The sequence below is a fragment of the Mycobacterium heidelbergense genome, from assembly GCF_050205645.1.
Classification (GTDB): Bacteria; Actinomycetota; Actinomycetes; order Mycobacteriales; family Mycobacteriaceae; genus Mycobacterium; species Mycobacterium heidelbergense_A.
Genome location: NZ_JBNMQT010000004.1, coordinates 169779 through 279317, shown reverse-complemented (window position 1 = coordinate 279317; position 109539 = coordinate 169779). Strand labels below are relative to the sequence as shown.

At 68.0% G+C, this 109539-nt stretch carries 122 protein-coding genes, 4 tRNA genes and 3 pseudogenes (2 of these 129 running past the window's edge); 61 read left to right on the top strand and 68 right to left on the bottom strand.

All coding sequences use genetic code 11. The annotated features are described in order from the left end of the window. Nucleotides 1-2754 carry the 3' portion of a carboxylic acid reductase gene (car, locus tag ACQI5H_RS06655; RefSeq protein ID WP_427078596.1) on the top strand. 726 nt of this gene lie to the left of the window's left edge, so 2754 of the gene's 3480 nt are visible here — the last part of the coding sequence; its start codon lies off the left edge, out of view; the stop codon is at nt 2752-2754. Nucleotides 2755-2766: 12 nt separating this feature from the next. Here the strand turns inward: car and ACQI5H_RS06650 are convergent, their stop codons facing one another. The 6 genes from ACQI5H_RS06650 to ruvC form a co-directional block, all read right to left on the bottom strand. After that, nucleotides 2767-3471 carry a hypothetical protein gene (locus tag ACQI5H_RS06650; RefSeq protein ID WP_427078595.1) on the bottom strand — a complete coding sequence of 235 codons (705 nt, stop codon included), beginning with the start codon at nt 3469-3471 and terminating at the stop codon, nt 2767-2769. Nucleotides 3472-3570: 99 nt separating this feature from the next. Beyond that, nucleotides 3571-3957, bottom strand: coding sequence for a DUF1304 domain-containing protein (locus ACQI5H_RS06645; protein ID WP_427078594.1), 387 nt, complete (start codon nt 3955-3957; stop codon nt 3571-3573). 64 nt (nt 3958-4021) lie between these two features. After that, complete coding sequence (locus ACQI5H_RS06640; RefSeq protein WP_427078593.1) at nt 4022-4657, bottom strand: hypothetical protein; 636 nt, start codon at nt 4655-4657, stop codon at nt 4022-4024. 216 nt (nt 4658-4873) lie between these two features. Continuing rightward, a complete protein-coding gene (gene ruvB / locus ACQI5H_RS06635; RefSeq protein WP_427078592.1) occupies nt 4874-5935 on the bottom strand; it encodes a Holliday junction branch migration DNA helicase RuvB in 1062 nt (353 codons plus the stop codon). Then, nucleotides 5932-6525 (bottom strand): Holliday junction branch migration protein RuvA, encoded by a 594-nt coding sequence (gene ruvA, locus ACQI5H_RS06630; protein ID WP_427078591.1) that lies wholly within the window; start codon nt 6523-6525, stop codon nt 5932-5934. Before ruvA ends, ruvB begins: the two co-directional genes overlap by 4 nt. Further along, complete coding sequence (ruvC, locus tag ACQI5H_RS06625) at nt 6522-7076, bottom strand: crossover junction endodeoxyribonuclease RuvC (protein WP_427078590.1); 555 nt, start codon at nt 7074-7076, stop codon at nt 6522-6524. The genes ruvA and ruvC overlap by 4 nt, the downstream gene beginning before the upstream one ends. 180 nt (nt 7077-7256) lie before the next feature. On the opposite strand from ruvC, the gene ACQI5H_RS06620 reads away from it, so the two are divergent. The 5 genes from ACQI5H_RS06620 to ACQI5H_RS06600 are packed head-to-tail and all read left to right on the top strand — an operon-like array spanning nt 7257 to nt 10897. Continuing rightward, complete coding sequence (locus ACQI5H_RS06620) at nt 7257-7868, top strand: DUF4178 domain-containing protein (protein ID WP_427078589.1); 612 nt, start codon at nt 7257-7259, stop codon at nt 7866-7868. 19 nt (nt 7869-7887) lie between these two features. Continuing rightward, a complete protein-coding gene (locus ACQI5H_RS06615) occupies nt 7888-8400 on the top strand; it encodes a DUF2617 family protein (protein WP_427078588.1) in 513 nt (170 codons plus the stop codon). Beyond that, entirely contained in the window at nt 8397-8828 is a 432-nt protein-coding gene (locus tag ACQI5H_RS06610; RefSeq protein WP_427078587.1) for a DUF4247 domain-containing protein, read from the top strand. Before ACQI5H_RS06615 ends, ACQI5H_RS06610 begins: the two co-directional genes overlap by 4 nt. A gap of 24 nt (nt 8829-8852) precedes the next feature. Beyond that, nucleotides 8853-9308, top strand: coding sequence for a DUF350 domain-containing protein (locus ACQI5H_RS06605; RefSeq protein WP_427078586.1), 456 nt, complete (start codon nt 8853-8855; stop codon nt 9306-9308). Continuing rightward, complete coding sequence (locus ACQI5H_RS06600; RefSeq protein WP_427078585.1) at nt 9305-10897, top strand: polyamine aminopropyltransferase; 1593 nt, start codon at nt 9305-9307, stop codon at nt 10895-10897. Before ACQI5H_RS06605 ends, ACQI5H_RS06600 begins: the two co-directional genes overlap by 4 nt. Here the strand turns inward: ACQI5H_RS06600 and ACQI5H_RS06595 are convergent. From ACQI5H_RS06595 to ACQI5H_RS06535, 13 genes are all read right to left on the bottom strand, one after another. Continuing rightward, on the bottom strand, nt 10894-11511 hold the full coding sequence (locus ACQI5H_RS06595; protein WP_427078584.1) for a class I SAM-dependent methyltransferase: 618 nt from the start codon (nt 11509-11511) through the stop codon (nt 10894-10896). The two genes, ACQI5H_RS06600 and ACQI5H_RS06595, sit on opposite strands and share 4 nt — an antisense overlap. A gap of 18 nt (nt 11512-11529) precedes the next feature. Continuing rightward, nucleotides 11530-12282 (bottom strand): YebC/PmpR family DNA-binding transcriptional regulator, encoded by a 753-nt coding sequence (locus ACQI5H_RS06590; RefSeq protein ID WP_427078583.1) that lies wholly within the window; start codon nt 12280-12282, stop codon nt 11530-11532. Nucleotides 12283-12547: 265 nt separating this feature from the next. Continuing rightward, entirely contained in the window at nt 12548-13144 is a 597-nt protein-coding gene (gene pdxT, locus ACQI5H_RS06585; protein ID WP_427078582.1) for a pyridoxal 5'-phosphate synthase glutaminase subunit PdxT, read from the bottom strand. A gap of 7 nt (nt 13145-13151) precedes the next feature. Next, on the bottom strand, nt 13152-13997 hold the full coding sequence (tesB, locus tag ACQI5H_RS06580) for an acyl-CoA thioesterase II (RefSeq protein ID WP_427078581.1): 846 nt from the start codon (nt 13995-13997) through the stop codon (nt 13152-13154). Nucleotides 13998-14006: 9 nt separating this feature from the next. Beyond that, nucleotides 14007-14924: a pyridoxal 5'-phosphate synthase lyase subunit PdxS gene (gene pdxS, locus ACQI5H_RS06575; RefSeq protein ID WP_427078580.1), complete on the bottom strand. Its 918-nt coding sequence runs from the start codon at nt 14922-14924 to the stop codon at nt 14007-14009. 45 nt (nt 14925-14969) lie between these two features. Then, a complete protein-coding gene (locus ACQI5H_RS06570) occupies nt 14970-15998 on the bottom strand; it encodes an NUDIX hydrolase (RefSeq protein ID WP_427078579.1) in 1029 nt (342 codons plus the stop codon). Further along, entirely contained in the window at nt 15998-17134 is a 1137-nt protein-coding gene (locus ACQI5H_RS06565; protein WP_427078578.1) for a glycosyltransferase family 4 protein, read from the bottom strand. Before ACQI5H_RS06565 ends, ACQI5H_RS06570 begins: the two co-directional genes overlap by 1 nt. Continuing rightward, nucleotides 17134-18105, bottom strand: coding sequence for a phosphatidylinositol mannoside acyltransferase (locus ACQI5H_RS06560; RefSeq protein WP_427078577.1), 972 nt, complete (start codon nt 18103-18105; stop codon nt 17134-17136). Before ACQI5H_RS06560 ends, ACQI5H_RS06565 begins: the two co-directional genes overlap by 1 nt. After that, nucleotides 18102-18752, bottom strand: a complete 651-nt coding sequence (gene pgsA, locus ACQI5H_RS06555; protein ID WP_427078576.1) for a phosphatidylinositol phosphate synthase — start codon at nt 18750-18752, stop codon at nt 18102-18104. The genes ACQI5H_RS06560 and pgsA overlap by 4 nt, the downstream gene beginning before the upstream one ends. Before the next feature lie 7 nt (nt 18753-18759). Further along, entirely contained in the window at nt 18760-19350 is a 591-nt protein-coding gene (locus ACQI5H_RS06550; RefSeq protein WP_427078575.1) for an HIT family protein, read from the bottom strand. After that, nucleotides 19347-21398, bottom strand: a complete 2052-nt coding sequence (gene thrS / locus ACQI5H_RS06545) for a threonine--tRNA ligase (RefSeq protein WP_427078574.1) — start codon at nt 21396-21398, stop codon at nt 19347-19349. Before thrS ends, ACQI5H_RS06550 begins: the two co-directional genes overlap by 4 nt. Before the next feature lie 65 nt (nt 21399-21463). Next, the gene (locus ACQI5H_RS06540) at nt 21464-22090 is read right to left on the bottom strand and encodes a PaaI family thioesterase (protein ID WP_427078615.1); all 627 of its coding nucleotides are present in this window, start codon (nt 22088-22090) and stop codon (nt 21464-21466) included. Nucleotides 22091-22111: 21 nt separating this feature from the next. Continuing rightward, nucleotides 22112-23005 (bottom strand): aldo/keto reductase, encoded by an 894-nt coding sequence (locus ACQI5H_RS06535; RefSeq protein ID WP_427078573.1) that lies wholly within the window; start codon nt 23003-23005, stop codon nt 22112-22114. Nucleotides 23006-23062: 57 nt separating this feature from the next. Between ACQI5H_RS06535 and ACQI5H_RS06530 the strand changes: the two genes are divergently transcribed. Beyond that, nucleotides 23063-23563, top strand: coding sequence for a DUF1990 family protein (locus ACQI5H_RS06530; RefSeq protein WP_427078572.1), 501 nt, complete (start codon nt 23063-23065; stop codon nt 23561-23563). 9 nt (nt 23564-23572) lie between these two features. Here the strand turns inward: ACQI5H_RS06530 and ACQI5H_RS06525 are convergent, their stop codons facing one another. Then, nucleotides 23573-24040: a hypothetical protein gene (locus ACQI5H_RS06525; protein WP_427078571.1), complete on the bottom strand. Its 468-nt coding sequence runs from the start codon at nt 24038-24040 to the stop codon at nt 23573-23575. An 88-nt stretch (nt 24041-24128) separates the two neighbouring features. On the opposite strand from ACQI5H_RS06525, the gene ACQI5H_RS06520 reads away from it, so the two are divergent. Beyond that, complete coding sequence (locus tag ACQI5H_RS06520) at nt 24129-24833, top strand: helix-turn-helix transcriptional regulator (RefSeq protein WP_427078570.1); 705 nt, start codon at nt 24129-24131, stop codon at nt 24831-24833. Here the strand turns inward: ACQI5H_RS06520 and ACQI5H_RS06515 are convergent. Genes ACQI5H_RS06515 through fdxA form a run of 5 tightly spaced genes read right to left on the bottom strand, consistent with a single transcriptional unit; the run spans nt 24808 to nt 27599 of the window. Beyond that, a complete protein-coding gene (locus ACQI5H_RS06515) occupies nt 24808-25755 on the bottom strand; it encodes an NAD(P)H-dependent flavin oxidoreductase (RefSeq protein ID WP_427078569.1) in 948 nt (315 codons plus the stop codon). The two genes, ACQI5H_RS06520 and ACQI5H_RS06515, sit on opposite strands and share 26 nt — an antisense overlap. Nucleotides 25756-25760: 5 nt before the next feature. Then, on the bottom strand, nt 25761-26108 hold the full coding sequence (locus tag ACQI5H_RS06510) for a cupin domain-containing protein (RefSeq protein WP_427078568.1): 348 nt from the start codon (nt 26106-26108) through the stop codon (nt 25761-25763). A 45-nt stretch (nt 26109-26153) separates the two neighbouring features. Beyond that, nucleotides 26154-26579, bottom strand: coding sequence for a hypothetical protein (locus ACQI5H_RS06505; protein WP_427078567.1), 426 nt, complete (start codon nt 26577-26579; stop codon nt 26154-26156). Further along, the gene (locus ACQI5H_RS06500; RefSeq protein WP_427078614.1) at nt 26576-27220 is read right to left on the bottom strand and encodes a helix-turn-helix transcriptional regulator; all 645 of its coding nucleotides are present in this window, start codon (nt 27218-27220) and stop codon (nt 26576-26578) included. Before ACQI5H_RS06500 ends, ACQI5H_RS06505 begins: the two co-directional genes overlap by 4 nt. A gap of 22 nt (nt 27221-27242) precedes the next feature. Further along, nucleotides 27243-27599 carry a ferredoxin gene (gene fdxA / locus ACQI5H_RS06495; RefSeq protein WP_076063878.1) on the bottom strand — a complete coding sequence of 119 codons (357 nt, stop codon included), beginning with the start codon at nt 27597-27599 and terminating at the stop codon, nt 27243-27245. 54 nt (nt 27600-27653) lie between these two features. On the opposite strand from fdxA, the gene ACQI5H_RS06490 reads away from it, so the two are divergent. Together ACQI5H_RS06490 and ACQI5H_RS06485 are read left to right on the top strand one after the other, a co-directional pair. Then, the gene (locus ACQI5H_RS06490) at nt 27654-28250 is read left to right on the top strand and encodes a DUF2249 domain-containing protein (protein ID WP_427078566.1); all 597 of its coding nucleotides are present in this window, start codon (nt 27654-27656) and stop codon (nt 28248-28250) included. A gap of 163 nt (nt 28251-28413) precedes the next feature. After that, entirely contained in the window at nt 28414-29082 is a 669-nt protein-coding gene (locus ACQI5H_RS06485) for a TetR/AcrR family transcriptional regulator (RefSeq protein WP_427078565.1), read from the top strand. Here the strand turns inward: ACQI5H_RS06485 and ACQI5H_RS06480 are convergent. Genes ACQI5H_RS06480 through ACQI5H_RS06460 form a run of 5 tightly spaced genes read right to left on the bottom strand, consistent with a single transcriptional unit; the run spans nt 29068 to nt 33071 of the window. Further along, the gene (locus ACQI5H_RS06480) at nt 29068-30294 is read right to left on the bottom strand and encodes a lyase family protein (RefSeq protein ID WP_427078564.1); all 1227 of its coding nucleotides are present in this window, start codon (nt 30292-30294) and stop codon (nt 29068-29070) included. The two genes, ACQI5H_RS06485 and ACQI5H_RS06480, sit on opposite strands and share 15 nt — an antisense overlap. Then, nucleotides 30291-30869, bottom strand: coding sequence for a protocatechuate 3,4-dioxygenase subunit alpha (pcaG, locus tag ACQI5H_RS06475; protein ID WP_427078613.1), 579 nt, complete (start codon nt 30867-30869; stop codon nt 30291-30293). The genes ACQI5H_RS06480 and pcaG overlap by 4 nt, the downstream gene beginning before the upstream one ends. Further along, nucleotides 30862-31623, bottom strand: a complete 762-nt coding sequence (pcaH, locus tag ACQI5H_RS06470) for a protocatechuate 3,4-dioxygenase subunit beta (RefSeq protein WP_427078563.1) — start codon at nt 31621-31623, stop codon at nt 30862-30864. Before pcaH ends, pcaG begins: the two co-directional genes overlap by 8 nt. A gap of 33 nt (nt 31624-31656) precedes the next feature. Continuing rightward, nucleotides 31657-32142, bottom strand: a complete 486-nt coding sequence (locus ACQI5H_RS06465; RefSeq protein WP_427078562.1) for a hemerythrin domain-containing protein — start codon at nt 32140-32142, stop codon at nt 31657-31659. Next, on the bottom strand, nt 32139-33071 hold the full coding sequence (locus tag ACQI5H_RS06460) for a Rieske 2Fe-2S domain-containing protein (RefSeq protein WP_427078561.1): 933 nt from the start codon (nt 33069-33071) through the stop codon (nt 32139-32141). Before ACQI5H_RS06460 ends, ACQI5H_RS06465 begins: the two co-directional genes overlap by 4 nt. A gap of 217 nt (nt 33072-33288) precedes the next feature. Between ACQI5H_RS06460 and ACQI5H_RS06455 the strand changes: the two genes are divergently transcribed. The 5 genes from ACQI5H_RS06455 to ACQI5H_RS06435 are packed head-to-tail and all read left to right on the top strand — an operon-like array spanning nt 33289 to nt 36887. Further along, nucleotides 33289-34620: a Rieske 2Fe-2S domain-containing protein gene (locus tag ACQI5H_RS06455; protein ID WP_427078560.1), complete on the top strand. Its 1332-nt coding sequence runs from the start codon at nt 33289-33291 to the stop codon at nt 34618-34620. Further along, entirely contained in the window at nt 34617-35147 is a 531-nt protein-coding gene (locus ACQI5H_RS06450) for a 3-phenylpropionate/cinnamic acid dioxygenase subunit beta (RefSeq protein ID WP_427078559.1), read from the top strand. Before ACQI5H_RS06455 ends, ACQI5H_RS06450 begins: the two co-directional genes overlap by 4 nt. Continuing rightward, nucleotides 35144-35371, top strand: coding sequence for a dihydrodiol dehydrogenase (locus ACQI5H_RS06445; protein WP_427078558.1), 228 nt, complete (start codon nt 35144-35146; stop codon nt 35369-35371). The genes ACQI5H_RS06450 and ACQI5H_RS06445 overlap by 4 nt, the downstream gene beginning before the upstream one ends. Further along, a complete protein-coding gene (gene hcaB / locus ACQI5H_RS06440; RefSeq protein WP_427078557.1) occupies nt 35368-36162 on the top strand; it encodes a 3-(cis-5,6-dihydroxycyclohexa-1,3-dien-1-yl)propanoate dehydrogenase in 795 nt (264 codons plus the stop codon). Before ACQI5H_RS06445 ends, hcaB begins: the two co-directional genes overlap by 4 nt. Beyond that, on the top strand, nt 36159-36887 hold the full coding sequence (locus ACQI5H_RS06435; RefSeq protein WP_427078556.1) for a class II aldolase/adducin family protein: 729 nt from the start codon (nt 36159-36161) through the stop codon (nt 36885-36887). The genes hcaB and ACQI5H_RS06435 overlap by 4 nt, the downstream gene beginning before the upstream one ends. Here the strand turns inward: ACQI5H_RS06435 and ACQI5H_RS06430 are convergent. Next, nucleotides 36875-37642: an IclR family transcriptional regulator gene (locus ACQI5H_RS06430; protein ID WP_427078555.1), complete on the bottom strand. Its 768-nt coding sequence runs from the start codon at nt 37640-37642 to the stop codon at nt 36875-36877. The two genes, ACQI5H_RS06435 and ACQI5H_RS06430, sit on opposite strands and share 13 nt — an antisense overlap. A 71-nt stretch (nt 37643-37713) precedes the next feature. Continuing rightward, nucleotides 37714-42171: an amino acid adenylation domain-containing protein gene (locus tag ACQI5H_RS06425; RefSeq protein WP_427078554.1), complete on the bottom strand. Its 4458-nt coding sequence runs from the start codon at nt 42169-42171 to the stop codon at nt 37714-37716. A 413-nt stretch (nt 42172-42584) separates the two neighbouring features. On the opposite strand from ACQI5H_RS06425, the gene ACQI5H_RS06420 reads away from it, so the two are divergent. Genes ACQI5H_RS06420 through ACQI5H_RS06405 form a run of 4 tightly spaced genes read left to right on the top strand, consistent with a single transcriptional unit; the run spans nt 42585 to nt 46870 of the window. Then, nucleotides 42585-43874, top strand: coding sequence for a YcaO-like family protein (locus ACQI5H_RS06420; RefSeq protein WP_427078553.1), 1290 nt, complete (start codon nt 42585-42587; stop codon nt 43872-43874). Next, nucleotides 43871-45364, top strand: a complete 1494-nt coding sequence (locus ACQI5H_RS06415) for a TfuA-like protein (protein WP_427078552.1) — start codon at nt 43871-43873, stop codon at nt 45362-45364. The genes ACQI5H_RS06420 and ACQI5H_RS06415 overlap by 4 nt, the downstream gene beginning before the upstream one ends. 10 nt (nt 45365-45374) lie before the next feature. After that, on the top strand, nt 45375-46208 hold the full coding sequence (locus tag ACQI5H_RS06410; protein ID WP_427078551.1) for an SGNH/GDSL hydrolase family protein: 834 nt from the start codon (nt 45375-45377) through the stop codon (nt 46206-46208). Next, nucleotides 46205-46870: a DedA family protein gene (locus tag ACQI5H_RS06405; RefSeq protein ID WP_427078550.1), complete on the top strand. Its 666-nt coding sequence runs from the start codon at nt 46205-46207 to the stop codon at nt 46868-46870. Before ACQI5H_RS06410 ends, ACQI5H_RS06405 begins: the two co-directional genes overlap by 4 nt. A 7-nt stretch (nt 46871-46877) precedes the next feature. On the opposite strand, the gene ACQI5H_RS06400 is transcribed toward ACQI5H_RS06405, so the two are convergent. Next, the gene (locus tag ACQI5H_RS06400) at nt 46878-47489 is read right to left on the bottom strand and encodes a TetR/AcrR family transcriptional regulator (RefSeq protein WP_427078549.1); all 612 of its coding nucleotides are present in this window, start codon (nt 47487-47489) and stop codon (nt 46878-46880) included. 150 nt (nt 47490-47639) lie between these two features. On the opposite strand from ACQI5H_RS06400, the gene ACQI5H_RS06395 reads away from it, so the two are divergent. Then, the gene (locus ACQI5H_RS06395; RefSeq protein WP_427078548.1) at nt 47640-48077 is read left to right on the top strand and encodes an anti-sigma factor antagonist; all 438 of its coding nucleotides are present in this window, start codon (nt 47640-47642) and stop codon (nt 48075-48077) included. A gap of 60 nt (nt 48078-48137) precedes the next feature. Continuing rightward, complete coding sequence (locus tag ACQI5H_RS06390; RefSeq protein WP_427078547.1) at nt 48138-49244, top strand: glutamate--cysteine ligase; 1107 nt, start codon at nt 48138-48140, stop codon at nt 49242-49244. 9 nt (nt 49245-49253) lie between these two features. Here ACQI5H_RS06390 and ACQI5H_RS06385 read toward each other — a convergent pair whose 3' ends face one another. Genes ACQI5H_RS06385 through ACQI5H_RS06375 form a run of 3 tightly spaced genes read right to left on the bottom strand, consistent with a single transcriptional unit; the run spans nt 49254 to nt 51799 of the window. Further along, a complete protein-coding gene (locus ACQI5H_RS06385; RefSeq protein WP_427078612.1) occupies nt 49254-50021 on the bottom strand; it encodes a sulfite exporter TauE/SafE family protein in 768 nt (255 codons plus the stop codon). Nucleotides 50022-50057: 36 nt separating this feature from the next. Next, on the bottom strand, nt 50058-50984 hold the full coding sequence (locus ACQI5H_RS06380; RefSeq protein WP_427078546.1) for a catalase family peroxidase: 927 nt from the start codon (nt 50982-50984) through the stop codon (nt 50058-50060). Between the two features lie 17 nt (nt 50985-51001). Beyond that, nucleotides 51002-51799, bottom strand: a complete 798-nt coding sequence (locus tag ACQI5H_RS06375) for an SDR family NAD(P)-dependent oxidoreductase (RefSeq protein ID WP_427078545.1) — start codon at nt 51797-51799, stop codon at nt 51002-51004. An 86-nt stretch (nt 51800-51885) separates the two neighbouring features. On the opposite strand from ACQI5H_RS06375, the gene ACQI5H_RS06370 reads away from it, so the two are divergent. Next, a complete protein-coding gene (locus ACQI5H_RS06370; protein WP_427078544.1) occupies nt 51886-53454 on the top strand; it encodes a long-chain-fatty-acid--CoA ligase in 1569 nt (522 codons plus the stop codon). A 4-nt stretch (nt 53455-53458) separates the two neighbouring features. Here the strand turns inward: ACQI5H_RS06370 and ACQI5H_RS06365 are convergent, their stop codons facing one another. Continuing rightward, nucleotides 53459-54322 carry an enoyl-CoA hydratase/isomerase family protein gene (locus ACQI5H_RS06365; RefSeq protein ID WP_427078543.1) on the bottom strand — a complete coding sequence of 288 codons (864 nt, stop codon included), beginning with the start codon at nt 54320-54322 and terminating at the stop codon, nt 53459-53461. 69 nt (nt 54323-54391) lie between these two features. After that, a complete protein-coding gene (locus ACQI5H_RS06360) occupies nt 54392-54685 on the bottom strand; it encodes a hypothetical protein (RefSeq protein WP_427078542.1) in 294 nt (97 codons plus the stop codon). Between the two features lie 297 nt (nt 54686-54982). On the opposite strand from ACQI5H_RS06360, the gene ACQI5H_RS06355 reads away from it, so the two are divergent. The 4 genes and pseudogenes from ACQI5H_RS06355 (at nt 54983) to ACQI5H_RS06340 (ending at nt 59805) form a co-directional block, all read left to right on the top strand. Then, nucleotides 54983-56275, top strand: a complete 1293-nt coding sequence (locus tag ACQI5H_RS06355) for a hypothetical protein (RefSeq protein WP_427078541.1) — start codon at nt 54983-54985, stop codon at nt 56273-56275. A gap of 160 nt (nt 56276-56435) precedes the next feature. Beyond that, nucleotides 56436-57932, top strand: a pseudogene (locus ACQI5H_RS06350) (NHL repeat-containing protein); the annotation flags it as partial. Nucleotides 57933-58192: 260 nt separating this feature from the next. Continuing rightward, nucleotides 58193-58642, top strand: a complete 450-nt coding sequence (locus ACQI5H_RS06345) for a DUF6636 domain-containing protein (RefSeq protein ID WP_427078540.1) — start codon at nt 58193-58195, stop codon at nt 58640-58642. A 41-nt stretch (nt 58643-58683) separates the two neighbouring features. Next, nucleotides 58684-59805, top strand: a complete 1122-nt coding sequence (locus ACQI5H_RS06340) for a YncE family protein (protein ID WP_427078539.1) — start codon at nt 58684-58686, stop codon at nt 59803-59805. A gap of 219 nt (nt 59806-60024) precedes the next feature. On the opposite strand, the gene ACQI5H_RS06335 is transcribed toward ACQI5H_RS06340, so the two are convergent. After that, nucleotides 60025-60096: transfer RNA gene (locus ACQI5H_RS06335), tRNA-Val, on the bottom strand. Between the two features lie 178 nt (nt 60097-60274). On the opposite strand from ACQI5H_RS06335, the gene ACQI5H_RS06330 reads away from it, so the two are divergent. From ACQI5H_RS06330 to ACQI5H_RS06320, 3 genes are all read left to right on the top strand, one after another. After that, nucleotides 60275-60347: transfer RNA gene (locus tag ACQI5H_RS06330), tRNA-Gly, on the top strand. A 28-nt stretch (nt 60348-60375) separates the two neighbouring features. Then, a tRNA-Cys gene (locus ACQI5H_RS06325) sits at nt 60376-60449 on the top strand. 14 nt (nt 60450-60463) lie between these two features. Beyond that, nucleotides 60464-60538: transfer RNA gene (locus ACQI5H_RS06320), tRNA-Val, on the top strand. 14 nt (nt 60539-60552) lie between these two features. Here the strand turns inward: ACQI5H_RS06320 and ACQI5H_RS06315 are convergent. Continuing rightward, a complete protein-coding gene (locus tag ACQI5H_RS06315; RefSeq protein WP_427078538.1) occupies nt 60553-61140 on the bottom strand; it encodes a hypothetical protein in 588 nt (195 codons plus the stop codon). A gap of 1163 nt (nt 61141-62303) precedes the next feature. Here ACQI5H_RS06315 and ACQI5H_RS06310 point away from each other — a divergent pair. Further along, entirely contained in the window at nt 62304-62621 is a 318-nt protein-coding gene (locus ACQI5H_RS06310; RefSeq protein WP_427078537.1) for a CDGP domain-containing protein, read from the top strand. Between the two features lie 16 nt (nt 62622-62637). On the opposite strand, the gene ACQI5H_RS06305 is transcribed toward ACQI5H_RS06310, so the two are convergent. Continuing rightward, nucleotides 62638-62931 carry a hypothetical protein gene (locus ACQI5H_RS06305; protein ID WP_427078536.1) on the bottom strand — a complete coding sequence of 98 codons (294 nt, stop codon included), beginning with the start codon at nt 62929-62931 and terminating at the stop codon, nt 62638-62640. 162 nt (nt 62932-63093) lie between these two features. Between ACQI5H_RS06305 and ACQI5H_RS06300 the strand changes: the two genes are divergently transcribed. Further along, entirely contained in the window at nt 63094-63369 is a 276-nt protein-coding gene (locus ACQI5H_RS06300) for a hypothetical protein (protein ID WP_427078535.1), read from the top strand. A 9-nt stretch (nt 63370-63378) separates the two neighbouring features. On the opposite strand, the gene ACQI5H_RS06295 is transcribed toward ACQI5H_RS06300, so the two are convergent. Beyond that, nucleotides 63379-63630 (bottom strand): hypothetical protein, encoded by a 252-nt coding sequence (locus tag ACQI5H_RS06295; protein WP_427078534.1) that lies wholly within the window; start codon nt 63628-63630, stop codon nt 63379-63381. Nucleotides 63631-63996: 366 nt separating this feature from the next. On the opposite strand from ACQI5H_RS06295, the gene ACQI5H_RS06290 reads away from it, so the two are divergent. Beyond that, nucleotides 63997-64332 (top strand): DUF732 domain-containing protein, encoded by a 336-nt coding sequence (locus tag ACQI5H_RS06290; protein WP_427078533.1) that lies wholly within the window; start codon nt 63997-63999, stop codon nt 64330-64332. A 74-nt stretch (nt 64333-64406) separates the two neighbouring features. Here ACQI5H_RS06290 and ACQI5H_RS06285 read toward each other — a convergent pair. Together ACQI5H_RS06285 and ACQI5H_RS06280 are read right to left on the bottom strand one after the other, a co-directional pair. Further along, nucleotides 64407-64580 (bottom strand): annotated as a pseudogene (locus tag ACQI5H_RS06285) (cytochrome c oxidase assembly protein); the annotation flags it as partial. Then, entirely contained in the window at nt 64564-64899 is a 336-nt protein-coding gene (locus tag ACQI5H_RS06280; protein ID WP_427078532.1) for a DUF732 domain-containing protein, read from the bottom strand. The pseudogene ACQI5H_RS06285 and the gene ACQI5H_RS06280, both read right to left, overlap by 17 nt. A gap of 101 nt (nt 64900-65000) precedes the next feature. Here ACQI5H_RS06280 and ACQI5H_RS06275 point away from each other — a divergent pair, with 101 nt between their 5' ends. Then, entirely contained in the window at nt 65001-65618 is a 618-nt protein-coding gene (locus ACQI5H_RS06275) for a hypothetical protein (protein ID WP_427078531.1), read from the top strand. 3 nt (nt 65619-65621) lie between these two features. Here ACQI5H_RS06275 and ACQI5H_RS06270 read toward each other — a convergent pair whose 3' ends face one another. Beyond that, the gene (locus tag ACQI5H_RS06270) at nt 65622-65972 is read right to left on the bottom strand and encodes a DUF732 domain-containing protein (RefSeq protein WP_427078530.1); all 351 of its coding nucleotides are present in this window, start codon (nt 65970-65972) and stop codon (nt 65622-65624) included. A 107-nt stretch (nt 65973-66079) separates the two neighbouring features. Here ACQI5H_RS06270 and ACQI5H_RS06265 point away from each other — a divergent pair, with 107 nt between their 5' ends. From ACQI5H_RS06265 to ACQI5H_RS06255, 3 genes are read left to right on the top strand one after another with little or no spacing between them, the layout of a single operon-like run. Continuing rightward, on the top strand, nt 66080-66817 hold the full coding sequence (locus tag ACQI5H_RS06265; RefSeq protein ID WP_427078529.1) for a Clp protease N-terminal domain-containing protein: 738 nt from the start codon (nt 66080-66082) through the stop codon (nt 66815-66817). Between the two features lie 21 nt (nt 66818-66838). Further along, complete coding sequence (locus ACQI5H_RS06260) at nt 66839-67363, top strand: hypothetical protein (protein ID WP_427078528.1); 525 nt, start codon at nt 66839-66841, stop codon at nt 67361-67363. After that, nucleotides 67351-67860: a GNAT family N-acetyltransferase gene (locus tag ACQI5H_RS06255; RefSeq protein WP_427078527.1), complete on the top strand. Its 510-nt coding sequence runs from the start codon at nt 67351-67353 to the stop codon at nt 67858-67860. Before ACQI5H_RS06260 ends, ACQI5H_RS06255 begins: the two co-directional genes overlap by 13 nt. Here the strand turns inward: ACQI5H_RS06255 and zapE are convergent. Then, the gene (zapE, locus tag ACQI5H_RS06250) at nt 67838-68914 is read right to left on the bottom strand and encodes a cell division protein ZapE (RefSeq protein ID WP_427078526.1); all 1077 of its coding nucleotides are present in this window, start codon (nt 68912-68914) and stop codon (nt 67838-67840) included. The genes ACQI5H_RS06255 and zapE overlap by 23 nt on opposite strands. Between zapE and ACQI5H_RS06245 the strand changes: the two genes are divergently transcribed. The 4 genes from ACQI5H_RS06245 to msrB are packed head-to-tail and all read left to right on the top strand — an operon-like array spanning nt 68913 to nt 73002. Further along, nucleotides 68913-69671 (top strand): pyrimidine reductase family protein, encoded by a 759-nt coding sequence (locus tag ACQI5H_RS06245; RefSeq protein WP_427078525.1) that lies wholly within the window; start codon nt 68913-68915, stop codon nt 69669-69671. The two genes, zapE and ACQI5H_RS06245, sit on opposite strands and share 2 nt — an antisense overlap. 14 nt (nt 69672-69685) lie before the next feature. After that, nucleotides 69686-71245: an alpha/beta fold hydrolase gene (locus tag ACQI5H_RS06240; RefSeq protein WP_427078524.1), complete on the top strand. Its 1560-nt coding sequence runs from the start codon at nt 69686-69688 to the stop codon at nt 71243-71245. A 20-nt stretch (nt 71246-71265) separates the two neighbouring features. Further along, entirely contained in the window at nt 71266-72582 is a 1317-nt protein-coding gene (gene aftC, locus ACQI5H_RS06235) for an arabinofuranan 3-O-arabinosyltransferase (RefSeq protein ID WP_427078523.1), read from the top strand. A gap of 9 nt (nt 72583-72591) precedes the next feature. Then, on the top strand, nt 72592-73002 hold the full coding sequence (gene msrB / locus ACQI5H_RS06230) for a peptide-methionine (R)-S-oxide reductase MsrB (RefSeq protein WP_427078522.1): 411 nt from the start codon (nt 72592-72594) through the stop codon (nt 73000-73002). Between the two features lie 64 nt (nt 73003-73066). On the opposite strand, the gene ACQI5H_RS06225 is transcribed toward msrB, so the two are convergent. From ACQI5H_RS06225 to hemE, 5 genes are all read right to left on the bottom strand, one after another. Further along, a complete protein-coding gene (locus ACQI5H_RS06225) occupies nt 73067-73915 on the bottom strand; it encodes an endonuclease domain-containing protein (RefSeq protein ID WP_427078521.1) in 849 nt (282 codons plus the stop codon). A gap of 124 nt (nt 73916-74039) precedes the next feature. After that, nucleotides 74040-74792 (bottom strand): class I SAM-dependent methyltransferase, encoded by a 753-nt coding sequence (locus ACQI5H_RS06220; protein ID WP_427078520.1) that lies wholly within the window; start codon nt 74790-74792, stop codon nt 74040-74042. Continuing rightward, on the bottom strand, nt 74789-75496 hold the full coding sequence (hemQ, locus tag ACQI5H_RS06215; RefSeq protein ID WP_427078519.1) for a hydrogen peroxide-dependent heme synthase: 708 nt from the start codon (nt 75494-75496) through the stop codon (nt 74789-74791). The genes ACQI5H_RS06220 and hemQ overlap by 4 nt, the downstream gene beginning before the upstream one ends. 5 nt (nt 75497-75501) lie before the next feature. After that, the gene (locus ACQI5H_RS06210) at nt 75502-76875 is read right to left on the bottom strand and encodes a protoporphyrinogen oxidase (protein WP_427078518.1); all 1374 of its coding nucleotides are present in this window, start codon (nt 76873-76875) and stop codon (nt 75502-75504) included. Further along, nucleotides 76872-77942 carry a uroporphyrinogen decarboxylase gene (hemE, locus tag ACQI5H_RS06205; protein ID WP_427078517.1) on the bottom strand — a complete coding sequence of 357 codons (1071 nt, stop codon included), beginning with the start codon at nt 77940-77942 and terminating at the stop codon, nt 76872-76874. Before hemE ends, ACQI5H_RS06210 begins: the two co-directional genes overlap by 4 nt. Before the next feature lie 52 nt (nt 77943-77994). Here hemE and ACQI5H_RS06200 point away from each other — a divergent pair, with 52 nt between their 5' ends. The 3 genes from ACQI5H_RS06200 to ACQI5H_RS06190 all read left to right on the top strand — a co-directional run bounded on the left by ACQI5H_RS06200 (nt 77995) and on the right by ACQI5H_RS06190 (nt 80776). Then, nucleotides 77995-78801, top strand: coding sequence for an enoyl-CoA hydratase/isomerase family protein (locus tag ACQI5H_RS06200; protein WP_427078516.1), 807 nt, complete (start codon nt 77995-77997; stop codon nt 78799-78801). A 144-nt stretch (nt 78802-78945) separates the two neighbouring features. Continuing rightward, nucleotides 78946-79482, top strand: a complete 537-nt coding sequence (locus ACQI5H_RS06195) for a DUF3000 domain-containing protein (RefSeq protein WP_427078611.1) — start codon at nt 78946-78948, stop codon at nt 79480-79482. A 1-nt stretch (nt 79483) separates the two neighbouring features. Further along, entirely contained in the window at nt 79484-80776 is a 1293-nt protein-coding gene (locus ACQI5H_RS06190; RefSeq protein WP_427078515.1) for an HRDC domain-containing protein, read from the top strand. Here the strand turns inward: ACQI5H_RS06190 and dxs are convergent. Further along, nucleotides 80773-82686, bottom strand: coding sequence for a 1-deoxy-D-xylulose-5-phosphate synthase (gene dxs, locus ACQI5H_RS06185; RefSeq protein ID WP_427078514.1), 1914 nt, complete (start codon nt 82684-82686; stop codon nt 80773-80775). The two genes, ACQI5H_RS06190 and dxs, sit on opposite strands and share 4 nt — an antisense overlap. 70 nt (nt 82687-82756) lie before the next feature. On the opposite strand from dxs, the gene ACQI5H_RS06180 reads away from it, so the two are divergent. Beyond that, a complete protein-coding gene (locus ACQI5H_RS06180; RefSeq protein ID WP_427078513.1) occupies nt 82757-83200 on the top strand; it encodes a CBS domain-containing protein in 444 nt (147 codons plus the stop codon). 33 nt (nt 83201-83233) lie between these two features. Continuing rightward, nucleotides 83234-84523, top strand: a complete 1290-nt coding sequence (locus tag ACQI5H_RS06175) for an SLC13 family permease (protein WP_427078512.1) — start codon at nt 83234-83236, stop codon at nt 84521-84523. On the opposite strand, the gene ACQI5H_RS06170 is transcribed toward ACQI5H_RS06175, so the two are convergent. Together ACQI5H_RS06170 and ACQI5H_RS06165 are read right to left on the bottom strand one after the other, a co-directional pair. Next, nucleotides 84520-85809, bottom strand: coding sequence for a class I SAM-dependent RNA methyltransferase (locus tag ACQI5H_RS06170; protein ID WP_427078610.1), 1290 nt, complete (start codon nt 85807-85809; stop codon nt 84520-84522). The two genes, ACQI5H_RS06175 and ACQI5H_RS06170, sit on opposite strands and share 4 nt — an antisense overlap. After that, complete coding sequence (locus tag ACQI5H_RS06165) at nt 85725-87719, bottom strand: APC family permease (RefSeq protein WP_427078511.1); 1995 nt, start codon at nt 87717-87719, stop codon at nt 85725-85727. The genes ACQI5H_RS06170 and ACQI5H_RS06165 overlap by 85 nt, the downstream gene beginning before the upstream one ends. An 88-nt stretch (nt 87720-87807) precedes the next feature. On the opposite strand from ACQI5H_RS06165, the gene ACQI5H_RS06160 reads away from it, so the two are divergent. From ACQI5H_RS06160 to ACQI5H_RS06145, 4 genes are all read left to right on the top strand, one after another. Further along, complete coding sequence (locus tag ACQI5H_RS06160; protein WP_427078510.1) at nt 87808-88491, top strand: potassium channel family protein; 684 nt, start codon at nt 87808-87810, stop codon at nt 88489-88491. After that, a complete protein-coding gene (locus ACQI5H_RS06155) occupies nt 88488-89162 on the top strand; it encodes a potassium channel family protein (protein ID WP_076122086.1) in 675 nt (224 codons plus the stop codon). Before ACQI5H_RS06160 ends, ACQI5H_RS06155 begins: the two co-directional genes overlap by 4 nt. Nucleotides 89163-89264: 102 nt before the next feature. Further along, nucleotides 89265-90314 (top strand): LamG-like jellyroll fold domain-containing protein, encoded by a 1050-nt coding sequence (locus ACQI5H_RS06150; protein ID WP_427078509.1) that lies wholly within the window; start codon nt 89265-89267, stop codon nt 90312-90314. Nucleotides 90315-90344: 30 nt separating this feature from the next. Beyond that, nucleotides 90345-92495 carry a hypothetical protein gene (locus ACQI5H_RS06145; RefSeq protein WP_427078508.1) on the top strand — a complete coding sequence of 717 codons (2151 nt, stop codon included), beginning with the start codon at nt 90345-90347 and terminating at the stop codon, nt 92493-92495. Between the two features lie 9 nt (nt 92496-92504). On the opposite strand, the gene ACQI5H_RS06140 is transcribed toward ACQI5H_RS06145, so the two are convergent. Next, nucleotides 92505-93185, bottom strand: coding sequence for a DUF3159 domain-containing protein (locus tag ACQI5H_RS06140; RefSeq protein WP_427078507.1), 681 nt, complete (start codon nt 93183-93185; stop codon nt 92505-92507). After that, nucleotides 93182-93550: an OB-fold nucleic acid binding domain-containing protein gene (locus tag ACQI5H_RS06135; protein ID WP_076063766.1), complete on the bottom strand. Its 369-nt coding sequence runs from the start codon at nt 93548-93550 to the stop codon at nt 93182-93184. The genes ACQI5H_RS06140 and ACQI5H_RS06135 overlap by 4 nt, the downstream gene beginning before the upstream one ends. 135 nt (nt 93551-93685) lie before the next feature. Here ACQI5H_RS06135 and ACQI5H_RS06130 point away from each other — a divergent pair, with 135 nt between their 5' ends. Next, a complete protein-coding gene (locus ACQI5H_RS06130) occupies nt 93686-94384 on the top strand; it encodes an alpha/beta hydrolase (RefSeq protein WP_427078506.1) in 699 nt (232 codons plus the stop codon). Here ACQI5H_RS06130 and ACQI5H_RS06125 read toward each other — a convergent pair. Together ACQI5H_RS06125 and dut are read right to left on the bottom strand one after the other, a co-directional pair. After that, nucleotides 94381-95112, bottom strand: a complete 732-nt coding sequence (locus ACQI5H_RS06125) for a DUF3710 domain-containing protein (protein ID WP_427078505.1) — start codon at nt 95110-95112, stop codon at nt 94381-94383. The two genes, ACQI5H_RS06130 and ACQI5H_RS06125, sit on opposite strands and share 4 nt — an antisense overlap. Continuing rightward, a complete protein-coding gene (dut, locus tag ACQI5H_RS06120; protein WP_427078504.1) occupies nt 95112-95576 on the bottom strand; it encodes a dUTP diphosphatase in 465 nt (154 codons plus the stop codon). Before dut ends, ACQI5H_RS06125 begins: the two co-directional genes overlap by 1 nt. A 25-nt stretch (nt 95577-95601) precedes the next feature. Here dut and ACQI5H_RS06115 point away from each other — a divergent pair, with 25 nt between their 5' ends. Beyond that, nucleotides 95602-96087: a DUF3093 domain-containing protein gene (locus ACQI5H_RS06115; RefSeq protein ID WP_427078503.1), complete on the top strand. Its 486-nt coding sequence runs from the start codon at nt 95602-95604 to the stop codon at nt 96085-96087. A 6-nt stretch (nt 96088-96093) separates the two neighbouring features. On the opposite strand, the gene ACQI5H_RS06110 is transcribed toward ACQI5H_RS06115, so the two are convergent. After that, nucleotides 96094-96396 carry a DUF4193 domain-containing protein gene (locus tag ACQI5H_RS06110; protein ID WP_003919098.1) on the bottom strand — a complete coding sequence of 101 codons (303 nt, stop codon included), beginning with the start codon at nt 96394-96396 and terminating at the stop codon, nt 96094-96096. Between the two features lie 188 nt (nt 96397-96584). Between ACQI5H_RS06110 and cei the strand changes: the two genes are divergently transcribed. Beyond that, nucleotides 96585-97235 (top strand): envelope integrity protein Cei, encoded by a 651-nt coding sequence (cei, locus tag ACQI5H_RS06105; RefSeq protein ID WP_427078502.1) that lies wholly within the window; start codon nt 96585-96587, stop codon nt 97233-97235. A 14-nt stretch (nt 97236-97249) separates the two neighbouring features. On the opposite strand, the gene ACQI5H_RS06100 is transcribed toward cei, so the two are convergent. After that, nucleotides 97250-98122, bottom strand: coding sequence for an inositol monophosphatase family protein (locus ACQI5H_RS06100; RefSeq protein WP_427078501.1), 873 nt, complete (start codon nt 98120-98122; stop codon nt 97250-97252). A 79-nt stretch (nt 98123-98201) separates the two neighbouring features. Here ACQI5H_RS06100 and ppgK point away from each other — a divergent pair, with 79 nt between their 5' ends. Both ppgK and ACQI5H_RS06090 read left to right on the top strand, forming a co-directional pair. Next, on the top strand, nt 98202-99011 hold the full coding sequence (gene ppgK / locus ACQI5H_RS06095; RefSeq protein WP_427078500.1) for a polyphosphate--glucose phosphotransferase: 810 nt from the start codon (nt 98202-98204) through the stop codon (nt 99009-99011). A 177-nt stretch (nt 99012-99188) separates the two neighbouring features. Then, on the top strand, nt 99189-100715 hold the full coding sequence (locus ACQI5H_RS06090) for an RNA polymerase sigma factor (RefSeq protein WP_427078499.1): 1527 nt from the start codon (nt 99189-99191) through the stop codon (nt 100713-100715). Between the two features lie 27 nt (nt 100716-100742). Here ACQI5H_RS06090 and ACQI5H_RS06085 read toward each other — a convergent pair whose 3' ends face one another. The 3 genes from ACQI5H_RS06085 to ACQI5H_RS06075 all read right to left on the bottom strand — a co-directional run bounded on the left by ACQI5H_RS06085 (nt 100743) and on the right by ACQI5H_RS06075 (nt 101958). Then, on the bottom strand, nt 100743-101081 hold the full coding sequence (locus ACQI5H_RS06085; protein WP_427078498.1) for a hemophore-related protein: 339 nt from the start codon (nt 101079-101081) through the stop codon (nt 100743-100745). A gap of 64 nt (nt 101082-101145) precedes the next feature. Next, nucleotides 101146-101502: a DUF732 domain-containing protein gene (locus ACQI5H_RS06080; RefSeq protein ID WP_427078497.1), complete on the bottom strand. Its 357-nt coding sequence runs from the start codon at nt 101500-101502 to the stop codon at nt 101146-101148. Between the two features lie 42 nt (nt 101503-101544). Continuing rightward, a complete protein-coding gene (locus ACQI5H_RS06075) occupies nt 101545-101958 on the bottom strand; it encodes a nuclear transport factor 2 family protein (protein ID WP_427078496.1) in 414 nt (137 codons plus the stop codon). A 94-nt stretch (nt 101959-102052) separates the two neighbouring features. Between ACQI5H_RS06075 and ACQI5H_RS06070 the strand changes: the two genes are divergently transcribed. Continuing rightward, nucleotides 102053-102448, top strand: coding sequence for a RidA family protein (locus tag ACQI5H_RS06070; RefSeq protein WP_427078495.1), 396 nt, complete (start codon nt 102053-102055; stop codon nt 102446-102448). Here the strand turns inward: ACQI5H_RS06070 and ACQI5H_RS06065 are convergent. Continuing rightward, nucleotides 102415-102816, bottom strand: coding sequence for a DUF952 domain-containing protein (locus ACQI5H_RS06065; protein ID WP_427078494.1), 402 nt, complete (start codon nt 102814-102816; stop codon nt 102415-102417). The two genes, ACQI5H_RS06070 and ACQI5H_RS06065, sit on opposite strands and share 34 nt — an antisense overlap. A 24-nt stretch (nt 102817-102840) precedes the next feature. Continuing rightward, nucleotides 102841-103076: pseudogene (locus ACQI5H_RS06060) on the bottom strand (hypothetical protein). On the opposite strand from ACQI5H_RS06060, the gene ACQI5H_RS06055 reads away from it, so the two are divergent. Continuing rightward, a complete protein-coding gene (locus ACQI5H_RS06055) occupies nt 103038-103139 on the top strand; it encodes a DUF7455 domain-containing protein (RefSeq protein ID WP_427078609.1) in 102 nt (33 codons plus the stop codon). The pseudogene ACQI5H_RS06060 and the gene ACQI5H_RS06055 sit on opposite strands and share 39 nt — an antisense overlap. 82 nt (nt 103140-103221) lie before the next feature. Beyond that, nucleotides 103222-104199 carry a YihY/virulence factor BrkB family protein gene (locus tag ACQI5H_RS06050; protein ID WP_427078493.1) on the top strand — a complete coding sequence of 326 codons (978 nt, stop codon included), beginning with the start codon at nt 103222-103224 and terminating at the stop codon, nt 104197-104199. Here ACQI5H_RS06050 and ACQI5H_RS06045 read toward each other — a convergent pair whose 3' ends face one another. After that, complete coding sequence (locus ACQI5H_RS06045; RefSeq protein WP_427078492.1) at nt 104200-104439, bottom strand: DUF3039 domain-containing protein; 240 nt, start codon at nt 104437-104439, stop codon at nt 104200-104202. 53 nt (nt 104440-104492) lie between these two features. Between ACQI5H_RS06045 and ACQI5H_RS06040 the strand changes: the two genes are divergently transcribed. The 3 genes from ACQI5H_RS06040 (at nt 104493) to ideR (ending at nt 106899) form a co-directional block, all read left to right on the top strand. Continuing rightward, complete coding sequence (locus ACQI5H_RS06040) at nt 104493-104936, top strand: DUF3099 domain-containing protein (protein WP_427078491.1); 444 nt, start codon at nt 104493-104495, stop codon at nt 104934-104936. A gap of 145 nt (nt 104937-105081) precedes the next feature. Next, the gene (gene sigB, locus ACQI5H_RS06035) at nt 105082-106071 is read left to right on the top strand and encodes a sigma-70 family RNA polymerase sigma factor SigB (RefSeq protein WP_256386104.1); all 990 of its coding nucleotides are present in this window, start codon (nt 105082-105084) and stop codon (nt 106069-106071) included. A 132-nt stretch (nt 106072-106203) separates the two neighbouring features. Then, a complete protein-coding gene (gene ideR / locus ACQI5H_RS06030) occupies nt 106204-106899 on the top strand; it encodes an iron-dependent transcriptional regulator IdeR (RefSeq protein ID WP_427078490.1) in 696 nt (231 codons plus the stop codon). Between the two features lie 21 nt (nt 106900-106920). Here the strand turns inward: ideR and ACQI5H_RS06025 are convergent, their stop codons facing one another. Continuing rightward, on the bottom strand, nt 106921-107979 hold the full coding sequence (locus tag ACQI5H_RS06025) for a DUF4192 domain-containing protein (RefSeq protein ID WP_427078489.1): 1059 nt from the start codon (nt 107977-107979) through the stop codon (nt 106921-106923). A gap of 112 nt (nt 107980-108091) precedes the next feature. Here ACQI5H_RS06025 and sthA point away from each other — a divergent pair, with 112 nt between their 5' ends. Beyond that, complete coding sequence (sthA, locus tag ACQI5H_RS06020; RefSeq protein ID WP_427078608.1) at nt 108092-109498, top strand: Si-specific NAD(P)(+) transhydrogenase; 1407 nt, start codon at nt 108092-108094, stop codon at nt 109496-109498. 1 nt (nt 109499) lies between these two features. On the opposite strand, the gene ACQI5H_RS06015 is transcribed toward sthA, so the two are convergent. After that, on the bottom strand, nt 109500-109539 hold the final stretch of the coding sequence (locus tag ACQI5H_RS06015; protein WP_427078488.1) for a trypsin-like serine peptidase. The gene runs 779 nt beyond the window's last position; 40 of the gene's 819 nt are visible here — the last part of the coding sequence; its start codon lies off the right edge, out of view — the gene reads right to left on this strand; its stop codon occupies nt 109500-109502.

The window sequence follows — 109539 nt, the reverse complement described above, 5'->3', positions numbered from 1 at the left end:
TTGCTGGTCTACACCTCCGGCAGTACCGGCGCACCCAAGGGCGCGATGTACCCGCAAAGCAACGTGGTCAAGATGTTCGCCCGCTCGAAGAGGAACTGGTTCGGGCCCACCGCGGCGTCCATCACCCTGAACTTCATGCCGATGAGCCACGTCATGGGGCGTGGCATCCTCTACGGCACCCTCGGGAACGGCGGCACCGCGTACTTCGCGGCCAAGAGCGATCTGTCGACGCTGCTCGACGATCTCACCCTGGTGCGGCCCACCGAGATGAACTTCGTGCCGCGGATCTGGGAGACCATCTACGGCGAATACCAGCGCCAGGTCGACCGCGGGCTCGACGAGGCCGAGGTCATGGAGGACTTGCGCCAGCACCTGCTGGGCGGTCGGTTCATCTTCGCGATGACTGGCTCGGCGCCCACCTCCCCCGAGCTCAAGGCGTGGGTCGAGGCCCTGCTGGAGATGCATCTGCTCGACGGCTACGGCTCCACCGAGGCCGGCATGGTGTTGTTCGACGGCGAGGTGCAGCGCCCGCCGGTCGTCGACTACAAGCTCGTCGACGTCCCGGATCTTGGCTACTTCGCCACCGACCGGCCCTACCCGCGCGGCGAACTGGTGCTCAAGACCGAGAACATGTTCCCCGGCTACTACAAGCGGCCCCAGGTGACCGCCGATGTGTTCGACGCCGACGGCTACTACCGCACCGGAGACGTCGTCGCCGAGGTCGCGCCCAACCGCCTGGTGTATGTCGATCGCCGCAACAATGTGCTCAAGCTCGCGCAGGGTGAGTTCGTCACCGTCGCGAAGCTGGAGGCGGTCTTCGGCAACAGCCCGCTGGTCCGCCAGATCTACGTCTACGGCAACAGCGCCCACCCCTACCTGTTGGCGGTGGTGGTTCCCACCGAAGAAGCGTTGCGGCGAAACGCCGAAAAGGGGCTAGCGGCACTCAAGCCGCAGATCGCCGACTCGCTACAGGCCGTCGCGAAGGAGGCCGGCCTGCAGTCCTACGAGGTGCCGCGCGACTTCCTCATCGAGACAACGCCTTTCACGCTCGAGAACGGTCTGCTCACCGGCATCCGTAAGCTGGCGTGGCCGAAGCTGAAGCAACACTACGGCGAGCGGCTGGAAGAGCTCTACGCCGAACTGGCCGAGGGCCAGGCCAACGAGCTGAGTGAACTGCGCCGCAGCGGGGCCGACGCCCCGGTCCTGCAGACCGTGAGCCGGGCCGCCGCGGCGCTGCTCGGCGCGGCGACCTCCGACCTGTCGCCCGGCGCGCACTTCACCGACTTGGGTGGAGACTCGTTGTCCGCGTTGACATTCGGTAACCTGCTGCGCGAGATTTTCGACATCGACGTGCCGGTGGGTGTCATCGTCAGCCCGGCCAGCGACCTGCAGGCCATCGCCGACTACATCGAGGGCGAGCGGCAGGGCACGAAGCGGCCCAGTTTCGCCACGGTGCATGGCCGCGACACGACCGAGGTGTACGCCAGTGACCTCACCCTCGACAAGTTCATCGACGCGGCGACGCTGGCCGCCGCGCCGACGCTGCCGCGGCCCAGCGCCGAGGTGCGCACCGTCCTGCTGACCGGGGCGACCGGGTTCCTCGGGCGTTATCTGGCGCTGGAATGGCTGGAGCGGATGGACCTCGTCGGCGGCAAGGTGATCGCGCTGGTGCGGGCCAAGTCCGACGAGGACGCGCGGGCCCGGCTGGACAAGACCTTCGATTCCGACCCGACACTGCTGGCCCACTACCGCAAGCTGGCGGCCGACCACCTGGAGGTCGTCGCGGGCGACAAGGGCGAGGCCAACCTCGGCCTGGATCCGGCGACGTGGCAGCGGCTGGCCGACACCGTCGACCTGATCGTCGACCCCGCGGCACTGGTCAACCACGTGCTGCCGTACAGCGAGCTGTTCGGCCCGAACGCGCTGGGCACCGCGGAGCTGCTCCGAATCGCGTTGACCGGCAAGCAAAAGCCGTACACGTACGTGTCGACGATCGGCGTGGGCGACCAGATCGAGCCGGGGAAGTTCACCGAGGACGCCGACATCCGGGCCATCAGCGCGACGCGACGGATCAGCGACAGCTACGCCAACGGCTACGGCAACAGCAAGTGGGCCGGCGAGGTGTTGCTGCGCGAGGCGCACGACCTGTGCGGCCTGCCCGTCGCGGTGTTCCGCTGCGACATGATCCTCGCCGACACCACCTACGCCGGTCAGCTCAACGTGCCGGACATGTTCACCCGGACGATCCTGAGCCTGGTGGCAACGGGCATCGCTCCCGCCTCGTTCTACGAGCTCGGGGCCGAGGGCAACCGGCAGCGCGCGCACTACGACGGCCTGCCCGTCGAGTTCATCGCCGAGGCCATCTCGACGCTGGGCGCCCAGAGCTCGGACCGGTTCGCGACGTACCACGTGATGAACCCCTACGACGACGGCATCGGGTTCGACGAGTTCGTCGACTGGCTGATCGATGCCGGGTGCGCCATTCAGCGCATCGGCGACTACGCAGAGTGGTTGCAGCGGTTCGAGACCGCGCTGCGCGCCCTGCCCGAAAAGCAGCGCAACGCCTCGCTCTTGCCGCTATTGCACAACTACCAGAAGCCCGACAAGCCGATCAACGGCTCGATGGCGCCGACCGATCGGTTCCGCGCGGCGGTCCAGGACGCGAAAGTGGGCCCGGACAAAGACATTCCGCACATCACGCCGCCGATCATCGCGAAGTACGTCAGCGACCTGCGACTGCTCGGGCTGCTCTAACGCCCGCTCGGGTTAGCTCTGGGGATGCGGCCAGCGCAGGTATGCGTTGGCCGCACCGGCCTCCGTGCCCGCTCGCTGCCGGCGCCAGCCCTTGGGCTTCGGCGCGTCCGCGGCGGCCCGCGGCTTGGTGAGCGCACCCGAGGACACCTCGGGCGCGGGCTCCTCCAGCCCGGACATGTACACCGGTTCGCCGGCGGGCACCGAGACCGGCTCCGCGGTTTCCGCGGGGTCCATGAAGGCCTCGACGTCGCTCGCCAGCCGCACGGCCAGGCGCGCCAGGGCGATGCCGCTGATGAAAACGATCAGCGCGCCCAGGCCGGAGAAGTACGAAACCTCGAGCGCGGCCCGCTTGCGGTCGGTCGCGGCAATCGGATCACCGGCGGACCCGATCCCCAGGAGCGGGGCGACCTGTCCCCCGATCACGAACCATGCGCCGGCCACGGCCGCCAACCAGCCGCCGACGATCGCGGTGATGCGGTTTCCGGAGAAGATCAGCAGCAGGCCGGCCAGCACGGTGGCGCCCCCCGGTAGCACCTCGAGCCATCCCCGGGCCGAGGTCCATGCCCAATCTTGGTCGGGCGTGTAGGCGAAGTTGAAGCGTGGACCGACGAACGGTATCAACGCACCCCATGCACCCAGGACGACCAGGAGCAATCCGCTCACTGCGCCGCGCGAGCGCGGCATCCACAATGGGTGGCCGTTTAATGGGTGTTTCATTAGCTCTCCTCAATTGTCGCCGGGCTACTTCAGCAGGTGCCTGGATACCCAGCGTCGACGCGAAATAACCGCACAATCCGCCGCGCTGGAGTGTTCGTACTAGCGCGTCAGGCCGAGTGTGAGCAGCACCACAGCGATCACCGGAAAAGCGCCCTGCGTCAACGCGGCGCGGGCCTTGTCCGGTGAGGAGAGCACTAAGACGAGCGCGGCCGCGGCCATGGAGCCGACGCCCGCGAAAACCAGTGCGGCTCCAACGGCATTGTGCCCCATGGCAATCGCGGCAATGCCGATGCCGGTGACGACCGCAAGGAACAGGTTGTAGAAACCCTGGTTGAATGCGAGCAGCTTGGTGGTCTCGGCTTCCTCAGCCGTCGTCCCGAAGGTGGCCCTGGTGCGCGGCGAGGTCCAGGTCAGCGACTCCATCGTGAAGATGTAGACGTGCAACACGGCGGCCAGACCCGCGAACACCAAGGCGGCAGTGATCATCGCCGATGAACACTACCGACCTGGTGTCGCGCGGACTAGCCTCGCGGGTTCGCCGGTGAGGGCGCTAGGCGCCGACGTGGTGGTGCCGGCGGAATAGCCCACCCCCGTCGTGACGGTGGAAAAGGCCACGCCCGCGGTGTCCGTCGGGCTCGGCCGCAACCGGTTCACCCGCCGGGGCCTCGGCCCCGGCCACAGGCGCCGGTTCGTTCACGACGACGTCGCGCGCGTGCCGGACCGCCAGTCGCGCCACGGCGGCGCCACCCAGGAACACGATCAACGCGCCCAGACCGGTGAAATAGGTGACCTCGAGCAGGGCGCGCTTCAGGTCGGTCGCCGCCGCCGGTTGGCCGACGTCCCCGATGCTCAGGGTCGATGCGAAGGCGCGGCCGACCACGAACCACGCGCCGGCGCAGACCGCCAGCCAGCCGCCGAACACGGCGCTGGCGCGGTTACCGGAGAAGAGCACCAGCAAGCCGCCCACCGCGGCGGCCGCGCCGGGGAGCACCTCCAGCCAGCCTTTTGCCGTCGTCCACGTCCATGCCGGGTCGGTCATGTACGCCCAATCGATGTTCGGTCCGAAGAAAGGAACCAATGCACCCCAGGCGCCCAAGAGGATCAGGAGCAGCCCGGTCAACGCGCCGCGGCTGCGTGGCATGTACAGCGCGCGGGGGCGTTCGTAGTCAGCGTTCGTGTGCCTCATCAGAATCTCCTTCAACAGGCATTACTGCTGTCCGTTCGGGTACCCGACGGTTCCGCGATGTAACCGGCGCGCGGGCCGCGCCTGCGTTTGCTGTGGCGGATGTGACCGGATCGCGCGCCCGCGGCCGCCGAAAAGCCCATGCCAGCGGGCGTTGTGGTGACCGCAGGGCGCGAAGGTCACGATTTGAACGCGAAATGCCAAGCCGCCGGTGGCGAGCTAGTCGAACAGCCCCGGCTGCCCCAGCCCGGTGACCCCGGCCGGCGGGGTCAAGCCCAGGTGTGTCCAGGCCTGCGCGGTGGCGACGCGGCCCCGCGGGGTGCGCGCGATCATGCCGGCGCGGACCAGGAACGGCTCGCACACCTCTTCGACGGTGGTGGCCTCCTCGCCGACCGCCACCGCGAGCGTCGAAACGCCGACCGGGCCGCCGCCGAAGCTGCGGGTCAGCGCCGACAGCACCGCCCGGTCCAGCCGGTCCAGGCCGAGCTCGTCGACGTCGTACACCTCGAGCGCGGACTTGGCGACGTCGCGGGTGATCACGCCGTCGGCGCGTACCTCGGCGAAGTCCCGCACCCGGCGCAGCAGCCGGTTGGCGATGCGCGGCGTGCCGCGCGAGCGCCGCGCGATCTCCGAGCCGGCCTCCGCGCCCAGTTCGATGCCCAAGATTCCGGCGGACCGGGCCAGCACCCGTTCCAGCTCGGCGGGCTCGTAGAAGTCCATGTGCGCGGTGAAGCCGAAGCGGTCGCGCAGCGGGCCGGTCAGCGCGCCGGACCGGGTGGTCGCGCCGACCAGGGTAAAGGGCGCGACCTCCAGCGGAATCGACGTCGCCCCAGGGCCTTTCCCGACCACCACGTCGACCCGGAAGTCCTCCATCGCCAGGTAGAGCATCTCCTCGGCGGGCCGCGCGATGCGGTGGATCTCGTCGATGAACAGCACGTCGTGCTCGACGAGGTTGGACAGCATCGCGGCCAGATCGCCCGCGCGTTCCAGCGCGGGTCCCGACGTCACCCGCAGCGCGGAGCCCAGCTCGGCGGCGATGATCATGGCCAGCGACGTCTTGCCCAGGCCCGGCGGCCCGGACAACAGGATGTGATCCGGCGTGCCGCCGCGGTTCTTGGCCCCCTCGATGACCAGCTGCAGCTGCTCGCGCACGCGCGGCTGGCCGATGAACTCGTTCAGCGTGCGGGGCCGCAGGCTGACGTCGATGTCGCCCTCGCCGAACGCGAGCGCGGGCGAAACCTCCCGGACCTCCGGGTCGGTGAAGTCGTCGTCTGCGCTCATCGGGCCTTACCCAGCAACGACAGCGCCGCGCGCAGAGCCGACGACGTCGTCGCGTCGTGATCGCCGGCCAGCACGCTGTCGGTGGCCTCCTCCGCTTGTTTGGCCGCAAAACCCAGGCCGACCAGGGCCTCCACCACGGGACCCCGCACCGCGTGGCCGTTGACCGCCGGCGCGGGCGCCGATCCGGGGACGGCGCCGATCTTGTCGCGCAATTCCAGCACCATCCGCTCGGCGCCGCGCTTGCCGATGCCCGGCACCCTCGTCAGCGCGGCGACGTCGCCGTCGGCCAACGCCTCCCGCAGCGCCGCGGCGTCGTGCACGGCCAGCGTCGCCATCGCCAGCCGCGGCCCGACGCCCGACACCGACAGCAGCGTCAGGAACAGGTCGCGGGTCTCGGAGTCGGCGAACCCGTACAGCGTCTGCGAGTCCTCACGCACGATCATCGCCGTGATCAGCCGGGCCTCGCTGCCGTGGCGCAGCGTCGCCAGCGTCGACGGCGTCGCGTTGATCCGGTAGCCGACGCCCGCGGCCTCGATCACCGTGTGATCGAGGGCCACCTCGAGCACCTCACCGCGCACCGACGCGATCATCGGGCGGCCTTCACTTTCGCGAGGTAGGCGCGGCGCTGCCGCGCGGCCAGCGCCTCGGCCGCCGCCATCCGGGCGATCATCGGCGCCCGCCAGCAATGGCAGATCGCCAGCGCCAGCGCATCGGCCGCGTCGGCCGGTGTCGGTTTGGCTTGCAGCGCAAGGATTCTCGTGACCATGGCGGTGACCTGCGCCTTGTCGGCGGATCCGTTGCCGGTGACCGCGGCCTTGACCTCGCTGGGCGTATGGAAGTGCACGTCGATGCCGCGTTTGGCGGCGGCCAGCGCGATGACCCCGCCGGCCTGAGCCGTGCCCATCACGGTCATCACGTTGTGCTGGGAGAACACCCGCTCGATGGCCACGACGTCCGGCCGGTGCGTGTCCAGCCAGTGGTCCACGGCCTCGCTGATGGCCAGCAATCGTTTGGCCAGCGGCGCATCCGCCGGGGTGCGCACCACGTCGACGTCCAGCGCGACGACGTCTCGGCCGCGCCCGCTTTCCACCATCGACAGCCCGCATCGGGTCAGCCCCGGATCGACGCCCATCACGCGCATGCGCCCGCTCCCCTATATCGCGTACCGAACAGCTGTTCGATAGCCTAACGGGCGAAACCGACCGCGCCGGGTAGGACACGCGGCGCCGATCACCGGGTCGTAATGCGGCGCCGGACCCAGCGAAAGCTGTTAACTTAAAGCCCACATTCGCTCGACCGCCGCGGGCACGGAAGGGTATGCGTGGGAACACTGCTGGTCGTGATAGCCGCGGTGTTGTTCGTCGCGTCCATCGTGGTGCTCATCGTGGCGTTGCGGCGGCCCAAGCAGCCGGCCGCGCGGGGCGGGCGCCAGGACCCGCTTTCCTCCGACGCGATGCCGCAGTTCGGACCGCGCAGCCTGGGCCCCGGCGCCATCGTCAGCTACGGCGGCGTCGACTACGTGGTCCGCGGGTCGGTCACCTTCCGCGAGGGCCCGTTCGTGTGGTGGGAGCACCTGCTGGAAGGCGGTGACCAACCGCTGTGGTTCAGCGTCGAGGAGGACGACGGGCGCCTGGAGCTGGTGATGTGGGTGACCCGCAAGGACGTTTCGCTGCGGCCCGGCGACCAGTACGTGGTCGACGGGGTGACCTTCCACGAGTCGGAGCGCGGTCGCGCCTCGTACACCACCGAAGGCACGACGGGCCTGCCGGCCGGCGGTGAGATGGAATTCGTCGACTGCGCGAACGCCGACGAGAGCGCGCTGCTCTCCTTCGAACGCTGGGCCCCGGACACGCCGTGGGAGGTATCCACGGGGCGGTCCGTGTCGGCCGCCGAGCTCACCGTCTACCCCGCGCCCCCAGCCCCCTCCCCGTAGGCCCGAAGGATTCAGGTCGGTGCCGCTTCATCAGCTCGCCGTGACTCCGGCGGACGTGTCCGGGAACAGGCTCGGACTGGCGCTCAACGCCCCCGCGCCGGATCCGCTGGCCAGCCACGCGCTCACCCATCCCGGCGGCGGCACCCTGCTGCTCGGCGTCCTCGGCGCCTCGCACGTCGTCACCGTCGAGCAGGCCGGCAGCCGGTTCTCCGAGCAGGTGTCCTGCACCGCCCGCAGTCACGGCGGCGGGCTGCCCGGGCACGCCGACGCGCCGGGCTACCGCATCGAGTCGCGGACCGACACCCGCGATGAGTCGGCGTTTCGCGAACTCGCGCAAGAACTTCGCGACCGCTGCGCGACCGAAAACGGATGGCTGGGCGGCACGTTTCCCGGCGACGACGCCGCCCTGACCGCGCTGGCCGCCGAACCCGACGGCGCCGGCTGGCGCTGGCAGACATGGCACCTCTACCCGCTCCGCCCGGCGGGGTCCGGCGGCATGGTGGTGCACACGGCGAGCCGGTGGCACCCGTGAGCCGCAAGGGCCTGTTCTGGCTTTCCGGCGGCCTGGCCGTCGCTGCCATCGCGTCGCTGGTATTCGGAATCGTGTTGCTGAACAAGGACATTGGGTCGTATATCGCCGACCATTATCACGCGTACGCCACGGACGCTAACGGGACGCGCTACCAGTGCAGCGGGTCGCCCGAGGAGGTCGCCGACACGCTCGCCGACTATCAGGCGCCCGACGCTCGGGCCGACAACGACAAGAGCGAATACCTGCGCTACAGCAACAACATCGTGATCGTCGGCCCGGACGGCAAGTACCCGTGCAGCATTCGCGTCGAAGGCTTGGGCGGCGGATACAGCCACGGGGCGTTCATCTTCCTCGGCCCCGGGTTCAGCCCCGGGTCCCCCGCAGGCGGTGCCGGAGGGACCGCCGGCGGCCCGGGCGGAACCAAGTAACGCCAAAACCCAAAGGAGACAAGGATGTACCTCGCCGTCGAGATCGGGAACGTCAACCTCAATCCAATCTTCAAGGGCGTAGTCGCGACCATCCTGTACTTCGGAGTGGGCATGGCCGTGCTGCTCGTCGGCTTTTACATGGTCGACTGGCTGACCCCGGGAAAGCTGCGCCAACTGGTGTTCATCGATCGTCGCCCCAACGCCGTCGTCGTCGCGGGCGCGATGTACATCGCGCTCGCCACCGTGATCATCAGCGCCATCACCAACAGCTACAGCCAGCTGGGCCAGGGACTCGTCGGGGTGGCGGTGTACGGGTTGGTGGGCGTGGTCCTGCTGGGGATAGCGCTGCTGGCGATGCACCTGCTGATACCGGGTAGTTTCCACGAGCACGTCGACGAGCCGGAGCTGCATCCCGGTGCGTTCGCGGTGGCGCTGATACTGCTGGCGGTGGGAGGGGTGACCGCGGCGGCGGTGTCATGACCTCCGTCGAGTTGTCGGCGCCCGCGGCCACGGATTCGTCGCGGCGGTGGCGCTCCGTGCTGCTGGCCGCCGTCGCGGCGTGCGCGGCGTGCGGCATCGTGTACGAGCTGGCGCTGCTGACGCTGTCGGCGAGCCTGAACGGCGGCGGCGTCGTCGCCACCTCGCTGATCGTCGCGGGATACATCGCGGCGCTGGGTGCGGGCGCCCTGGCGATCAAGCCGCTGTTGAGGCACGCGGCCATCACCTTCATCGCCGTCGAGGCGGCGCTGGGGATCATCGGCGGGCTGTCCGCGGCGGCGCTCTACGTGGTGTTCGCGTTCGTCGACGGGTCGACGTGGGTGCTGGCGGTGAGCACCGCCCTGATCGGCGGCCTGGTCGGCGCCGAGGTGCCGCTGCTGATGACGCTGCTGCAGCAGAGGCGAAGGGCCTCTCAAGATCTAGCCACCGATGCCGGCCGGACGCTGGCCAACCTGAACGCCGCGGATTACCTGGGCGCGTTGGTGGGTGGACTGGTCTGGCCGTTCCTGCTGCTACCGCATCTGGGGATGATCCGCGGGGCCGCGGCGACCGGCATCATCAACCTGGTCGCGGCCGCCGTGGTGGCGATGTTCTTGCTGCGCCGGGTGGTCTCCGCCCGGCAGCTGGCGACGGCGCTGTGCGCGCTCGCCGCGGCGCTCGGGGTGCTGGTCACCCTGCTGGTGCGGTCGCACGACATCGAGACCACCAGCCGGCAACGGCTCTACGCCGACCCGATCATCGCCTACCGGCACACCGCCTACCAGGAGATCGTGATCACCCGCCGCGACAACGACACCCGCCTGTACCTCGACGGGGGTTTGCAGTTTTCCACCCGGGACGAATACCGCTACACCGAAAGCCTCGTCTATCCCGCGCTCGGCGGTGATGTCAAAGGCGCCCGGTCGGTGCTGGTGTTGGGCGGCGGCGACGGCCTGGCGGCGCGGGAACTGCTGCGCCAACCCGGCGTCGGCAAGATCGTGCAGGTCGAGCTCGACCCCGCGATGATCGAATTGGCGCGCACCACCTTGCGGGACGCCAACGGCGGGGCGCTGGACAACCCCCGCGTGGCCGTCGCGATCGACGACGCGATGCGCTGGCTTCGGGCGCCGCACCCCGAGCTGCGCCCGCCGCAGGGCTTCGACGCGATCATCATCGACCTGCCCGACCCGGACACACCGGTGCTGGGGCGGCTGTATTCGACCGAGTTCTATTCGCTCGCCGCGCATGCGCTGGCGCCGGACGGCCTGGTGGTCGTGCAGGCCGGCAGCCCGTTCTCCACACCGACGGCGTTCTGGCGCACGGTGTCGACGATCCACGCCGCCGGCTACGCCGTCACGCCCTACCACGTGCACGTGCCCACGTTCGGCGACTGGGGGTTCGCGCTGGCGCGCCGCGGCGAGATCCCGCCGAGCGCCACCCTGCCGGCCGATGCGCCGCCGCTGCGCTTCCTCAACCCGCAGGTGCTTGCGGCCGCGACCGTGTTCCCGGGCGACGTCCGGCCCCGCGCGCTGGATCCCTCGACGCTGGAGAACCCGCGCATCGTCGACGACATGCGCCACGGCTACGACTAGGGCGCTACCGCTCGCACCACCCATGCGGTCGCCCGACCTGCCGGATGCTGGTCGATGCGCACGTCTGAGAAGCCCGCCGCGCGGCACTGGGCGGCGAAGGACTCGACCTGTTGCTCGGTCCAGCCGTGGCTCGCCAGGCCCGTGGCCCCGGGCTGCACCCGGCGCTCCATCACCAGGAGACGCCCCCGCGACGCCAGCACGCGCCGTAGTTCGGCGAGCCCGGCGGTGACGTCCTTCCAGTGGTGCACGGTCTTCAGCGACCACGCGACGGTTGCCCAGCCGGCGGCCACCGGCAGCTCCTCGGCGCCACCCAGCGACCAGGAGACGTTCGGGTGATCGCGCGTCACCGCGCAGGCGAGTCGCAACATCAACGGGGACGGGTCAATACCGACGCCGGTGGCGCCCCGCCGCGCGGCGGCCCGTAGCGCGTTGCCCGGGCCGCAGCCCACGTCGACGACACGGTCGGCGTCCGATACCGATGCCAGGTCGACGGCCAGCCCCGCGTAACGGCGGCCCATGACGAGCATGCCGAGGCTGGCCACCAGACCGATCGGCCCGGCGAAACCCGGGTGGTCGGCGTGATGATTCACGGCGGGTGTCGGCGAATCGGTCATCGATCTACCCCTTGCCGGTTACTCCTCGATCTGGGCCAGGATCTCGTCGGGGATGTCGGCGTTGGTGTAGACGTCCTGGACGTCGTCGCTGTCCTCGAGCGCGTCGACCAGCCGGATGACCTTCTGCGCGCCGTCGGCGTCCAATGGAACGGTTACCGACGGCTGGAACCCGGCCTCGGCGGAGTCGTAGTCAATCCCGGCCTCCTGCAAGGCGGTTCGCACGGCGACCAGATCCGTGGGCTCGGTGATGATCTCGAAGCTGTCGCCCAGATCGGTGACGTCTTCCGCGCCGGCGTCGAGCACCGCGGCCAGCAGGTCGTCTTCAGTGAGGCCGTTCTTCTCGAGGGTGACCACGCCCTTGCGGGTGAAAAGGTAGGCCACCGATCCCGGATCGGCCATCGTTCCGCCGTTGCGCGTCATCGCCACGCGTACCTCGCTGGCGGCGCGGTTGCGATTGTCGGTCAGGCACTCGACCAGCACCGCCACTCCGTTGGGCGCGTAGCCCTCGTACGTGATCGTCTGCCAGTCGGCGCCGCCGGCTTCCTCGCCGGCCCCGCGCTTGCGGGCCTTCTCGATGTTGTCGTTGGGCACCGAGCTCTTCTTCGCCTTCTGGATGGCGTCGTACAGGGTCGGGTTGCCCGCGGGGTCACCGCCACCGACGCGGGCCGCGACCTCGATGTTCTTGATCAACCGCGCGAACATCTTGCCGCGGCGGGCGTCGATGACGGCCTTCTTGTGCTTGGTGGTGGCCCACTTGGAATGGCCGCTCATCGGTGCGTCGTACCTCTTCTGTTGCTTGAAATCCGATCAACGAGTCTACGTGTACGGATTGCGTCGATACCCGACGCTGCCCCTATCGACTCACCGTCCCCACCTGTCACAGAACGGGAGGGATAGTGGATGTGCCCGCCTCGCAGCGACAGACCCGGGGAATCTCCGGTGACCAGGCCCGATCCCCAGTCATCCGGATTGTCGCTGTGAGGCGGGCAAATGCTTGGCCGCGACCCTCGGGGTGACTCAAGTGACAGACGGGGCTTCAGGCCGCTCCGTTGACGATGTCGACGAACAGTTGGTGGATGCGGCGATCGCCGGTCATCTCGGGGTGAAAGGCCGTCGCCAGCATCCGGTCCTGCCGCACCGCGACAACGTGCTCCGCGGCCCGGGCCAGCACCTGCACGCCGTCACCGGCCCGCTCGACCCACGGGGCGCGGATGAACACCGCCCGCACCGGGCCGTCGAGGCCGGCGAACGCGATATCGCCCTCGAACGAATCGACCTGGCGTCCAAAAGCGTTGCGCCGCACCGTCATATCTATCGCGCGCAGCGGCAGCGCCTCGCGTCCGCCCGCGCCGGCGTCGAGGATCTCGCTGGCCAGCAGGATCATGCCGGCGCACGCGCCGTAGGCGGGCAGGCCGTCGGCCAGCCGCGCCCGCAGCGGCTCGAGCAGGTCGAGGTCGAGCAGCAGGTGGCTCATGGTGGTGGATTCGCCGCCAGGGATGACCAACCCGTCGATCGCCTCGAGCTCGCTGCGCCGGCGAACCGGCATGGAGTCGGCGCCGGCTTCGCGCAGCGCGGCGAGGTGCTCGCGGGTGTCGCCCTGCAGCGCCAGCACGCCGATCCGGGGTGCGCTCACTGCCCGCTCACTGTTCGGAGGGCCGGAATCCGCGTTTGTAGCGGGTCAGCCCCTCCTGCATGACGGCCGCGACCATCTCGCCGGTCTGGGTGAAGATCTTGCCCTGGGTGAGCGCGCGACCGCCGCTGGCCGACGGCGAGCTCTGGTCGTAGAGCAGCCACTCGTCGGCCCGGAACGCCCGCATGAACCACATCGCGTGGTCGAGCGACGCCACCTGCAGGTGCTCGCGCACGTCGAGGTGGGTGACCTGCGCCGAGCCCAGCAGCGTGAGGTCGCTCATGTAGGCCAGCGCGCAGATGTGTAGCACCGGGTCGTCGGGCAGCGGGTCACGGTGGCGAAACCACACCTGCTGTTGCGCGGCCTTGCCCGGCAAGAGCTGCAGGCGCTCGCGCGGCACGATGCAGACGTCCCACTCCTCGAACTGCTTGAACCCGGCGTCGTCGAAGACCTTGATCGAGTTCAGGCCGGGCAGCCCGTCGGGGGGCGGCGCGGCCGGCATGGGGTCCTGGTGGTGGATGCCTTCCTGATCGGTCTGGAACGACGCCCCCATGCTGAAAATAATCTCGCCGTGCTGGATGGCGTTGACGCGCCTGGTGGCAAACGAGCCGCCGTCGCGGGTGCGCTCGACGATGAAAACCGTGCGCGCCAGGGCGTCCCCGGGCCGCAGGAAGTAGCCGTGCAGCGAGTGGACTTGGTATTGCGGGTCGACGGTGCGCACCGCCGACACCAACGACTGGCCGGCGACGTGACCGCCGAAGGTGCGTTGCAGGAATCCGGATTCCGGGCTGAACACGCTGCCGCGGTAGATGTTGACCTCGAGTTGCTCGAGATCAAGGATCTCTTCGATCGCCACGGAACGTTTTTACCAGCCGCGTTCGGCGAGGCGGTGCGGCTGCGCGATCTGCTCCACGTTGATGCCGACCATCGGCTCGCCCAGGCCGCGCGACACCTTGGCCAGCACGTCGGGGTCGTCGAAGAAGGTGGTTGCCTTGACGATCGCGGCGGCGCGCGCCGCGGGATCGCCGGACTTGAAGATGCCCGAGCCGACGAACACGCCCTCGGCGCCGAGCTGCATCATCATGGCCGCGTCGGCGGGAGTGGCGATCCCACCCGCGGTGAACAGCGTGACCGGCAGCTTGCCCGCGCGGGCCACCTCGACGACGAGTTCGTAAGGCGCCTGCAATTCCTTTGCCGCGACGTACAACTCGTCTTCGGACAGCGACGTCAGCCGGCGGATTTCGCCGCCGATGGCCCGCATGTGGGTGGTCGCGTTGGAGACGTCCCCCGTACCGGCTTCGCCCTTGGAGCGGATCATGGCCGCGCCCTCGTTGATGCGCCGCAGCGCCTCACCGAGGTTGGTCGCCCCGCACACGAACGGCACGGTGAACTTCCACTTGTCGATGTGATGCGTGTAGTCGGCGGGGGTCAGCACCTCCGACTCGTCGACGTAGTCGACGCCGAGGCTCTGCAGGATCTGCGCCTCGACGAAATGCCCGATGCGAGCCTTGGCCATCACCGGGATGGTGACCGCGGCGATGATGCCCTCGATCATGTCGGGGTCGCTCATCCGCGACACCCCGCCCTGGGCGCGGATGTCGGCGGGCACCCGCTCCAGCGCCATCACCGCGACGGCGCCGGCGCCCTCGGCGATGCGGGCCTGCTCCGGGGTGACGACGTCCATGATGACGCCGCCCTTGAGCATCTCGGCCATACCGCGCTTGACCCGGGCCGTTCCGGTGGCCTGATTCGACTCCACTGGCTTCTTCTTTTCGTCAGACATTGCGCTTCCACTCTAGTGGTCAGCGACAAGCGGGTTTTGTCGTGATCAGCGGATCGACTCGAGCACGCCGGGGTTGCGGGCGTCGTCCGCCAGCCGGAGGGCCGCGGGCAGCAGTTCGCCGAGTTGCAGCGGGTAGACCTGTTCGCCGGCCGCGGTCAACTCCGCGATGTCGTTCGCATCACACCACCGCGCGCCGTGGATGTAGCGGCGTTCCAGCTCGGTGCGTCCCGCAAGGGACGGCTCGAACCGCCGCGTGCGGTGCACCAGGTAGAACTCCTCGCTGCCGATCAGCGTGCCGTTGAACTCGAACACCTCGTCGCGCCGCCAGATCGGTCCGACCATGTCGGCCGCCGCGACCCGCAGGCCGGTTTCCTCGGTGAGCTCCCGCGCGGCGGCCTCGGCCAGCCGTTCGCCGGGGCGCACCTCGCCGCCGACGGTGAACCACCACCGCGGCGCGCTGCCGTCGGTGATCGCCGGATCCGAACCGCACAGCAGCAGCACCGCGCCCGTTTCGTCGAGCAGCACCACCCGCGCCGAGGTGCGGTGGCTGGGCGCGCCGTGGTGGCTGTGCGCCAACGCGTGGGGGCGTTCCACGACCTCGAAATAGCTTGGCAGCGCGGCCGTTCCACCGAGCCGCAAGGCGCGCACCATGCGCCGCTCGGCCAGTGCGAGGGTGTCGCGGACCGCGTCGTTGTGGAAGCGGCGGGCCAGCAGCAGGCGGGCCTCGGCATCGGCGAGCTCGGCGATCAGGCCCGCGGGCAGCGACGCCGGATCCACCATCGCCAGCGCGGCCGAGAGCTCGTTTTCCGCGTTCTCCCGCGCGTGCCGCGGCGCGCGTTCCGCGGCGTCGGCCAGGGCCGCCAGGCGCCTGCCTTCCGGCGCGCCGCCGTAGGCGTCGATCGCGACCGCGCGGGCCACCACCGCGCGCCGCGCCAGCGCGCCGTCGAGCGCCTGCCAGGACAGGTCGTACCGCACGTTCAACCGGTCCAAGCGGGTGGCCCGCTGATAGGCCCAGGCGCCGCATACTGCCAGCACCACGACCAGTGCGACGGCGGCGACGACCAGCCAGATCATCAGCTGGCCACCTGGACTTTGGCGCCCGACCCGGCCACCGTCTCGTACACCCGCATGATCTGGCTGGCCACCACGGACCAGTCGTAGCGGCGGACCGCGTCGGACGCGGCCGCCACGTAGCGCTGGCGCGCCACGTCGTCGTCCAGTACCTCGATCAGCGCGTCCGCCAGTGCGCCGGCCTGTAACTCTGGGGGACCCACCGGCACCAGGCTGCCGACCTCGCCGTCGCGCAGCACACGTCGGAACGCGTCGAGGTCGCTGGCCACCACCGGGGTGCCCGCGGCCATCGCCTCCACGAGCACGATGCCGAAGCTCTCGCCGCCGGTGTTGGGTGCGCAGTAGACGTCGGCGCTGCGCATCGCCGCGGCCTTGCCGGCGTCGTCCACCAGCCCGAGGAAACGCATGTGCTGCGCCAATTCGCCTGCCTGTTCCCGCAATTCGTCCTCGTCGCCGTGGCCGACGATCAGCAGCTGCACGTCGGGAAACCGCGCGGCGACCCGGGGCAGCGCGTCGAGCAGCACCGACATGCCCTTGCGGGGCTCGTCGTAGCGGCCCAGGAACAGCACCGTCTTGCCCGGCCGCGGATAGCCGTCCAGCGGCGCCGCATGGGCCAGGGAATCGACGTCGACGCCGTTGGGAATCTCCACCGCGTCGGAGCCCAGCGCCTCCATCTGCCAGCGCCGCGCCACATCGGACACCGCGATGCGGCCGACGATCTTCTCGTGCCAGGGCCGCAGCACACCCTGAAACACGGACAGCGTCAGCGATTTGGTGGTCGAGGTGTGAAACGTCGCCACGATCGGGCCCTCGGCGACCCGCAGCGCCCACATCGACAGGCTCGGCGCATTCGGCTCGTGCAGGTGCAGCACGTCGAATTCGCCTTGGGTGAGCCATTTTCGGACCCTGCCGTGGACGGCCGGACTGAACTGCAGCCGCGCCACCGAACCGTTGTAGGGAATCGGGATGGCCCGGCCGGCGGAGACGACGTAGTCGGGCAGCGACACGTGCGGCGAAGCCGGCGCCAACACGCTGACCTCGTGCCCGCGAGCGACCATCACCTCGGCGAGCTGCAAGACGTGCGACTGCACCCCGCCCGGTACGTCGAACGAGTAGGGACAGACCATCCCGATGCGCATCAGGGTTCCTTCAGGCGGGCCCGCCGGGCATCGGACAGATCGGCTAGCCATTGCGGCTGCATCATGTGCCAGTCGGCCGGGTAGGCGGCGATGTTCGCGGCGAACTGGTCGGCCAGCGCCTGGGTGATGACGCGCACGTCGCCGCTGCTGCAGTCCAGCGCCGGGTGTATCGAGATGGCCCAGCCTTGAACGTCACTGTCCTCGAACCAGCAATGCACGGGCAACAGGGCCGCGCCGGTCGCGATGGCGAGCTTCGCCGACCCCGCGGGCATCCGGGTGGCTTCGCCGAAGAATTCGACTTCGACGCCGCTGCGGGTGAGGTCGCGCTCGGCCATCAGGCACACGGCCCGGTTGTCCCGCAGCCGTTCGCACAGCACCTCGAAGGGGGGCCGTTCGCCACCGGAGAGCGGCAGCACTTCGAAGCCGAGGGTTTCGCGGTAGGCGATGAAGCGGTTGTAGAGGGACTCGGGTTCGAGGCGCTCGGCGACGGTGGTGAAGGTGCCGAAGGTCTGGGCCAGCCAGACGCCGGCCATGTCCCAGTTGCCGCTGTGCGGCAGCGCCATGACCACCCCGCGGCCCGCGGCCAGCGCCTTTTCCAGGTTGTCGACACCCCGAACCGAATCGTGCAGCCGGCGCGCCAACGCGGGCAGATCCATGGTCGGCAGGCGGAACGCCTCGCGCCAGTAGCGGGCATAGGAGGCCAGCGAGGCGCGCATCAGCTCGTCGGGCACGTCGGCCGGCGGTACGCCGATGACGCGGGCCAGGTTCTTGCGCAGCTGGTCCGGCCCGCCGTTGCGGGCCGCGTAGCGCGCCCCGGTGTCGAATGCGGTGCGCGCGGCGAATTCCGGCACCGTCCGCACCGCCATCCAGCCGGCGGCGTAGGCCCAGTCGCTCGCGTGGCGGCCCATCAGGCGGCCGGCGAACCTGCGGGGCAGGTCGAAGACTTTCAGGCCGGCGGGGGTGGCGATCACGGCTGGCTCGTTCCGGGTGGAATGGGATCGGTCGCGCCGGGCGAACTGCGCGCCCTGTGCAGTCGCTGCACGCACGTGACGAGGCTGGCCGCGGCCAGCAGCCACATCGCCACCGGCAGCGCCCACGGCAACGGGTACACCGGAAGATCCGACAGCCCGGCGCCGACCAGCACGATGATCAACCGCTCCGGTCGTTCGATGATGCCGCCGTCGCCGCGCAGCCCGCTGGCTTCGGCCCGGGCCTTGATGTAGGGGATCACCTGCGAGGTGACCAGGCAGATCAGGGTCGCGACCACCAGCAGCTTGTCGTGCAGGCCGAACGCGATCCACCACAGCAGCCCGCAGAACACCGCGCCGTCGCTGATGCGGTCGCACGTCGCGTCGAGCACCGCGCCGAAGCGGGTGCCGCCGCCGCGCTCGCGGGCCATCGCGCCGTCGAGCATGTCGAACAGGACGAAGAACCAGACCACCAGCGTGCCGGCGAACAACCTGCCGATCGGGAACAGCGCCAGCGCGCCCGCCACCGCAACGACGGTGCCCAGGATGGTGACGACGTCCGGCGTCAGACCCATCCGCAGACACGCCCGCGCCGTCGGGGTGCTGATCCGCGTGAACGCGGCCCGCGACAGGAAGTGCACCTTACTCATGAGCGACTCATGCTTGCCGGGCCCACTCCGTGGCGAGCAGCTGGCGCGTCTCGCGCAATAACTGCGGGATCACCTTGGCGCCGCCGACGATCGTGATGAAGTTCGCGTCGCCGCCCCACCGCGGCACCACGTGAACGTGCAGGTGCTCGGCCAGCGAGCCACCCGCCGATGTGCCCAGGTTCATCCCGACGTTGAAGCCGTGCGGGTGCGACACGTTCTTGATGACGCGAATTGCCTTCTGGGTGAACGCCATCAGCTCCGCGCTCTCCGCGTCCGTCAGGTCTTCGAGCTCGGAGACCCGCCGGTACGGCACCACCATCAGGTGCCCTGGGTTGTACGGGTAGAGATTGAGCACGGCGTAGACGAGTTCGCCCCGGGCGACCACCAGGCCGTCCTCGTCGGACAGCCGCGGGATGTCGGTGAAGGGCTGCTCGGTGTCGGCCGAAGAGTTGGGGTCGCGCTTCATCGGCGCCTCGGCGAGATAGGTCATCCGGTACGGCGTCCACAACCGCTGCAGATGATCGCTTTCGCCGACGCCGGTGTCGAGAATGGTCTTGTCGGCACGCTCGGTGCGCGCCGACTCCTCGTGATCGCTCACGGCCCGACCACTTTCACCAATTCGGCGCTGGGAGCGGCATTCTCGCGATCGGCGATCCACTTGACGATCGCATCGACCGCGCTGTCGCGGGGCACGCCGTTGATCTGCGTGCGGTCGCCGAAGCGGAAGCTGACCGCGTCGGCCTGCACGTCGCGGTCACCGGCCAGCAGCATGAACGGCACCCGCTGGCCGGTGTGGTGGACGATCTTCTTGGCCATCCGGTCGTCGCTGCCGTCCACCTCGACCCGCACCCCGTGCGATTTCAGTTGGGCGGCAACCTCTTCCAAGTAAGCGATGTGCTCGTCGGCAACCGGGATGCCGACCACCTGGACGGGCGCCAGCCACGCCGGGAACGCGCCTGCGTAATGCTCGGTGAGGATGCCGAAGAACCGCTCGATCGACCCGAACAGCGCGCGGTGGATCATCACCGGGCGCCTGCGGCTCCCGTCGGCTGCGGTGTACTCCAGCTCGAAGCGCTCGGGGAAGTTGAAATCCACCTGGATGGTCGACATCTGCCAGCTGCGGCCCAGCGCGTCGCGGGCCTGCACCGAGATCTTCGGTCCGTAGAACGCGGCGCCGCCGGGATCGGGAACCAGTTCGAGGCCCGATTCCCGGGCGACGTCGGCCAGCGTGGCGGTGGCCTCCTCCCACACCTGTTCGGAGCCGACGAACTTGTCGGGGTCCTTTGTGGACAACTCCAGATAGAAGTCCTCCAGCCCGTAGTCGCCGAGCAGCTCGAGCACGAAGCGCAACAGCGACGCCAGCTCGTCGTGCAGTTGTTCGCGGGTGCAGAAGATGTGCGCGTCGTCCATGGTGAACCCGCGGGCCCGGGTCAGCCCGTGCACCACACCGGACTTTTCGTAGCGGTACACCGTGCCGAACTCGAAGAGCCGCAACGGAAGTTCGCGGTAGGAGCGCCCGCGCGAACCGAAGATCAGCGTATGCATCGGGCAGTTCATCGGCTTGAGGTAGTAGTCCTGACCCGGCTTGCGCACCGTTCCGTCGTCGTTGTACTCGGCGTCCAGGTGCATCGGCGGGAACATGCCGTCGGCGTACCAGTCCAGGTGGCCCGAGGTGTGGAAAAGCTGCGCCTTGGTGATGTGTGGGGTGTTGACGAACTCGTAGCCCGCCTCGATGTGCTTGCGCCGCGAATACTCCTCCAGCTCCCTGCGCACGATGCCGCCCTTGGGGTGGAAAACCGCTAGGCCGGAACCAATTTCGTCGGGAAAGCTGAACAGGTCCAGCTCGGCGCCCAGCTTGCGGTGATCGCGGCGCTGGGCCTCCTCGATCAACGTCAGGTGATGCTCGAGCGCCTCCTGCGACTCCCACGCCGTGCCGTAGATCCGTTGCAGGCTGGCGTTTTCCTGGTCGCCGCGCCAGTAGGCGGCCGAGCTTCTGGTCAGCTTGAACGCCGGGATGTGCTTGGTGGTGGGGATGTGCGGGCCACGGCAAAGGTCGCCCCAAACCCTTTCGCGGGTGCGGGGATTGAGGTTGTCATAGGCGGTGAGTTCGTCGCCGCCGACCTCCATGACGTCGGGATCACCCGACTTGTCGTCGACGAGTTCGAGCTTGTAGGGCTCGTCGACCAACTCCTCGCGCGCTTGCTCCTTGGACTCGTACACCCGCCGGGAAAACAGCTGGCCGTCCTTGACGATCTGGCGCATCCGCTTTTCCAGCGCCTCCAGGTCCTCCGGCGTGAACGGCTCGGCCACGTCGAAGTCGTAGTAGAAGCCGTCGGTGATGGGCGGCCCGATCCCCAACTTGGCTTGCGGGAACAGGTCCTGCACGGCCTGCGCCAACACATGCGCGGTGGAATGCCGGAGGACGCTGCGACCCTCGTCGGTGTTGGCCGCCACCGGGATGACCTCGGCGTCGGAGTCGGGCGCCCAACTCAAGTCGCGCAACTTCCCTTCGGCGTCGCGCACCACCACGATCGCGTCGGGCGTTCCCCGGCGCGGCAAGCCCGCCTCGCCGACCGCGGCGGCCGCGGTCGTCCCGGCAGGCACCCGGATCGGGGCTGCTGGGGCTGGGTTTGCGGGGGCACTCATCGGGTTGGGTCTCCAAGGCTTGGGTTGACGTGCGTGATCGTTGCAATGCTATCGGGGTGGGGCTGTCAGGGCTGCCCAGGCTTGAGCCGCACGAACAGGGCGTCGGCTTCGGTCAGCAGGGTGTCGCCGTCGCTTAACCGGCCCGACACGAAGATCTTGCGCCCGTCCACCCGGTCGACCCCGGCATCGATCTGTAGTTCCTTTTCGATCGGCACGATGTGGCGGTAGTCGATCTTGAGGTAGGCGGTGCGCTGATAGGGACCGCCGGTGAGCACCGCCGACGTCAACCCGAGCACGGTGTCGAACAGCAGTCCCAACGCTCCGCCGTGCACGGCGCCGTTGCGGCCCAGATGAAATCGGGCGAAGCGGGCCCAGCCGTGGATCCGGCCGTCCTCGCCCTTGCGCGCCGACATTGGCACCGTCAGAACGTTGCCCCGCATCGGCAGATCCATCCGGCGGCCCGACGGCGAGCGCCATTCGTCGCCGTCGAACGGAGCCAGCAGCGCCGACACCTTCTCCAGTTGGTCCGCCGCCTCGGCGATCACCTCGTCGGGCGCGTCGACGGCGCGGGCGTGGTCCTGCAGTTTGCGTACCGCGTCGACGAAGCGGCCGTAGTCGGGCCCGCCCTTGGTCGTCGGTTCGGGCGGATTGAATCCCCCGCCGGGGTGTTTCTGATGGTCGCCGCCCACCAGGACACCGTATTGGGTGGCCCGTTACTGCGCTGCGGCAGCCGCCAGGGTCTCGAACTCGTCGTCGGACAGGGTGATCTCGGCGGCGGCAACGTTCTCCTCCAGGTGCGCCACCTTCGACGTGCCCGGAATCGGCAACATCACCGGCGACCGTTTCAGCAACCAGGCCAGCGCCAGCTGCGACGGCGTCGCGTCATGGTCGGCGGCGATGCGTTGCAGCGGGCCGTCCGGCGCGGCCAGCGGGCCGGCGGCCAGCGGGAACCACGGGATGAAGCCGATGCCCTGCCCGGTCACGTAATCCAGCAGCGGTTCGGCGCCCCGCGACGACAGGTTGTACATGTTCTGCACCGACACGATCTGCGTGACCTGCTGGGCTTCCTTGAGCTGATCGGCGTCGATCTCCGACAGTCCGATATGGCGGATCTTGCCTTCGTTTTTCAGGTTGAGCAGCTCGCCTACCTGGTCGGCCAACGGGAAGTTGCGGTCGATGCGGTGCAGCTGGAACAGGTCGATGGTGTCGACGCCGAGTCGGCGCAGGCTCATCTCGGCTTCCTGGCGCAGATAGCTCGGATTGCCGAGCGGGATCCACACGTCCGGGCCGGTGCGCAGCAGCCCCGCCTTGGTCGCGATCACCAGCCCCCCATGAGACGAGTAGGGATACAACGCCTCGTGAATGATGTCCTCGGATATGTAGGGCCCGTAGGAGTCGGCCGTGTCGATGAAGTTCACCCCGAGTTCGACGGCACGCCGCAACACCCGCACGCATTCGTCACGGTCGGCGGGCGGGCCCCACACGCCCTGACCCGTCAGGCGCATGGCGCCGAAACCCAGTCGGTTGACGGTGAGATCGCCGCCGATGGTGAACGTTCCGGACGCTTGGGCTAGAGCTCTTGGGGTCTTGGAGTTTTGCGCAGTCACCCCTACGACCGTACGCCGACGGCGTGACCGCGCGTCCCGGCGTGGCAAGCTGAGGGCGTGGACCTACAAGCGCTAGAAGAACTTCCGCTGACGTACTCGGAGGTGGGCGCGACCGCGGCCGGCGAGCTGCCCGCCGGATACGGCCACCTTCATACGCAGCGCCAGATCGGCACGGGCAGGCAACGTTTCGAGCGGGCGGCCGACGCGGTCATGCGCTGGGGCATGCAGCGCGGGGCCGGCCTGCGGGTGCGCGCCAGCTCGGAGGTCGCCGAGGTCGACACCGTGGTGTTGGTGCGCATGGGCTTTCTGCCCGCGCCGTGCCGCGTCGTCTACGTCATCGACGAACCGGACATCCGCGGGTTCGCCTACGGCACGCTGCCGGGTCACCCGGAGTCCGGCGAGGAACGCTTCGTGGTGAGCCACGACCCGGCCACCTCCGCGGTGTTCGCGGAGGTGTCGGCGTTCTCCCGGCCCGCGACCTGGTGGAGCAAGGCTGGCCGGCCGCTGGTGTCGGTGGCCCAGCGGATCATCGCGAGGCGTTACCTGCGCGGAGTGTGACCGGCGCGGTCACCGCGCCCCGACACCGCCTGCGGTGCGGACTCCAATGCTGCCGATGTGCACGGCCTGCGCCAGCCGGCCCAGCGCGACGGCGCCGACCAGCAAGCCGAAGTCGCGCAGCGCGATGTCGTAGAAGCCGGACAGGGTCAGCAGGTCGACGATGATGCCGGCCAGCCAGGCCGCGACCACCCAGGCGCCTATTCTCGGCGCGATGGCGACCAGCACACCGGCCGCGATTTCGATCACGCCCACCACATACATCAGCTGATCGGCGGTCCCGGGCACCAGATTGTCGATCCAGGGCGCCAGATACATGCTCCAGTGATGCGGGTGGGTCAGCAGGTTGAAGAACTTGTCCAGCCCGAACAGTATCGGCGCGATCGTGAACACGGTGCGAAGCGCGAAGTACGCGGAATAGGCCGGATCCTTCAATCGATCGCCCAGGGCAGGGCCGGCAGCGACTTGATTGGTGGTCATAAGTTGCCTCCATTTCTAACAGATAGTAATTCGAACGTTAGAGTAGGTACACTGTAGCGTCAAGTATTTTGTCTCTTAGAAATGGGCGATGACAGTGGACGACGGGCTTGAGCGCGACGCCGCGGGCATCGGCGCGCTGGCCGATCCCGTGCGCCGCCGGCTGTATCAATTCGTGTGCGCGCAGCCCGGACCGGTAAATCGCGACCAGGCCGCCGACGCCCTCGGCATTCCCCACCACCAGGCCAAATTCCATCTGGACCGGTTAACCGCCGAGGGACTGCTCGAAACGGAGTACGCGCGCTTGACGGGCCGGTCCGGCCCCGGCGCGGGACGAACCTCAAAGCTGTATCGCCGGGCCCGCCGCGACATCGCGGTCAGCCTTCCGCAGCGCGAGTACGAGCTGGCCGGGCGGCTGATGGCCCAGGCCATCGCGCAATCCGGCGACACCGGGCAGCCGGTCGTCGAGGTGCTGAACCGGGTCGCCCGCGACTATGGCCGGACGATCGCCGCCACCACCAGGCCACCGGCGAATGCCGCGGCGGCACTCGAGCGCACGGTCAAGCTGCTCAGCAAGTACGGGTACGAGCCGAACGCCTCGGATGGGACGGTGCGGCTCGCCAACTGCCCGTTCCACGCGCTGGCCCGGGAGCAGACCGAGCTGGCCTGCCACATGAATCACGCGCTGATCACCGGCGTGGCCGCGGCGCTCGCGCCGCACGGTCCCGACGTCCGCCTGCAGCCGGGGACGGACCGGTGCTGCGTGGTGCTTAGGCCCGCCGACCCCAGGCGGTGAGCAGGCTCTCGGCCCCCGCGCACATCCGCTCGATGACCTCGCCCACCGACGCGTCGTCGCCGATCATGCTCACACTCTGACCGGCGTCGACCGGCGCGATGCTGCGATCGTCGGCGGCGGTCGCCGCGGCCAGCTCGTCGCAGGCCGACCGATCGAGCACCTCCTCTTTGCCGGTCCAGCGGGCGACGAAGTCGTTGGCCAACACGCGCGACGGGAACCGGGCCGGCCACGGCAGGCCCTTGGCGACGTCGAAGACGCGGGTGATCGCGGTGTCGGTGGCGCCGGCCGCGATCAGCGCCCGGCGGCTGCCGTCGCCGGTCAACGCTTCCGGGCACGCGGCCAGGCGGGTGCCCACCCACGCGCCGCTGGCGCCGGCGGCCAGCACGGCGGCCAGGCTGCGGGGCGAGGCGATCCCGCCGCCGGCGAGCACCGGCACCGACACCGCATCCAAGACGGTGTCGAGCAACGGCAGCGTCGCGAGCTTCACGTCGCCGTGGCCGCCGCCCTCGGCGCCCCGCGCGACCAGGACGTCGACCCCGGCGCCGGCCGCCTGACGGGCTCCCTCGGCGTCGTATACCTGTGTGGCGGTGGCGATTCCGGCGTCGCGAGCCTTGCCGACCCACGACCAGTCGGTACCGAAGCTGACCGACAGCAGCGCGGGCCGCGCGGCAAGGGCATCCTCCAGCAGCCCCGCCTCGTTGCGCATCACCCAATCCACCAGGCCGATTCCGAACGCGCCCCGCACGTGCCGCAACTCGGCGTGCAGCGACTCACGCGTCGCGACGCTGCCCATGCCCACCATGCCCAGACCGCCGGCGGCGGTCACTGCGGCGGCCAGTCGGCCGCCGGCCACCCCGCCCATCGGCGCGTTGACGATGGGCACCCGCAGGCCGAAGCTGCTCGACCAGGGCGTCGACAGCATCCGGGCTAATGGGTGAGCGACGGAATGCTCTTGAGCACCGTCAGCATGACGACCGAGTCCTCGACCGCGTGCAGGGCGTGGCGTTCCGCCGGAATCGCCACGTAGTCGCCGCCCTTGCCCTCCCAGGCGTCGCCGCCGGCGGTCAGGCGCACGTGACCCTGCAGCACCTGCAGCGTGGCCTCGCCCGGGCTGTCGTGCTCGGACAGATCATGTCCGGCAAGCAGGGCCAGCACGGTTTGCCGGAGTTCGTGGGTGTGGCCGCCGTGGATGGTGTGTGCGGCCCGCCCGCTGTGTGACTTCTGGGCCTCGGACAACTTTTCGGCGGCCAGGCTGGTCAACGATATGGATTCCATGGCGAGTCCTTCGCGGATCGGGAGCGGGCTTCGGGACGGATTTTGTCAGGCGGTAAGTAGGAGTATCCCCGCCGCGATCAAGCCAACCACCTTCACCACCTCGAGGCCGACGTAGGCGTAGTGACCGCGGGAGCGCGGCCCCTCCGAGCCGGCGAGCACCCGGTCGGAACGGTTGGTAAGCCGCGGACGCACCGCGACGAGCTGGATGGCCAGGGCGGCAAAGGCGACGAAGAAGGCCACTGCGGTGCGCGTCGGCGTCGGCCCGGCGACCACGATCGCGAGGATGACGAGGGCGAAGCCGACCTCGACGGTGTTGAGGGCGCGGAAGACCAGGCGCCCGATGCCCAGCCCGATTTGCAAGGTGACGTTGGGCGCGCGGAACTTCAGCGGGGCTTCCAGGAACGAGATGGCCAGCACCATGCCGAGCCAGACGAAGGTGATCGCGACGGCGATCGCCGAGCCGGTGCTCACTTCGCGACGAGCTTCAGGTGCGCCAGGCACAGATCCGGTTCGACGAATTCGTCGAGCCGCTCGACGGCGACCTGGGCTCCCCAGGATTCCATGGCGCCCTGCATGATGCCGAGATGGACCGGGCAGATCACGTTGGTTCGGTTCTCGGCGACTTCCAGAAACGGGCAGTGCCGCAGCCCGACCTGTTGCTCCCCGCCGGCCGCGCGGCGCTCGGGCGCGAAGCCGAGATCGTCGAGCACGTCGACGAGGTGGTCGATGGCGTCCTCGGCGTTGGTGGCATCCGTCGGCAGGGATTCCAGCTTGCGCCCCCACGCCCGCCCGGCGGCCAGCGCCTTGGCGCGCGGATCGCGTTCGGCGGCGAACGCCGCGGTCAGGAGCTCGGCGAGCAATCGATAGTGCCGCGTGCCGCCGCGATCCATCTGCCGGACCGCGGCGAACATCAGCGGCGGCCGGCCCGGCCCTTTGCGGCCCGGCTCGACCTGCTCCACCTGGCCGTCGCCGACCAGGCTGTCGAGGTGGAAGCGGACGGTGTTGGGATGCACGCCCAGCACGTCAGCGATCGCGACGATGCTCATCGGATCCTGCGACGCCCGCAGCACCCGCAGCACCTCCCGGCGGCGACCAACGGATTCGGAGACCATGACCTGCGCGCTCAACGGTGGCTCACGCTCCTTCAGAGTCGTCGGCTCCCGGCTGCGCGGCCACCAGGGGTGTGTCGACGCCGAGTGGACCTATCTTGGCAGCCCCGCCCGGGGAGCCCAGCGGGGCGTCGCGGCCCGGCAGGGTTTCGGTAAAGAACGCTTCGTTGTCGGCCAAGTAGGGTTTGAGCTCCTCGGGCAGATCGTCCTCGTAGTAAATCGCATCGACGGGACAAACCGGCTCGCACGCGCCACAGTCCACGCATTCGTCGGGATGGATGTAGAGCGCCCGGCCGCCTTCGTAGATGCAGTCCACCGGGCACTCGTCCACGCAGGCCCGATCCATCACGTCGATGCATGGCTTTCCGATCACGTAGGTCATGCGCTAGAGTTTACACAAGACAAGTTGTGAAAACCATACGAAACGGGAGAGTGCATGGCCGACAACGAACTTGACGTCCGCGCGTTGCGCAAGCCGGACAAGCACCCGACGATCTTCGCGACCTACGCCGCGCTCGCGGTCGGCGAGTCGTTCGTCCTGGTGAACAACCACGATCCCAAGCACCTGCGCGACGAATTCGAGGCCGACCTACCGGGCAGCTACCGCTGGGAGTACGTCGAACGGGGGCCCCAGGTGTGGCGGATCCGGATCAGCAAGCTCACCTCCACGCCGCTCCCCCGAATTCTGGCCAACACCACCGAGTTAACGGCCGATGCCGATGCGTCCGGGGCGGTCTGGAAGTTGCAGGCCCGGGAGCGCGATCTCGACTCGAACGTCATCGGGCTCCCCGCGGGGGGCACGATCGATTCGCATGCCGGACCCGATCTCGACGTCTTGATCCATGTGCTGTCCGGCAGCGGCCGGCTGACCACCGAAACGGGCGCGATCGACCTGTCCCCCGGTGCGCTGCTGTGGTTGCCCCGGCGTTCGCGACGCCAGTTCGCCGCGGGCCCCGACGGGCTCCGATACCTCACCGTGCACCAGCGCCGCCAGGCGTTGGTGCTGGAACCCCTTGCGCGGCAGGCGGTCTGATGAACAGACAGCGGGCTCGTAGTTTGCCCTGCGCGCGATCGTCCACCTGGTCGGCCGTACGGGCGTCGGTGTTCGTCGCGGCGTTGGGACTGATCAACGGACCGTAGCTGTTAATCAACCGTTTCGTTGACAATCGACGGCGCTTCGATGAGCGTTGTTAGCTGTGCGCGACCTCCCGACGCGAACCCAATACGTGCACGCCCCCCGGGGCCGCCGCCCCACCCGCCTCGTCGGCGACGACCGCGAGCGCGCGATTCTGGCCGCCGCCGAGCGACTCCTTGCGCAGCGACCCCTCGCCGACTTCTCCGTGGACGACCTGGCGAAGAGCGCGGGCATCTCTCGTCCCACCTTCTACTTTTACTTCCCGTCGAAGAACGCGGTGTTGCTGTCGCTGCTGGACCAGGTGAACACGCGGGCGCACACGGCCGTCACGGCGCTGGCCGGCAGATTGCCCGGCGACCCGGTGGCCGTGTGGCGGGCCCGCATCGAGGCGTTCTTCGAGGTGTCCGGATCGCATCGTGCGGTCGCGGTCGCGGGCGCGGCCGCCAAGGCGACCAACCCCGAGGTGCGGCAGGCGTGGTCGACGCTCATGCACAGGTGGATCTGGTCCACCACGGCGGCGATCGAGGCCGAGCGCCGGCGCGGCGCCGCCCCGCAGCTCGTTCCGGCCGAAGACCTTTCGGTTGCGCTGAACATGTTGAGCGAACGGGTGATGGCGGCGACGTTCACCAACGAGGAGAGCGCGATTCCGGAGGACCGGGTGATCGACACTCTGGCGCACATCTGGCTGGCCAGCATCTACCAAGACGGTAAGGCGTCAACCGCCCCGTAGCATCCGCTCGGCGCGGGCCACGGTGTCGTCGATCAACCGGTCGACGGCACCGAAGTAGGTCGGCGACGGCGGCTTCCCGGCCAGTTCGGCGATGGCCCGCTGTTCCCCGAGAACGTCTGCGGCGCCCAGGTTTTCGGCCATCCGGGCGGGGTGAACCTGCAGGGCGGCGAGCAGCTCAACGGACTGGGAGCCCGCGACCACTGCCCGCCGCGCCAGGGTCCGCAGCGTGTCCCATTCGGCGTGCCACGAGCCGTCCGGGCGTTCGTCGTTGGCCAGCGCGGCGGCGGTGTGCAGGGTCGCCGCCAACGGCGGCGCCGACAGGGCGGACCGCCGTATCAGGATGGACAGCACCGGATTGCGCTTGTGCGGCATCGACGAGGACCCGCCCCGCTTGTCGCTGTCCGGTTCGCTGAGTTCGGCGATCTCCGGGCGGCCCAGGGTGAGGACGTCCGAGGCGATGCGGCCCCAGCAGTCGGTGCAGCCGACGAGGGCGTCGCCGGCCGCGGTGACCGGTGTTCGCGTCGTGTGCCAGGGCGCCCGGACGTCTAGGCCGAGCGCGCTGGCCGTCACCTGCGCCAGGCGATCCGAGACGGCCGCCGGCTCGTCCGTGTCGGTAAGCAGTGTCACCAATTCCGTTGTGGCGGCCCGCGTCCCGGCGGCGCCGCCGAACTGGATCGGGGTGGCCAGCGCGCGCAGCCCCTCGCACGCGTCGAGCACGCCGCCCAGCCAGCCGGCCGCCTTCGCGCCGAACGTGGTGGGCGCGGCGTGCTGGGTGAGGGTTCGGGCCACCATCGGGGTGGCCCGATGACTTTGCGCCAATGTCGACAGCGCCGAAATCTGTTGGGTGAGCTGCGCTATGACGGCATCCGCGGCAGCCCGCACGGCCAGCATCAGGCCGGTGTCCAGCACGTCCTGGCTGGTGAGCCCGCGGTGGATCCACGGCCCGATCGCCGGGACGGCCCGCTGCCGCAGCAGCTCGACCAGGCCGATGACCGGGTTGCCGCCGTCCTCGGCGGTGAAGGCGAGCAGCTCGCAATCGGTGGGATTCACCAGATGTGCCAGGTCCAGGTTCGCGCACTCGGCGGGTGCCAGGCCGGCGGCGGCAAGGGCGGCCAACCAAGCGGATTCCGTCGCCACCATCGACTGCAGCAGCGCCCAGTCCGTCATGTACTCGCCGGCCCGATGGTCACCCGGCCACAGCAGATTCGTCATCGGCCGCCCTCGTATGCCAGAAAAACCGTCTCGTTCGGGCCCTGCAAGTGAATGTCGAAGCGGTAACCGGTTCGGCCGGAATCACTTTCGGCCACGCACAGCAGGCTGGCCCGCCGGCCGGGGTCGACCGCACTCAACAGCGGATCGGCGTCCAAGTCCGCGGCGGGCAGGTAGGCGCGGGTGAACAAGCGGTCCAACAGCCCCCGGGCGAAGACGGCGAGCGCGAAGAACGGTGGCCGCCCGCCGCTCGCCGAGCCGGGCGCCAGGGTGGTGAACGCGTAGTGCCCCGCCGCGTCGGTGGCCCCACGCCCCCATCCGGTGAACCCGGTCCCGTCACGCCGCAGCGAGCCGGCCCGGCGCGGGATTCGGCCGGCGCCGTCGGCCTGCCAGAGTTCGACCAGCGCGTCCGGGACCGCGGCGCCGGCGCCGTCGTACACGGTGCCGTGTAACCGCACGGCCTGCGGATGCGCCGCGTCGACCAGGTCGCTGCCCCCGGGGTACGGCAAGGCCATGCCGAAGAACGGCCCGACGGTTTGCCCTGGGGTACAAGCCAATTCAGGCCCAGATTCAAGCATCGTCATCGGTCCAGGTTCGGCGACTCCCGCAGACCACGATGTCCCACCGGTACCCCGTCGCGAATTCCGGCTCGGTGAGGTCGTGGCCGTAACGCGCGATCAACCGTTGGCGCGCAGCGGGATCCAGGATGGACTGCAAAATCGGGTCCAGATCGAACAACGGGTCACCGGGGAAATACATCTGGGTGACCAGGCGCTGGGTGAACGCGGTGCCGAAGACCGAGAAGTGGATGTGCGCCGGGCGCCAGGCATTGCGGTGGTTGCGCCAGGGATAGGGTCCGGGCTTGACGGTGAGGAAGCGGTATGACCCGTCGGCCCCGGTCAGGCAGCGCCCGGCGCCGGTGAAGTTCGGGTCGAGCGGCGCGGGGTGCTGGTCGAGCTGGTGATGATAGCGGCCGGCGGCGTTGGCCTGCCAGATCTCGACCAGCTGGCCGGCCACCGGCGCGCCGGAATCGTCGAGGACCCGCCCGCTCACGATGACGCGCTCGCCGATCGGCTCGCCCGGGTGGCGGGCCGTCAGGTCGGCGTCGAGGGGGTCGACGTCCTGGGGGCCGAAGCACGGCGCCGCGCGTTCGACCGCCTCGGGATCGACAACCAGCAGAGGGTGTTTCGGGTGGCGCAGGGCGCTGCTGCGGTAGGGCGGGTAGTCCAGGCGCGGCTGCGGCCCGGCTCCGCCCGCGCGCCGGTAGCCGGCCGCGAGGCACGCGATCTCCGCGGTGATGTCGGCCTGCGACGCGGCGCGCTCGGCGTTCATGAGCCGTGACGCTACCCGCGCTGCGGCCGTGAGCTACAGAGCGCGCACCAGCGCGGCGCGCCCCTTGGTGCGCAACTTGTGCAGCGCCGAGCCGCGGTATTGGCCGATCTTGGCGGCCATCTTGGTGCCAAGCTCCTCGAGTTCGGGGTCGGTGATCTTCACCTCGGGTGGAGCGGGAATCATGTCGCGCTCCTCCTCGTCGGCGTGCGCCTCCAGCACCGTCTTGAAGGAGTTCCACTCCTGCTCGTAGCGCGGCGCGGTCTGCGGGGTCTTCAGCAGCACCGACAGCTGGTCGATCACCTGCCGATGCTCGGCGTGGGCGACCGCGATCAGCTTGGTGGCCGCCCCCAGCGCCGGGTAGTACAAGTCGTCCTCGATGCGGAAGTGAATGTCGAGTTCGATCAGCAGCTCGTCGAAAAGGGCATGGCGCTCTTCGCTGTTCACCGGCGCTTCGCTGATCTTGCGACCGAGCCCCTTGATCACGACGTGGTGATCCTTCAACACTTCGTATGCGTTCACTTCGCTACCTCCTCGGCACGCACTTCGACCATTCCGTTGACCAACCTCGCCTGGTAACACGGCAGCGGGGCCGCCGACGGGCCACGCAAAACCTCGCCCGACTCGGCCGCAAACCACGAGCCGTGCCAGGGGCACACGATCCGGCCGCGATCGACCCAGCCGTCGGCCATCGGGGCGGCCAGGTGCGGGCAGAATTCACCGAACGCCGACACCTCGCCGGGCTCGGTCTGACAGACCACCAGCCCCACCCCGTCGACCTCGACCCGCACCGGCTTTCCGTTCAACGAGCCCGCCGGCATTACGGGGGTCCATTCGGTGGTGCGCAGCCGTTCGCCCGACTGGTCGATCCCGATACCGGAGTCGAACACCAGGGCCCCGCCCAGGTAGCTGCCGCCGACCGTGAGGCCGTAGCCCAGCGCGGTCAGCACAATCCCGCGGCCATGGCGCCCGCGGCGGCGGTCCCACCAGGACTGCGCGTACAGCGCGGTCGCCACCATGTTCACCACGCCGTGCACCAGCCCCACCCGGCGGTCCCCCTCGTGGGTGTGCTGCCAATCGGTGGCGCCCGTGATGGCCGAGCCGATGCTCGCCAGGATTCCGACGCCGAGCGCGCGGGAGGCGAACCGCGAGGCGTCGCGGACCTCGGTGGCCGGCTGGCCCGGCAGCAGGCTGAGGGCGTCCAGCGCCACCGTCGTGCCGAGCGCCCCGCTGGTCAGCGACGCCAGCGGCGGGTGGACCGGGTGCCCGAGCCACACGCCGTTGAGCGCGTTGGTGACGGTGTTGCGGGCCCGGCCCAGCCCGTTGTAGGCGAAGCTGAGCAGGTGTTCCAACCGATAGCTCGGCCGATCCAGCCACTCTTGACGCCCGATGGCGGACAACACCCGTGGTCCGACATTCCGCAATCGGCCATCCCGTGACCGACCAACCATGGCTACCCCGTCCTTCCTCACATGCAGAGCTATGCGACGTATGGATACGCAAAATCGGCGATTGACGCCCGGAACCACCGTAGCGGCGACCAGCCGGCCGTCGCTTGTGCGGCACCTGTGAATTAGCTCAAAGGCCCCTTCGGGATTGACCGGTCGGGCCGGTTTGCAGGATTCTATTGACCAGAAGATATTTCTGTAGAACAGAGTGAGCCGCCGGATGGCAGATCAGCCCAGCGATCTATTCGCTGTCCTCGAGAACGTCCGCCAGGGGATGATCCCCGCGCACATATACAACGACAGGCAGCTGTTCGAGCTGGAGAAACAACGGCTGTTCGGCCGGGCGTGGACGTTCGTGGCGCACGAGTCGGAGATCCCGCAGGAGGGCGACTACGTGGTGCGCCGGGTTCTCGACGATTCCTTCATCATCACCCGCTGTGCGAACGGCGAGGTGCGCGCCTTGTTCAATATGTGCCTGCACCGCGGCATGCAGGTCTGCCGCGCCGAGATGGGCAACGCCTCCAACTTCCGCTGCCCGTACCACGGCTGGACCTACCGCAACGACGGCCGGCTCACCGGCTTGCCGTTCCATCGCGAGGCATACGGGGGCGATGAGGGGTTCGCCAAAAACCAGACCCTGCTGCCGGCACCGAACCTGGCCGGCTACAACGGGCTGTTGTTCATCAGCCTGGATCCCCACGCCGAGCCGCTCGAGGACTTCCTCGGCGACTTCAGGTTCTACCTGGACTACTACACCAAACAGAGCAGCGGCGGCCTCGAGCTGCGGGGGCCGCAACGATGGCGGATCAAGGCCAACTGGAAGATCGGCGCCGAGAACTTCGCCGGCGACATGTACCACACGCCGCACACGCACGCGTCGATCGTCGAGATCGGCTTGTTCCGCGAGCCGAAGGCACAGAAGCGCAAGGACGGCGCCACCTACTGGGCGCACCGCGGCGGCGGCACCACCTACAAGCTCCCGCCGGGGGGTTTCGAGGAGCGGATGCGCTACATCGGCTATCCCGACGAGATGATCGACCGCATCAAGGACACCTGGACGCCGCGGCAACAGCGGGTGGTCGGCGAGGACGGATTTATGATCTCCGCGGCGACCTGCTTTCCGAACCTGAGTTTCGTGCACAACTGGCCGAAATTGCCCGGCAGCGAAGCGGTTTTGCCGTTCATCTCGATCCGGCTGTGGCAGCCGATCAGCGAGAACGAAACTGAGGTGTGCTCGTGGTTCGCGGTGGACTCCGCGGCTCCCCCGCGGTACAAACGGGACTCGTACAAGGCGTATTTGATGTGCTTCGGTTCGACCGGCATGTTCGAACAAGACGACGTGGAGAACTGGGTGTCGCTGACTACCACCGCGGGCGGTTCGATGGCGCGCCGCCTGCTGCTGAACAGCCGGATGGGCCTGCTGCCCGACGACCGTCCGGTGATCGAGCCGCTGACGGCCGAGTCGTTCCACGGGCCGGGCCGCGCGCAAGTCGGCTACAACGAGAACAACCAGCGCGAGTTGCTCAGGTTGTGGGCGGATTACCTGTCATGAGAAAAGCCCTGCCGTTCAACGACATTCGCCATCTGCAAGCCCATCAGTTCCTGGTCGACGAGGCCTATCTGCTGGATGCCCAGGACTACGACGCGTGGCTGGACACGCTGACCGACGACGTGCGCTATGTGATGCCGGTCCGGGTCACGACGGCACGCGGCGCCGGGTTCGACGCCGCCCCGGAAAGGGGACCGGGGATGGCCCATTTCGACGAGGACAAGTACTCGCTGCGCCAGCGGGTCGCGCGCTTCGCCACCGAGCACGCCTGGACTGAGGATCCGCCGTCGCGGCTGCGGCATTTCGTCACCAATGTGCGCACCTTCGAGGGCGACGAGGATGCGGAGTTGTTCGTCGAGTCGGCCGAACTGCTCTTTCGTAGCCGCGGCGACGTCAACGAGAGCGCACTGGTGTCGTGCGGCCGCGAGGACGTCCTGCGCAGGTGTGGCGATGACTGGAAGCTGGCCCGCCGCAAGATCTTTGTCGACGAATCGGTGCTGCGGATGCAAAACCTGGCGGTGTTCCTGTGAGCGACGAGCCCATCACGATTGCCAACGAATTCACCGAGGTCGTGGTGCGCCGGGTCGATACGCGCAACGGGTCGCGGCTGCTGATCAGCGCGCCCAAGACCGGGCGGTCGATCAGCCTGGACGCGCTCGAGGTCGAGGCGCTCACGCGGCAGAACACCCGTACGCTGACGGCCATGGTCGGCAATCCCGATGGCCCGCTGCTGCCCGACGAGGGGCAACGATGACGGCCTGGCTCGAGGACAAGCGAGCGCTGGTGGTGGGCGCCGGTTCGGGAATCGGCCGCGCCGTCGTCGACGCGTTTTGCGCCGAGGGCGCCAAAGTCGCTGTGCTGGAACGTGACTCCGGAAAATGCGCGGCGTTGCGACGAGAATCGCCGGGCCTCCCGGTCATCGAAGGCGACGCCGTCACCCGCGAGGCCAACGAGCGCGCCGTCGCCGCGGCGGCCGACGCGTTCGGTGGGCTGGACACCCTGGTGAACTGCGTCGGAATCTTCGATTTCTACAAGGGAATTGCCGACCTCGACGCCGACGGACTTGCCCCCGCGTTCGACGAAATCTTCCGCACCAATGTGCTCAGCCATCTGCGCTCGGTCAAGGCCGCGGTCCCGGCGCTGCAGGCGGGGAGCGGATCCTCGATCATCCTCACCGAGTCGGCGTCGTCGTTCCACCCCGGACGCGGCGGCGTGCTGTACGTGTCGTCGAAGTTCGCCGTGCGCGGGCTGGTTTCGGTCCTGGCGCACGAGCTGGCGCCCGGGATTCGCGTCAACGGGGTGGCTCCGGGCGGCACGCTCAACACCGACCTACGCGGTCCGTCCAGCCTGGGACTGGACGCGGTGCGCCTCGACGACACCCCCAACCGCGCCCGCGACCTGGCCGCGCGCACCCCGCTCAACGTTGCGCTCGACGGCCGGGACCACGCGTGGAGTTACGTGTTCCTGGCGTCCGACCGATCCCGCGGCATCACCGGCGAAACGATCCACCCCGACGGCGGATTCGGGTTGGGCGCGCCACGATGACCCCCCTTGACGAGCAGCGCGCCCTGGTGGCCCAAGGCTGCCGGGTCGCCGCCGCCCGCGGGCTGGTCGACGGCATCCTCGGCCATCTGAGCCTGCGGATCGACGACGAACGCCTGCTGATTCGGTGCCGCAGCGACACCGACACCGGGGTGGCCTTCACCCGGGCGTCCGACGTCCGGCTCATCATGTTCGACGGAACCGCCGGCGCCACAGGCGAACTCGACGGCTACCGCGTGCCCAACGAGCTGCCGATCCACGTCGAAACCCTGCTGGCCCACCCGGAATACCGGGCCGTCGCACACCTGCACCCGTCCGCCGTCGTCGCAGCCGACCTCGCCGGCATCGAGATCCGGCCGATCTACGGGGCCTACGACATTCCCGGCGCGTGGCTGGCCCGTGGCGGCGTGCCCGTCTACGAACGCGCCGTGCTGATCCGGAATTCGTCGCTGGGCAAGGAAATGGTGGCGGCCATGCGTGGCCGGCCGGTGGTGATCTGCCGCGGACACGGGATCACCAGCGCCGCGGCCACCGTGGAACAGGCGGTGCTGCAGGCGATCAGCGTGGATGCCCTGGCCCGGATGTCGTTGCGGGTGCGCACGGCCGGCGGCGCCCTGGCCGACATCGACGACGCCGACTGGGACGAGCTGCCGGACCTGGGAGCCGAGTTCACCGCCGAGGCGGCCTGGCGCCACGAGTTGGCCCGCTTAGGGCATCAGCCGAGCTGATCGCCAATCTCCTTGGCCGCCTTGGTAAGTGCGGCGGCCACCGATGAGTATTGCGAGCTGCGCAGCCGCTGCTGCGGGGCGGCGGCGTTGAGCGCGATGCGCAGGCCGGGAGCCCGGGTCGGGATGGGCACCGCGACCGACGCGACGCCTTCCTCGCTCTCCTCACGATTGACCGCGTAGCCGCGCTCGCGGATGCGGCCAAGCTCTGCCTCCAACTCGGTGCGGCTGCCGATCGAGCGAGAGGTGATGCGCTGCAACGGTTCATCGGGCAGCAGTTGACGCAATTCCGGCTGGGACAACTGGGCCAGCAGGACCTTGCCCGTCGAGGTGCAGTGGGCCGGCAGGGTGCGCCCCAGCCGCGACGCCACCCGCACCGCGGCGGGACCCTCGACCGCGGCGACGAAACGAACGCCGGCGCCGTCGAGCATTCCGAGGTGAATGGTTTCCCGCAGTTGTTCGCTGAGGCTGCGCATGATCGGCATGGCCGATCGCTGAATGTCGATGCGGCCGAAGATCGCAAACGCCACACCGGTCAACGACGGGCCGGGCAGGTACGCCTTGGACACCGGGTCTTGGCGGACGAACCCGCGATAGGCCAGCATCGCCAGCAGCCGGTGCGCAGTCGAGGACGCCACCCCCAGGTAGCGCGTCGCCTCGCTCAACCGGATCTGCGGCTGCTCACCCAACAGCAGCAGCAGCTTGAGCGCGTTGTCGACCGACTCGATCGGGTACTGCGGCGCGCCCTTCCCGGACATGAACTCACGGTAGCCCGTCCGCCACGCCGCGTCCGTCCCAATTCCCCCACGACTCTCCGGCCCGGCTCTCCTCACAAATCGATCGACGATAGCCGCAATTGCGGATCGGCGGTCAGCGTCCCCAACAACTTCTCCAACTGGTCGATCAGGGTTTTGACCGCCGTGGGGGTGAAAACCGCGGTGCGGTATTCCACGACGCCGCTGATTCCGGCGGGCTCGCCGCCGTCGGCGAACTCTTCGGTGAGCGACAGCAAGAAGTTCATCCGCGCTGTCCCCGTGTGGACCGGATCCCACGTGACATCCAGATCGCCCAGCACCCGCGCGGCGGGCTTGTTGTTTTGCCAGGCCAGCATCGTTTGGATCAAGGGGCGGGGCGGCACTGAGCGCGCGGCGCTGATCCGGTCGACGAGGAGTCCGTAGGGCAGGTCCTGGCGGTCGAACGCCTGCAGGCCGCGCGCACGAACTTGAGCCAGCAGTTTCGCGAAGGTGTCGTCATCGGCCACTCCGACGCGTAGCACGACGGTGTTGACGAAGACTCCGACCAAATCGTCCAGCGCCGGGTGGCCGCGGCCAGCCACCGCGATTCCCACAGGGATGTCGGTGTTGGCGGTGAGTTTGGACAGCAGCGCGGCGAAGCCCGCGTGAACAACCATGAAGCTGCTGGCGTGATGCTGGCGTGCCACGCGGATTATCTTGCGGTGCAACGCCGCCGACCACTCTATGGCCACGATATCGCCGTGGTTGTCGGCCACCGCTTCGTCCGGCCGGGCGGAGCCTAGCTCCAGGCCCAGGGGCATCCCCGCGAGAGTCTCTTCCCAAAACTTGAGCTGGGTGGCGATGATGCTGTGCGGATCGGCCGGGTCCCCTAGATGGGCGCGCTGCCACAGCGTGAAGTCGATGTATTGGATCGCCAGCGGCGCCCACGTAGGGGCGTGTCCGGCGCATCGACAGCGGTACGCAGTGTCGAGGTCGGCCGATAGCGGGGCCACCGACCAGCCGTCGGCGGCGATGTGGTGCACGGCAATGGCCAGCAGGTGTTCGTCGTCGGCCACGCGATGCAACCGGGCGAACAACGGGATCCGGGTGGCCAGGTCGAATTCGTGACGAGCATGGGCGGCGACGGCCTGCTGGAGCCGCCACGGGGACCACGCGGTGGCATCAACGACCTGCCAGCCGAAGTCCGCCCGTTCGGGAGGAACGACGACTTGTCGGGGTGTGCCCTCGAGGGCCGGATAGACGGTGCGCAGGATTTCATGGCGGTTCACCACGTCAACGAGGGCCTGCCGCAGCGCCTCGACCTCGAGGGGGCCCCGAAGCCTAAGCGCCCACGCGATGTTGAAGACCGGAGACGGTCCCTGCAGTTGAGTGACCGTCCACATCCGGTGTTGGGCCTGCGACAACGGCACCGCCGCGGGCCGCACCACCGGAACCAATGGGGTCGACGGAGTCGAACCGGCCGAGACAAGGGGCGCCAGCTGGGCGATCGTGGGCGCATCAAACAGAGCCCGCACGGACAAGCGGGCGTCCAAAGTGGCGTTGAGCGCCGCGGTGACGCGCATGGCCAGCAGTGAGTCCCCACCCAGATCGAAGAATGATTGATCGACACCCACCCGTTCCAGCCCGAGGACGTGGGCGTAGAGACCGGCCAGGATTTCCTCGACCGGGGTGCTCGGAGGCCGGTACTCGGCGGCGGTGTACTCGGGGGCGGGCAACGCGGCGGTGTCGAGTTTGCCATTGACGGTCAGCGGTAACCGCTCGAGCGTCATGATCGCCGCCGGCACCAGGTAGTGGGGCAAGCGGGCGCCCAGTTCCGTTCGAACGGTGGCCGGGTCGGCCGCACCGGTGATGTAGCCGACGAGGCGTTTGTCCCCGGGTCGGTCCTCGCGGGCGATCACCGCCGCCTGCCCTACCCCCGGCAACCGCGCCAGCGCGGCGGTGATTTCACCGGGCTCGATGCGGTAACCGCGAATCTTGACCTGGTCATCCGCCCGGCCCGCGTAATGCAGTTGCCCGTCGGAACTCCAGCTCGCGAGGTCACCGGTGCGATACATTCGCGCCCCGTCCCCGCCGAACGGACACGCCACGAAGCGCGAGGCCGTCAAGGCAGGGCGGCGCCAATATCCGTGGCCCACCTGGGCGCCCGCGACATACAACTCTCCCACCAGACCAACAGGCACCCTGCGCAACCACTGGTCCAAGACGAACAACGCCGTTCCCGGCAGCGGGCGGCCGATCGGTGGCACCCCGCAACCTGGTTGCAACGGGTCGCTGATGGACACGCATACCGTGGTTTCGGTGGGTCCGTAGGCGTTGATCATCGCCCGCCCGGGCGCCCAGCGATCCACGACGTCGGAGGTGCAGGGCTCGCCGCCCACCACCAATGTCGTATCCGCCAGGCCGTCTGTCGACAGCGCCGCCGCAGCCGAGGGCGTCTGCGTCAGGGCGGTGACTTGTTCGGCCACGAGCAGCGCGTGAAAGTCGTCCAGCGACCGCGTCACCTGTTCGGGGACCACCACCAGGCATCCACCGTTGAGGAGCGCGCCCCAGATTTCCCACACCGAGAAGTCGAAAGCGTAGGAATGGCATTGGGTTATCGCTCGGCTCGTCTGGCTGTTGAACGGTGCCGGCGCGCCGATCAGTTGGGTGATGTTGTGATGGGTGATCGCCACTCCCTTGGGCGCCCCGGTCGTGCCCGAGGTGTAGAGAATGTAGGCGATGTCCTCGGCGGCCGGTGTCGGCAAGGCCGCGGCGGGTGGGGCGCCCGCCGCGGTGTCGGGGGAATCATCAACGTCGATGACCACCGGGTCATGGCCTTCGAGCCGGTGGGCCAGCTGGTGAGTGGTCAGCGCCGCTGCCGGTGCGGTGTCCCGCAGCAGGAACGCGATGCGGGCGTCGGGGTGATCCGGGTCGATGGGTAGGTAAGCGGCTCCAGCTTTCAGCACTCCCAGGATCGCGACGATGGCCTCGTTGCTGCGTGGTAGCAGTAGGGCCACCACGTCACCGCGGCCTACCCCGACCCCGGTCAACCGGGATGCGAGCCGACTGCTGGCATTGTCGAGCTGCCGATAGGTCAAGACCACGCCGCCGCATGCCAGCGCGGCCGCCTCCGGGGTGCGCGCAGCGTGGGCGGCAAACAGTCCCGGCACGGTCGAGATTGAGGGTGCCGGGCTCGTCAATGCGGCGCGGTTGCCCCATGCATCGAGTCGGGCACGCACGGGCTCGTCGAGCAGTGCGATCGAGGACAACCGTCCCGGATCGGAGGTCATGGCCGTGAGCAACTTTTCCAGGCGGTTGGCCAACGCGGGGCCCTCGAAATCTGGAGACGGCGGATCCGCACCCGCGGTGCTCAGAGACAGCCGGTCGCCATCTTTGATGAAGAACAGCCCGAATCGGTCCGCGCGCCCGAAATTGGTGTAGACCAACGATGCCGGCGCACCGCCGAAAGGCAGGATCGTTGTCGACGGAAAGAAATTGACCGCGACCCTGCCCCGTGTCGCGGCTGCGCTCCGGTGCGCGGCGCTGTTCAGCAATTCCTGCACCGGAAAACGCTGATGCCGCAGAACTTCGCGTATCCGAGCCTCCACATGCTGACATAGGCCCGCAACTGAAGAGGTCGGCGACGCCGTCAACACCAGCGGCACAATCCCGGCAACCATCCCCGGAATCGCCTTCGACTTTCGAGTTGTTCGCCTGCTCACCGGGAAGTCGAGTACCACCTCGGATCCCCCGGCGCCCCAACCCGGTACCAAAAGCGCGCACGCCGCGGTAAGCACCGCCGATCGACGAACGCCCAACGCGTCAGCCAGGCGCTGCGCCCGTTCGACCACCGCAACATCCAACGGCACCGGCATAGACGCGGTGACCGCATGATGCTCGTCGCCCGCCCGCGGCAAGCGATAATCCGCCCGATCGTTCTGCGGGGGAAGATTCTCGGTCCAAAACGCGAGATCCTCTTGATAACTGCCGGATGCCTCATATTCCGATTCGCAGGCAACCAGGTCGTACAGCGAGCCAAAAGAGGGAGCCGGAACCGGTGCCCCGGCGGCAAAGGCCGAGTAGACCAGCGCGATGCGATTTGCGAAAAGGACGGAGCCAAATCCATCGATGACGATGTGGTGGATACAAATGAACAAGCAAAATTCATCGGGCAGCGTGCGAAACAATGCGAATCTGAACAGCGGCCCGCCCCACCGCATCGGGTCGCGTTGAATGGACGACGCCAGCTTGCGGGCCTCCTGAAAGGGTTCCCGCGCGCCGCTCAGGTCGTAGAAGGGAACCTCGACGTCCGGATAATCGGTGGCTGTCTGAACGATTTGTCCGTCGACCTCGAAAATGCCGACTCTCAGTGGCTCCGCCTCGGCAACCACATGCCGGATCGCCCGTTCAAGCAAGCCACGCTCGACCACACCGCTGATCACCACGAAATAGCCGGCCTGCCAGCCTGTCGCCGAATCACCCGTTTCCTGAGACAGCCAAATGTCGCGCTGTCCTCGCGTCAGTTCAAGCGAGTTCTCGGCAGGTCGGGTCACCTTCGTCCCTTGGCTCGACACTGACGGGCACTGTGTCACGCGAATGATACCGACCGTGCACCCCGCGCGAATGGCCGCGGACTCCTGTCCCGATCGGGGGACAGCCCTGTCCCCCAAACGGCGTAGTCGAAATTACCCCGAGCGCTAGCCAATCGTCGGATACCGCCGAGGCCCGGAAACGGAAAAACTTGCTGAGACGCGCCACTGGCATACGAAAGGAGGGGGGTGATCATATGTCCCACGAGCTTCTCTTCTGCGAGACCGAGACCGCGTTCACGGCTCCTGCGTTCCACGCCGACGAGGCGGCCGCCTGATGAACCTGGCGGGAGTCTCGTCTCACGCCCTGACGAGATAGGACTCCCGCCATTATCAAAACGCTCACCGCCGGCGCGCCGACTAAGTACCGTGACGCTATGTCGGAATTGTCGGGATTCGACACTCACGACATTCACCGATCGACCCGATCCGCCGAATCGGCCCACGACTTGGTCGGCCCGGATTGGTCGCACTGGCCGGCTCGTGTTTTAGGCCACCCTGATTCAGCGAGAATCGCATACCGCTCGGGCACCCATCGCATCATCTCCCCCGATCAAACTTGGTCTGCCGTCCAACCTCTGCTGGCACCCGCCGGCATCACCCGCGTAGCCGACCTCACCTGGCTCGACGACATCGGTATTCCGACCGTGCAGGCGGTGCGACCGGCATCGCTGACGTTGACGGTCAGTCAGGGCAAGGCCACCACCTATCGCGCCGCGCAGGTCTCCGCGGTCATGGAGTCGTTGGAGAATTGGCACGTCGAGAACGTCAAGCCCGACCTATTACGGACGCCCACAACGGATCTCGCCGCGCAGCTGACCTACGATCCCGCCGACCTCAACCGTCCCTGGGGCAGTCTCTACCATCCCGGCGTCAAGCTCGATTGGATGATCGCAACGACATTGCTAACCGGCCGTCAGACCTGGGTGCCGTGGTTAGCCGTCCTGGTGAACGTGGCGGTCACCGATTCCTGGGGACCGCCGATGTTCGCGATGGACACCACAGGTTTAGCTTCGGGCAACAGTTACGACGAGGCGACCCTGCACGCTTTGTACGAGGTTATGGAACGGCATAGCCTTGCCACCGCCGAACCGGGGTCGACGTTGTTCCAGGTGCCGCTCGACGACGTGGCCGCCTCCGACTGCGCCCAATTGGTCGAAAAGGTTCACCAGGCGGGCAGCGAACTGCAGATCGCCCGGCTCGACACCTGGGACGGTTTCTTCTGCTTCGCAGCGGAACTGACGTCGCCGGCGGTGGAGGTGCCGTTCAGCGGCAGCGGGCTGCACCACGACCCAAACGTGGCATTGTCACGGGCGATCACCGAAGCCGCGCAATCCCGGCTGACCGCCATCAGCGGAGCGCGCGAGGATCTGCCCGCGGCCATCTACCACCGCTTTGCGCGCCTGCACACCTACGGCGCCGCTGCGCGGTCCATGCGGTCGATGCCCAGCGCGGAACCGAAGCCGTGGCAGATCGAGGGCACCGACTCGCTGGCCGAGCTGACGGCGTCGGCGGCAACCGCGGTGGCCACCCGATCGGGCACCGAGCCGCTGGCCGTGGTGTGCGACTTCCCCGGCGGATGCGTCCCCGTCGTCAAGGTCATCGCCCCCGGCCTGATGGCCTCGATCGTCTCGCCGATGCGCACCCCGCTGCAGGCCCCGGCATGACAACTTCCGCGCGCATCGTCGTGACAGCCGGACCCACCATCAGCGTCGACGACATCCGGACCGTGGTGCCTAAAGCTGAAGTAGTGCAACCTATTTCGTTCGGACATGCTCTCGGGTACGGGTTGCGGCCGGGCGATACGCTGCTGATCGTCGACGGACTTTTCTTTCAGTCGGCCTCCGTCCGCCATAAAGAACTGCTCACCCTGATCGACGACGGCGTGCGGGTTGTCGGTTCGTCCAGCATGGGCGCGTTGCGCGCGGCGGAACTGCACGACTTTGGCATGGAAGGCTACGGCTGGGTCTTCGAGGGCTACCGGGATGGATGGCTGGAGGCCGACGACGAGGTAGGCATGGTGCACGGCGATGCCGAGGACGGATATCCGGTCTTTGTCGATGCGCTGGTCAACCTCCGTCAAACCCTCAGGGCCGCAGTCGAATCCGGAGTGCTGGCCGCATCGTTGTCCGATCGACTCATCGACGAAGCGCGCAGCACACCGTTCACAATGCGCACCTGGGACCGGCTGCTGGACGCGGTGCACGCCCCGGAAAGCCGAGAGCTGGCCAAGCGGCTGCGGTCGATGCGGGTCGACGTCAAACATGCCGATGCGCTGCTCGCGCTGCGCGAGATTGCCCGTGGGCCCGGTGGCGGTACCGCTGCGCCGGGCCCGCCTCCAACGGTTTGGTCGCACCGGTGGCGGCAGCGTTGGGCACCGCCGACGGCCGTCATCATAGCGGCCGAAAACGGCGACGAGTCGATCGTGAATATTCGCGATGACGAGGTGCTGTCGCTGGTGAGTGTGTGCGCGACTGACGACTGGGCGTATCTCCCCGCGCTCGAGCAGGTCGCCGCCTGGTACTGGACGTCCGGGCATCCCGCCGAGCCGGGCAGCGTGACGGAGCGTGCCGCTGCGGCCGTCACCGAGCTGACCGCCGGTGCGCCGTGCGACACCGACGAACAAACGCTGGCGGCCCTGCAGACCGTGGCGCATCGCTACGCGCTGGCCGCCGGCATCATCGATGAGTCGGGCTTTCCCGAAATGGTCAGCGAGCAATGGCTCACCGCCGAGGAGCGGGAAACGCTGGGTGCCGATCCGATTGCAATATCGGCCCGGATCGTCACGCGCACGCTGTTTTTCAGCCGCTCGCTGCCGGCCATCCAGCACTTCCTCGATCTGCTGCGCGATGATCCGAGGCAGCCCGAATGGCGCGAACTGGCCGCGCGGGCGGTGGCCAGGCGTGACGAATTGGCACTCAGGAAGCCGCACTTGAACCTTCACCGGCCCGATCCGACACAACTCAAACACCTCTTCGGCGCCCGGTGGGGCACCCCGGTGGACCGCGTAGCGCTGGCCCGGCGTGGGCTGATGACCGAGGACGCCTTTTACGCAGCCGCTTCGCTATTTGCCGTAGCGGCGGCCGACGACCAGCTGCCGACCTTCGCAGTCGGCACCCTCGGTCGGGGCCACGCGACGACGGTGGGTAGCCGTTAGTCTCGGCGTCGTGCGCGGGGTCAATCCGACCGGCTACAGCCGATACGTCGCCATCGGTGACAGCCAGACCGAGGGCTTATGGGACGGCGACGACACCGTCGGTGTGCTGGGATTCGCGGACCGGCTCGCCGCGATGCTCGATTCGCTCTATCCGGGTCTGCAGTACGCCAACCTCGCGATCCGCGGCAAGCTGGTGGCGGACGTCCTGCGGGAGCAGGTCCCGCCGGCACTGGGGATGCGGCCCGATCTGATCACGGTCTGCGCCGGGATGAACGACGTCATCCAGCCGGGACGATCGTTCGGCCGCGCCCTCGCCGACCTCGACCGCGTCTACGCCGCGTTAGCCGGGTCGGGGGCGACGGTGGTGACGACGACGTTCCCGAACGTCGCACAGTTCCTCCCCCTCGGCCGGGTGGTGGGCCCGCGGCTCGCCCGCATCAACAACGCCATCCGCGCCGCGGCCGACCGCTACGGGTTCAGGCTCGTCGACCTGTACAGCGCGCCCTCGATGCGCGACCTGCAGACCTGGAGCATCGATCGCGTGCACGCGTCCACCCACGGGCACATCCTGTTTGCCGCCGCGGCCGCCGAAGCCCTCGGGCTGCCCGACAGCAATCACGACTGGGCCGCGGCCAGCCTCAGCCCCATGCGGCGCTCGGTCACCGCCGGCGCGTATGGCCACCTGCGCTGGGCACAGGACAGTTTCTTCCCATGGATTTGGCGGCGCATGCGCGGTCTGTCGTCGGCCGACGGGCGAGTTCCGAAGCGTCCGCGCCTGGAACCGGTCCGCGCCGACGGCATTGCGGCGCGGATCGAGCGCCCGTCAGGCATCCTTGACCCATGAATGTTCAGGCTTTGCTGCAGTCGATCCCGCCGCTCGCGGTCTACCTCGTGGTCGGCGGTGTGGTCGGGATCGAGAGCCTGGGCGTGCCCCTTCCCGGCGAGATCGTGCTCGTGAGCGCCGCCCTGATGTCCTCGCATCACGACCTGGCCGTCAACCCGATCGGCGTCGGCGCGGCCGCCGTGATCGGCGCGGTCGTCGGCGACTCGATCGGCTACAGCATCGGGCGCCGGTTCGGCCTGCCGCTGTTCGACAAGCTCGGCCGGCGTTTTCCCAAACACTTCGGTCCCGGGCACGTGGCGCTCGCCGAAAAGTTGTTCAACCGCTGGGGAGTTCGGGCGGTCTTCTTCGGCCGCTTCATCGCGCTGCTGCGGATCTTCGCCGGGCCACTGGCCGGGGCGCTGAAGATGCCTTACCCCCGCTTCCTGGCGGCCAACGTCTCCGGCGGCATCTGCTGGGCCGGCGGCACCACCGCCCTGGTCTATTTCGCCGGGATGGCCGCCGAACGATGGCTGGAGCGATTCTCCTGGATCGCGCTCGTCGTCGCCGTGGTTGCGGGCGGCATCGCGGCAATCCTGTTGCGGGAGCGCACATCCCGCGCGATCGCCGAACTCGAAGCCGAGCACGAGCGCAATAAGTCCGCGACCGCCGCCGACGCCGCTTGATGCCCGGCTAGCCGGCCCCCTCGTCCACCGTCGGCGTGCGGTGCTGCTCGATCAGGGCGCGGGCCATCTTCTGGGCGCGCTGGGCGGCATTGAGATCGCCGACGGCCGCGAGAATGATGGCGCCCTTCATCAGGATGTGCCAGGACCACGCGAAGTCCTCGACGTCGGACAGGCCCGCGGCCACGGCGCGTTGGCGGACGATGTCGCGGACGTTGTCGATGTGCGCGACGCTGGCCTGCCCGGCCGGGTGATCCGCCCCCAATTCGAGCAACACGTTGATGAACGAGCAGCCCTCATAGCCGTCGCGGAGCTGAAACCAGTCGTGCATGACGTCGAAGATCGCGAGCAGCTGTTCCTCCGGCGTGGTGCCGCGCTCGCGTGACTGCGCCTCGATCAAGCCGTGCGTCCAGACCTCCTCGCGGCGCTGCAGCACGGCCAGCACGAGATCGTTCTTCGTCGCGAAATGCCGGTACAGCGTCGCCTTCGCCACGCCGGCCCGCTCGATCACCTGGTCGGTGCCTACCGCACGAATCCCCCGCCTGCTGAACAGCTCGTATGCGGCGTTAACGATGCGTTCACGAGGCGGGGTGGCTGGCGTCGCGACATCAGGCGTTGTCATGACCCGCCTCACCATACTCTTAAGGCCAGCCAGTAGACAGACCGCCCTGTCTCGTTATACAAATGAGATTCGCGATCCGCGAAAGTCTGTCTTCAGACTGCAGGACGGGCATCCATCCCGGCGCCCCGCGCCGGTGGAAGGGAGTCCATCATGAGTCCGGTCATTGCAGAACCGATATCGCACCCCCATCTGATGCTGAGCACCCGGCTGGTCTATGAGCTGGGCGATCCCCACAGCAGGCTGCGGGCCACCACCGATCGGTGCGACGGCGCGGTGCTGATCAACGCGGGCGGTGAGATCGACGCCTGCAACGAGCGCACGTGGCGCCACCTGGTCACCGAGGCGGCCAAGGTGGCGACGCCGCCCGGCCCCCTCGTGGTCGACGTCACCGGCATCGACTTCATGGGCTGCTGCGCGTTCGCGGTGCTCGCCGACCAGGCGCAACAATGTCATCGCCGCGGCATCGAACTACGCGTGGTCAGCCGCCAGCCCATTGTCGCCCGAATCATCGACGCGTGCGGGCTGGGCGGGCTGCTACCCATCTACCCGACAAAGGACTCCGCGCTGGCGATGCCCGCTCGCTGGTAAGCTGGTTTTCGTCAAAGACATTGGGCCACAGTCGCTTTCCTTCGCGGCCTCGGAGACTGGATGAGCGATCTTCCCAGTTTCAGGCCCACCTTCGGTGTTGAGGAGGAATTCCTCCTCGTCGACCCGCGCACCGGCGAGCCCGCGCCCCGCAACGCGGCGGTGGCGCACGAAGCCGAGCTCCGCGGCGTCACACTGCAGCTGAAGCTGAGCAGCTGCCAGATCGAAACGACCTCCGGCGTGGCGAGCGGCAGTGCGCAACTCGGCGAGGAACTCATCCGGCTGCGGCGCACCGCGGCGCAGGCCGCCGAGGCCGCCGGGGTTCGGCTGCTGGCCCTGGGGCTGCCGCCGGCCACGCCGCATGAGTTTCCCGTCACGGACACCGAGCGATACCGGCGAATCGGCGAGCAGTTCGGCATGATCGCCCACGAGCAGGGGATCTGCGGATGTCACGTCCACGTGGAGGTGCCCGACCGGGCGACGGCCATCCACGTCAGCAACTGGCTGCGCCCGTGGCTTCCATCGCTGCTGGCGTTGTCGGCCAATTCCGCGCTGTATCGCAACGCCGACAGCGGCTACGCGAGCTGGCGCAGCGTCCTGTGGCGACGCTGGCCCGTCGCCGGGCCGCCGCCGTTCTTCCCGGCCCCCGAGGATTACGACCGCACCGTGGACATGCTGATCGACAGCGGCGTGATCCTCGATCGCAAGATGATCTATTGGGACGTGCGCGCATCGGAGAACTTCCCGACCATCGAGGTCCGGGTGGCCGACGTGCCGGCGACGGTCGCCGAGACCGTGCTGCTCGCCACCCTGATCCGGGCCGCGGTGATGACGGCGGTGCACGCGCGCGGCCGGGGCGACGACGTTGGGCGTCTCCAACCCGCGGCGCTGCGGGCGGCGTACTGGAAGGCCGCCCACGACGGATTGTCGGGCCAGGCGCTCGATCTGGTCGGCGGCCGCGGGGCGGTGCCGGCCCGTGAACAGCTGCATAGCCTGGTGCAACGGTTGCGACCGGCGCTGGAGGCGCTCGGTGAATACGACCACGTCACAGCGGAACTCGACCGTATCGCCGCACAGGGCAACGGGGCGATGCGGCAGTTGCGGGCTTGGCGAAAACGCCGCGAGGTGATGGACGTCATCGCGGCGGCCGCGGACGCCACGCTGAGCTGAACGGCACCGCTATACGGTCAGCAGCCGATACAGGCCGATGAGGCCCACCACGACGATGGTGGAGCGCAACGCATTTGGCGACAGCCGGCGCCCATAGCGCGCGCCGAGGAATCCTCCGATCAGCGAGCCCGCCGCGATGATCCCGGCGACCGGCCAGCTGATGCGGTCGAAGGCCACCAGCGTATAACTCATCGCCGCAACAAGATTCACCACCAGCGTCAGGAGGTTCTTGGCCGCATTCATCCGCTGCACCGACTCCGGGAGCAGCGCGCCCATCACGCCGACCAGCAGGATGCCCTGCGCCGCAGTGAAATAGCCGCCGTAGACCCCGACGCCGAAGGTGGCGAGCACCAGCACGGCCTTTCGCGCCGGGGTGATGTGCTCGGGCGAGCGGCCCTCTCCCTCGGCGCGCCGGCGCGCCCACGACTGGATCCGCGGCCCGATCACTACCAGGATCAGGGCCAGCACCAGCAGCACCGGCACGACCCGGGCGAACACCGTCGTGGGCAGATGCAGGAGCAGGAAGGCGCCCACCATCGCGCCCGACAGCGATGCGGGGATCTGCCAGGCCAGCCGATTCCATTGGCCGCGCAGCTCGGCGCGATAACCCCAGGTGCCCGACACGCTGCCCGCCACCAAACCGACCGCGTTCGACATGGTGGACGTGACCGGCGGGTAGCCGAGGGCGACGAGCGTCGGGAACGTGATCAGCGTGCCCGATCCGACGAGCGCATTGATGGCACCGGCGCCAAACCCGGCCAGGGCGATCAACAGCACATGGGAGAGCAGCACTCCCGACGAGCTTAGTCTGCGTCAGTCGGGCGGTGCTTCGGGACCGCGATCGACGCCGGTGCGTAGCTTGACCGACGCGGAGTACGCGAGCGTGCGGAATCGCAGCACCGGGTCGTCGGAGGGTTCGATGCCGTCGGTGACGCGCATCGGGTCGAACACCACGATGTCTTCGCCGCGTTCGCGTTCGGTGTCCGGACCGGTGATCTCGAGGGTGCCGACGGTGACCGTCTCGGTGCTCTGCCACGGCGCCGAGGGGTCCACCGTGGAGTCCTTCGGCCCGCCGATCTGAACGCGAAAGTCGAACCGCACCGGCCCGCCGGCCAGGCGGGCGGCCAGCTCGTCGGTGAGAAAGTCTCGGCCCGGGGCGGCAGATCCGGAGAGGTGTGCCGCCCCCGCCGCCGGGATCAGGTGGTAGCGAACGAATCTCGCGCTTCCGTCGGCGCCGATCCAGCGGAAGGCGTGCAGCCCGTGGTATTCGGTGGTGGCGTAGCTTGCCGGGACCTTGCTCGCGTCGCGCAGCACCGGCAGCGCGCCGAGCAGCCGGGGGTGGGTGAGGAAGTACCGGGCCATGCGGAGCGGCGTGGTCAGGCCGGGCCGCATCGCCTTCAGCAGGTCGACGAAGCCGTCCGGTGTGCTCGACACGAACAGCCGCGCGGTCTGAGTCGAGACGTCCGTCGTGGAGCCGTCGGGCAGAGTGAACTTCACCGCCATTCCGCGCACGCCCGGCGAGTTGTCGGGCTGCGTCGGGTTTCCCGATCCGTTGGAGAAGCGAATCAGCGCCGGGACCGTCGAGCCATCGAGATGCTTGGCGCGGGACAGTACGGCCCCGTCGGGTGTCGCGGTGAAGGTGCCGCGGTACAGCGTGCCTTTGGCGTGCAACGCCCGGCAGCCCGGCTGCGCGCCGCCGGTGCTTCGGATCGCCTCGATCGCCTCGTCAGGAGTGACCATGGGCGAATCTTAAGGCGCTATTCGGGGAGGCCGAAGAGTTTGACGACGCCGTGATCGCGACCTGCCGTGTAGCCGCCGTCCACGGCAATGGCCTGGCCGCTGACGAAGGAGGCGTCGGGTGACAGCAGGAAAGCCGCCATCGCCGCGACCTCTTCCGGTTGGCCGAGCCGCTGCAGGGCGTGCTCCTCGGTGATGGAGGCCAGCGGGCCCTCCATCCCGGGCAGGCCGAAAACGCTTTGGGCCATTGGTGTTTCGATGAATCCAGGACAGATCGCGTTGGCCCGGATGCCGCTGGGGCCGTAGTCGAGCGCGATGTTCTTGGTGAGCAACACGACGCCGCCCTTGGCCGCGTTGTACGAGCTGCCGCCGGCCGTGCCCTCCAAGCCCTCGATGCTGGCGACGGTCACGATCGAGCCCCGCTCGCCGTCGACGCGGTCCTGCTCGATCATCCGCGCCAGCGCGGCCTTGGCCACCAGAAACGTGCCGGTGAGGTTGATCCCGATCACCCGGTCCCATTCGGCACGGTCGAGCAGATGGACCGGGCCGCCGCCCGCGACACCGGCGGCGTGGAAGACCCCGTCCAGGCGGTCGGGCACCGCCTCCAGCACGGCGGCGATCGCGGTCTCGTCGCTCACGTCGGCCGTCACGAACCGGAATTCGGGGCCGAGGTCGGGCGGGGACGCCAGGTCCGCGCCGACGACGCTGCCGCCCTCGGCCAGCAGGCGCCGCGCGGTGGCCAGGCCGATGCCCGAGGCAGCGCCGGTGACGACGAACGTGCGAGAACGGGCGCGATCACTACTCACCATGGCAGTCATGTTGGCACACCGACGCCTCGCCGAATCGAGCGTGCGTCCAGGGCGCCCGCACCGCACACCCAAAGCCCTCAGTGCACACTCATAGGATGCCGCCAGCCGATACCACGACCAGCACCGCGGAGACCCTTGCCGGATTCGTCGAGGAGCACGCGCGGCGCCGGCCGGACGACATCGCGATCCGGTATGGGGAATTGCAATGGTCGTGGGCCGACTGGGCGTCCCGGATTCGTCGGGTTGCCGGCGCGCTGCGGGCCGCCGGTGTGCGGCGCGGCCAGGCGGTGGCGTTCCTGGACAAGAATCACCCGGCCTGCCTGGAGGTGCTCTTCGCCGCCGCGTCGATCGGCGCCGTCACCACCGTCGTCAACTGGCGCGTGATCGGAGACGAGCTCCTCCACGTGCTGGACGACTGCGGCGCCCGGCTGCTGTTCGTCGGGGCCGAACTGCGCCCGACGGTCGAGTCGATCGCCCCTCGGGTCGCGGGGCTGGAGCGCGTCGTGGTGGTGGGCGGTGACGCCGACGAGTACGAATCCTTGCTCGCCGCAGCGTCACCCGCGCCGGCCGACACCGAGCTCGACGGCGGCGAGACCGCATTGGTGATCTACAGCTCGGGCACCACGGGACGGCCGAAGGGCGTGTTGCTGAGCCAGCGGGCGCTGGTCAACCATTCGGCGAACCTCGCACCGGCGTTTCCGTTCGGCGAAGGGGACGCAAACCTCGTGGCCATGCCGCTCTTCCACGTCGGGGGCATCGGCTACGCGCTGTTCGGCATCCGCGCCGGTGTGCCGACGATCATGACCCGCGAACCCGATGCGGCGGCCTTGATCGCGGCGGTGCGGGCCGGCGCGACCCACGCCTTCTTCGTGCCCCCGGTGATCGCCCGGTTCCTGGACGCCGGCGCGGCGGCGAGCGCGACGCTCTCGGGCCTGAGCCACCTGGTGTACGGCGCCGCACCCATGCCGCTGCCCCTGCTGCATCGGGCGCTCGCGACGTGGCCGGACACGAAATTCGTGCAGGTGTACGGGCAGACCGAATTGTGCGGTGCGGTCACCGCGTTGTCTGACGCGGACCACCGCGACGCGGCCCGGCCCGGCCTGCAGCTGTCGGCGGGAAAGGCCGTGCTGGGCACCGAGATTCAGGTCGTCGATCCCGACACGGGCGAGCGGTTGCCCGCCGGTGAGCCGGGCGAAATCTGGGTGCGAAGCAACCAGAACATGACCGGATACCTGAACCGTCCGGAGGCCACCGCCGAGACGATCACCGCCGACGATTGGGTGCGCACCGGCGACATCGGACGCCTCGACGCCGAGGGCTACGTCTACATCGAGGACCGGCTCAAGGACATGATCATCACCGGCGGTGAGAACGTGTATGGCCCCGAGGTGGAGAGCGTGCTCATCAAGCATCCCGCCGTCGTCGACGCCGCGATCATCGGCGTTCCCGACGACTACTGGGGCGAATCCGTCAAGGCGATCGTCGTGACCACCGACGACGTCGACGCCGGCGAGATCGTCGAGTTCTGCCGCCGGCATCTGGCCGCCTACAAATGCCCGCGCACCGTCGAGTTCATGCCGGAGCTGCCCCGCAACGCGAGCGGAAAGATCCTCAAAACCCAGCTGCGCGAACCCTATTGGAAGGACCGCACGCGAAAGGTATGAGGGATCATAGCCGTCCCTCGACGCGCAGTTCGGGATGCACCCAGTCGGGTGAGCGGCGTTCCTTGAAGGCGCGGAAGCCTTCTCGCGCCTCGGCGTCGCCGAGGCTGGCGGTCATGCCGATGCGGTCGTAGAGGCCCAGGTAGTTGTCGATGCTGGACTTGATGACACCGCGGGCGCGTGGCGCGGTCCGGCACGCCTGCGCGAGCAGGTCTTTGGACGTTTCGATCAGATCCTCGTGGGGCACGACGCGGGTTACCAGGCCCCAGTCGAGGGCCTCGGCCGCGGACAGCACTCGCCCCGTGAACATGAGGTCGCGGGTGCGTACGGGGCCGATGAGCCGCGCCAGCATCTGGCTGTAGTAGGTGTCGGCGTAGCCGCGGAATAGCTCGGGCACCCGGAAGGTCGCCCGCTCGCTGACCACGGATAGGTCGCTGCACAACGCGATCTGCATGCCACCGCCCTGGCACAGCCCGTTGACCGCCGACACGATGGGCTTGCCCGAGGTGCGAACCGCGTCGAACGGCGTGACGTCCATGCCCAGCGCCGATCCGAATGTGATCCAGTTGTCGGTTGCGCCCCCGCCGCCCATGTCGCCGCCGGGCGCGAAGACGTCTCCGGTTCCGGTGATCAGCAGCCCGGCCAGATCCGCGTCCTCGTTGAGACGGCCTACCGCATAACGGATTCCGAAGTACATCGCCGGTGTCATCGCGTTGCGCGCTTCCGGGCGATCGATCGTGCACACGGCGATCGGCCCGTGGCGGTCGAACGATAGATATGGGGTGCCCAGCCAATCCCCTTCGGGGGCGCGGGGGCTGTTCTGCGGTGTCGAATTCTGCGCCACGGGACTCCTCTCACGCGGCGCCGCCATCGGTGCCGCATCGCGCCGTAGGCTCGCTACTGTAGCGATTACAGTAGGCGCCGCCGCGCTTGCCCCGGGCTACTGGTACTGCAGCGTGACCGTGTCGGTTGTCTCGGATGCGCTGTCAATCAGGGTGCGGAGTTTGCCCTGAAGCGTGGTCGTCGCCTCGCCCACCGGTTTCTCACAAAAGCGGCAATTCGTCTTGAACTCCGGCTGGTCCTGCTCATCCGGCCAGAACCGCCGCGGCCCCACCTGCGCTCCCGGGTCGTAGACGACCGACTGGTGCGGGGCCTCCTTGAGAATCCTGCCCACGGTGTGCATTTGCGGGCATTCGAGTTTCAGGGTGCCGATCCCCTCTTGATTGCCAACCATCGTCCACCATCCTTACCGCCGGGTTTGGTCTCGCGCCCATTGTCGCGCGGGTTCCTGGCTTCGCGGAGGGGGCGTGGGCTGCGTGAAACACAAACCGGACACTGTGACAGCGCTTCCGACAGGGAACCCTCCATCGCCGGTCACTCGGTGACGAGCGCGTACCTACCTCGCGGCGGCGCGCACAAGAACCCCGCAAGAATCACGCAAGGTATGAGCGACATCATTGCCGCAATTGCCAGAGCAGCCGTGAACGGTGACTGCTCCCGACCACTTACCGCTCGCGGGAAAGGAACCGAAATGATTACGAGTTCGCGCCACTCCACCGGCGGCCACGAAGCCCCGGGGTCCGGTGCCGACGGCGCATCGGTCCCGGGGAGGAAATGGCGACGGCGCGCAGGCCTCGTCGCGCTGGCCGCGGTTCTGGCGGCTGGGTGCTCGTCGAACGATGCGACCGCATCGCACCAAGCGGCGGGTAACCCCACGACATCCATGCCGACCGCGGCTGCAGAGATGGCGGCCCATGGTGTCGAAAAATCGATCGGCGACGTGCCCTGGTCGCAAGTCGGTCCGGGCTGGATGCTCGCCACATGGAGCCCGGCGGTGAGCGTGCCTCCCGGCGTGTCGCCGCCTCCGGGCTCGCCGGCCCCCGGCACGGTCCCCGTCACCCTGTACCTCGTCGACCCGGCGGGCGGTCGGTACGCGATCACCACCTTCCCGCCGAAGGCTGGACCCAACGGGGTCGAGTGGTCGGGCGACGGCAGCCACGCCCTTTGGGCCTCCGCGGGCCCCGGAAAATCGACGGTTATCACCGAGCTCGACCTGCACAACGGCACCCGCACCACGTTCACCGTTGATGGCTCGTCCGTCGCCCCTCGCTTCACGCGCCCCGAAGGCAAGGCGCTGCTGCTGACAGTGGACAAAAAACTGATGCGGGTCGACCTGGCCGGCAATCCGCAGCTGACCTATCCGACCGACAAGCTCCCGAGCGCCTTCAACGGTCAGTACCTCTCAACCCCGGACGGCACGCAGCTGGTGCTGGGTACCTCCTCAGGCCTTGCTCTGATGGGCAACGACGGAACAGTAGGTAAGGAACTGTCGTCGACGGGAGGAAGCTGCTCACCGGTGCGATGGTGGGACGCCGACGCGAAAACTGTCCTCGCCAGCTGCAGTGGCGCAAACCAGCGCGGACGGCTCTGGCTGGTCCCCATCGACGGTTCAGCACCGACCCCGTTGACTGCGCCGATCACCGATCCGGCGTCGCACGACACCGGCGACATAAGCGCATGGCAACTGCCGGCCGGCACCTTTGTCCAGTACGCGGGTGGATGCGGTGCCATCCACCTCGGCAAGCTCAACCCCGATGGCACGGTGTCCAAGGTGGCGGTTCCCAACGTCGATCCGAGTCACAGCGTCTACGTGATCGGCGTCCACGGCGGGAACCTCGACCTCAAAGCGACGGTCGCCGGTTGCGGACCCGCCGAGTCGCTGCTCGAGTACGACCCCGCCGCCGGCACCACCAATGTTCTGCTGGGACCGCCGCTCAACGGCGGCGCGGTCATCAGCGCGGTGCCTTACCCGGGCGAGAAGTAGCGTGCGACCGCGCCAGCGGCTGGGGCGGCAACGCCGAAACGCCACGATCGTCGCCCTCGCCCTCGCCGTTGCCGTCATCGGCGTGGCAGCGTGCCACTCGTCGCCGCGGTCGACGCCGGCGCCGCAACAAACCGTGCTGCCGCTGCGCGGTCTCAACCACCCCGCCGGCGTCGCGGTGGATACCAACGGCGCGGTGTATGTCGCCGACAGCGGCAACAAACGAGTGGTGAAGTTGGCACCCGGGTCGAACACCCCGACCGTGCTGCCGTTCACCGGGCTCAACTACCCCGACAGTGTGGCGGTGGACGCCGCCGGCGCCGTCTACGTCACTGACGACCACAACAACCGGGTGGTGAAGCTGCCGGCCGGGTCCAACACCCAGACGGTGTTGCCGTTCACGGGCCTCAACGGCCCGGATGGGGTGGCAGTGGATGCGGCCGGCGCCGTTTACGTCGCCGACTACCTCAATGCTCGGGTGGTCGAGTTGGCCGCCGGGAAGACCACCCAGACGGTGCTGCCATTCACCCAACTCGGCCTCCCGCGCGGTGTCGCGGTGGACGGCGCCGGCACCGTCTACGTCGCCGACTTCGGCCGCAAGCGGGTGGTGAAGCTGGCCGCCGGGTCGCCCACCCAGGCCGTACTGCCATTCGACGGCCTCAAAGGCCCCATCGGGGTGGCGGTCGACACCGTCGGAAGGGTTTCTGTCACAGACTATTTCAACAACGCCGCGGTGACTTTGGCGGCCGGATCGTGCACCCAGAACGTGCTGCCATTCACCGGCCTCACCGGCCCCGAGAGTGCGGCGGTCGACACCGCCGGAAATGTGTATGTGGTCGACGCCCAAAACAACAGAGTCGTGAAGCTCTCGTCGGCGCAGTCAACGGCGCCGCCGGCGTGCCGACAGACGGTGCTGCCGTTCACCGGCCTCGACGATCTCTGGGCCCTCGCGGTGGACACCGCCGGCAGCGTCTATGTCGTCAACAACACCTCGGGCGACCACCGCAACGGGGTAATCAAGCTTGCCGCCGGGTCCAACACCCAAACCGACCTGAGGTTCACCGGCCTCGGCTTCCCCGAGAGCGTGGCGGTCGACACCGCCGGCAACACGTACGTCGTCGACAACAAAACCAATCGAGTGTTGAAGTTGGCGCCAGGCTCCAATACCCAGACCGTGCTGCCGTTTTCAGGCGTCGCCCCCCGGGCTGTAGCGGTCGACACCGCGGGCGATGTATTCGTCACCGATTACAGCAAACATCGGGTGCTGAAGTTGGCCGCCGGGTCGAACACGACAACCGTCCTGCCGTTCACCGGCCTCGGCGACCCTTGGGGGATTGCGGTGGACAGCACCGGCGATGTTTACGTCGTCGACTTCGACAAGGTCCTGAAGCTGGCGGCCGGGTCGAACACGCCAACGGTCCTGCCGTTCACTGGCCTCAGCCGAGCCGACGGCGCGCACGGCATAGCGGTGGACACGGCGGGCGCCGTCTACGTCGCCGACTCCGCCAACAAGCGGGTCCTGAAGCTCGCGGCCGGGTCGAACACCCAAACTGTGCTGCCGTTCGCCGGCCTCGGCGAGCCTTGGGGGGTGGCGGTGGACGCGTCGGGCGCCGTCTACGTCACCGACCGCGATAACGCTGAGGTGGTGAAGCTGGCGGCGGGCTGATGGGTCGAAGTGCTGGTTCGCTATCTGCCTGCGCTGCAATGCGTTTGACCGTCTCTAGGCTCCGTCGGAGGCAGGCAGGCGCGACAGGGGCCGACCCACAGCGAACCGGCACAAGAACCAAGCAAGAAACAAGCAAGGCGCCTACCGCAACCTCTACGTGACTGGCCACAACACCCCAGATTCAGAAGCGGCCAACCTTGACCCACCCTTCGCGCCACCAGCAGCCCAGTAAGAGAAGGAACAAGCAGATGAAAATGTTGAACACGAGCAAGATCACGAAACTCGCGCTGACCGCCTCGGCGACGGCAGCGGCGATCATCGCTCTCCCGGCAATCGCGCATGCCGGCCCCGACTACTGGTTTCAATCGCCGTCGGGCGACATCGGCTGCCATCTATTGACCCTCTCCGGCGGCAAAGCCGGCGTCGTCTGCCAAATCCGTGATTACACCTATCCGGTACCGCCACGCCCAACCGGATGCCCCGGAAGTTGGGGTGACGAATTCGGTGTCGTCCAGAGCGAGGCGCCCAAACTGGGCTGCCACCTCGACACGGTGTTCAACCGCGGCCTACAAACACTGAACTACGGCGACTCACTTTCCGCGCAGCCGATCACCTGCGACAGCGAGCCCTCGGGAATGACGTGCACCGATTCCAGCACCGGTCACTTCTTCAGGGTGTCGCGCGACTCATACCAGCTCGGCTGACGGCGCCTTGTCGATCCGCCTCCGATAAGGACAACCCCACCATGTTTGGAAACCAGCGCATACCGGGCCAAGTGGCCCAACTCCATGCCGCCACGCAGCTATCCCCGGCCAGCGCCGGTCAGCGCAAGCAACAGTTGCCCAGCACCGATGTCGACCGCACCGCACCTACACCGCGGCTGGGGCAGCACCGCCGAAATGCCCCCATCGCCGCGCTCGTGCTGCTCGCCGTTGCCGCCATGGGCGTCACCGGATGCAGTAAGACGCCTCCGAGCTACCGGGTTACCGCCACCGTGCCCGTCGGCAAGTGGGCGTCGGAGGTGGCGGTGGACCCGGGTACCCACACCGTCTACGTCACCAACGTCGACGACGCCACGGTGGCGGTGATCGACGGCTCGAAACGCACCGTCACCGCCACCGTGCCCGTCGGCAAGGGTCCGGGCCCGGTCGGGGTGGCGGTGGATCCGGGCACCCACACCGTCTACGTCGCCAACCAATTCGACAACACGGTGGCCGTGATCGACGCTTCGACGCGCACCGTCACCGCCACCGTGCCGGTCGGCGACCATCCGATGGGGGTGGCGGTGGATCCGGGCAGCGACACCGTCTACGTCACCAGCGCCGGCCCCGAGATCCCGGTGTCGGTGATCGACGGCTCGACGCGCACCGTCGCCGCCACCGTGCCTGCCGGCACGCACCCGGTCGGGGTGGCGGTGGATCCGGGCAGCCACGCCGTCTACGTCGCCAACCAATTCGACAACACGGTGGCCGTGATCGATGGCTCGACGCGTACGGTCGTCGCCACCGTGCCCGTCGGCACGCACCCGGCCCACCTGGCAGTGGACCCGGGCACCCACCTCGTCTACGTCACCAACGGGGGCGACGGGACCGTGTCGATGATCGACGCCTCGACCCGCACCGTCACCGCCACCGTGCCCGTCGGCAAGCACCCGGACGAGGTGGCGGTGGATCCAGGCACCCACACCATCTACGTCACCAACAACGCCGACAACACGGTGTCGGTGATCGACGCCTCGACCCGCACCGTCACCGCCACCGTGCCCGTCGGCAAGCACCCGGGCGGGGTGGCGGTGGATCCGGGCAGCCACACCGTTTACGTCACCAACGGCGGCGACAACACGGTGTCGGTGATTGAATCTCGATAATGGTTGCACCGGCGTCTGGGCGAGGCGTGTCGGCTGCCGCCGCGGGCAATGGCTCGCCGTGGCAACGGATTGTCTTGTACGCCAAGGATCGTGCGTGTACCAAACCGAACTAAACCTGTACCAAACCAGGGTGCGACGACACGACCTTCACCGGACAAGAACCGGGCGAATCCAACCGATCATGGAGTACACAAGCCATGTTCGTGCAGGTCAGCAGGGTGGTCCCGGCTGGGATCGAACCAGCGACCTTCCGCGTGTGAAGCGGACGCTCTCCCACTGAGCCACGGGACCGGCGCCGAGAGGCGAACGACGTCGAAGGGTAGCACGACCGGGACATCGCGGGACGCCAGCTGCGCCCGCGGGGGTCGCGCGATAGCCTGGACACGGCCCGCGTCAAGAGATTTGTGTGGGCCCGCTTACGTGGACTATCGTCGTGCTTCGCACCGGGCGACGATCTCGTCCGTTGCGCGCGGATGTAGCGCAGTTGGTAGCGCATCACCTTGCCAAGGTGAGGGTCGCGGGTTCGAATCCCGTCATCCGCTCGAAGGTGCAAGTGGCATCAATCCCAGCGGTGGAGTGGCCGAGTGGTGAGGCAACGGCCTGCAAAGCCGTGCACACGGGTTCGATTCCCGTCTCCACCTCCAAAGTTCGACTCCCAGCGCGATTAGCTCAGCGGGAGAGCGCTTCCCTGACACGGAAGAGGTCACTGGTTCAATCCCAGTATCGCGCACCACAGACACCATCGCCCTATTCACTCATTTGGGAAAAACCCAGCCACATGTGTTTCTTGATCACGCTCATGTGAGCTAACGCCACAACTATCAAACTGCTCAGCGCACCTCCCGCAAGCCCCACTAGGAGTGCAATCAACACCTTGTGCTGGGGCGCCGATTCCCATTGGTGGAGGATCGGTGCGGCCAATCCTTCATAAAGTCCTACCAACACAGCAAACGAAAGAATTGGAACTCCGGTCAACGCCAGACGCTGTTCGGTGGTATCTAGCTGGATTCCCAGGCGCGGCGCGGCTTTCGCCACCAGCAAGTAAACGCAGGTAGTAATGATGATGGCACCCGCCGCCGAGACAAATCCGAGCAGCATCAGATTCACCGTCAAGGAAAACACCAAGAAGGCGCCCATGCATTGCTGTATCCAAAAAATAAGCGCCAGCAACAAGCCGCCCCACAGTCCGATAGCGATTGGACGGGTCACTCGCACAATAACCGCACCGTTAAGCCTAATCTTTAACCTGCGGAAGGCGACGTAATTCAGCAACAGAGAAATTATGAATGCCCCGACGAATCCTATGGCTAGTCCATATACGCCGATGATCGCCATTCTGGTTGCAAACGATACGGGGTGGGACGTCGATTTTACGTTAGGCCCACTTTCCAAAAATAACGGCACTAAAGGAACCGTGACGCCTTCTAAGAGCGCGAACAGCCAGATCAGATGCCAAGACAAGTTGACGTCGACTTTTGCACATCGCTCCTGCATTGATCTCCTGTCGGGCGTCGCGTACTCGCTCGGGATCCCTGGCGCGCGAACAGAAAATCGACGGCACACAACTAGCGTTTGACGAAGGCCCGCCCGCACCCTTGGCAAGACTTTATCGTGGCGGCGGGTGTGAACAGCAATTTATGCGCCCGATAGAACCACGAATGCGCCGGGTACTGTTCGGCGCAACTTGGCCAATCCGGCGCTCGGCACCGCACCGTGCGGCCGACTGACCTTGCATACTGTGACCCACAACGGCGCCACGCAAGCAGCGCCGTTGTGGGTCAGCAGAAGTGATTTAGGCGCAGGTTACTGTTCCGGGTATCGAACCGCTGCAACCAGTTATCGTGCACCCCGTCGATCCCAACATCACTGCGACCAATGCCACGGCCGCCGCGCCAGCTTTCAACATCCGCCGCTTGCTGCTCTTAGCGTTCATCGGATGCGCCTTTCATCTCGGGTTGAACACCTGTGTAACAACGTTTGATGTTACCGCCGCAAGCCACAACGCGGAAGAACATTTTCGCCGTTTTGAGGTCGAGTGTCGGCGCCTATAAAGCACCGAATGCGCCGGCCTATAAATGGAGTCAACAAACTGATAACATGCTGCAGCTCAAACCGAGTTTTCCGGTCAAGATCAAAATTATGCATTCATCATGAACCCACTGGAGCGGGCGGTCGTGGATTTCGTGGCGCGTCAGCTTGGCTGTCAGCCCGAGCGCGTTATCCGGGTCGATTCCTTCACCACCAACGCGGTTTACGAGGCCGACGCGGGCGGGCGTCGATTCGTCGTAAAGGCGTCGACGAGCCTCGACGCGTTGGCGGCCGAGGCGCGGGCGTGTGCGCGAGGGGCTGACGCGGGCTGTGGCGCTCCCCTATTTGGAGCGGCTGGCCGACTAGGGCCTCACGGCCCAACCTGCCCGAATCCGCCGGGACCGGGAAAGAGGTTATGCCAGCCCCGCCGCGGTGCAATGATCGAGTCGCAGTAGTCAGAGGGAGACGCCATGACTGCATTCACGATCACGTCGCGGGGGATGTCCGTCTTTATCGCCGGCCTGGGCGCCGCACTGATGGCCGGAGGGCTGGTCGCCGCTGCGCCGCCGGCCAATGCCGGCTGCCAATATGGAGGACCCGTTATCAGCAAGTGCGATGGACCCGTCCAGCCTGACGGCACCTGGCAACGTTGCGTGGTAGCTACCCACTGGGTTCTCAACGGCATGAGTTCCTACCAAGTACCCGAAAGGCGTTGCGATCCGATGGGCCCCGGCCAGCAGCCTTCGGGTCTCGGCTTCGCTGACCCGCCGACGCACATCGACGACTGAAATTCGCCGCGGTCTCCTACGGGTTCTCCTGCATGACACATTGCACGATCCCGTTGGCGACCCGCGAGTCGAATCCGGTCTGCTCCAATTTCCGAGCTTCCGCGGCAGGGGAAACACCGGCTTTGAGATCCATCCGGACCAGTCCGGCGAGCTGCTGACTTTGTGGGTTGGGTTCGCTCAGCGGGATTTCCGTAATGGTTCCCACGCAACGCCGGTAACCGCTCATATCAGCGCTGGCAGACGGCGCCCCCATTAGCACGACCGGGACGATTAACAGGACGGCCGCCGCGGCGACATTGGTGAATCGCATTCACGCATAGTATCGCCGAGAATGCCCTAGGTAAACGGCCATTTGGGAGGAAGCGCCCGATGAGAAGCGTTGTTGGACAAAGGCGTACGCACGGTTGACATCCGCGAATCGTCCGATTAACTGGTTGGTGCAACGGAATCCGGTGGTAAAGCAGAGGGCACAGTGGGGATCACAACGAAAATCGTCGCCGGCGGGCTCCTCGGCTTCGTCTCATTGTTTTGCGCCGGCATCGCCCGGGGCGACAGCGACCAGGAGAAGGAGGCCTGCCAGCTGATGGACGATCCGGAGGGCGCTCAATTAGGTTATGCGCCAGCCGAATACGCCTTCATGCTGTTGCGTGCGAAGATGTCGGCCGAGACCGCACGGGTTGTCATGTCCGAGGCCGCCCACGACCTCTGCCCCAATCACATCGTCGACCTGCCGGCCGGCTGGCGGTAACGCTCGAAGTCAGTCGGCAACCATGAGTGATGCCGCGAGCGCGTAGGCCCGGACGGCGGTCGCCAATCTCAGCCGCGAGCCATTGAACCGCGCCCATCCAAACGATGCGTCGATCAAGAGATCGGCGAAGCGGGCCAGCTCCTGGTCCTCCGGCGGATTGTCCGCGACTGCGATGGCAGCCCTGCACAATCGCCCGGGGTCGATGTTGTTCCCCCGCACAACGGCTTCCGCAAGCATGATCAATTCGGTAGTGCTATCCACTTTTCTCCCGTTTCGGTGTTGAATCCGGACGCAGTCAACCGCCCCAGGTTTGCGTAGCGGCTCGTATTGGGTGTCTGCGTTTGCCGCCCGAGCGACAAGGCGGTCGCCGGCATGATCGGTGCGGGCCGGAGACGCCAGCCGTTTCATGTTACCAACGGTGCAAACGTGACTATAGATGCAGTCGTCACTATTGAGATACAAGTGGCTCACAGGCCGAAAACACGCCCAGGCCGTTTGACCTCGGACGATGCTCTCCTATCGAGTTCGTCAAGAATTTATTGAGAAACCATAAAGGCCCTGTGCCGATTCTGTTGTCAACGCAAAACAGCGCCCCCCACAACACACATCAGCACAAGGAGTACCCCGATGTTCACTCGCCGTTTCGCAGCCCCCGCCGCCCGCGCCACCCTGACCGCCGCCGCACTCGGCCTCGCCGCACTCGGCTTCGCCGGCACCGCCGGCGCCACCACCGTCGACGACGCCTTCCTCGCGCAGCTGCAAGCCGACGGGATCACGCCGCCCACCGCGGCGCGCGCCATCAACGACGGCCACGCCGTCTGCAAAGCCCTCGACAACGGCCACTCGAGCCAGGAGGTCATCAGCGCGGTGGCCCAGTCCACCGGCCTGAGCGCCAAGGGCGCCAAGACGTTCGCCGTCGACGCCGCCGCGGCCTACTGCCCGCAATACGTCACCTCGACCTAACAGCCACCACCGTCGATGCGGGGGCCCGCCCGGGCCCCCGCATCGAGCCGCGTAAAGCACTGCGCCGCAGCCATTTACGTGGAACCGCTAGCCGCGGCCGCCGAGTCCAGTTCGGCGTCGACCCGCACCGCGTGTGCTTTCTCGTCGCGGGACAGCGCGCGCATCAACAGCAGCACGAACGGCACCCCGACAACATCACCGAGGATCCACCAGACACCGGATGGACGCCCGTCAGCGCCCCAAGGCCGCGAGCGATGCGTCCTGACGCGCGCGGGCGAGGGCGGCGGGGCAGTACGCCTCTGCCGCGATGCCCGTGAACTTCGCGGCACCGTCGCCCGCGAACCCGGGGTTGTATTGCTCCAGGTTCTTGACGACGTCCACGGCGGCCATTCCCCCGGTGACCAGATCGCACACCTTTTTGCCGGCCGCCACCGCGCGGTCGGGGTCCTGATAAGTCAGCCCGGCTTGGTTAAGCGCGGCGAGGAAGGCTTGATCGTTGCCATTGACCGTGTTGTCCGCGTGCGCCGGCGCGGCCATCGCGATCATGGTGGCGACGCTCAACAGCATCGGCAGACGTCTCATAGCTCCCCGATTCTGGCAGAGGCCGCGCCGGCGTGCACCCCGGGCGAATGCCGAGCCGGTGGGCGGATGGTGTTATCTAGGACGACGTGGCGGCCATCATCGTTCTCGACGTCTTTGTCGGCATCATCGCTGTGCTCGGGCTGATTGCCCTCGCGAATCGACTAGGGACACAGCACAAAAACCCGCGCGCCAAAGGCGTCGTGATGGTTATCGATCGGCTCACGCCCCGCCGCCGGGGCCAGGCCCGGCTCGAGGTGAGGCTGCGGATGGCGGGGCCGACCGTGCGTTACGAAGTGGGGCTCGACCTCGAAGCGGGCGGCAATCGGTTCGACGTCTCGACGCCCAAACCCGCGATACGCCCGTCGATGGGCTGCGACGACGAAGAACTGTCGTGGGGTTTTGAAATTCCCGATGACGACCTCGACAGGGTCTGGGTGATCGCCTCGTGGATGGAAGCCCGCGGCACCGGCCTGAGGATGGCGGCACTGGCGTGGAATCTGAGCACGCCCGAGGTCTACGAGTGGAGATGGGCGGCCGACTGGCGGCTTTCGCGGGCTGGCCACTGGCGGAGGCGACGATCGGTTCCGACGCCCCCGCGCACCCTTCCCGGGCTGGGCCCGCTGGAACTCGGCCGGGCGCCGGGCGGCCGCCGCGCGCCAACCACGGCACCCGACGAGGGCGAGGCGGCGCCGACCGAAGATTGACTCCTACGACGGGGTGTCAGGCGCGGGGGTGTCAGAGCTCGGGCTCGAGCTGCTGGCCGAGAGGGCATCCGGGCAGTACGCGTTCTCGGCGATGGCCGCGAACTTGGTGGCTTTGTCCGGGTTCAGCGAGGCGTTCTTGGTTGCGAGCGTCTTGACGACGGACGACACGTCCGTGCCCCCGTTTACCTTGTCGCACACCCATTTTCCGGCCCCCACCGCCGCATCCGCGTCGGAGTAGGAGATGCCGGCGGCTTTGAGCGAGGTGATGAACGCGTCGTCGGTGCTATCGGCGTGCGCGGGCACGGCCAGGCCGATCACGGCGGCAAAACCTGCCAGGGTCAGAAGTAGTTTCATGAGTCAGCATTGTCTCAGCGCAGGTACCGGCCCGCACTACGTGTAACAAACCATTAACCGTCAACCCTCGGTTGACATCACGGAGGCGTCAACCTACCGTTGACGACATGCCCGATTCCACACCCATCGCGTATCCCGTCCGCCTCGACGAGATGATCAACGCGATCAAGCAGGTACATAACGATGCGCTGGATCAACTGGCCGACGCCGTGCTGGCGGCCGAGCATTTGGGTGAGATCGCCGACCACCTGATCGGGCACTTCGTCGACCAGGCGCGCCGGTCCGGGGCGTCCTGGACGGACATCGGCAAGAGCATGGGCGTCACCAAGCAGGCCGCGCAGAAGCGGTTCGTCCCCCGGGCCGAGGCCACCACCCTGGATCCCGAACAGGGTTTCGGGCGCTTCACGCCGCGGGCCCGCAACGCCGTCGTCGCGGCCCAGAACGCCGCGCACCAGGCGGCGAACGCCGAGATCACCCCCGACCATCTGCTGCTCGGCGTGCTGGCCGATCCGGCCGGGCTGGCCGTGCAGCTGCTGCAGCGGCAACAGGTCGACGTCGAAGCGCTCCGGGCCGCCATAACGCTTCCCCCGTCCACCGGTGAGCCTCCCAAACTCATCCCGTTCAGCGGCCCGGCGCGCAAGGTGCTCGAACTGACCTTCCGGGAGGCACTTCGGCTGGGCCACAACTACATCGGCACCGAACACCTGTTGCTGGCCCTGCTCGAGCTCGAGGACGGCGCCGGCCCGCTGCACTCCGCCGGCGTCGACAAAGGCCGGGTTGATGACGATGCCGCGGCGGTGCTCGAAGCACTGGCCAGCGGCAAGTACCCCTCCCCTTCGCCATAGCGCCTGTGCAATCATGCGAGGATGCATCGCTGGCTGATCGCCCTGTCCGCCTTCCTCGTTGCCGCCGCGGGCCTCACCGCCGCCGGGATTGCGGCTCCGCCCGCGCGGGCTCAAGACGCACCGATCGGACACATCGGCGACACGCTTCGGGTGGCCACCGACACCTACATCGCCGACGTCACCGTCAGCAGCGTCGCGCCCTGCGACCCGCCGCCCGGATTCGGCTACACCCGCAGCGGGGTTCCGATCAAAAGCTTCCCCGGCAGCACCCCTAACCGCGCCGATGTAACGGTCCGCGCGATCCGGGTGCCCAACCCGTTCATCATGGCGACCGTGTTCAGCTTCGACGGGGTGACGCCATTCGCCGACGCCTACAAGCCGCGTGCCACCGACGCACCCGACGCGCTGGACAACGTGCTCACGAATGCGCCCAACGGGGCGATCGTGCGGGGCGGGGTGTACTGGGACGCCTACCGCGATCCGGTCTCCAATGTCGTACTGCTGGACAAGAAGACGGGCCAGCATCTCGCGCAGTGGAACCTCTGACGCTCGAGGTTCACCTCGCCACGACGGACGACGTCGATGCCGACGAGCTGGCCGCGGTCGCCGCGCGCACCTTCCCGCTGGCGTGTCCGCCGTCGCTGGCGCCGGAGAACATCGCGTCGTTCATCGACACCCACCTGTCGGCCGCCCGCTTCGCGGAATACCTGGCCGACCCGCAACATGCCGTACTCACCGCCGCGCGCAACGGCCGAATCATCGGGTACGCCATGCTCGTTCGCGGCGTTGAGGCCGCCGAGCTGTCGAAGATCTACGTCCTCCCGGAGTTGCACGGCACCGGGGTCTCGACGGCGCTGATGGAGCGCGCGCTGGCACTGGCCGCCGACTGGGGCGTGCGCCGCGTCTGGCTGGGAGTCAACCAGAAAAACCAACGCGCACAACGCTTTTACGCCAGGAGCGGTTTCGAAGTCAGCGGCACCAGGAAGTTTCACGTGGGCGACGGCACCGAGGACGACTTCGTCATGACCCGCGAGGCGCGTTGACCGCGGCGGTCAGCGCCAAAAGCCGTGACGTCGCCCGCAAATACTTCTTTCGGTACCCGCCGGCCAGCATCTCCTCGCTGAAGATGGTGTCCAGCTTCGCCCCGGACGCCACCACCGGGACGCCGGCGTCGTACAGGCGATCGGTCAGCGACACCAGCCTCAGCGCGACGTTCTGGTCGTCGATGCCGTGCACGCCGGTCAAAAACACCGCCGTCACACCCTCGATGAGGGTCAGATACCGCGACGGATGCATGGTCGCGAGGTGCGCGCACAGCGCGTCGAAGTCGTCGAGCGTCGCGCCCTCGACCACCGCGGCACGCGCGGCGACCTGATCGTCCGGCAGCGGCGCCGGCGCCGGGGGCAGATCGCGGTGCCGGTAGTCCGGGCCCTCGATCCGCACCGTGGTGAAAATCCTTGCCAGCGTGTTGATTTCACGCAGAAAGTCCTGGGCGGCAAAGCGGCCCTCACCGAGTTGCTCGGGCAGGGTGTTGGAGGTGGCGGCCACCGACACGCCCCGCTCGACCAACGACGAGAGCATCCGCGAGATCAGGGTGGTGTTGCCCGGGTCGTCGAGTTCGAACTCGTCGATGCACACCGCCGTATAGTCGGCCAGCAGGTCGATGCATTCGGCGAAGCCGAACACCCCGGCCAGCTGGGTCAGCTCCCCAAATGTCGCGAACGCCTTGGGGCCCGGCAATTCGTAGTAGGCCGAGGCCAGCAGGTGAGTCTTGCCCACGCCGAAACCGCCGTCCAGATACAGCCCGACGCCGGGCAATACCGCCCGCCTGCCGAACAGCTTTCGGCGGCCGGTCCGGCGCTGCACCGCCTCCCCGCAGAAATCCCGGCAGGCCACGACGGCCGCCGCCTGGGTGGGTTCGGCCGGATCGGGGCGGTACGTCGCGAAGCTCACGTCGGCGAACGTTGGCGGCGGGCGCAATTGGGCGATCAGCCGCTCGGGCGACACGGTGGGATGCCGATCCACCAGCTGAGCCACCCGGCCGGAAGCGGACCCGTGCATGCAGGAACTGTAGCGGCGTGCTGCAATCGAGCCCATGCCCCTTCCTGAGGCGCCGCCGCTGACGCTGCTCGGCACGGCGCGCGAACTCGACGACGGCGAACTCCCCCAGCTCTACGCCTATCCCGACGGGACATGGGTGCGGGCGAACTTCATCACCAGCCTGGACGGCGGCGCCACCGCCGACGGCAAAACCGGAACCATGGCCGGGCCCGGCGACCGATTCATCTTCCACCTGCTTCGCGAGCTCGCCGACGTCATCGTGGTCGGCGCGGGCACCGTACGGATCGAGGGATACTCCGGGGCGCATCTGGGCGCGGTCCAACGCCAGCGCCGGCAGGCCCGCGGGCAAAGCGAAGTCCCGCGACTGGCGATCGTGACGAAGTCGGGCCACCTCGACCGGGACATGGGCGTGTTCACCCGCACCGAAGTACCGCCGCTGGTGCTCACCTGCACGGCGGCCGCCGATGCGACACGCCGCCGGCTCTCCGGTCTTGCCGAGGTCATCGACTGCTCGGGCCGCGATCCGGACAAGGTCGACGAGGCCGCCCTGCTGGCGATCCTCGGGGCGCGCGGCATGCGCCACGTCCTGACCGAGGGCGGACCGATGCTGCTCGGCGCGTTCGTCCAGCGCCACCTGCTCGACGAACTGTGCCTGACCATCGCGCCCTACGTCGTCGGCGGCCTGGCACGGCGCATCGCCACCGGCCCGGGCCAGGTGCTCACCCCGATGCGCTGCGCGCATGTTCTCAGCGACGACGCCGGCTACCTGTACACCCGCTACGTGAAGGTCTAGCTACTGTGGTCGGCATGAGTCGGCAGCTGGCGTCCGCGGCGATCCTGGTCGCGGCGAGCGTCGCGGTGGCCGGCTGCGTCCCGGGCCTGGGCGCCGACCCGCGGTTCGCCACGAATTCCGGTGCCCGCCCGCAGGGCGCGGCCACGACCAAGCCGCCGCCGGCCGGTCCCCCGCCGATCGCCGCGCCCAAGAACGACTTGTCCTGGCACGACTGCACGTCACAGCTTTTCAACGACGCGGCGCTGCGACCCCCGGCCGGGATCCAACTCGACTGCGCGAACTACGACGCCGACCTCGACCCCGTCAACGGCGGGTCCGGGACGGTGACAATCGGCGTGGTCCGCGCGCGGACGAGCCAGACCCCGAAGGACGCCGGGCCCCTCGTCTTCACCACCGGCTCCGACCTCGCGTCCTCCGCGCAGTTGCCGGTCTGGCTCTCCCAGGCGGGCGCCGACGTGCTGCAGACCCACCCGATCGTCGCCGTGGACCGCCGCGGCATCGGCATGTCGAACCCGATCGACTGCCGGGATCACTCCGCCCGCACGGCCATGCGCGATCAGGCGCAATTCCAGACCGGCGACGACCCGGTCGCCAACCTGTCCGACATCGCCAACACCGCCACCACCAACTGCACCGACGCCATCGCGCCCGGCGACAACGCCTACGACAACGCACACGCCGCCTCGGACATCGAGCGGCTGCGCAGCCTGTGGGACGTGCCCGCCGTCGCCCTGGTCGGCATCGGCAACGGCGCCCAGGTGGCGCTGGCCTACGCCGCGTCGCGGCCCGACAAGGTCGCGCGGTTGATCCTCGATTCGCCAATTGCCTTGGGCGTCAACGCCGAAGCGGCCGCCGAACAACAGGTCAAGGGCCAGCAGGCCGCACTCGACGCGTTCGCCGCCCAGTGCATTGCGGTGAATTGCGCGCTCGGCGCCGATCCCAAGGGCGCCGTCAGCGCGCTGCTGGCCGATGCCCGCGCGGGCAAGGGGCCCGGCGGCGCGTCCGTGGCACAGGTCGCCAACGCCGTCACCGTCGCATTGGGCTTCCCGTCGGGCGGCCGCGTGGGCGCCACCACCAGCCTGGCCAACGCGTTGTCCGCGGCGCGGTCCGGCGACGCCAACCAGCTGAACAGCTTGATCAACCACGCCGACGCTACCCAGGACTCCGACGGCCAGTTCGTCAACTCCTGCAGCGACGCGATCAACCGGCCGACCCCGGATCGGGTTCGCGAACTGGTCGTCGCGTGGGGCAAGCTCTACCCGCAGTTCGGCACGGTCGCCGCGCTCAACTTGGTCAAATGCGTGCACTGGCCCACCGGTTCGCCGCCCGCGCCGCCGAAGAAGCTCAAGGTCGACGTCCTGCTGTCCGGTGTGCAGAACGACCCGATCGTGGGCAGCGAAGGGGTCGCCGCGACCGCCGCCACGATCATCAACGCCAACGCGGCCAGCAAGCGGGTGATGTGGCAGGGCATCGGCCACGGCGCCAGCATCTACTCGCCGTGCGCGGTGCCGCCGCTGATCGGCTATCTCAACAGCGGCAAACTGCCCGGAACCGACACCTACTGCCCCGCCTGATACTTGGCCCCCTACCCCCGGTGTACGGTGCGCTGGTGACCGCGCTCCTGGACGCCTTTCGACCCCGCACCGGCGCACCGAGTACGGCGACGATATTGCGGTCGGCGCTGTGGCCGGTGGCCATCCTGTCGGTGCTGCATCGCAGCATCGTGGTCACCACCAACGGCAACATCACCGACGATTTCAAGCCGGTCTACCGCGCGGTGCTGAACTTCCGGCGCGGCTGGGACATCTACAACGAACACTTCGACTACGTCGACCCGCACTATCTGTATCCCCCCGGCGGCACGCTGCTGATGGCGCCGTTCGGATACCTGCCGTTCGCGCCGTCGCGCTACCTGTTCATCCTGATCAACACGATCGCCATCCTGATCGCCTGGTACCTGTTGCTGCGGCTGTTCAAGTTCACGCTGTCCTCGGTGGCCGCCCCCGCCCTGCTGCTGGCGATGTTCTGCACCGAGACCGTGACCAACACGCTGGTGTTCACCAACATCAACGGGTGCGTGTTGCTGGCCGAGATGCTGTTCCTGCGCTGGCTGCTGGACGGCAGGGTGAGCCGACAGTGGTGGGCCGGATTGGCGATCGGCCTGACCCTGACGCTCAAACCCGTGCTGGGGCCGCTGCTGTTGCTGCCGTTGCTGAACCGGCAGTGGCGAACGCTGGTGCCGGCGTTCGCGGTTCCCGTCGTCATCAACCTGGCCGCCTGGCCGTTGGTGAGCGACCCAATGGACTTCGTCACCCGCACGGTGCCTTACATCATGGGCACCCGCGACTACTTCAACAGCTCGATCGAGGGCAACGGCGTGTACTTCGGGCTGCCCACCTGGCTGATCGTGTTCCTGCGAATCTTGTTCACGCTGATCGCGATTGGCGCCCTGTGGCTGCTCCGCTACTACCGCACCCGCGACCCGCTGTTCTGGTTCACCACGTCGACAGGCGTGCTGCTGCTGTGGTCGTTCCTGGTGCTGTCGCTGGCCCAGGGCTACTACTCGATGATGCTGTTCCCGTTCCTGATGACGGTCGTGTTGCCCAACTCGGTGATCCGCAACTGGCCGGCATGGCTGGGGATCTACGGCTTCATGACGCTGGACCGCTGGCTGCTGTTCAACTGGATGAGATACGGCCGCGCCCTGGAATACCTGAAGATCACCTACGGCTGGTCGCTGCTGCTGATCGTGACGTTTACGATCCTGTACTTCCGGTATTCGGACGCCAAGGCCGAGGACCGGCTGGACAACGGGATCGATCCGGCGTGGCTGACGGCCAAGCGCGAGCACGCCGCGCTGATCGCAAGCGCGGCGGAGCCGGGCGCAGCGGGTCAGCGCCATCCGAGCTAGCGTGGATGCATGACTAGCCCGAAGCTGCAGCTGACCGACGACGAGTGGCGCAAGAAGCTCACGCCGGAGGAGTTTCAGGTGCTCCGTCGCGCCGGTACCGAGCGGCCGTTCACCGGTGAGTACACCGACACCAAAACAGAGGGTGTTTACCAGTGCCGGGCGTGTGGGGCCGAATTGTTCCGCAGCACAGAGAAATTCGAGTCGCACTGCGGCTGGCCGTCGTTCTTCGACCCGGCCAACTCCGACGCGGTGGTCCTGCGCCCCGATCATTCGATGGGCACGACGCGCACCGAGGTGCTGTGCGCGAACTGCCACAGCCACCTGGGCCACGTGTTCGCCGGCGAGGGTTATCCCACGCCCACGGATCAGCGGTACTGCATCAACTCGATCTCGCTGCGCCTGGTCCCGGCGAGCGCCTAGCGTTCCATCCCCTTCCGCGACACATAACCAGTTGCGACGACTCGCCGAAGCGCACCGCAACGGTTTATGTCTCGCGGCATCCGCGACGGATGAGCGCGTCGCGCACGCGACGCACCACATCCTGAGGTTTGTCCTCGGCGATCACCCGGACGACGATCCAGCCCAGCCGTTCGAGATTGCGTAGTCGCCATTGGTCTCGCACGTATTGGCGGCGATCGGCGCGGTGTTGGTCGCCGTCATACTCGGCGGCCACTTTGTACTTCTCCCAGCCCATATCGAGCACGCCGACCGTTCGCCAGTTCTCATTCACCGGTATCTGAGTCTCCGGAACCGGCAACCCCGCACCGATCAGCAGGAGACGCAGCCAGGTTTCTTTGGGCGACGCAGCGCCCGGATCGACGAGCGGAAGCGTCGCGCGTAGCCGCCGCAGGCCCCGCGCACGCGGGTACCGCTTGGCCAGCAGCCCCACATCCTCGATGCAGAACGGGGTCGCTCGCATCAACGCATCGAGCCGCGCCACAGCCTCGTTCGTCGGCAGTCGCCTTGCCAAGTCAAATGCTGTCCGCGCGAGGGTGGTCACCGACAGGCCCGCGACCCGGGTGATCTCATCCGGCTCGACGCGCCGATTGCGGGTGATCACGCCAACCGGAGCGTGCTGGTTACGCCAGATCAGCTCGATCGGCTCGTCGTCGTCGATCCAATTCGAGCCATGCAAGGCCGCGGCGGCGAGCCCTGCCAGAACGCCGCCCCGGTCGGACCACAGCCACGCCGCCGTCGAACGTGTTCGCAGCGTCGGCGTCACGCCCTCCGCCAGATAGACGTCGGGATAGATCGCACGGAATCGGGTGCGCAATTGGTAAGGACTCAGCCGCCCCTGCCGCACGGCCTCGCTGCCAACAAACCCGTCGTCCATGACCGAAAGACGCACCTACTGGCAACCAGGCTCCGCCAGACATAAACCATTGCGACGTATGTCGGCGTGTCGTCGCAGACGTTTATGTGTCGCGGCCCTAGCGGGTGCGAGCGTAGGACCTGCGTCAGTCCGCGCGGGTGGCGTGGCATTCCCAGAACGGCGCGTGCACCCGGCCGCCCTGCAGCCACGGCTCCATCGCCCGGAACCGCTCCATCAGCGTCTGCGCCTGTTCGGCCATGTCGGGGTTGCGCGCGGCCATCAGCTCGATGGTCTCGGCGCTGATGTTGATCTGGTAGGTGGTCGTGCCCAGGTACGTGATCTCCCAACCACCGAGGGGCAGCACGTCACGAAAATCGTTCTCGGACAACGACCGCATCATCTTGAAGCCGTTGACGTCGTGCTCACCGAACTCGAACATGTAGAGCCGCGCCCCGGGCTTGGTGGCCCGGCGCAGCGCCTGCACGTAGGACTGCTGCAGCTCCGGATCCGTGCTGAAGGTGTGGTAGAAGGCGCAGTCGATGACGGTGTCGAAGCGGCCATCGAACCCGTCGAGCTTGGTCGCGTCGGCCAGCTCGAAGTTCACCGACACCCCGGCCTTCCGCGCGTTCTCGCGGGCCCGCTCCAGCGCGCCTTCCGACCCGTCGATCCCGGTCGCCGAGTAGCCCTTGGAGGCGTAGTAGATCGCGTGATGGCCCGGGCCGGTGCCCGGGTCGAGCACCTCGCCTTTGACCGCGCCCAGCGCGACGAGCTGCTGCACCACCGGTTGCGGGCCGCCGATGTCCCACGGCGTGGCGGTGGGCAGGCCGTGCGACAGCCGCTCGTCGCGGTACATCTGCTCGAAACGGGTCGGATCGGTGGGGTCGAATTGTGTTGTCATGGCAGCGCGTTCACCAGTTGCTCGACGGGCACCCGCGGGCCAGTGAAAAACGGTGTCTCCGCACGGGTATGGCGTCGCGCGTCGGTGGCCCGCAGCTCCCGCATCAGGTCGACGATGCGATCCAGCTCGGGCGCCTCGAACGCCAGGATCCATTCGTAGTCGCCGAGCGCGAACGCCGGCACCGTGTTGGCCCGGACGTCCTTGTACTCGCGGGCGGCCATGCCGTGCTCGGCGAGCATGCGGCGGCGCTCCTCGTCGGGCAGCAGGTACCACTCGTAGGACCGCACGAACGGATACACGCAGATGTACGCGCCGGGCTCCTCGCCGGCCAGGAACGCCGGGATGTGGCTCTTGTTGAACTCGGCGGGGCGGTGCAGCGCCACGCTGCTCCACACCGGCGAGCAGGCGCGCCCCAGGGTGGTGGTGCGCCGGAAGTCGGCGTAGGTCGCCTGCAGCGCTTCGACGCGTTCGGCGTGCGTCCAGATCATGAAATCGGCGTCGGCCCGCAGACCCGACACGTCGTAGAGGCCGCGCACCACGACGCCGCGTTCTTCCTGCAGCTTGAAAAACGTCGACGCGTCATCGATCACGGCGTCGCGCTGCTCGCCCAGCTCGCCGGGGCGCACCGAGAACACCGAGAACATCAGGTAGCGAAGCTGCGAATTCAGGGCGGCATAATCCAGTCTGCCGTCGGGTTTGGCCATGAAACCTATCGTGCCACTTCCGCATCCGCGGCCTCGACGGCCCTGATGACGCGCTCGGCCGCGCGGCCCGCCGCGCCGATGCACGCCGGCACGCCGATCCCGTCGAGGTAACCGCCGGCCACCGCGAGCGTCGGCGGCAGCCCGGCGCGCACTTCGGCGACCACGTCGGCGTGGCCCGGCCCGTACTGCGGCATCGCGTCGATCCAGCGCCGCACCCGGGCTTCGAGCGGCTCGACGTCCAGGCCGAACACGGCGGCCAGGTCGCTCACCGCCCAGGACAGCAGCTGCTCGTCCGACGCGCTGGAGGCCAGGTTGTCGCCGTAGCGACCGAACGACAGGCGCAGGAACTGCGTGTCGCCCGCGATCCCCCACTTGCGCGACGACAGCGTCAGCGCCTTGGCGTGCAGGCGCTCGCCGCTGGCGACCAGCACCCCAGAGCACTCGGGAAGCGGCGTGCTGCCCGGCACCGCCAGCGCCACCACCGCCGACGACGCGCTGCCGATCCGGCCCGCGGCGACGCCGCTGCGCGGGGCGACCTCGGCCAGCAGACGCGCCGCCCGCGGCGCCGGAACCGCGAGGATCACCGCGTCGGCGTGCCAGGAAGCGCCGGTGTCGTCGAGCAGGGCCCAGCCACGGCCGGCCCGTTCGAACCGGTCCACCCCGGCTCGGACCCACCGCGGCCGGGCGCGCTCGACCAGCTCGTCGATCAGCACCCGATAGCCGCCGTCGAGCGCGCCGAACACGGGCGCGTCGCTCGCCGGCGGCAACCCCTGCCGGACCGCGTCGGTCAGGCTGGTCGCGCCGCGGTCCAGCGCCGCCGCCACGGTCGGCGCCGCCGCGCGCAGCCCGATCGTCGCCGCCGAGCCCGCGTACACCCCGCCCAGCAGCGGGTCCACCGACCGGGCCACGGTCTGTTGGCCGAACCGGTCGCCGACCAATTCGGCCACCGCGGGGTCGCCGCCCGGTTGCCATCCGAGGGGGTGGTCAGGTTCGGCGTCGATGCGCGCGACGGTGGCGTCGTCGACCAGCCCGGCCAGCGAGGACCCCGACGATGGGATCCCGACGACCGCGGCCGTCGGCAGCGGGTGCAGCTCGTGGGCGCTGTAGATCAAGGGCCGGGCGCCGGTGGTGGTCAGCTGGCGCCCCGACAGGCCCAGCTCAGCCAGCAGCGCCGGCATCTCGGGCCGGCGCCGCACGAACGCTTCGGCCCCCACGTCCATCGGCCGTCCGGCCACCAGCTCGGTGCGCAGCACCCCGCCGAGGTTCTCGGCCGGATCGAACAGCGTGATCGCCGCGTCATCACCGGCCGCCGCGCGCAGCCGGTAGGCCGCGGTCAGTCCCGAAATCCCGCCGCCCACAACACAATACGAGCGCGTCATAGCGAGTGGACCAGCGCCACCAGCTCGGTCAGTACGCCGGGGTCGGTCTCCGGCAGCACCCCGTGACCGAGGTTGAACACGTGGCCCGCGGCGCCCGCGTCGACGGCCCGGCGCCCGTCGTCGACGACGGCCCGTGCGGCGCGTTCGGTCACCGGCCAGCCGGCCAGCAGCACCACCGGATCAAGGTTGCCCTGCAGCGCGGTGCCGGGTTCGACGCGGGTGGCGGCGTCGGCCAGCGCGGTTCGCCAGTCCACCCCGACGGCGTTTGCCCCGGCCGCCGACATCGCGCCCAGCAACTCGGCGGTTCCGACCCCGAAGTGCGTCATCGGCACGCCGCATTCGGACAGGGTGGCGAACACCCGCGAGCTGTGCGGTAGCACGTATTGGCGGTAGTCGGCCAGCGACAGGGTGCCCGCCCACGAGTCGAACACCTGGATCGCGTCCACCCCGGCATCGATCTGGCCGCGCAGGAAGGCGATGGTCAGATCGGTCAGCTTCGACATCAATGCGTGCCAGCTCGTGGGTTCGGCCAGCATCATCGCCTTGGTGCGGGGGTGGTTGCGGCTCGGGCCACCCTCGACCAGATAGGACGCCAACGTGAACGGCGCGCCGGCGAAACCGATCAGCGGAACGTCGCCCAGCGCGTCAACCAGCAGCGACACCGCGTCACACACCGGCTGAATCGCTTGTGGCTCAAGCGGTTTCATGGCGGCGATGTCGGCGTCGGTGCGCACCGGGTGCGCGATCACCGGGCCGACGTCGGTGACGATGTCCAGATCGACACCCGCCGCGCGCAGCGGCACCACGATGTCGGAGAACAGGATCGCCGCGTCGACGCCGTAGCGGCGTATCGGCTGCAGGGTGATCTCGCAGGCCACCTCGGGCTCGAAACAGGCCGCCAGCATGCTGTGTCGCTCGCGCAGCGCCCGGTATTCGGGCAGCGAGCGGCCGGCCTGCCGCATGAACCACACCGGCACCCGGTTGGGTTTGCGCCCGGTGACGGCGGCCAGGTACGGCGACTCGGGAAGCTCGCGACGAGCGCGCGCGGGGTGGTCGGGGTCCTTCATTGGCCTCAATGCTGCCACGAGGCCCGGCATTCGCTTGCGTAACATCAAGCCGATGCCAGTCAACTACGGGGACTTCCCCAGCCTTCGGTGCGAAACCGGCGAGAACGGGGTGCTGACGCTGGTTCTCGACGCACCCGGGCTGAATTCGGTCGGGCCGCAGATGCACCGCGACCTCGCCGACATCTGGCCGGTGATCGACCGCGACCCCGACGTGCGCGTCGTGCTGGTCCGCGGTGAGGGCAAGGCGTTCTCGTCGGGCGGCAGCTTCGACCTGATCGAGGAAACCATGGGCGAATTCGAGGGCCGGATCCGCATCATGCGGGAGGCCCGCGATCTGGTGCTCAACATGGTCAACTTCGACAAGCCGGTGGTCTCGGCGATCCGCGGCCCGGCCGTCGGCGCCGGCCTGGTGGTGGCGTTGCTCGCCGACATCTCGGTGGCGGGCCGGACCGCGAAAATCATCGACGGGCACACCAAACTCGGGGTAGCGGCCGGCGACCACGCCGCGATCTGCTGGCCGCTGCTGGTCGGCATGGCCAAGGCGAAGTACTACCTGCTCACCTGCGAGACCCTGCTCGGCGAGGAGGCCGAACGCATCGGCCTGGTCTCCACCTGCGTCGACGACGACGATGTCCTGCCGACCGCGACCCGCCTCGCCGAGAACCTGGCGCAGGGCGCCCAACACGCGATTCGCTGGACCAAACACAGCCTCAACCATTGGTACCGCATGTTCGCTCCCACCTTCGAAACGTCGCTTGGCCTGGAATTTCTCAGTTTCAGCGGCCCCGACGTGCGGGAAGGCCTCGCCGCGCATCGCGAGAAGCGTCCGGCGCGATTTTCCGGCGGAACTGGCGGCTGAGCAGGCGCAATGCGGGCTGGTAACGGGTTGGTCGCGACGCGCGCGGGAATCGGCGCGCCTGTTTCGGCGTGTCGAGGGGTAGGTCTACCGTCAAACGCTGTGACCTCTGCTGAACCGGCCCCATTCCGCGAGGCGGTGGCGGCGATGAACGCCGTGACCGCGCGGGCGGAAATCGAGCTGGGCCCCATTCGGCCGCCGCAGCGCCTGGCGCCCTTCAGCTACGCGCTGGGGGCCGAGGTCAAGCACCCCGACCTCGAGGTTGTCCCCGAGCGCTCCGAGGGCGACGCCTTTGGCCGGCTGATCCTGTTGTACGACCCGGACGGCGCCGACGCGTGGGACGGCACTATCCGCCTCGTCGCCTACATCCAGGCCGACCTGGACCCCAGCGAGGCCGTCGATCCCCTGCTGCCGGAGGTGGCGTGGAGCTGGCTGGTCGATGCGCTGGAATCCCACACCGACAACGTCACGGCCCTCGGCGGCACCGTCACCGCCACCACGTCGGTTCGCTACGGCGACATCTCCGGACCGCCGCGCGCCCACCAGCTGGAGCTGCGGGCATCCTGGACGGCGACCGACCCGGGGGTCGGAGTCCACGTCGAGGCATTCTGCGATGTGCTGGAGCACGCCGCGGGCCTACCACCGACCGGAGTCACCGACCTGGGCTCCCGGTCACGCGCCTGACATGGGCGAACCCCCGGCCGATGCGCCCGGCGGCACCGAACCCACCCCCACGCCGCTGCTGCACCCCACCGACGGGCTCCCCGACCTTTCCGTCACCGTCGCCGAGATCAAGGCGGCCGCGCGGCGCCTGGAGGCCGGTCGCGGGCCGTTCGCCGTCGACGCCGAGCGCGCGTCGGGTTTCCGCTACTCCAATCGCGCCTACTTGATTCAGGTCCGGCGGGCCGGGGCCGGCACCGTGCTCATCGACCCGGTCAGCCACGGCGCGGACCCGGTGGCCGCGCTGCGCCCCGTCGCCGAGGTGCTCGCAAGCGACGAGTGGATCCTGCACGCCGCCGATCAGGATCTGCCGTGCCTGGCCGAGGTCGGGATGCGGCCGCCGGCGCTGTACGACACCGAGCTGGCCGGGCGGCTGGCCGGCTTCGAGCGGGTGAACCTGGCGACGATGGTGCAGCGGTTGCTGGGCCTGGGGCTGGCCAAGGGCCACGGCGCGGCCGACTGGTCCAAGCGACCGCTGCCCGCCGAATGGCTGAACTACGCCGCGCTCGACGTGGAACTGCTCATCGAACTGCGCGCATCGATCGCCGACGTCTTGGCCCAAGAGGGCAAAACCGATTGGGCCGCACAGGAATTCGACTACCTGCGCAGCGAAGGCCTCAGGGAGACGCCGGCGTCGCGACGCGACCGCTGGCGGCGCACCTCGGGGATCCATCGGGTGCGTGACCCGCGCGCCCTGGCCGCGGTTCGCGAACTGTGGACCACCCGCGACCGCATCGCCGCGCGCCGCGACATCGCGCCCCGGCGCATCCTGCCGGACTCGGCCATCATCGACGCCGCCCTCGCCGATCCGAAGACGGTCGACGACCTGGTGGCCCTGCCCGTGTTCGGCGGGCGCAACCAGCGGCGCAGCGCCGCGACGTGGCTGGCGGCGCTGGAGGCGGCCCGGGAAAACCGAAATCCCGACGACGACGTCGAGCCACCCAACGGGCCACCCCCGCCGGCGCGCTGGAGCCGACGCAAACCCGAGGCCGCCGCCCGGCTGGAGGCGGCCCGGGCGGCACTGTCGGAGGTCTCGGAGCGCGTCCACGTTCCCACCGAGAACCTGGTCTCACCCGACCTGGTGCGACGACTGTGCTGGGACTGGCAGGACATCCAGCAGGGCGCGGCCGACCCGCTCGACGCCGTCGACGGGTTCCTGTGCGCCGGCCACGCCCGGACCTGGCAGCGCGAGCTCGTGGACCCCGCGCTAGCGGAGGCCCTGCGGCCGCCGGCGGACCCGGGCGGTGCCGGCGCTTAGTCGAGGTGCTCGCGGATCTCGGCTTCGGTCAGCGAGCTGCCCAGCGCGGCAACCCAACCGGTGATGCGGCGGGCCACGTCCTGGTCGGTCAGCCCCAGATCGGCCAGCACCTCGCCCCGCGAGGCGTGCTCGTAGAACTCCTGCGGCAATCCGACGTCACGGCACGGGACGTCGATGTCCGCCCGCCGCAACGCGGCCGAAACCGCCGAACCCACACCGCCGTTGACGCCGTTGTCCTCACACGTGACGACCAGCTTGTGCTGCGCCGCCAGCTCGAGGACACCGTCGGACACGGGCAGCACCCAACGCGGGTCGATCACCGTCACGCCGATCCCCTGGTTGTGTAACCGCTTGGCCACCTCCAGCGCCATCGGCGCGAAGGCGCCGACGGCCACCAACAACACGTCGTGGTTCGACCCTGCGGCCGGCACGGCGAGAACGTCGACGCCTGATCGGCGCTCCAGGGCCGGAATGTCTTCGCCCACATCGCCTTTGGGGAACCGGATCGCCGTGGGCCCGTCGCCGACGTCGAGCGCCTCACCGAGTTCCTCACGCAACCGGGTGGCGTCGCGGGGCGCGGCCACCCGCATGCCGGGAACGATGCCCAGCATCGACAAATCCCACATGCCGTTGTGGCTGGCGCCGTCCGAACCGGTGATCCCGGCCCGGTCCAGCACCATGGTGACCGGCAGCCTGTGCAGCGCCACGTCCATCATGATCTGGTCGAAGGCCCGGTTCAGGAACGTCGAATAAATCGCGACCACGGGGTGCATGCCGCCCATCGCGAGCCCGGCCGCCGACGTCATCGCGTGCTGCTCGGCGATGCCGACGTCGAACAACCGGTCCGGGAAGCGTTGCCCGAACGCCGTCAGCCCGGTGGGGCCGGGCATCGCCGCGGTGATCGCCACGACGTCGCGCCGCTGCTTGGCGTACTCGATCAGCGCGTCGGCGAAGACCTTGGTCCAGCCCGGGCCGGCGATCTTGGTGACCCGTCCCGTTGCCGGGTCGATCGGGACGGTCGAGTGCATCTGCTCGGCCTCGTCGGCTTCGGCCGGGGCGTACCCCATGCCCTTGCGGGTCACGACGTGCACGATCACCGGGCCCCCGAAGCCGCGGGCATGGCGCAGCGCCGCCTCCACCGCGCGCTCGTCGTGACCGTCGACCGGGCCGACGTACTTCAGCCCGAGGTCGGTGAACAGCAGCTGCGGCGACAGCGAGTCCTTGATGCCGGCCTTGACGCTATGCATGAAGCGATAGGCGATCTTGCCGAAAAGCGGCATCGAGCGCACCACGTCGCGGCCCTTTTCCAGCATCTGTTCATAGGCCGGCTGCAGCCGCAGCGAGGCCAGGTGGTCGGCGACACCGCCGATGGTGGGCGCGTAGCTGCGGCCGTTGTCGTTGACCACGATGATCACCGGACGCCGTGTCGCGGCGATGTTGTTCAGCGCCTCCCAGCACATGCCCCCGGTGAGCGCGCCGTCGCCGACCACGGCGACCACGTGCCGGTTGCGGTGCCCGGACAACTCGAACGCCTTGGCCAGGCCGTCGGCGTACGACAACGCGGCGCTGGCGTGGCTGGACTCCACCCAGTCGTGTTCACTCTCGGCGCGCGATGGATACCCCGACAGCCCGCCCTTCTTGCGCAGGGTCTCGAAGTCGTGGCAGCGCCCAGTCAGCATCTTGTGGACGTAGGCCTGGTGGCCGGTGTCGAAGATGATCGGGTCGTGCGGCGAGTCGAACACCCGGTGCAGGGCCAGGGTCAGCTCGACGACGCCCAGGTTCGGCCCCAAGTGCCCCCCGGTGGCAGCGACCTTGTGTATCAGGAACTCGCGAATCTCGCCGGCCAGATCGCGGAGCTGCTGTTGGGAAAGGTGCTGCAGATCAGCGGGCCCGCGGATCTGTTCCAGCATCCCGTTAGTCTACGCAGCGGCCGCTGGATCACTAGTTCTCGCCGCGGCGCCCCGACGTATTGTCTGCACTATGCGCGCCGCGGAACTCACCGAGGACTTCCCGGTCGTCACAGTCGACTCCGGCGCGCTGGACGCCGCCCGCCTGCTCGCCGAGCACCGCCTGCCCGGGATCGTCGTGACCGATGCCGCCGGAAAACCCTTCGCGGTGTTGCCGGCGTCCCAAGTGGTGCGGTTCATCGTGCCCCGCTACGTGCAGGACGACCCCTCGCTGGCCGGCGTGCTCAACGAATCCATGGCCGACCGTGCCGCGGAGAAGCTGGGCGGCAAGACGGTGCGCGACGTCCTGCCGGACCACCTGACCGACGTCCCGTTCGCCGACGCGGACGACACCATCATCGAAGTCGCCGCGATGATGGCGCGGCTGCGCAGCCCGCTGATCGCGGTGGTCAAAGACAAGACGTTGGTCGGTGTCATTACGGCATCGCGTTTACTGGCCGCGGCACTGAAACACTGATACCCCCAAGCCCTTGAGCAAACAGGACATTCGATGAGCGTCATCGCGGTCGTCGTGTTCGTCGTGGCCTATGCGCTGATCGCCAGCGACCGGGTCAACAAGACACTGGTGGCGTTGGTCGGAGCCGCGATCGTGGTCACCTTGCCAATCATCAATTCCGCTGACGTCTTCTATTCCCACGAGACCGGAATCGATTGGGACGTCATCTTTTTGCTTCTAGGCATGATGATCATCGTCAGCGTGCTACGCCAGACCGGCGTATTCGAGTACGTCGCGATCTGGTCCGCCAAACGAGCCCGTGGTTCTCCGTTGCGCGTCATGATCCTGCTGGTGCTGGTCACCGCGATCGCGTCGGCCCTGCTGGACAACGTCACCACGGTGTTGCTGATCGCCCCGGTAACCCTCTTGGTGTGTGACCGTCTGGCGATCAATGCCGCGCCGTTTTTGATGGCTGAAGCGTTCGCGTCGAACATCGGCGGCACGGCGACGTTGATCGGCGACCCGCCGAACATCATCATCGCCAGCAAGGCCGGGCTCACGTTCAACGACTTCCTGATTCACCTGGCACCGATCGTGATCATCGTGATGGCGGTCCTAATCGCGTTGCTACCTCGCCTGTTTCGCGGTTCGTTCACGGTCGACCCCGACCGGGTCGCCGAGGTCATGTTGTTGGAAGAGAAGGAGGCCATTCGCGATCGCAGGCTGCTCATCGCCTGCGGCGTCGTGTTGGTGGCGGTGTTCGCGGCGTTCATTGCCCACTCGTGGGTGCATATGGAGCCTTCCATCGTGGCGTTGTTGGGCGCCGGCATCCTGATCGTGGTCTCCAAGCTGGAGCATTCCGACTACCTGTCCAGCGTCGAATGGGAAACGCTGCTGTTCTTTGCCGGGCTATTCATCATGGTCGGGGCTTTGGTGAAGACGGGCGTCGTCAAGAACCTGGCACATCTGGCGATAACCGCGACCGGCGGCAACACATTGATAGCGACCGTGGTGATCCTCGCCGCGTCGCTAGTGATCAGTGGATTCGTCAACAACGTGCCGTACGCCGCGACGATGGCACCGATCGTCGCGGGTTTGGTGCCGGCGCTGGGGGACCACATCAATCCGGGTGTCTTGTGGTGGGCCCTTGCGATAGGCACCGATTTCGGCGGCAACCTCACCGCCGTGGGCGCCAGCGCCAATGTCATCGTCTTGGGAATCGCCGCGCGCGGGGACAATCCGATTTCCTTCTGGGAATTCACCCGCAAGGGCGCGGTCGTCACCGCGATCTCCGCCGCACTGGCCGCGCTATATCTGTGGTTGCGGTATTTCGTGCTGAGCTAGCCGCGCGTCAGCAGCGCCACGCATTCGCTGTGATGGGTCAACGGGAAAGCGTCGAACACGGTGATCTTCTCCACGCGGTAACCGTGGCCGAGGTACAGCCCGATATCGCGCGCGAAAGACGCTGCCTCACAGCCGATGTGCACCACCCGGCGCACCGCGGCGGCGGCCAGCAGGTCGACGACCTCGCGCCCGGCGCCCGACCGCGGCGGATCCAGCACCGCGACATCTGCTGTTGAGGCGCCGGAGCGTTGTGCGGTCAGCGCGCGGCGCACCGAATCGGTGACGACGTCGACCTGGGGCAGGTCGGCCAGCGCGGCCCGGGCGGCCCGCGTCCCCGCGCGGGAGGTGTCGACCGTCAGCACCCGCCCGGACTCCCCCACCGCGTCGGCCAGCGCCGCGGCGAAGACGCCCGCGCCGCCGTAGAGATCCCATACCGTCATGCCGGCGGCGGGTTGCGCCCAGTCGGTGACCAGGCCGCTGTAGACCCCCGCCGCGTCCCGGTGCGCCTGCCAGAACGCCGTGACCGGCACCCGCCAGCTCCGCGCACCCACCCGCTGCACCGCCTCGTAACTACCCTGCACCACGTTGGTCGCGGTCCGCTTGCCCTGCCGCACCGTGCACACCACATGGCGCTCGCCGTCGTCGTCGACGGCCACCTGCAGCTGGGCGCCGGGCGGCCAGTCGGGCTCACTCAGACCGTCCAGCATCCCGGCGGGCAGCTGCGCGCAGCGCAGGTCGGTCACCAGCTCGTCGCTGTGGTAGCGGTGGAAGCCGGGGCGACAATCTGCGCCAACCTCGAGCCGGACCCGGGTGCGCCAACCGGTGGGGCCGCGCTCCGAGAGCGGTTGGGCCTCACCGCTCCAGCTGTATCCGCCGAGGCGCTGGAGCTGATTGGCCACGACGTGCGCCTTGAGCGCGCGGGCCGCCTCCGGGCGGGTGAACGCCAGATCGCAGCAGCCGGCGCCGTCCACCCCGGCGATCGGGCACAGTGACTCGATCCGGTCGGCCGATGGCTCGATCACCTCGACAACCTCTGCGTGCCAATACGATCCGCGATCCGCCGTGACGCGCACCCGAACCCGCTCGCCGGGCAGCGCATAGCGGACGAACACCACCCGCCCTTCGTGGTGCGCCACGCAGCTGCCGCCGTTGGCGGGGGCTCCGGTGTCCAGCGTGAGTTCGGCGCGCTGGCCTTCGGTGCTCAATCGAAGATTCCGCGACGAGCGTCGCCGGGTGCCGCGTGCGGTTGAAACGCCTTGAGCCGCTCGGACGAAGTCAGTTGCCAGGGAACGGAAGTGACCATGACGTTGGGCATGAACAGCAGCCGGCCCTTGAGGCGCAGCGCGCTCTGGTTGTGCAGCACCTGCTCCCACCAGTGGCCCACCACATACTCGGGGATGAACACGGTGACCACCGTCCGCGGCGACTCCTTGCTGACCCGTTTGACGTAATCGAGTACGGGACGGGTGATTTCACGATAGGGAGAGGCGATCACCTTCAGCGGCACACTGATTTCGCTGTCCTCCCACTTGTGCACCAGGTCGCGGGTTTCCGCGTCATCGACGCTGACCGTCAGCGCCTCGAGCACATCCGGGCGAGTCGCACGCGCGTAGGCCAGCGCGCGCAGGGTGGGCAGGTGCAACTTCGACACCAGCACCAGCGCGTGGTTGCGGCTGGGCAACACCACGTCGTGTTGGGCGGCCGCCTGCTCCTCCAGCTCCCGGCCGACGGTGTGGTAGTGGCGGTGAATCATTTTCATGATGATGAACAGCAGGCTCATCGCGAACAGGGCGATCCACGCCCCGGCGACGAACTTCGTGACGAGGACGACCAACAACACGGCGCCGGTGGACAGCAATCCGACCGTGTTGACGATCCGCGACCGCATCATCTTGCGCCGGACGCGCGGATCGGTCTCGGTGCGCAGCAGCCGGGTCCAGTGCCGAACCATGCCGATCTGGCTCAGCGTGAACGAAATGAACACGCCGACGATGTACAGCTGGATCAGCGCGGTGACCTCGCCGCGGAACGCGACGATCGCCAACAGCGCCGCCCCGGACAGGAACAGGATTCCGTTGGAGAACGCCAATCTGTCTCCGCGGGTGTGCAATTGGCGCGGCAGGTAGCTGTGCTGCGCCAGAATCGAGCCGAGCACGGGGAACCCATTGAAGGCGGTGTTGGCCGCCAGCACCAGGATCAGCGCGGTCACCGTGGCAATGAGCAGAAACCCGATGTGAAAGCTGCCGAACACCGTTTCGGCCAGCTGCGTGACCAACGTCTTCTGGTAGTAGTTCGGCGGCGCGCCGGTCAGCTGCCTTGCGGGATCCTCGACGAGCTTGACCCCGATCTGCTGGGCCAACACGATGATGCCCATCAGCAGGGTCACCGCGATCCCGCCGAGCATCAGCAGGGTCGTCGCCGCGTTGCGCGACTTGGGTTTCTGGAACGCGGGCACCCCGTTGCTGATGGCCTCGACACCGGTCAGCGCCGCGCACCCGGAGGAGAACGACCGCGCCACCAGGAACGCCAAAGCGAACCCGACGATCTGGCCGTGCTCGGCGTGCATCTGGAAACCGGCGGACTCGGCCCGCAGCGGATTGCCCAGCACGAAGATCCGGAACAGACCCCAGCCGATCATGACGAGGACGCCGATGATGAACGCGTAGGTCGGGATCGCGAAAGCGAGCCCGGACTCGCGAACGCCGCGCAGGTTCAGGGCCATCACGAGCAGGATGGCGGCCACGCAGAAGAGCACCCTGTGGTGGGCCACGATCGGGATCGCCGAACCGATGTTCGACATCGCCGACGCCGTCGAAACGGCAACGGTGAGAACGTAATCCACCATCAGGGCGCTGGCCACCACGAGGCCGGCGGTGTCGCCGAGGTTGGTGGTGACCACCTCGTAGTCGCCACCGCCCGACGGGTAGGCATGCACGTTCTGCCGGTAGCTGGCCACCACGACCAACATGACCGCGGCCACCGCAAGGCCGATCCACGGCGTCAGCGCGTAGGCGGTCACGCCGGCCACCGAGAGCATGAGGAAGACCTCCTCGGGTGCATACGCCACCGAGGACAGGGCGTCGGAGGCGAACACCGGCAGGGCGATCCGCTTGGGCAGTAGCGTGTGACTCAGCCGGTCGCTGCGAAACGGCCGGCCGATCAGCAACCGGCGCGCGGCTGTTGAAAGTTTGGACACGAGAGCCAAGGGTAAGCCCACCCGGGTTTGCCGGTAGCGTTCCCTAGGCGAGAAGTAACGCATGCAGACCCAGCCGAGAGGACCTCAAGTGCGGGTGGTTGTGATGGGCTGCGGCCGGGTGGGCTCGTCACTGGCCGACGGCCTGTCCCGGATCGGCCACGACGTCGCGGTCATCGACCGCGACAGCGCCGCCTTCAACCGGCTGAGCCCGGAGTTCGCCGGGGAGCGCGTCCTGGGCCAGGGGTTCGACCGGGATGTCCTGCTGAGGGCCGGCATCGAGGAGGCCGACGCCTTCGCCGCGGTGTCGTCCGGCGACAACTCCAATATCATCTCGGCCCGGTTGGCCCGCGAGACGTTCGGCGTCAACCGGGTCGTCGCCCGGATCTACGACGCCAAACGCGCCGAGGTCTACGAACGCCTCGGCATCCCGACGATCGCCACCGTGCCGTGGACCACCGATCGGCTGCTCAACGCGCTGACCCGGGAGAGCGAGACCGCCAAATGGCGCGATCCGACCGGCACGGTCGTCGTCTCTGAGGTGGTCTTGCACGAGGACTGGGTGGGACATCGGGCCACCGATCTGGAGCAGGCCACCGGCGCGCGGGTCGCGTTCCTGATCCGGTTCGGAACCGGCGTGTTACCGGAGCCCAAGACCATCATCCAGGCCGGCGATCAGGTCTACATCGCCGCGATATCCGGCCGCGCCGCCGAGGCGGTGGCCATCGCCGCGTTGCCGCCCGGTGAGGACCTCGAAGCGGGAGCGGGCCGATGAAGGTAGTCGTCGCCGGCGCGGGCGCCGTGGGCCGCTCGGTCACCCGCGAGCTGATCGGCAACGGGCACGACGTGACGCTGATCGAGCGCAACCCCGAACACGTCGACGTCGACGCCATCCCGGCCGCGCACTGGCGGCTGGGCGACGCCTGCGAGCTGAGCCTGCTGGAGTCGGCCCACCTGGAGGATTTCGACGTCGTGGTCGCCGCGACCGGCGACGACAAGGTCAACGTGGTGCTCAGCCTGCTGGCCAAGACCGAGTTCGCGGTGCCCCGCGTGGTGGCCCGGGTCAACGATCCCCGCAATGAATGGCTGTTCACCGACGCCTGGGGCGTGGACGTGGCGGTGTCCACCCCGCGGATGCTGGCCTCGCTGATCGAGGAGGCCGTCGCCGTCGGCGATCTGGTGCGGTTGATGGAGTTCCGCAAGGGTCAGGCGAACCTGGTCGAGATCACCCTGCCCGACGACACACCGTGGGGCGGCAAGCCGGTGCGGCGGTTGCAGCTGCCCCGGGATGCCGCGCTGGTGACGATCCTGCGCGGGCCGCGGGTCATCGTGCCGGAGGCCGACGAGCCGCTGGAGGGCGGCGACGAACTGCTCTTCGTCGCGGTCACGGAGGTGGAGGAAGACCTGCGCAAGCTGCTGCTGCCCGCCGCCCCGCCGGCCGACTAGCGGACATCAAATTGGCGGACCACCGCCGATTCGCGTCCCCGAGCGAAAGTTTGCAGTAGCGTCAAATCCTGGTTGGGGCGGGCGATGACAGCGAAGGCAATCATGGCTGAACTTTGGGAACTGATCCTTCACCACAGCTACACCGGTGCACCCGGCGTCGTCTTCGACCAGTCGCCACGCAGAGGCAGTCACGGAGTCGCCGTCCACATTCCCGACGGCGACTTCCTGCGGGATGGGGCGTCGGAAGGTTCAGGAGCCGTCGTGACGCACCGGAGCCCGAACAGCCACATCGACGTACCGGTGACAAGCGTGTGGCGGCCGATGTCGGGCGTTCGCGTCGAGGTCGTCTGCATCTGCGACGAGTTCTCGGGCGGTCCGCTGATCGGCAGTGACTGTTTCGGTTTGAGTCTCTTCGACGGCGATATGGCAGCGGGTTTCAGCGTCGCGTCCGGCGGGGGCGGCGGGTACAAGACGGGAGACGCAGGAGACGTCGTCCCGGTCGGTGAATGGATCACCGTGGGCTACACGTACGACGGTGTGGCCCGCGCCGAGTTCACGCTCAACGGTGCGACCATCCGGGAGTTCAAGACGTTCGGCTACCTCGCGCCGGCCGGGCAACGTGTGACGATCGGAAATCGTCGGGCGCCCGGCGGCGTATACGACAGGCCGTTCGCCGGGCGCATCGACGACGTCAAGGTATGGCGTGTCAACCCGCATCACATCAACGACGATTTCACCAGCCGTCCCGTCGACGACAGCGTCGCGCGCTGCTGGGCGGACTGGTTTCGCAAGCTGAAAGAGGTGATGCGCGGCGAGCCTGAATGCGCAGCGGTGTTCATCTCGCTGCTCAAAGCCGCGATGGAGTCCAGCAAGAACACGCTCGTGCAGCACGGTGTGTTCAACTCACCCGAATGGGTCCAATCCGGCGACCGATATGCACAACTGTGGTCGGAAGGGCGCATCCGCGAAATCCCCTCCGTGATGGCCGATTTCCTCGCGTTCTTGCGTAGGTTGGGCATTGATCCCACCGACAACGACGAAGTCAGAGCGCTGCTCGGTGATCCTTGCGTACAACGCATCCTCGACAAGCTGCCGCCCATCGACTGCGATCCCGACTTCACCGACTACTTGATCGGCGGCGTTACGTTCTAGCCGAAAACGACTTCGACACAAGGACTTCCGATGCAGCGCAGGAAACTGACGGCGGACTCCAGCACCGACGACGCCGATAGCTTTCAAACCTCGAGTGTCCGGCCGGAGGCAAATGCCCTCGTGTTGCTGTTCGTCACCAATGCGTCGGCCGGACTGATCGGCGGCACCCCGACCGTTCCGACCATCAGCGGCAACGGTCTGGTCTGGGTTCGCATCCAGACGGTGTCCTTCGGCACCCAGAACGATCGGCGGCTGACCGCGTTCCGCGCACTGGGCAGCACCCCGGCTGAGGGTGGGCTGACGATCGATTTCGGCGGCCAGACCCAGGATTACTGCGCATGGTCGCTCTTCGAATACAGCGGAGCCGACGCCGGCGATGGCGGCGCCTCGGCGGTCGTCGGGTCCGTCACGGCCACGGGTAACGGCACGACGTTGACTGCCGCCCTTTCACAGTCGGCCGACCCGGCCCACAACGTCGCCGTGGGCGGGATCGCACTCGAATTGGCCGCCGATCCCACCCGGCCGGTCACGCCCGGGGCGGGGTTCACCGAGATCGACGAGCTGAATCCGGAGCAGTTCCTGGGCAGGGGCACGAGTCTGCAAACCCAGGACGCAAGTCCCGCGGTGTCCGGTGTGAGCTGGACTTGGCCCGCAGCGGAAAACGCAGCGGCCATCGCACTCGAAGTCAAGGCGAAGGCCGACAAAGGTAGCCCAGGACCGCCCCACGAGCTAACCCCCGACGAGCAGTTGATCAAGCGGTTCGAACCGGTGCTGTTCTTCCACCCCGACGAGAAGTTCTTCCCGGTCGATGCAAAGAGCTTCGTCGAACACTGCGCACTGTGGACGAGCACAGCCCCGTTCGACGACAAGTCGACCTGGGGCGGCGCGCCCGGCACCGCGTTCCCCCGCAAGCCGCAGGTCGAGGCCGGTCATCTGTCCGCCGTGCCGGGTCCGGGGCTCACGTATAAGTTCGACGAGATCCTCGGGAAGGGCAAGGACAACCGATTCCTCGAGATCGGTGCTTGGAAGGACAAGACCGAAACGGCCGAACCCGCGGTGACGGAGGACAGCGAGAATGTCTACGCCAACCGCGACAAGATCGATGACCTCTTCAAAAACGAGTTCGAAGCCAGCCGATTCCGCTACCAGGCCGAGGTTTTCACCGCTTCCCGGCTCAAAAACATCATCGGATCCGACGTCAACCTGACGAAAACCCTTGCCTTACGCGCGAACCCGAAGCTGCTCTGCTACTACCTGCTGTTTCCGGCGCACGTACAGTCGGTGGGCGCCGACACGTGTAGTGCCGTCGAGGCGCAGGAGGTCGCGTGCCACGCCGGCGATTGGCACTGCATAGCGATTCTGCTCGAAGGCGAGGGCGACGACCCAGCGGGCTATACCCCAAAGTTCTTGGGACTAACCGGTTCCCGACCGAAAGCTGTTGACGTAGGAGGTGGACAGCTCGAGTATCGGCCTCATCAGTTCGACGAGGAGAATCGCACCGTCATCAAGGTCGAGCAGTGGAAGTCGGGACAACCCGCCACCACCGACGGGCATCCGCGGGTGCATGTGTCGCTCGGTTCGCACAGCCTCTACATCCAAGGGGGCGAAGTTGAGGTCGACCCGTTCAGCGCCAACGAGGCGCCGCGCAATTGCGGCATCATGGACGGACCTGGACCCGTATCACCGCCGCCGGCCGATGACGACGACGCGAGTGATCGTGATACGGAAGAGCTCGCGGCGATCATTGCGAAATTCATTGGGGGTCTTGTCACTGGCTTCTTCGTCCAAGGGTGGGCCGCAGCCGAAATCGAGGCCCTCGCGATTTATAACCGTCCGTTCGGTGTGGGTGATACACCAGCCAGCGATGACGCCCCGAACTCTGACCAGATACCGTCCGCCGGTGACGGCAAGACGCTACTGCCGGCCGGATTGCGCGTTCCGGATGCGGGCAACGATGTCGAGTCATGGCGGGCGCAAGGCGACACATCGATCGGCTCGGTCGTTGATCGCCCGACTCAACGGTGGTGGCCGGACGACGACAACGAGAGAGGGTTCTGGGGTCGTTGGGGCCAGCAGGTCACCAGCGACCCATTGGGCCGCCGCTCCGGGCCGCGGTTCCCGAACTACGCGGTGATGTTCATCCAGGCGCTCGCCGACGGTGATACGAGGAACCTGTTCTGACCGCACGCCCTAGTCGACGCCGGGGTCCGCCTCGACCGAAGCGGCGGGGTCGCCCGCCTTACCGGCCGCGGATATCGCTCGCTGAGCGGCCTTGACCGCCGCGTAGGTGAGCAGCCCGGCGAGTATGGTCAGCGGCCAGCCCATCCCGATCCGCGCCACGCCCAGCCAACCGGTCCGACCGGCGTCGTAGAGCTGCTGCTGAACAACGTATCGGGCGGCGAACACCAGCATCCAGCCCAGGGTGGCGATGTCGAACGCGTACACGGCCCGGGGAACACCGCGCCAGCCGTGGTCGCGGCCGCTTGCCCAGGTCCACAGGTAACCGGCCACCGGGCGGCGGATCAGGATGGACACCGCGAACACCACCGCCCACAACAGCGATCCCCAAATGCCCAGCAGGAAGTAGCCTTTCGACTCCCCCATCAGGTAGGCGACGAGCGCGCAGAAGGCGACGCCGAAGAATCCGGAGAACGCCGGGTTCGGGGATTCGCGCCGGATCAGCCGCCACAGCAAGACCAGCGTGGCCACGCCCAGCGCGGACGCGATCGCGGGCAGCAGGCCGAATAAGGAAGAAGCCGTTACGAAAGTCACAACCGGCAGCGACGAGTAGATGACACCACTCACCCCGCCCGCCTGTGCCAGCAGCCGTTCCAGTGTGGTGCGACTGCCGGTTTCGCCGGGAATGCTCACCGCTGAATTTCGTAGTGCGGGTTGTAGATGGCCTTGGTGCCGTTCTCCAGCTTGCCCAGCCGGCCCCGCACCCGCAGCGTGCGGCCCGAGTCGATGCCCGGTATCCGGCGCTGCCCCAACCACACCAGCGTGACGGTGTCGGTGCCGTCGAACAATTCGGCGCGGACCCCTCCCGCGCAGGCCTTACCGTTGCATTCCACGCTGCGCAGCGTGCCCACCATCGTGACTTCCTGGCCCCGCTCGCAATCGATCACGCGCTGCGCGCCGGTGCTTGCCACCTCGTCGGACAACTCCTCGGAGTCGAGTTGTTCCGGGTCCTCCGTCAATCGACGGGTGAGCCGGCGTAGATATCCCTGGGCCCCCATGGCCACTCCTGACAATGCTGTAAAAGCCTCGGCGCTTGCTCTATGCCAACGGACACCGTAGACCTCTTGGTTCCCCGGCGCCAACCGAACCAAACCGGATTTTGGGCGCCCGTCGGCGCCGGGCACTATCGAGGGGTGGCTGTCGATCTGCGCGGTGTCACGACGGTGTTGTTGCCGGGCACCGGATCCGACGACGACTACGTCTACCGGGCATTTTCCGGGCCGTTGCGCGAGGTCGGCGCGTTGCTGGTGACCCCGGCGCCGCGCCCGGACCGGTTGGTCGACGGCTATCTGTCCGCGCTTGACGCCGCCGCGTGCGACGGCCCGGTCGCCGTCGGCGGCGTGTCGATCGGCGCCGCGGTGGCGGCGGCGTGGGCGCTCGCGCATCCCGATCGCACGGTTGCCGTCCTGGCCGCGCTGCCGGCCTGGGCCGGCGCTCCAGGAGCGGCCCCGGCGGCTCTTGCGGCGCGGCATTCGGCGGCGCAGCTGCGAGCCGACGGGTTGGCGGCGACCACCACGCAGATGCGGGCCTCCAGCCCGCCCTGGCTCGCCGACGAGCTGGCCCGCTCGTGGCGGGCCCAGTGGCCGCAATTGCCCGACGCGATGGAGGAAGCCGCGGCTTACGTCGCGCCCAGCTGCGCGGAGCTGGCCGGGCTGGCCGCGCCGCTGGGGGTCGCCGCGGCGGTCGACGATCCCATTCACCCGCTGCAAGTCGGTCTGGACTGGACCCGCGCCGCGCCGCGCGCGGCACTGCGGACGGTGACGCTCGATCAGATCGGCGAGGACGCCGCGGCACTGGGCGCGGCCTGCCTCGCCGCCTTGGGAGACCTCTAGCCGCCGGTGGTGGTGCGCAACTGCTGCATGGCCGAGCCCTCGGCGCTGCGGCGTGCGGCGGGCTCGCCGGGCGGCTGCTGGGCGTCGGTTTGTTCCGCGGCCTGCTGGGCCGCCGCCGCCCGCAGCTGCTCGACCATCGGCTCGGGCAACTGCACCGGCAGGGGCGTCCGCACCGGAAGGGGTGTGTCGCCGCGGCGAACCACGGTGTCCGCCAACGCCGCCCGCGCCTCCTGCTCCAACGCCTCGATGGTCTCGGGCGCCCCGTTGACGACGCAGCGGATCATCCAGCGGTAGCCGTCGACGCCGATGAAGCGCACCACACCCGAGGCGACGCCGACCACCTCCCGGCCCCACGGGCCGTCCTTGATGCTGACTTGGGCCGAGTCCTTGCGCAGCGAGTCGGCGAGCTCGCCGGCCACTTCGCGCCACAGCCCGCCCGTCTTGGGCGCCGCGTAGGCGGCGATGGTGAAACGGCCGTTGGACGTCACGACCCACACCGCGCTCGGGACACCGGTCTCGGTCAACTCGACCTGCAGCTGGCCGCCGTCCGGCATCGGAATGAGCACCGAGCCCAGATCGAGTCGGGCCAGCTCGGCGACCGCCGGATCGTCGAAGTCCTCGATGTCGAACGGGCCCTCGAGCTCTTCGTCCGTGTCGTCCGGCGCCTCGACGTCCTCGGCCGCCGTCGGTTCGATGTCGTCCTTGTCAGAACGTCTACCCAGTGCCATCACAAACTCGCATGTCCGCCAGAGGAACCGTGACCGCCGTCGCCACGGGATGTTCCGGCCAGCCCGGCCTCGTCGAACGACGAGACCTCCACCAAATCGACTAACTCGACCCGTTGCACCAGCAACTGGGCGATACGGTCGCCGCGATGCACCAGGATGGGCTCGGCCGGGTCGAGGTTGATCAACGCAACCTTGATCTCGCCGCGATAGCCCGCGTCGATGGTGCCCGGGCTGTTGACGATCGAAAGCCCCACGCGCGCAGCCAATCCCGAGCGCGGATGCACCAACCCGACCATTCCGTGCGGGATGGCGACCGCGACACCGGTTCGCACCAGGGCCCGGTGTCCGGGTTCCAGCCTGACGTCTTCGGCGCTGAACAGATCGACGCCCGCGTCGCCGTCGTGGGCGCGGCTGGGCAGCGGAAGCTCGGGATCGAGACGGACAACAGCCAAAGTGGTCGACACGGGGCCACAGATTACCCTTGACCGCGTGTCTGGTACGCGCGTCGCACCACACAGCGTGCGATATCGCGAACGGCTGTGGGTCCCATGGTGGTGGTGGCCACCGGGTTTCGGCCTGGCCGGGCTCATCGCTTTCGAAGTCAACCTCGGCATTCGCTCCCTACCCCCGTGGCTTCCTTTCGTCGCCCTGTTCGCGGTGGCGGCCGCGGTGCTGTTGTGGCTGGGCCGCGTCGAGATCAAAGTCACCGCCGGCTCGGAAGTCGGGGACGGGGTCGAAATGTGGGCGGGCGACGCGCATCTGCCGGTCACCGTGATCGCCCGGTCCGCGGAGATAGCGCGCTCGGCGAAATCGGCGGCGCTGGGGCGCCAGCTCGATCCCGCGGCCTACGTGGTGCACCGGGCGTGGGTTGGCCCGCTGATCCTCCTGGTCCTCGATGACCCAGACGACCCGACGCCGTACTGGCTGGTGAGCTGCCGTCACCCGGAGCGGGTGCTGTCGGCATTGCGAAGCTGACCCGGCTCAGGCCGCGCAGTCGGTACAGATCATCACGCCGTTCTTCTCGCTGGCGAGCCGGCTGCGGTGTTGCACCAAAAAGCAGCTCGAGCAGGTGAACTCGTCGGCCTGCTTCGGAATAACGCGAACCGACAGCTCTTCACCGGAGAGGTCGGCGCCAGGCAGTTCGAAAGACTCGGCGGATTCGGATTCGTCTACGTCGACCACGGCCGACGCCGCTTCGTTCCGTCGTGCTTTGAGCTCCTCCAGCGAATCCTCCGAGACGTCGTCCGTCTCGGTGCGCCGTGGAGCGTCATAGTCGGTAGGCATCGTCCTATCCCCTCTATGCCCGCGTTCCCGCGTTACCCAAGGAACGCTTTGTACCAGCGTCGAACGCATCCACCAAATGATTCGTGCCCGGATCACGGCCCATTAAGTTGTGATTTACGTCACACCCCTGGATTGACCCTTGTGTTCGCCTCTAAACAGTGCGTTTGGGGTGCCGCTAGAGTGCACCTGTGGTCGCACAAATCACCGAGGGTACCGCCTTTGACAAGCACGGTCGGCCCTTTCGGCGACGCAATCCCCGCCCCGCGATCGTGGTGCTGATTTTCCTGGTTGTGGTGATGGGTGTGGCATGGACCATCGCGCTGACCCGGCCCGCCAAGGTGCACGAGGTCGCGGTGTGCAATCCGCCTCCGCAGAAGGAGGGATCCGCGACGCCGCAGCTCGGTGAGCAGATGTCGCGCTCCGCCATGGCGGACGTCACACCCGCCAAGCTCACCGACACCAAGGTCCGCGTCCTCAACGCCAGCGGCCGGGGCGGGCAGGCCGCCGACGTGGCCGGCGCGCTGAAGGATCTGGGCTTCGCCGCGCCGACGGCCGCCAACGACCCGCTTTACGCGGGCACCCGGCTGAATTGCCCGGGCCAGATCCGGTTCGGGACGGCCGGGCAGGCCGCCGCGGCGGCGGTGTGGCTGGTGGCGCCGTGCACGGAACTGTTCAACGACAACCGCGCCGACGAAACCGTCGACCTCGCCGTCGGCACCGACTTCTCCGGGCTCGCGCACAACGACGACATCGACACCGTGCTCGCCGGCCTGCGCCCGGGCGCCGCCGAGGCATCGGATCCCGCGCTGCTACAAAAGATTCACGCCAGCAGCTGCTGAATTCCCCGGCGCTATCAGTCCGGGATCGGTTCCAGGCCGTCGAACCGCTCGAGCGCTGCCAGCAGCTCGTCGGCGATGCCGGGGGCGGCCGCGACCACCAAGCCGGTGCCGCCGACCGATCCGTTCGGCGCCGGCAGCAGCACACGAGCTCCCGCTTCGGCGGCGATCAGCGCACCCGCGGCGGAGTCCCACACCTGCAGCCCGTGCTCGTAAAACGCGTCCAACCGGCCGGCCGCGACCATGCACAAATCCAGTGCGGCGGAACCGATCCGGCGCACGTCGCGGACCACCGGCAGCATCCGCGCCAAGAGCGTCGCCTGGGTGGCGCGGCGCCGCCTCGAATACCCGAAACCGGTGCCCAGCAACGCCATCGACAAGTCGTCGACGGTGCTGCACCGCAACTCGCGCGTCCCGCGCCCGTCGGTGACGTGGGCGCCGAGGCCGCTCGCCGCCGAGTACACCCGCCCGGCGACGACGTCCGCGACGGCTCCCGCCACCGACACACCGTCGACCTGAACCGCGACCGACACCGCATAGGCCGGGATGCCGTAGACGAAATTCACCGTCCCATCGATGGGGTCCAGCACCCAGGTGACCGTCTCGGAGGTCGCCGCCGAACCGGTCGGCCCGCCGCCCTCCTCCCCCAGAATCGGCTCTCCAGGCCGTAATTGGGCCAACCGGTCGCGCAACAGCCGTTCGGTTTCGGTGTCGACCACCGTTACCGGATCGGTCGGGGTGCTCTTCGAGCGCACCGCGCCGCTGTCGGGGGCGCCGGCCGCCGCGCCGAACACCTCGGCGCGGCGAGCGCGCACGAACTCGGCGGCCTCGGCGGCCAGGGTCTCGGCGACGGAACGCAGCGGCGCGGGGTCGCCGTCATACCGCGTCACCCACCTATCGCATCACAGTCGGCCCTGCCGCGGCGGGGCTAAGGTGAGCTCACAGCGCAAGTCTTGCCGAGGAGATTCGATGACCAGCACCGACTCGACCACGGACACGCCCGGCACCGACGGGGCCGGTGGCACACCGCAACGTCGTGGATTCGGCATCGACGTCGGCGGCAGCGGAATCAAGGGCGGGATCGTCGACATGGACACCGGCCAGCTGGTCGGCGACCGGTTCAAGCTGTTGACTCCCCAACCGGCCACGCCCCCGGCCGTCGCCAAGACCATCGCGGCGGTCGTCAACGAGTTCGGCTGGACCGGCCCGCTCGGGGTGACCTACCCCGGCGTCGTCACCCACGGCATCGTCCACACGGCGGCCAACGTGGACAAGTCATGGATCGGGACCAACGCGCGCGACATCATCGCGGCCGAGCTCAACGGCCAGGAGGTCACGGTTCTCAACGACGCCGACGCGGCCGGCCTCGCGGAAGAGCGGTATGGGGCGGGCAAAGACAACTCCGGCTTGGTGGTGCTGCTGACGTTCGGCACCGGAATCGGATCGGCGGTCATCCACAACGGGACGCTGATACCCAACACCGAGTTCGGCCACCTCGAGGTCGGCGGCAAGGAGGCCGAGCAACGGGCGGCGTCGTCGGTCAAGGAGCGCAACGACTGGAGCTACGAGAAGTGGGCCAAGCAGGTGACCAGGGTGCTGGTCGCCATCGAGAACGCGATGTGGCCCGACCTGTTCATCGCGGGCGGCGGCATCAGTCGCAAGGCCGACAAATGGCTGCCGCTGCTGACAAACCGCACCCCGGTGGTGGCCGCGGCCCTGCTCAACACCGCCGGCATCGTCGGCGCGGCGATGGCGTCCACCTCGGACGTGACGCACTGAATTTCGCCCGGTGGGCCGGTACAAGCGCGCACTGTCGTTACAATGGTCACCGGCGACCGCCCGACCGATAGCGTGCCAGTACTCACGCCGAGATCAACGCCGACATTCGACATAGCAGACACTTTCGGTCCACCATGCCCAGACCCACCGGAAGTGAGCCCAACCGAAGGGGTGTACGTGGCAGCGACCAAGACCAGCACGGCGACTGAAGCGCCGGCGAAACGCACCGCCACCAAGTCCCCCGCCAAGCGCTCGGCGGCAAAGGCCGCCAATGGCTCCGCGCCGGCAAAACGCGCCACCAAGACGGCATCGCGGAGCGCCAAGTCCGCCGCGACCGCCGAGCCCGCGGCGGCGACCGGCGCCGCGAAGAAGACCCGCGCGGCTGCCAAGAGCGCGCCGGCCAAGGCGCCGTCGGGACGCGGGACGAAGGCGTCCTCCAAAAAAGCCGCCGCGGAGGATCCGGAAACCGATCTGGAAGCCGTCGACTCCGACGCCACCGAAGACTTCGATGGCGAACCCGACATCGAGCCCGGCGAGGACATCGACATCGACGCCGCCGACCTCAACCTCGACGACCTGGAGGAAGACGTCGCGCCCGACGCCGAGCTGGAACCGGCCGCGGAAGGTGACGCCGCCCCCGCCGCGGCCGCCGGCGAACCCGCCGCCGAAGAGGACGAGGAGATCGCCGAGCCCACCGAAAAGGACAAGGCCTCCGGTGATTTCGTCTGGGACGAAGACGAATCCGAGGCATTGCGCCAGGCCCGCAAGGACGCCGAACTCACCGCGTCGGCGGACTCGGTTCGCGCGTACCTGAAGCAGATCGGCAAGGTGGCGCTGCTCAACGCGGAGGAAGAGGTGGAGCTGGCCAAGCGGATCGAGGCCGGCCTGTACGCCACTCAGCTGATGACCGAGCTGGCCGAGCGCGGCGACAAGCTGCCCGCCGCCCAGCGCCGCGACATGATGTGGATCTGCCGCGACGGCGACCGCGCGAAGAACCATCTGCTGGAAGCCAATCTGCGGCTGGTGGTTTCACTGGCCAAGCGCTACACCGGTCGCGGCATGGCGTTTCTCGACCTGATCCAGGAGGGCAACCTGGGCCTGATCCGCGCGGTCGAGAAGTTCGACTACACCAAGGGCTACAAGTTCTCCACCTACGCGACGTGGTGGATCCGTCAGGCCATCACCCGTGCCATGGCCGATCAGGCCCGCACCATCCGTATCCCGGTGCACATGGTCGAGGTGATCAACAAGCTGGGCCGCATCCAGCGCGAGCTGCTGCAGGACCTGGGCCGCGAGCCCACGCCCGAAGAGCTGGCCAAGGAGATGGACATCACGCCCGAAAAGGTGCTGGAAATCCAGCAATACGCGCGCGAGCCCATTTCGCTGGACCAGACCATCGGCGACGAGGGCGACAGCCAGCTGGGTGACTTCATCGAAGACAGCGAGGCGGTGGTGGCCGTCGACGCGGTGTCGTTCACGCTGCTGCAAGACCAGCTGCAGTCGGTGCTGGAGACGCTGTCCGAACGCGAGGCCGGCGTAGTACGGCTGCGCTTCGGCCTCACCGACGGCCAGCCGCGGACCCTGGACGAGATCGGGCAGGTATACGGCGTGACCCGCGAACGCATCCGCCAGATCGAATCCAAGACGATGTCAAAGTTGCGCCACCCCAGCCGTTCTCAGGTGTTGCGCGACTACCTCGACTGAGCTCGACTGAGCTCGCCTGAGCTTCGCTCAGAAGTTGTTGCAGGTAGCGAAGGTCCGCTGCAGAACTGGGATGTACGGCCCGGCATGTGGACCGTTCACGATGTCGTGGGCGATTTGCCTCCGCCGATCGGGTGGCGCGGCGAGAAAGTCACGCAGCCCAGACTGCATCTGCGGTGACGAATTGAAAAAGGCGGCGATCGTCGGGTCTTGCGCATTCAGCGCGGCCACGAGCTGGTCATAGGTGCAGGTGGTGTTGACGGCCGGACCCAGATCGGGATCCGCGGACGCGACGCCGACGCCGGCGGTCAACGCCAGCGTCAGACCACCAACCGCCAAGGCAAGTCTGGTCAACGACAGTGTGGGCATGCGTGGACTCCTTTCCTGACCCAGGCTACGTCACTTTTCGTGCAGCACAGCGAAAGTCGCGCAGCTAGCGCGCGCCGGCGCCGTCAGTCAGGCCGCCGCCGGTCATGTACTGGGGACAAGCGGCGGCCGCGAGCGCGGTGAACTTCGCGGCGCTCGTCCCCTGGAACGACGGGTTGCGGTTACGCAGTTCGGTGATGATCTCCGCGGTCGACTTTCCCTCGTCGACGAGCTGGCAGACCGATTTCCCGGCGGCCACCGCGCTATTCGGGTCCTGGTAGGTCAGACCGGCCTGCTGGAGTTCCGCGAGGAACGCTCTGTCGGTGCCGACGTCCCCGCCGTCGCCGTCGCCGTCGTCGGCGTAGGCCGGGGCGGCGAGGCCGATCAGGACGACGGCGCTTGCCACTGCTGAGCGAAGTTTCATGACCCGTCGAGTGTCCCAGACTCCCGGCCGTCGCGCATCCGGCTAGGTGAGCCGCTGCAGCGCCCCGCTGGGGTCGTAATAGAGCTCCTGACGTGCGATCAGGCCGTCGCTGTAGCGGTAGAGGACCACATACGTCGAACGCAGGCGTTGCCCACCCGAATCCCAATCGAACCGCACGCGCACGAAGGCGATGTCCCCGCCGGGCGCGACCGCGTGCTCGGTCGCCTCGTAGCGGATGGCCGAGCAGCCACGGATGGTGAGCGCGATGAACTCGAGCGTGCGCTCGATGCCTTCGATCTCGGCGGGCCAGTCGAAGAGACGCACCGTCGGGCTCACATACACCACGTCGGGTTGATAGAGGTCCCGCGCGATCGCCGGATCGCCCTCGGCGAATGCCCGCGCGAAGCACGCCTCCTGCGCGAGCAGCGCGTCCTCGGAGATGCCGGGTGTGGTCATGACCGCTCCCTCCGCCGGACGGCCCGTGCCGCCGAGCTTAATCGCCTGCCGTCCAACATGTTTCGTCGGCTCTTTGGTGGGCTAGGGTGACCACATGTCAGCCGACCGAAAAGTCGTCTCGTCCGGCTCCGAATTCGAGTCGGTGGTCGGCTACTCGCGCGCCGTTCGCGTCGGCCCCCACGTGGCGGTGGCCGGGACAACCGCACCCGGGCCGGCCGGCGACATCGCGGGCCAGACGCGAGAGGTGTTGCGCCGCATCGAGTTTGCGCTCCAGCAGGCCGGGGCCGAGCTCACCGACGTGATCCGGACGCGCATCTATGTCACCGACATCGCCCGCTGGCGCGAGGTTGCGGCGGTGCACGCGGAAGTCTTCGGTGAGGTGCGTCCCGCGGCGACGATGATCGAGGTCGCGGCGCTCATCGCCCCCGAGCTGCTGGTGGAGATCGAAGCCGACGCCTACGTGGACTCCCCGGCCGACTCCGCGCCCTGACCCCCGCCGAGCGCCGGGAACGTGCCGTCGGGCCCCGGCGCGTAAGCCGTGACGCGGGTCACAGCCGCTACCGGGAGCGGGCCGTACAGGTGCGGGAACAACATCGACCGAGGATCCGTCGACACCCCCGGCTCCCAACGCACCGGTGCGTCCAACCGGGCCGGATCGATATGCAGCAGCACCAGGTCGTCGCGGCCGCGGTAGCGCCGGTTGGCCGGCAGATGCACCTGGTCGGGCGTTGAGAGATGGATGAACCGCTCCCCGGCGTCCGAGCCGGGCGCCGCCGGGTGAATCTCGCCGCGCACGCGGGCGTCCGCCCACGCTTGTGTACCGCACAAATGCACCAACACGCCGGGAGCGAATGTCACGTTCGGTCACCTTAGAGCGAATGCCTAAACGCAGGCCGCAAAGCCCGTGAGAAACGACACACCCGATAACGATCGGGGAACAACGCGAAAACCGCGAACGTCTGAGACAGTGAATATACGAAGGAACGGGAGAAGCCATGAACGCAACTTTGACCAGTCCCGAGCTGACTAGAGCAGACCGCTGCGACCGCTGCGGTGCCGCGGCTCGGGTACGCGCCAAGCTGCCTTCCGGAGCTGAGCTTCTCTTCTGCCAGCACCACGCCAACGAGCACGAAGCGAAGCTCACCGAGCTGTCGGCCGTGCTGGAGGTCAGCGGCAACTAGATCTGCCGAGCTCACCCGCCCGCCCAACTCACCCACCCGCAATGTGGAGGGCGGGCGCGGTGATCGGTAATGCTGGACTCCTATGAGCGATCAGATCGCAAGGCCGTCCCGCCACCACATCTGGCGAATCAGTCTCCGGACCCTATCCAAGAGCTGGGACGACTCGATCTTTTCCGAGTCGGCACAGGCCGGCTTTTGGTCAGCGCTCTCGCTGCCGCCGCTGCTGTTGGGAATGCTGGGCAGCTTGGCCTATGTGGCGCCGCTCTTCGGCCGGGACACCTTGCCGTCCATTGAAAAAAGCATCATCTCCACGACCCACAGCTTTTTCTCGTCGAGTGTCGTCAACGAGATCATCGTGCCCACCATCCGCGACGTCACCGCCAACGCGCGGGGCGAGGTGGTGTCGCTGGGTTTCGTGATCTCGCTGTGGGCGGGATCGTCGGCGATTTCGTCCTATGTCGACGCGGTGGTGGAGGCGCACGACCAGACTCCGCTGCGCCACCCGGTGCGGCAGCGATTCTTCGCGCTGTTCCTCTACGTCGTGATGCTGGTGTTCGCGGTAATTGCCGCGCCGGTCATGGTGATAGGGCCGCGCAAGGTGAGCGAGCACATCCCGTTCACCTTGGCCAACGTGCTGCGCTACGGGTACTACCCCGCGCTGATTCTCGGCCTGGTGGTCGGCGTCGTGCTCCTGTATCGGGTATCGCTGCCGGTTCCGCTGCCGACTCACCGGCTGATGTTCGGCGCCGTGCTGGCGACGGCGTTCTTCGTGACCGCCACGCTGGGCCTGCGGTTCTACCTGAGGTGGATCACCAGCACCGGCTACACGTACGGCGCGCTGTCCACGCCGATCGCGTTCCTGCTGTTCGCGTTCTTCGGCGGCTTCGCCATCATGCTGGGGGCCGAACTCAACGCCGCCATTCAGGAGGAGTTTCCGGCGCCGGCGACGCACGCCCACCGGCTACGCAACTGGCTGCTGGCGCGCACGCGGGCCGTCAGGGATTCCAACAACGATTCACCATCGCAGCACGACGCCGCCGCGGCGGAACCGCCGGCCTGATCAGCCCTTCTTGAGCTGGTCGTAGATCTGCTTGCAGTCCGGGCACACCGGTGAGCCCGGCTTCGCCGCCCGCGTGACGGGAAACACTTCACCGCACAAGGCCACCACGTGGTTGCCCATGACCGCGCTCTCGGCGATCTTGTCCTTCTTGACGTAATGGAAGTATTTGGGGGTATCGCTGCCGGTCCCGTCGTCGACGCGTTCGTCGGTCTCGGTGCGTTCGATCGTCTGGGTCTGCATACCCCTCATTGTGCACTGCCGGCTGAAAAACCGGCCAAGCCGGAATGGATCGCGTGTGGGACAGTGGAGGAATGAAGCGCGGCTCCGATCAGGGGTTCGACGACGACAGGTTCGATGACTTCGACGGCCACAAGGGCCGGCCGGTGCTCATTACCGCCGCCGAACCGTCGTACGAAGAGCAGCATCGCGCGCGAGTACGTAAATACCTGACGCTGATGGCGTTCCGGGTTCCGGCGCTCATCTTCGCCGCGCTGGCATACGGCGCCTGGCACAACGGCCTGATCTCACTGCTGATCGTCGCCGCGTCGGTGCCGCTGCCGTGGATGGCCGTGCTGATCGCCAACGACCGCCCGCCGCGGCGCGCCAACGAGCCCCGGCGGTTCGACAACGAGCGGCGCCGCACCCCGTTGTTCCCGACGGCCGAGCGGCCCGCGATCGAGGCTCGCCGGCAACCGCTGCCGCACCAGGGGCCGGGCGACGACACAGGTTCGGCATAGGTTCCCGTCCGGCTTCGAAGCCGACCCGTCCCCCGGAACGCCGCTTCTCAGGACATTCTCAGGTCTGCGACACATTTCTGCACGTCAAGTCGTGTGAGATGCCGAATCGGCGGGAACTCCAAAGGCGGGTCTGTCGTTAAACGACGTGACAGTACAAGCCAATCGGGAGGTCGCTATGGCGAACGCCACCACTACCAGGATTGACGGCGATCTAGACGCTCAAAGCCCCGCAGCGGATCTAGTGCGCGTTTATCTGAACGGTATTGGTAAGACCGCGTTGCTCAACGCCGCCGGCGAGGTTGAACTGGCCAAGCGCATCGAGGCTGGGCTTTACGCCGAGCATCTGCTGCAAACGCGTAAGCGCCTTGGCGAGAACCGCAAACGCGAACTGGCGGCCGTCGCACGCGACGGCGAGGCCGCGCGCCGTCACCTGCTGGAAGCGAATCTGCGCCTGGTGGTTTCGCTCGCCAAGCGTTACACGGGCCGGGGCATGCCGCTGCTGGATCTCATTCAGGAGGGGAACCTGGGTCTGATCCGCGCGATGGAGAAGTTCGACTACACAAAGGGATTCAAGTTCTCGACGTACGCCACCTGGTGGATCCGCCAGGCCATCACCCGCGGCATGGCCGACCAGAGCCGCACCATTCGGCTGCCGGTTCACCTGGTCGAGCAGGTCAACAAGCTGGCGCGGATCAAACGCGAGATGCACCAGAACCTGGGCCGGGAAGCCACCGACGAGGAGCTGGCCGCGGAATCCGGGATTCCGGTCGAAAAGATCAACGATCTGCTCGAGCACAGCCGCGACCCGGTGAGCCTGGACATGCCGGTGGGCTCCGAAGAAGAAGCCCCGCTCGGTGATTTCATCGAGGACGCCGAGGCGATGTCCGCCGAGAACGCGGTTATCGCCGAGCTGTTGCACACCGACATCCGCAGCGTGCTGGCCACGCTCGACGAGCGTGAGCACCAGGTGATCCGGTTGCGCTTCGGCCTGGACGATGGCCAACCGCGGACCCTGGACCAGATCGGCAAACTGTTCGGTCTGTCCCGCGAGCGGGTGCGTCAGATCGAGCGGGACGTGATGGCCAAACTGCGCAACGGCGAGCGCGCCGATCGGCTACGGTCGTACGCGAGCTAGCACCGCTAACCCAGAACCAGGTAGCAGACAGTATGCCCGCCGCATCAGCGGCGGGCATACTGCTTGCCTAGGACGCGTTAGACCCATTCGCGCAGCTGGCCAAGTAGACTCAGCGTCAACGGAGGGTGCTGAATGAACGAGCTGGTCGATACCACCGAGATGTATCTGCGCACTATCTACGACCTCGAGGAAGAGGGCGTGACGCCGCTGCGCGCCCGGATCGCCGAACGGCTCGACCAGAGTGGGCCGACCGTCAGCCAGACCGTCTCCCGCATGGAGCGCGACGGACTACTGCACGTGGCGGGCGACCGCCACCTGGAGCTCACCGACAAGGGCAGGGCGCTGGCCATTGCCGTGATGCGCAAACACCGCCTCGCCGAGCGGCTGCTCGTCGACGTCATCGGTTTGCCGTGGGAAGAGGTGCACGCCGAGGCGTGCCGGTGGGAGCACGTCATGAGCGAGGACGTCGAACGCCGACTGGTCAAGGTGCTCAACCACCCGACCACCTCCCCGTTCGGCAACCCCATTCCCGGCCTCTTGGACCTGGGTGTGGGCCCGGATTCCAGGGCCGAGGACGCGGACCTGGTCCGGTTGACCGAATTGCCGGCCGGTTCGCCGGTGGCGGTGGTCGTCCGACAGCTCACCGAGCATGTCCAGGGCGACATCGACTTGATCACGCGGCTCAAGGACGCCGGCGTGGTGCCCAACGCGCGAGTGACCGTCGAGACCAGCCCCGCCGGCGGCGGGGTGACCATCCTGATACCTGGCCACGAAAACGTCACCCTGCCGCACGAGATGGCGCACGCCGTCAAGGTCGAAAAGGTCTGAGCCACACCCTTATTCACGCGGCTAGCCCGCGCGCCGGCGGAATGCGCGCCGCGGCGGCAACCGCACGCCGAGCCGCTTGGCCAAGCGATACCCGGTTACCGCCAGCTCGCGGATCTGCTCGGGCCGCAGACCGGACTGCAGCGCGGTGTCGAGCATGCCCGCCATCCGATGCTCCGGTGCGCAGCGCAGCGCGGCATCCAACGACACGCCGGCGAGCGGCCCGTCGCCGCGCGCGTACGCGCTGAACGCGAGCAACACCAGCGCCTCGACGCGCCACGGCAGCGGCAGGGCGCGTGCCAGGGCGGCCCACAACGACTCGGCGTCCCCGGCCTTCTGGCCGACCGCAAGGGCATACATGATGTCGCGCACCTGCGGGTCGCTCAGCGCGCAGCCCAATTCCGCCACCTCGGCGTCGGAGAGCGTTTGACCGCCGGCGACCCGGGCGCCGGCGGCCATCGCGCTGCGCACGTCGCGACGGCAGCGGACCGCGGGGTCCGCGCCCTGCACGGCCTCGCGCGCGGCTGCCCGCTCGGTCACCGCGACCGCCAATTCGGGGCGCTGCGCCCGCTCGTCGGCCGCGACGACGGCCTGCAGGTCGGCGCGGCGGCGATAGAGCCGCCGACCGTCGAGCACCGCCGCGGCCGCCAACGGCGACGCCGACGGGTCGTCGACCGCGCCGCCCGAACCGCAGCCGTCCACACAGTGCCAGCGCCCGCCCGCGGCCACCCGATCCACCACGTGCACCGCCCACAGCTCGATGTCGTGTCGTGCCAGCGCCTTCGTGAGCGCGGTGCTCAGCTGCCGGTACTCCTCGTTGCACCCCGGGCAGTCGGCGCCCTCGGCCTCGACGATCACCGCGATCGCGGCCTCGGGCCCGGCCGCGGCGGCGACCTCGGCGAGATGCCCCATCCGTTCGACGAGTTCCGGACCGAGGTCGACCCGCAGCACCGACCCCAGTTCGCCGTCGCCCACCGACACCAGGACCAGTGAATTCTCCGGAACGAAGCCGAGAACGGCCGGTAGCGCGGCGATTAGCGCGCCGGGATGGTTGAGGTTGAAATCTGCTCGATGCGTCGTCATGGGCCCACGCTGACGGCCGCCACCGTCAGGCCGTGCTCGCGCCCGGTGACCGGGCCCGCCGTCTGTGGAGAAAGTCGCGACTGTGGGCCTTATCGTCTATCTCATGGGTTCGATGCAGGAGTACGACATCGTCGTCATCGGTTCGGGACCGGGCGGCCAGAAGGCCGCCATCGCGTCGGCCAAACTCGGGAAATCCGTGGCGATCATCGAGCGCGGGCGCATGCTCGGCGGTGTCTGCGTCAACACCGGCACGATCCCGTCAAAGACGTTGCGGGAGGCCGTGCTTTACCTCACCGGGATGAATCAGCGCGAGCTCTACGGCGCGAGCTACCGCGTGAAGGACCGGATCACGCCGGCCGACCTGCTGGCGCGGACCCAGCACGTGATCGGCAAGGAAGTCGACGTGGTGCGCAACCAGTTGATGCGCAACCGAATCGACTTGCTGCTCGGGCATGGCCGATTCATCGATCCGCACACGATCGTCGTCGAAGACCCGGGCCGCAGGGAAATGACTACCGTCAGTGGGGAATTCATCGTCATCGCCACCGGCACCCGCCCCGCGCGACCGTCTGGCGTCGAGTTCGACGAGGAACGGGTGCTCGACTCCGACGGGATCCTCGACCTCAAATCCCTGCCCGCCTCGATGGTCGTCGTCGGCGCCGGCGTGATCGGCATCGAGTACGCCTCGATGTTCGCCGCGCTGGGCACCAAGGTCACCGTCGTGGAAAAGCGGGACGACATGCTGGATTTCTGCGACCCGGAGGTGGTCGAGGCGCTGAAGTTCCACCTGCGCGACCTCGCGGTGACGTTCCGCTTCGGCGAGGAGGTGACCGCCGTCGACGTCGGCTCGGCCGGCACCGTCACGACGCTGGCCAGCGGCAAGCAGATTCCCGCCGAGACGGTCATGTACTCCGCGGGACGACAGGGCCAGACCGACCACCTCGATCTGCACAACGCCGGCCTCGAGGTGGAGGGCCGCGGGCGGATCTGGGTCGACGACAAGTTCAAGACCAAGGTCGACCACATCTACGCCGTCGGCGATGTCATCGGCTTCCCCGCGCTGGCCGCGACCTCGATGGAGCAGGGACGGCTGGCCGCCTACCACGCGTTCGGCGAAGCCTGCGACGGCATCACCGACCTGCAGCCGATCGGCATTTACTCGATTCCCGAGATCTCCTACGTCGGGGCCACCGAGGTGGAACTGACCAAGGACGCGGTGCCCTACGAGGTCGGCGTCGCCCGCTACAAGGAGCTGGCCCGCGGCCAGATCGCCGGGGACTCCTACGGCATGCTCAAGCTGCTGGTGTCGACCGATGACCGAAAACTGTTGGGGGTCCACATCTTCGGCACCAGTGCGACCGAGATGGTGCACATCGGGCAGGCCGTGATGGGATGCGGCGGCACCGTCGACTACCTGGTCGACGCGGTGTTCAACTACCCGACGTTCTCGGAGGCCTACAAGGTCGCCGCGCTCGACGTGACGAACAAGATGCGCGCGCTGTCCCAGTTCCGCCGCTAGGTCAGCAGCTGTCGTCGAGGTCGTTCGGCACGGGATCGCCG

Coding starts and splice junctions, on each gene's coding strand:
- ACQI5H_RS06650 (WP_427078595.1), bottom strand. CDS start 3,471: ATGAAACACCCATTAAACGGCCACCCATTGTGGATGCCGCGCTCGCGC.
- ACQI5H_RS06645 (WP_427078594.1), bottom strand. CDS start 3,957: ATGATCACTGCCGCCTTGGTGTTCGCGGGTCTGGCCGCCGTGTTGCAC.
- ACQI5H_RS06640 (WP_427078593.1), bottom strand. CDS start 4,657: ATGAGGCACACGAACGCTGACTACGAACGCCCCCGCGCGCTGTACATG.
- ruvB (WP_427078592.1), bottom strand. CDS start 5,935: ATGAGCGCAGACGACGACTTCACCGACCCGGAGGTCCGGGAGGTTTCG.
- ruvA (WP_427078591.1), bottom strand. CDS start 6,525: ATGATCGCGTCGGTGCGCGGTGAGGTGCTCGAGGTGGCCCTCGATCAC.
- ruvC (WP_427078590.1), bottom strand. CDS start 7,076: ATGCGCGTGATGGGCGTCGATCCGGGGCTGACCCGATGCGGGCTGTCG.
- ACQI5H_RS06605 (WP_427078586.1), top strand. CDS start 8,853: ATGTACCTCGCCGTCGAGATCGGGAACGTCAACCTCAATCCAATCTTC.
- ACQI5H_RS06600 (WP_427078585.1), top strand. CDS start 9,305: ATGACCTCCGTCGAGTTGTCGGCGCCCGCGGCCACGGATTCGTCGCGG.
- ACQI5H_RS06595 (WP_427078584.1), bottom strand. CDS start 11,511: ATGACCGATTCGCCGACACCCGCCGTGAATCATCACGCCGACCACCCG.
- ACQI5H_RS06590 (WP_427078583.1), bottom strand. CDS start 12,282: ATGAGCGGCCATTCCAAGTGGGCCACCACCAAGCACAAGAAGGCCGTC.
- pdxS (WP_427078580.1), bottom strand. CDS start 14,924: ATGTCTGACGAAAAGAAGAAGCCAGTGGAGTCGAATCAGGCCACCGGA.
- ACQI5H_RS06570 (WP_427078579.1), bottom strand. CDS start 15,998: ATGATCTGGCTGGTCGTCGCCGCCGTCGCACTGGTCGTGGTGCTGGCA.
- ACQI5H_RS06565 (WP_427078578.1), bottom strand. CDS start 17,134: ATGCGCATCGGGATGGTCTGTCCCTACTCGTTCGACGTACCGGGCGGG.
- pgsA (WP_427078576.1), bottom strand. CDS start 18,752: ATGAGTAAGGTGCACTTCCTGTCGCGGGCCGCGTTCACGCGGATCAGC.
- thrS (WP_427078574.1), bottom strand. CDS start 21,398: ATGAGTGCCCCCGCAAACCCAGCCCCAGCAGCCCCGATCCGGGTGCCT.
- ACQI5H_RS06525 (WP_427078571.1), bottom strand. CDS start 24,040: ATGACCACCAATCAAGTCGCTGCCGGCCCTGCCCTGGGCGATCGATTG.
- ACQI5H_RS06520 (WP_427078570.1), top strand. CDS start 24,129: ATGACAGTGGACGACGGGCTTGAGCGCGACGCCGCGGGCATCGGCGCG.
- ACQI5H_RS06515 (WP_427078569.1), bottom strand. CDS start 25,755: ATGCTGTCGACGCCCTGGTCGAGCAGCTTCGGCCTGCGGGTGCCCATC.
- ACQI5H_RS06510 (WP_427078568.1), bottom strand. CDS start 26,108: ATGGAATCCATATCGTTGACCAGCCTGGCCGCCGAAAAGTTGTCCGAG.
- ACQI5H_RS06500 (WP_427078614.1), bottom strand. CDS start 27,220: ATGGTCTCCGAATCCGTTGGTCGCCGCCGGGAGGTGCTGCGGGTGCTG.
- fdxA (WP_076063878.1), bottom strand. CDS start 27,599: ATGACCTACGTGATCGGAAAGCCATGCATCGACGTGATGGATCGGGCC.
- ACQI5H_RS06490 (WP_427078566.1), top strand. CDS start 27,654: ATGGCCGACAACGAACTTGACGTCCGCGCGTTGCGCAAGCCGGACAAG.
- ACQI5H_RS06480 (WP_427078564.1), bottom strand. CDS start 30,294: ATGACGAATCTGCTGTGGCCGGGTGACCATCGGGCCGGCGAGTACATG.
- pcaG (WP_427078613.1), bottom strand. CDS start 30,869: ATGCTTGAATCTGGGCCTGAATTGGCTTGTACCCCAGGGCAAACCGTC.
- pcaH (WP_427078563.1), bottom strand. CDS start 31,623: ATGAACGCCGAGCGCGCCGCGTCGCAGGCCGACATCACCGCGGAGATC.
- ACQI5H_RS06460 (WP_427078561.1), bottom strand. CDS start 33,071: ATGGTTGGTCGGTCACGGGATGGCCGATTGCGGAATGTCGGACCACGG.
- ACQI5H_RS06455 (WP_427078560.1), top strand. CDS start 33,289: ATGGCAGATCAGCCCAGCGATCTATTCGCTGTCCTCGAGAACGTCCGC.
- ACQI5H_RS06450 (WP_427078559.1), top strand. CDS start 34,617: ATGAGAAAAGCCCTGCCGTTCAACGACATTCGCCATCTGCAAGCCCAT.
- hcaB (WP_427078557.1), top strand. CDS start 35,368: ATGACGGCCTGGCTCGAGGACAAGCGAGCGCTGGTGGTGGGCGCCGGT.
- ACQI5H_RS06435 (WP_427078556.1), top strand. CDS start 36,159: ATGACCCCCCTTGACGAGCAGCGCGCCCTGGTGGCCCAAGGCTGCCGG.
- ACQI5H_RS06430 (WP_427078555.1), bottom strand. CDS start 37,642: ATGTCCGGGAAGGGCGCGCCGCAGTACCCGATCGAGTCGGTCGACAAC.
- ACQI5H_RS06420 (WP_427078553.1), top strand. CDS start 42,585: ATGTCGGAATTGTCGGGATTCGACACTCACGACATTCACCGATCGACC.
- ACQI5H_RS06415 (WP_427078552.1), top strand. CDS start 43,871: ATGACAACTTCCGCGCGCATCGTCGTGACAGCCGGACCCACCATCAGC.
- ACQI5H_RS06405 (WP_427078550.1), top strand. CDS start 46,205: ATGAATGTTCAGGCTTTGCTGCAGTCGATCCCGCCGCTCGCGGTCTAC.
- ACQI5H_RS06400 (WP_427078549.1), bottom strand. CDS start 47,489: ATGACAACGCCTGATGTCGCGACGCCAGCCACCCCGCCTCGTGAACGC.
- ACQI5H_RS06395 (WP_427078548.1), top strand. CDS start 47,640: ATGAGTCCGGTCATTGCAGAACCGATATCGCACCCCCATCTGATGCTG.
- ACQI5H_RS06390 (WP_427078547.1), top strand. CDS start 48,138: ATGAGCGATCTTCCCAGTTTCAGGCCCACCTTCGGTGTTGAGGAGGAA.
- ACQI5H_RS06380 (WP_427078546.1), bottom strand. CDS start 50,984: ATGGTCACTCCTGACGAGGCGATCGAGGCGATCCGAAGCACCGGCGGC.
- ACQI5H_RS06375 (WP_427078545.1), bottom strand. CDS start 51,799: ATGACTGCCATGGTGAGTAGTGATCGCGCCCGTTCTCGCACGTTCGTC.
- ACQI5H_RS06370 (WP_427078544.1), top strand. CDS start 51,886: ATGCCGCCAGCCGATACCACGACCAGCACCGCGGAGACCCTTGCCGGA.
- ACQI5H_RS06365 (WP_427078543.1), bottom strand. CDS start 54,322: ATGGCGGCGCCGCGTGAGAGGAGTCCCGTGGCGCAGAATTCGACACCG.
- ACQI5H_RS06360 (WP_427078542.1), bottom strand. CDS start 54,685: ATGGTTGGCAATCAAGAGGGGATCGGCACCCTGAAACTCGAATGCCCG.
- ACQI5H_RS06355 (WP_427078541.1), top strand. CDS start 54,983: ATGATTACGAGTTCGCGCCACTCCACCGGCGGCCACGAAGCCCCGGGG.
- ACQI5H_RS06345 (WP_427078540.1), top strand. CDS start 58,193: ATGTTGAACACGAGCAAGATCACGAAACTCGCGCTGACCGCCTCGGCG.
- ACQI5H_RS06340 (WP_427078539.1), top strand. CDS start 58,684: ATGTTTGGAAACCAGCGCATACCGGGCCAAGTGGCCCAACTCCATGCC.
- ACQI5H_RS06315 (WP_427078538.1), bottom strand. CDS start 61,140: ATGGCGATCATCGGCGTATATGGACTAGCCATAGGATTCGTCGGGGCA.
- ACQI5H_RS06310 (WP_427078537.1), top strand. CDS start 62,304: ATGACTGCATTCACGATCACGTCGCGGGGGATGTCCGTCTTTATCGCC.
- ACQI5H_RS06305 (WP_427078536.1), bottom strand. CDS start 62,931: ATGCGATTCACCAATGTCGCCGCGGCGGCCGTCCTGTTAATCGTCCCG.
- ACQI5H_RS06290 (WP_427078533.1), top strand. CDS start 63,997: ATGTTCACTCGCCGTTTCGCAGCCCCCGCCGCCCGCGCCACCCTGACC.
- ACQI5H_RS06280 (WP_427078532.1), bottom strand. CDS start 64,899: ATGCTGTTGAGCGTCGCCACCATGATCGCGATGGCCGCGCCGGCGCAC.
- ACQI5H_RS06270 (WP_427078530.1), bottom strand. CDS start 65,972: ATGAAACTACTTCTGACCCTGGCAGGTTTTGCCGCCGTGATCGGCCTG.
- ACQI5H_RS06265 (WP_427078529.1), top strand. CDS start 66,080: ATGCCCGATTCCACACCCATCGCGTATCCCGTCCGCCTCGACGAGATG.
- ACQI5H_RS06260 (WP_427078528.1), top strand. CDS start 66,839: ATGCATCGCTGGCTGATCGCCCTGTCCGCCTTCCTCGTTGCCGCCGCG.
- ACQI5H_RS06245 (WP_427078525.1), top strand. CDS start 68,913: ATGCCCCTTCCTGAGGCGCCGCCGCTGACGCTGCTCGGCACGGCGCGC.
- zapE (WP_427078526.1), bottom strand. CDS start 68,914: ATGGGCTCGATTGCAGCACGCCGCTACAGTTCCTGCATGCACGGGTCC.
- ACQI5H_RS06240 (WP_427078524.1), top strand. CDS start 69,686: ATGAGTCGGCAGCTGGCGTCCGCGGCGATCCTGGTCGCGGCGAGCGTC.
- msrB (WP_427078522.1), top strand. CDS start 72,592: ATGACTAGCCCGAAGCTGCAGCTGACCGACGACGAGTGGCGCAAGAAG.
- ACQI5H_RS06225 (WP_427078521.1), bottom strand. CDS start 73,915: ATGGACGACGGGTTTGTTGGCAGCGAGGCCGTGCGGCAGGGGCGGCTG.
- ACQI5H_RS06220 (WP_427078520.1), bottom strand. CDS start 74,792: ATGACAACACAATTCGACCCCACCGATCCGACCCGTTTCGAGCAGATG.
- hemQ (WP_427078519.1), bottom strand. CDS start 75,496: ATGGCCAAACCCGACGGCAGACTGGATTATGCCGCCCTGAATTCGCAG.
- ACQI5H_RS06210 (WP_427078518.1), bottom strand. CDS start 76,875: ATGACGCGCTCGTATTGTGTTGTGGGCGGCGGGATTTCGGGACTGACC.
- hemE (WP_427078517.1), bottom strand. CDS start 77,942: ATGAAGGACCCCGACCACCCCGCGCGCGCTCGTCGCGAGCTTCCCGAG.
- ACQI5H_RS06200 (WP_427078516.1), top strand. CDS start 77,995: ATGCCAGTCAACTACGGGGACTTCCCCAGCCTTCGGTGCGAAACCGGC.
- ACQI5H_RS06195 (WP_427078611.1), top strand. CDS start 78,946: ATGAACGCCGTGACCGCGCGGGCGGAAATCGAGCTGGGCCCCATTCGG.
- ACQI5H_RS06190 (WP_427078515.1), top strand. CDS start 79,484: ATGGGCGAACCCCCGGCCGATGCGCCCGGCGGCACCGAACCCACCCCC.
- dxs (WP_427078514.1), bottom strand. CDS start 82,686: ATGCTGGAACAGATCCGCGGGCCCGCTGATCTGCAGCACCTTTCCCAA.
- ACQI5H_RS06180 (WP_427078513.1), top strand. CDS start 82,757: ATGCGCGCCGCGGAACTCACCGAGGACTTCCCGGTCGTCACAGTCGAC.
- ACQI5H_RS06175 (WP_427078512.1), top strand. CDS start 83,234: ATGAGCGTCATCGCGGTCGTCGTGTTCGTCGTGGCCTATGCGCTGATC.
- ACQI5H_RS06155 (WP_076122086.1), top strand. CDS start 88,488: ATGAAGGTAGTCGTCGCCGGCGCGGGCGCCGTGGGCCGCTCGGTCACC.
- ACQI5H_RS06150 (WP_427078509.1), top strand. CDS start 89,265: ATGGCTGAACTTTGGGAACTGATCCTTCACCACAGCTACACCGGTGCA.
- ACQI5H_RS06145 (WP_427078508.1), top strand. CDS start 90,345: ATGCAGCGCAGGAAACTGACGGCGGACTCCAGCACCGACGACGCCGAT.
- ACQI5H_RS06135 (WP_076063766.1), bottom strand. CDS start 93,550: ATGGGGGCCCAGGGATATCTACGCCGGCTCACCCGTCGATTGACGGAG.
- ACQI5H_RS06125 (WP_427078505.1), bottom strand. CDS start 95,112: ATGGCACTGGGTAGACGTTCTGACAAGGACGACATCGAACCGACGGCG.
- ACQI5H_RS06110 (WP_003919098.1), bottom strand. CDS start 96,396: ATGCCTACCGACTATGACGCTCCACGGCGCACCGAGACGGACGACGTC.
- ppgK (WP_427078500.1), top strand. CDS start 98,202: ATGACCAGCACCGACTCGACCACGGACACGCCCGGCACCGACGGGGCC.
- ACQI5H_RS06085 (WP_427078498.1), bottom strand. CDS start 101,081: ATGCCCACACTGTCGTTGACCAGACTTGCCTTGGCGGTTGGTGGTCTG.
- ACQI5H_RS06080 (WP_427078497.1), bottom strand. CDS start 101,502: ATGAAACTTCGCTCAGCAGTGGCAAGCGCCGTCGTCCTGATCGGCCTC.
- ACQI5H_RS06075 (WP_427078496.1), bottom strand. CDS start 101,958: ATGACCACACCCGGCATCTCCGAGGACGCGCTGCTCGCGCAGGAGGCG.
- ACQI5H_RS06070 (WP_427078495.1), top strand. CDS start 102,053: ATGTCAGCCGACCGAAAAGTCGTCTCGTCCGGCTCCGAATTCGAGTCG.
- ACQI5H_RS06050 (WP_427078493.1), top strand. CDS start 103,222: ATGAGCGATCAGATCGCAAGGCCGTCCCGCCACCACATCTGGCGAATC.
- ACQI5H_RS06045 (WP_427078492.1), bottom strand. CDS start 104,439: ATGCAGACCCAGACGATCGAACGCACCGAGACCGACGAACGCGTCGAC.
- ideR (WP_427078490.1), top strand. CDS start 106,204: ATGAACGAGCTGGTCGATACCACCGAGATGTATCTGCGCACTATCTAC.
- ACQI5H_RS06025 (WP_427078489.1), bottom strand. CDS start 107,979: ATGACGACGCATCGAGCAGATTTCAACCTCAACCATCCCGGCGCGCTA.
- sthA (WP_427078608.1), top strand. CDS start 108,092: ATGCAGGAGTACGACATCGTCGTCATCGGTTCGGGACCGGGCGGCCAG.